Source organism: Mycobacterium sp. ST-F2 (genome assembly GCF_001905655.1).
GTDB lineage: Bacteria > Actinomycetota > Actinomycetes > Mycobacteriales > Mycobacteriaceae > Mycobacterium.
In genome coordinates, this window is the sequence record NZ_JMHT01000073.1 from 1 (window position 1) to 113,350 (window position 113,350).

Sequence of the window (113,350 nt, forward strand, 5' to 3'; positions counted from 1 at the left end):
TCCCGGCAACGACGCGCCGATGACCTCTACACCCTCAACTGCGAAGAGCCGGTAAACGGACCGCAAAAACTTGCCCCTCCGTTATCAACCACTGGGCTAAGTGGGAATACGCGTGTATTGGTGGAGGTATTTGTCATGGTCGTTGCGCATGAAATGCGCTGATCAGCGAATGTGATCTAGGTCATTCCCCACGTGGTGCCATGTAACCGACGGGGATTGGAAATCGTCGGTTTGTTTTGCGTTAACCAATTGGCCATCTACACGCCCGACCGTGGGAACGTCGAACGCCGAGCGTCCGTCATAGCCGAGTGAGCACGATGCCTTCGGTGGACGCGGCGCGAATGACTTGGAGGAAACGGTGAAGTCTTCACACACCTGGGTGAGGTTCGTGGCAGCGTCCGCAATCGTCTTGGGCGCCGGCGTTTTCGGGCAGCCTTCGGCCGATGCCGACCCCGACGATCCCGCCCCGGCTCCGGTGAACGCCGGTTCGGTCCAGTCCGCGGGCGTCACCTCGGCGAACGCCGATCCGGCAGCGGTCGCAGCCTGCTCGCAGTTCGCCGCGGCGCTCGACAACGCGGCCGATGGCTACAGCGCCTTCGCCGACGACCTCGAGAACAACGATCCGTATGTCGGCCAGAGCAACCAGTCCGGCCGGACGAGCCTGCGGAGTTCCGCCCAGGTTGCGATGGATGCCGCCAACACGCCCGGTCTGCGGCCGGACATCGCCGAGCCCATGCGGGCCTGGTCGTTCGGCGCGGCCAAGCTGCTGGTGAAGATGGGCATCGGGATGACCGGAACCAACCTCGACAGCACGGCGACCGAGGTCAACAACAACGCCGAGGCGGTCCAGCGTGGCTGCGCCGCGGCCGGCACTCACGCCTGACCCGTATATAAGGAACACGTGAAGCGACACGCCTTGGGCGTCGCCGCCTTGTGCCTGGCGCTGGCCGCCTGCGGTGGCAAGGGTGGTGCGCCGACGCCTGCGACCCCGTCCGTCGTCGCCGAGTCGAGCATCAACGATCTGTTGCTGACTCCGGCCGAGCTGAACAAGACGATGGGCACCACCGGCCTTGTCGGCAGCCCGCCGAAAGACGGGATGGACGACCACCGCAACCTGCTGCCGAACCTGAACTGCCTCGGCGTCTGGCAGATCGACGAGTCCGTCATCTACTCGAAAGACGGCAAGGACCTCAAGAGCGGCCAGGACTGGAAGGCCGTGCGGCAGCAGACGCTCCGGGTCCCCGACATCGACGACTGGAACTACCTGGCGGCGCAGTCGGTCGTCTACTACCCGACCTCCGACGCGGCCCGGAACTTCTTCAACCTGTCGGCCGAGCGGTGGGCCAAGTGCACCAACCACAAGGTGAACATCCGGCTCAACGACAAGCCGCTGCCCAAGTGGTTGTCGGGCGACCTGGAGCGCACTGACACCAAACTGGCGATGCCCATCACGCGTGGCACCGGGCCTGAAACCCGTTGGTGCCAGCATGTTTTGCAGGTGGTGGCCAACCTGATCATCGACGTCGAGGCCTGCACTCCCAAGGCGCCGGTGACGGCAGCCGCGGACATCGCCACGAAGATCCAGGCGAACATCCACTAGGGACCGTCCCGCTGGATGCACCATCCTGGTCACGGCGCCCGGTCCGGTGGTCTATGGTCGCGCCATGGCAGTCAGCGCGTCGCACGAAGTGACCATCGAGGCAACCCCTGAAGAGATCATGGACGTCATCGCCGATCTGGCGCAGACACCCGTGTGGTCGCCGCAGTACACCAAGGCCGAGGTCCTGGACACCTACGACAACGGCCGGCCGAAGCAGGCCAAGATGACCATCAAGGCCGCCGGCATGGCCGACGACCAGATCCTCGAGTACACCTGGACCGACCTGACCGGCGGTTGGGTGCTGATCAGGTCGTCGTCGCTCAAGAAGCAGGAAGCCAAGTACACGCTGACCCCGGCCGGCAACAAGACCAAGGTGAAGTTCGAGATCACCGTCGACCCCGTCGTGCCCATCCCCGGCTTCCTGCTGAAGCGCAGCGTCAGCGGTGGCGCCGAGACCGCCACCGAGGGCTTGAAAAAGTTCATGGACAAGCGCAAGAAGGGCTGACGCACACCGGGATTCAGCCTCGTCGACCCATGGGCTAACGTCGCGGGATGACGAATGCGGGGCCACTGGCCGGAGTCAAGGTGATCGAACTCGGCGGGATCGGCCCCGGGCCGCACGCCGCCATGATGCTGGCGGACCTCGGCGCCGACGTGGTGCGGGTGCGTCGACCCGGCGGGCTGACCATGCCGGCCGAGAACGTCGACCTGCTGCACCGCGGGAAGCGGATCGTCGACCTGGACGTCAAGTCCGATCCGGCTGCGCTGCTCGCGCTGGCCGCGAAAGCCGATGTGCTGCTTGACTGTTTCCGTCCGGGGACCTGCGAGCGGCTCGGCATCGGGCCGGCCGAATGCGAGGCCGTCAACCCGCGCCTGATCTTCGCGCGGATCACCGGCTGGGGACAGGACGGCCCGCTGGCGCAGACCGCCGGCCACGACATCAACTACCTGTCGCAGACCGGTGCGCTGTCGGCCATCGGCTACCGCGACCGGCCGCCGGTCGCACCCCTGAACCTGGTCGCCGACTTCGGCGGCGGTTCGATGCTGGTGCTGATCGGCATCGTGACGGCGCTCTATGAACGCGAACGGTCCGGCCGCGGCCAGGTGGTCGACGCGGCGATGGTCGACGGCGTCAGCATGCTCGCCCAGATGATGTGGACCATGAAGGCCACCGGCGTGATGAAGGACCAGCGCGAGTCGTTCCTCCTGGACGGTGGTGCCCCGTACTACCGCGTCTACGAGACCTCCGACGGCGGGTACATGGCGGTCGGCTCGATCGAGCCGCAGTTCTTCGCCCAGCTACTTGTGGGGCTCGATCTGGATCCCGCGGAGGTGCCCAACCAGTTCGACCTCGCGCGCTACGACGAGATGCGGGACATCTTTGCCGCCCGGTTCGCGAGCCGGACCCGCGCCGAGTGGACCGAAAAATTTGCTGGAACTGATGCCTGCGTCACTCCCGTGCTCAGCTGGACCGAGGCCGCTGCCGGCGAACACCTCCGGGCCAGGTCCACCATCGTCACCGTCGACGGCGTCGACCAGGCAGCGCCGGCGCCGCGGTTCTCGCGGACCCCGTCCGGCCCCGTCGGCGCCCCGCCGCAGCAGACCACGCCGATCGACGCGCTCGGTTAGTAACGGTTTGGAAAGTTAGCTGCCGCATTTCCTATACGAGGCCGGTGTAGAGGACTAAATTTGCCCCTATGGCAGTTATGGCGTCCCGAGAGCTGGTGATCGACGCCTCGCCCGAAGCCATCATGGATGCGCTGGCCGATATGGACGAGGCGTCGCAATGGCGCAGCTTGCACCGGGAATTACAGGTAGTGGATCGGTATCCGGACGGTCGTCCTCACCACGTCAAAGCGACCGTGAAGATCATGGGCATCACCGACAAGGAGCTCCTGGAGTATCACTGGGGTGATGACTGGATGGTGTGGGACGCGTCCGACACCTTCCAACAGCGCGGGCAACATGCCGAGTACAAACTGACCCGTGAGGGCGACCGGACCCGGGTGCGGTTCGACATCATCGTGGACCTCGTTGCCCCCATTCCGGAGTTCTTGTTGCGCCGAGCCCGCAAACTGGTGCTCGATGCTGCGGTCGACCGGCTGCGGGCCCGGGTGACTCGTCTCTACGGCTAGTCCAGAATCTGTCGATAGGGAGTTTGTATGACCGACCGCCCACCTTCTCCGCTGTTGGAGAAGCTGGTGGTGGTGCGGCACGGGGGGCCGCAGCAGACCGTGGTGACCGAGCTGCGTCGAGTGATCCTGCGCGGCGACGCGCCGCCGGGGACCCCGGTGCCGCTGACGGAGGTCGCCGAGCTGTTCGGGGTGAGCCACATTCCGGTGCGGGAGGCGCTCAAGACGTTGATCAGCGAGGGCCTGGTGACCCACCGGCCGAACTCGGGGTACACCGTCTCCCGAATGACGAAGCAGGAGCTGCACGAGATGTACGTCGTGCGCGCGGCGCTGGAGGGCGCGGCGCTGGCGCGGGCCGCCGAACGCGCCACCGAGTACGAGCGGGCCGTCGCCATCGAGGCCAATGAGCGCATGGCGCAAGCGATCAAGGACTCCGACGGGGCCGCCTTCCAACGCGAGAGCCGCAACTTCCACATGGCCCTGGTGCGTCCGTCGGGCATGCACCGGCTGCTGCACATCCTCGAGATGTCCTGGAACATGATCGAACCCGTGCAGGCGATGATGCACGTGACACCGGACGACCGGGCCAAGCTCAACAGCGATCACGAGGAGATGCTCGAGGCGTTCCTGGCCCGGGACGCCGACCGGCTCAGTGCAATCGCGCAGCGGCACAACGACAGCGTCGACGCCGCGATTGGCACCCTGCCCACCGACACCGGGCTTCTCACCCAGGACAACTAGGGATGTGTGCACGATTTTCCGCGGCCGGCGCGGAAAATCGTGCACAAATCACAGCGTGCGGAGGCGGCTGATGGCCTCGTCGAGGGTGTCGTCGCGTTTGCAGAAGGCGAAGCGCACCAGGTGATTCCAGCCGGCTGAGTCAGGCGAGTGTGGATCCAGGAACGCCGACATCGGGATGGCCGCGACGCCGACGCGCTCGGGCAGCCCGGCGCAGAACGCGGTGCTGTCGTCATATCCCAGCGGCCGGGGGTCCGCGCACAGGAAGTAGGTGCCGAAGCTGTCGTGCACATCGAAGCCGATGTCGGTCAGGGCGCCGGCCAACCGGTCGCGCTTGCCGCGGTAGGACTTTCGCAATGCGTCGACCCAGGCGTCCTCGTGGTCGAGCGCGTGCGCGACGGCCGGCTGGAACGGTGCGCCACCCACGTACGTCAGGTACTGCTTGGCGGCGCGCACCCCGGCGATCAGGTCGGCCGGCCCGCAGGCCCAGCCGATCTTCCAACCCGTGCAGTTGAACATCTTCGCGGCGCTGGAGATGGTGACGGTCCGCTCGGCCATGCCGGGGTAGCCCGCCAGCGGCCGGTGCTGATGACCGTCGAACGTCAACTGCTCGTAGACCTCGTCGGTGATCACCAGGAGGTCGTGTTCGATGGCGAGGGCGGCGATGGCCGTCAGCTCGTCGTGGCTGGCGACCATGCCTGTCGGGTTGTGCGGTGAGTTGAGGATCAGGGCGCGGGTGGCCGGCGTGATCGCGGCGCGGAGCCCGTCGATGTCGATGGCGAAACCGTGGTTGTCCGGGGCGAGGGGGACGACGACGCGGCGGCAGCCGGCCATGGCGATCACCGGGGAGTAGGAGTCGTAGAACGGCGCGATGATCAGGACTTCGGCCCCTGGTTCGACCAGCCCGATCACGGCCGAGGCGATGGCCTCGGTGCCGCCGACGGTGACCAGTACCTCGGTGTCCGGGTCGTAGTCGATGCCGTAGTGCCGCTTGCGCTGCGCGGCGATGGCCTGACGCAGCGCCGGGATGCCCGGGCCGGGCGGGTATTGGTTGATGCCGTCCGCGATGGCCTGCTGCGCCACCGTGAGCATCGGCGCCGGGCCGTCTTCGTCGGGAAATCCCTGGCCGAGATTGACGGCGCCGACCCGCGCGGCCAGAGCCGACATCTCGGCGAAGATGGTGGAGGCGTAGGGCCGCAGGCGGGCGACCATCCTCGGTGGCGTCACCCCCGGATTGTCGCAGAACTCCTGACGTTGTCGGCCGCGCCCTGATGCCGCTGCTGCCGGGCGATCACCGCGAAGTAGAAGGCCAGCGCGAATGCGCAACTGGTGAAGAGGCTGCTGACGAAGAACAGCCACGGGTGCCGGATGCCGCGCCGCAGGCCGTCGGCGATGGTGAACAGCGGGAGCAGGATGACGTTGATGATCGTGTAGTCCTGGCCGGCCGAGGACGCCGCGGGGTTGACGAACATCAGGCGGATGTAGTCCGACCAGCTGCCGGGCCCGGTGATCGGATTGCCGTCGGCTGGTTGGTAATCCATGACGAACTTGGTGTTGAAGTAGTAGCCGAGCGCTATCGAGGCGATGCCGATGACGTAGTACGCCGACTCGAGTGCCGAGAACGCGGGCCCGTCGGCCGGTCGGCGGAAGACGGCCGGATTGAGCTTGACGATGAACGCGATGGTGATCAGTCCGAGGACGGCGTGGACGATGAGCGAGACCATGTCAGCGGAGTCTGCTCGCCGCATAATGTTTTGTCAATCATGACAAAACGTTCTGCGGTACGGTACTGGGATGCCCCGGCCGCCACAGACCGTCCGCAGTGAGCGCACGCGTGAGGCGTTGCAGCAGGCGGCGTTGGTCCGCTTTCTGGCGCAGGGTGTGGAGGGCACGACGGCCGAGGAGATCGCCGCGGATGCCGGGGTTTCGCTGCGCACGTTCTACCGGCATTTCACGTCGAAGCACGAGCTGTTGTTCGCCGACTACGACGCGGGCCTGCACTGGTTCCGCACCGCGCTGGCCGGACGTCCGGCAGACGAACCGGTGTTGGCGGCCGTACAGGCCGCGATCTTCGCCTTTCCGTATGACTTTGGCGCCGTCACCAAGATTGCCGCGCTGCGGGAACAGGAGCTGGACGCCGACCGGATCGTCAGCCACATCCGGCAGGTGGAGGCTGATTTCGCCGAAGCCATCGCCGAACACCTGGCGCGGTGTGGCAGGTCCGATGACCGGCTGCGCATCGCGGTGAGCTCGCGGACCATCGCTGCCGCGGTGTTCGGCGCGATGGAGGTGTGGATGTCGGGCGCGGAACGGTCACTGGCTGATCTGGCGCGCATGTGTCACCAGGCGCTGGATCAGCTCGCGGCCGGGCCGGTCTGATTTCATCGGCCAATGTTTTGTCACTATTGACAGAACTTTGTGACGAGTGCCAAGGTGCCATCATGGCGCAATTCGATGCGATCGTGATCGGGGCAGGGCACAACGGGCTGGCGTCGGCGGTGATGCTGCAGAAGGCCGGCCTGCGGACGCTGTGTCTGGAGTCCAAGCTCTACTCGGGCGGTATGGCCTCGACCGTAGAGCTGTTCGACGGCTTCAAATTTGAGATCGCCGGGTCCGAGCAGTTCCCGACGTCGCTCAAGGTGAGCCAGGAGCTGGGCCTCGACCAGGTGCCGAGCGTCGAGCAGGAAGTCATGTCGGTGAACATGCGGGGCATCGGCGATGAGCCGTTCCTCTTCTACTCCGACCCCATGAAGCTGCTCACGCACATGAACGAGGTGCACGGCGCCGAGGCCGTCAACGGCATGGCCGGGCTGATGGCCTGGAGCATGGCACCGGCGCGCGCCCTCGGACGCTTCGACGCCGGGCTGCCGCCCAAGACCTACGACGAGATGTATGCCTGCGCCACAAACGAATTCGAGCGGTCGGCCATCACCGACATGCTCTTCGGCTCGGTGACCGACGTCCTGGACCGCTACCTGCCGGACAAGGACAAGCACGGCGCCATCCGCGGCATGCTGTCGGTGCTGGCGTGCAACACCACCTACCGAGGACCCCAGACCCCGGGCAGTGCCGCCGCACTGGCCTTCGGGCTCGCGGTCCCCACCGACGGTGCGTCGCTGATGCGCAAGCTCAAGGGCGGCATCGGGGCACTGGCCCGCCACCTCGAGGACGCGTTCGTCGCGCACGGCGGTGAGGTCCGGCTGCGCAGCGCCGTCGCGGCCATCACCGTGGACGACGGCCGGGTCACCGGTGTCCGGCTGGAGGACGGTACGGAAATCGCTGCGCCCGTGGTGGTTTCGTCGCTCGCGCCGTCAGTGACCGTGGACAAGCTGCTCGGCGGTGCCGTACCCGACGACGTGCGGGCCCGCTACACGCGCGTCGACCACCGCGGCAGCTACCTGCAGATGCACTTCGCGCTCGACGGCATCCCCGAATTCGCCGAGCCCTACGAAATCCTGAACAACCCCGAATTACAGGGCACCATCGGCCTTTTCAGCACGCCGGAGGAACTGCAGCAGCAGTGGGAGGACAGCCGCCGGGGAATAGTGCCGGCCGACCCGTCCATCGCCTGGCAGATTCCGTCGGTCCAGGATCCCGAGCTGGCGCCACCCGGAAAGCATGCGTCGTCGGCGTTCGCGCTGTGGTTCCCGGTCGAAGGGGACGGCGACTACGGTTCGATGAAGCGGGAGATGGGGCAACGGGTCATCGACAAGATCACCCGGGTGGCACCGAACTTCGAGAAGCTGATCCTGCGGCACACGACGTTCACGCCGCGGCACATGGACCGCATGTTCGGCGCGCCCGGCGGCGACTTCTGCCATGGCCTGATCCACCCCGAGCAGATGGGCCCGAACCGGCCCGGCCCGCGCGGCTATCTGGACCAGGAGCTGCCGGTCGAGGGGCTCTATCTGGGCAGTGCCGGCTGCCACGGTGGCCCGGCCGTCAACTTCATCCCGGGCTACAACGCCGCGCACGCCGTCCTGAACGAGTGACTCCGCTAACGCAGTCGAAACGTCGCTGAAACGGGGTCGGCAACAACGCGATCTACTGTGCGGGTATGCGGCCCCACCGGCGTTCTGTGCTGCTCGGACAGCTGGTGGCGGACCGGACCGCGCCGTCACAGCAGGGCGTGCTGAATGAACTGCGGCGTGCGGTCCTCGACGGCGGGGTGCCGCCCGGTACGCCGATCCCTCTGGCTGACGTCGCGGACGTGTTCGGCGTCAGCCAGATTCCGGTGCGCGAGGCGCTGAAGACGCTCATCGGCGAGGGGCTGGTGGAGCACCGGCTCAACTTCGGCTACACCGTGGCGCTGCTGACACCGCAGGAGCTACGCGAAATGTACATCGTGCGTGAGGCTTTGGAATCGGCGTCGCTGGGCGTCGCCGTGGCCAACGCCACCGATGCCGACCGCGCGGCCGCGGTCGCGGTCAATGTCAAGCTGCAGCAGGCGATCCGCGACGACGACGCGGGTGCCTACCACCGGCAGAGCCGCGAGTTGCATGCCGCTCTCACCCGACCCTCGCGCATGTATCGGCTGCTGCACATGCTGGAGGCGGCGTGGAATGTCACCGAACCCGTGCAGTCCATGGTGCATGTCAGTCGTGACGACCGGGCGGACCTGCACGCGGACCATTGCGCGATGGTCGACGCCTTCGTCGCCGGTGACGCAGAACGCCTGATCACCGTCGCGGAAAACCATGCCGTCCGGCTCAACGCGGTGATCGCGACGCTACCGACCGACACCGGGCTGCTGGCGTAGCGGCGGGATATATCTTTTTCGCAATTGCCGCATATCCCCGGGGAAACAGCAGGGAAACGTTGTCTTCTTAGCGTTTTCGAGCATGACTGACACCCTCGTTCCCAAGGAAATCACCCCACCGGGCGCGGTGGTCGGCGCAGGTGACATCGTCGAGGCCGCCGGCCACCCGGTCGGCAGCGGCGTCATCAAACCGGAGTACGACCCACGGTTGACCAACGAAGACCTGGCGCCGCTGGGCAAGCAGAGTTGGTCGGCGTACAACATCTTCGCGTTCTGGATGTCCGACGTCCACAGCGTCGGCGGCTACGTGACGATGGGTACCCTCTTTTCCATCGGCCTCACTGCGTGGCAGGTCTTCGTCTGCCTGATTGCGGGCATCGTCATCGTCCAGGTCTTCTGCAACCTGGTCGCCAAACCGAGTCAACAGGCCGGTGTTCCCTATCCGGTCACCTGCCGTGCGTCGTTCGGCGTGTTGGGCGCCAACATTCCCGCCATCATTCGTGGCTGTATCGCGATCGCCTGGTACGGCGTACAGACCTACCTTGCGGCTGAGTCTCTGAACATCGTGCTCATCAAACTCTTCCCGAGCATGGCCAGTTTGAACACTCACATGTTCTTGGGCCTGTCGGCTCTCGGCTACATCAGCTACGCGATCCTGTGGGTGCTGCAAGCGGTGCTCTTCCTGCGCGGCATGGACATGATCCGCAAGTTCATCGACTTCGCAGGACCCGCGGTGTACGTGGTCATGGTCGTGATGTGCGTGTACATGCTGAACAAGGTCCACTGGCATGTGAACCTGAACCTGTCGAAGGAGGCACTCACCGGGGGAACCCTGGTCGCGGCGATGCTCGCCGCCATCGCCTCGGTGGTGTCCTACTTCTCGGGTCCGATGCTCAACTTCGGTGACTTCTCGAGGTACGCGAAGGACTTCAAGGCCGTCAAGCGTGGCAACTTCCTCGGCCTGCCGCTGAACTTCATCATGTTCTCGCTGCTGACCGTGCTCACTGCCGCGGCGACGGTGCCGCTGTACGGCGAATTGATCACCGACCCGATCAAGACCGTGGAGAAGATCGACAGCACATTCGCGATCGTTCTGGGTGGTTTCACCTTCGTGGTCGCGACCATCGGCATCAACATCGTCGCCAACTTCATCTCGCCGGCATTCGACTTCTCGAACGTCAGCCCGCAGCGGATCAGCTGGACCAAGGGCGGCATGATCGCGGCAGTCGGCTCGGTGATCCTGACGCCGTGGAACTGGTACAGCAACGACGAGGCCATCTTTTGGACGCTCGGTCTGCTGGGCGCGCTGATCGGCCCGCTGTTCGGCATCCTGATCGCGGACTTCTACCTGATCCGGAAACAGAAGATCATCGTCGACGATCTGTTCACCATGGAACCCAGCGGCGCGTATTGGTACGACAATGGCTATAACCGCGCCGCCGTCTATTCCGTTGCCATCTCTGGTGTCATCGCGTTCGCCTCGGTGCTCATCCCGAAACTGTTCCACGTGTGGGACGGTGCGTACGGCATCACCAAGTACAGCTGGTTCATTGGTTGTGCGGCCGGCTTCATTGCCTACTATTTCTTGGCGAAGGCAGCCAACGTAGCCGGCTGCAATGACCAAGAAATTGAACCAGCAGCGGCTTGACATGCGCATCCTGGTAATCAACCCGAACACCACCCGGGCCATGACCTCGACCATTGAGGCATGTGCCCGGGCGGTAGCGCTTCCGGGGACTGAAATCGTCGGTGTCACTTCACCATTCGGCCCGCCGTCCATCGAGAGCCACTACGACGAAGCTATGAGCGTGCCGGGGCTGCTGGATGTCATCGCGCGCGGGGAACAGTCCGGGGCCTCTGGCTACGTCATCGCCTGTTTCGGTGATCCCGGCCTGGACGCGGCGCGCGAGGTGGCGGCAGGCCCGGTGATCGGCATCGCCGAGGCAGCCATGCATACCGCCAGCCATCTGGGGCGCGGATTCTCGGTCGTGACCACATTGAGCAGGACCGTCGGGCGGGCAGCCGAACTCGCCGAGCGCTACGGGATGGACCGGTTCTGCCTGGGCATCCACGCGTGTGAGATCCCCGTGCTGGATTTGGAGTCGAACCCGGACGCGCTCAAGGAGGTCACGGCAGCGTGCCGCGCGGCCGTCGAGCGCGACGGTTCCGACGCGATCGTGCTGGGGTGTGCGGGCATGGCGGACATGTGCCGGACGATCTCGGCGGAGATCGGCGTGCCGGTCGTCGATGGCGTGATCGCCGCGACGCTGACGGTGCAGTCGCTGGTGACGATGGGTCTGCGTACCGGGAAACTCGGCGAGTACGCCTATCCGCCCGCCAAGGAGTACACGCAGCGTTAGGCCGGATGTACTGCGCGCCAGTGGTTCGCGATCTCGATGCGCCGGGCCAGCCACACCCGGTCATGACGCTGCACGTGGTCGAGGAATCGTTCCAGCGCGGCACTGCGGGCCGGTCGGCCGACCAGGCGGCAGTGCAGCCCGACCGAGAGCATCTTCGGGCTGCCGGCCAGACCCTCGGCGTAGAGCACGTCGAACGCGTCACGCAGATGGGCGAAGAACTCCTCGCCGTTGGAAAAGCCTGCCGGAGAGGCGAAGCGCATGTCGTTGGTGTCGAGCGTGTACGGCACCACGAGATGGTCGGTGTCGGCCACCCGCACCCAGTACGGCAGATCGTCGGCGTAGGAATCCGAGTCGTACACGAACCCGCCGTGCTCGACCACCAGCTCGCGCGTGTGCGGTGAGTCCCGGCCGGTGTACCAGCCCAGTGGTGCGGCGCCGGTGAGCTCGGTCAGAATGCGGACCGCCTCGGCCATGTGCTCGCGTTCGGTGTCGCGATCGATCAGCTGGTACGACTTCCACCGCAGACCGTGACAGGCGATCTCGTGTCCCAGTTCGCCGAACGCGGCCAGCGCCTCGGGATTGCGCTGCAGGGCTCGGGCCACCGCGAAGATGGTCAGCGGGATGCCCCGGCGCTCGAAAATCCTCAGTATCCGCCACAATCCGGCGCGCGAGCCGTACTCGTAGAGCGACTCCATGCTCATGTGCCGGTCGGGGAACGCGTCGGCCGGGGTCATCTCGGACAGGAACGTCTCCGAGGCCGGGTCCCCGTCGAGCACGTTGTTCTCGCCGCCCTCCTCATAGTTGAGGACGAACTGCACGGCTACGGCCGCACCCCCGGGCCACTGCGGGTCCGGCGGGGTGCGGCCATAGCCCACCAGGTCGCGTGGGTAGCTCACGCGAGTTCCCCGAACAGCCGCAACCGGGCCAGCCCTCCGTCCGGATAGATGTCCAGTCGTGCCTCGGACACCACGTCGTCGGCGTCGACGAGGAAACGGTGACGGGTGTCGGGCAGCAGTTCGGTGCGGGGCAGCAGTTCGACCCACTGTCCGTCGGCTCCCAATGCGGTCAGTGCCGCGGCGCCGGGGCTGTTCCCGATGAAGTACGACGTGTCGATCTCGGCGAGCCGCACCCGGCCCGGTCCGGCCAGCCGGATACGCACCCAGTCGTTGGAATCGTCACGGCGCCGGGCGGTTTCCCAGCCATCGCCCATCACCTGCGCCTGTCCGGGGAAGATCAGATTCTGCGGAGAACTGTAGAAGCGATTCGAGGCGTCCAGCACCAGACCGCCGTTCTCCAGGGCCGCCAGGTCCAGCGGACCGACGCCGAAGAATCGGGTGTCCGGGCGGCCTTCGCCGTGCACCCGCAGTCGCGCCACCCCGCCGTCCGGGTAGATGTTGAGGCGCACGTGCGTCCAGCGCTGCTCCGAGGAGACCTCGAAGTTGTTGCGCGTGTCGCCGTACACCCGCGACCGCTCGATGAGCGGTACCCAGTCCGGGGCGTCGGCCAATTGTTCGGCTGTCGGGTACCCGTCGACCTCGATGGCGTCGATGGAGACGGCCGGCGGATAGTTGCCCTTGAACCATGCGGTGTCGACGACCACGCCGCGGATGACACCCGGCACACCGAGCCGCACGATGGCCGTGTCGTGGCCGTCTTCGCGCCGCCGCCGGGTCTCCCAACCGTCGTACACCTGTCCCTTGTGCCCGAACGACGCCGGCCGATACACCGAGGGACCGGGGGAGATGAGGTTCTCTTTCTCGGCGAACAAGTCGTCGTTCGCCCAGATGACGGCACCACCGAGGCTCCGCAGCGCGAGATCCGGCAGCCAGGTGAAGTCCGGCAATGATTCAGTCATGACAGCTTTCGGTTCTTGAGGTTTCGCAATACTTCAACGGTGGCGCCGGGCGCAACCGCGAGGACATCGTCGGGGCCGAATGCACCGCAGTCCAGCCCGCGCAGCACCACCGCGGCCAACGCCTCGGCGGTCGCGGGTTCGTCGACGATCGGGCCGCCGGTGCGGTCCAGGTAGGCCTGCAGGCGTGGCGCCGCGGCGGCCATGGCGGCCCGGAAGAACGTGAAGGTGGCCAGCCACCGGGTCACCAGGTGGCCGGGATGCATGTCCCAGCCCTGGTAGAAACCGCGCGTGAGGGACCGGGTGACCAGCCGATGGTGGCGCCGGATCGCCTGCACCACTTGCTCTTCGGTGCCGGTCGGGGCCACCTGCGTCGAGCCGTCGGCGACCCAGACCCCGGTTTGCGCGGCGGCGGTCTGCATCACCGCTTTGGCGTGGTCGGCCACGGCGTGGTCGAGCGCCTGATGTTGCGGTGCGATGCCGCAGGCGGCGCTGTAATCGTATGTGCCGTAATGCAATGCGCTGCACCGGCCATCGGCCAGGTGGATCGCGCGGGCGAGGGTCGCGGTCCCGTCCGGGCCGAGTACCGCCTGCGGGCTCTCGATCTGCAGCTCGAAGCGCAGCGTGTGATCGGCCAGGCCGTGCGCGGTTTCCAACGCCTCGCACAGCCAGACTGCTGCGGTGACCTGTTCGGCCGCACGCAGTTTCGGCACGGTGAAGACGAATCCGTCGATGGCGCCGGCGTCGAGCACCAACTCGAGAGTGCGCAGGGCCCGACGGCGTTCCGCGGTCGTCAGTCCCTTGATGCGAATCCCGTTGTGGCTCAGCCCGAGTGCGGGGAGGGTCACCGCCGCCCGCGCCGCGTCACGATCCTCCACGTCGTCGCCGCGGTGGCCGTAACCGTCCTCGAAATCTACCCGCAGGTCGGCAATCGGCGCTGCGGCGAGCTGGTTGCGCACGAGTGCCAGAGTGGTCGGGTCACCGAGTTCAGCGAAGACCTCCAGGTGCCGGTCCAGCAGTTCGAGCGCGGCCTGACCCCACTGCGCGGGAGTGTCGGGAGTCGCGTCGGCCGCGCTGACATAGACGGTATGTATCGGCTGGACGGCAGACCCGTCCCCCGGAAACCGGGCCGCGAGGTCGGCGTCGACGCGGGATAACAGGCTGTCGATTCGATGGAGCGCATCCGCTGAGATGCGATGGTGGGGGTCCGACACCCGCCTATCGTGCCGTGTCGACGCGATCTCAGCACGTCGAGCCCCCCGCCGGTGCCAGAGGAGCTGATCTAGTCTCGGCACAGCAATGTCGCACAAGGAGGCCCCATGACCAGCGCCGAACGGATCGACGATCCCTTTGACGGTTCTATCCCGGAGACCGCCACGTACGCGGGCCCGGAATGGATGGGCAAGGCCAACTGGCATTCGGTCGCTGAGATGTACCTGCTCAAGGCCATGAAGCCGCTGCTGTTCCTGCTGACCAAGCTGATGCTGGCCATCAACAAGCGGTTTCCGCAGGCGCTGCTGAACCGCGCCTACGACGGTTCCGAGCGGGTCATGCACTGGATGCCCGGCGTCAGCGGGTCGCGGACCGAGAAGGTCGAGCTGCCGAACTGTCCGGCGGAATGGGTCTGGAACGAGAAGACCCCGCCGGTCGACGGTCGCGTCATCATCTACTTCCACGGGTCGGCGTTCATCGCGCTCGGCATCAACAGCCACCGGCCGCTGGTCAGTCACATCGCCCGCGACAGCCGCGCCCGCGCGCTGAGCGTCGCCTACCGGTTGTGCCCGCGCAACCTCGTCGAGGACGCCGTCGAAGACGGCGTCGATGCCTACCGCCATGTGCTGGCGCAGGGCGTGAAGCCCGAGAACATCGTGCTGGCCGGTGACTCGGCGGGTGGCTTCATCGCGGCCATGACGGCCGTCGCGGTGCGCGACCTGGGTCTGACTCCGCCCGCCGGCTGCGTCCTGATCTCCGCGGCCACCGACAGCGACATGACGCCGAAGTATGAAGCAGCCGCCCGCATCCCCGATGCCACCTTCCCCATCGAATTCCTGCGGATGATCAGTGAGGTCTTCCTGCTGCGCAACGGTGGCCGCGGCCCCATCCCGTCACCGGTCGACGCCGACCTGCGCGGCCTGGGCCCGTTCCTGCTGCAGGTGGGTTCGGAAGAGGCGCTGCGGCCGGACTCGGAGCTGCTGGCCGAGCGGCTGGCGGCAGCCGGCGTGCCGGTGCGGCTGCAGGTCTTCGACCGCGCAGTCCACGTCTTCCAGGCCTTCGCCTTCTCGAACCCCGACGCCCGTCGTGCCGTCGACGAGATCGCGACTTTCGTGAAGGACGTCGCCTAGCTGAACCGAGTGTTGGCTTGTGTTCGACGATCCACGAAATCGTCGAACACGAGCCAACATTCGACGCTGGGCAACACAGCCGGGAATGAACCGGCGTCGTGCGGCGGTTGCCTACTCCGTGACTGCCGCTCCCTTCCGCCTTTCCACCGACGCCGCACTGCTCAAGCCCGTTCAGGTCGGTGACACGCTGGCCACCAACCGTCTGTTCATGGCGCCGCTGACGCGGTCGCGGGCCGACGCCGACGGCACACCGTCGGACCTGGCGGCCGAGTATTACTCGCAGCGCGCCGCCGCCGGGATCATCATCTCCGAGGCCACTGCCGTTTCGCGGAGTGCCAACGGCGCCTACATGAACACCCCCGGCATGTACACCGACGGGCACCAGGCCAAGTGGGCTGAGATCGCGCAGGCCGTGCACGAGGCCGGCGGAAAGATGTTCGTGCAGTTGTGGCACGTCGGCCGCATGGGGCATTCGGAGATCAGCGGTGCCCAGCCGGTCGCGCCGTCGGCCATCGCCGCCGACATGGTCACCCACACACCCACGGGCAAGAAGCCTCTGGAAATCCCACGGGCGCTCGACATCGAGGAGATCCCCGGGATCGTCGCCGACTTCCGTGCCGCCGCGCGCCGCGCGGTCGACGCCGGGATGGACGGCGTGGAGATTCACGGCGCCAACGGTTACCTGTTGCACGAGTTCGCGTCCGACGTGGTCAACCAGCGCACCGACGCGTACGGCGGATCGCCGGAGAACCGGGCCCGACTGATCGCCGAGGTCGTCGAAGCCGTCGTGGCCGAGATCGGACCCGGTCGGGTCGGGCTGCGGATATCCCCCGGAAACTCCGCCGGCGACATGCGTGAGAACGACGCGTTCAGCGCATATGAGGCCCTGCTGAACCGGATCGATCCGCTCGGTATCGCATACCTGCATGTGCTCATCGACCCCACCGAGGCGCTGTTCGGGGCGATCCGCGCATTGTGGTCGGGCACCTTCGTGCTCAACACAGGCCGGGCGTCAGGTACCGATTTCTGCCAGCTGAACAGCTTCGTGGACCTGGGTGCCATCAGTGCCGCCGCGGTCGGGCGGTCCTTCCTGGCCAACCCCGACCTGGTCGACCGCCTGATCCTGGGGGCCGAGCTCAACGAACCCGACGTGGCGACGTTCTACGCGCCGGGTCCCGTCGGCTACACCGACTATCCGTTCCTCACCGAGGCCGTCGCTTAACGGCAGGCGCACGGGCCACTTTTTGCGCAAGGGCCACTTATTGCACGTCAGGTCGCCGCGGACGTGCCGTAGGTGGCCTTTTGTGTGCCTCTGGACACTCTCCCAACCACCTGGTTGGGAGGGCCTGTTACGCTTCCGGGCAGGGGACCGTCTACCCGCGGGTAGCCGCACCCACAACCCCATCTCAATAGGACCTGGAGCAAACACATGTCCGAAGAAGCCTTCATCTATGAGGCCATTCGCACGCCCCGTGGCAAGCAGCGCAACGGTGCACTGAACGAGGTCAAGCCGGTCAACCTGATCGTCGGCCTGATCGACGAAATGCGTCGTCGCAACCCCGATCTGGACGAGAACCTGATCAGCGACGTCATCATGGGCGTCGTCTCGCCCGTCGGTGACCAGGGCGGCGACATCGCCCGCACCGCCGCTCTCGTGGCCAAGCTGCCCGAGACCACCGGTGGCTTCCAGCTCAACCGCTTCTGCGCCTCCGGCCTCGAGGCCGTGAACCTGGCCGCCCAGAAGGTCCGTTCCGGCTGGGACGACCTGGTGTACGCCGGTGGTGTCGAGTCCATGAGCCGCGTCCCGATGGGTTCGGACGGCGGCGCGTGGGCCGGTGACCCCGAGACCAACTACCGCATCGGCTTCGTCCCGCAGGGCATCGGCGCCGACCTGATCGCCACCATCGAGGGCTTCTCGCGCGAGGACGTCGACGCCTACGCGGTGCGCTCGCAGGAGAAGGCCGCCGCGGCGTGGTCCGGCGGCTACTTCGCCAAGTCGGTCATCCCGGTCAAGGACCAGAACGGCCTGACCATCCTGGACCACGACGAGCACATGCGTCCGGGCACCACCCTGGAGAGCCTGGGCAAGCTCAACTCCGCGTTCGCGGGCCTGGGCGCCATGGGCGGCTTCGACGACGTGGCGCTGCAGAAGTACCACTACGTCGAGAAGATCGACCACGTCCACCACGGCGGCAACAGCTCGGGCATCGTCGACGGTGCCGCGCTGGTGCTGATCGGTTCCGAGGCTGCCGGCAAGTCGCAGGGCCTGACCCCGCGTGCCCGCATCGTGGCCACCGCCACCAGCGGTGCCGACCCCGTCATCATGCTGACCGGCCCGACCCCGGCCACCAAGAAGGTGCTGGACCGCGCCGGCCTGACGGTCGATGACATCGACCTGTTCGAGATCAACGAGGCCTTCGCCTCGGTCGTCCTGAAGTTCCAGAAGGACCTGAACATCCCGGACGAGAAGCTGAACGTCAACGGTGGCGCCATCGCGATGGGCCACCCGCTGGGCGCCACCGGCGCCATGATCACCGGAACCATGGTCGACGAGCTCGAGCGCCGCGGCGCCAAGCGTGCCCTGATCACGCTGTGTATCGGCGGCGGCATGGGCGTGGCCACCATCATCGAGCGCGTCTAGGGAGAATTGAAAAACAATGGCTGAGAAGACAATTCAGTGGGACAAGGATGCCGACGGCATCGTCACCCTGACCATGGACGACCCGACCGGTTCGGCCAACGTCATGAACGAGCACTACAAGGAGTCGATGCACTACGCGGTGCAGAGCCTCATCGCCGAGAAGGACTCCATCACCGGTGTCGTCATCACCAGCGCGAAGAAGACCTTCTTCGCCGGCGGTGACCTCAAGGGCATGATGCAGATCGGCCCGGACGACGCCGGCGAGGCGTTCGCCATGGTCGAGGACATCAAGCGCGATCTGCGCGCCCTGGAGACCCTGGGCAAGCCCGTAGTGGCCGCCATCAACGGTGCCGCCCTCGGCGGTGGCCTGGAGATCGCCCTTGCGTGCCACCACCGCATCGCCGCCGACGTCCGCGGCAGCCAGATCGGCCTGCCCGAGGTCACCCTGGGCCTGCTGCCCGGCGGTGGCGGCGTCGCCCGTACCGTGCGCATGTTCGGTATCCAGAAGGCCTTCATGGAGGTCCTGAGCCAGGGCACCCGCTTCACCCCGGCCAAGGCGCAGGCCACCGGCCTGGTCGACGAGCTGGTCGACACCGTCGAGGAACTGGTCCCGGCCGCCAAGGCGTGGATCAAGGCCAACCCCGAGGCCCACACCCAGCCGTGGGACGTCAAGGGCTACAAGATGCCCGGCGGCACCCCGTCGAGCCCGGGCCTGGCCGGCATCCTGCCGTCGTTCCCGGCGCTGCTGAAGAAGCAGCTCAAGGGTGCCCCGATGCCCGCGCCGCGCGCCATCCTGGATGCCGCCGTCGAGGGTGCGCAGGTCGACTTCGACACCGCGTCGCGCATCGAGAGCCGCTACTTCACCACCCTGGTCACCGGCCAGACGTCGAAGAACATGATTCAGGCGTTCTTCCTGGACCTGCAGGCCATCAACGGCGGTGCGTCGCGTCCGGCGGACATCCCCAAGCAGGACATCAAGAAGATCGGCGTGCTGGGCGCGGGCATGATGGGCGCCGGTATCGCCTACGTGTCGGCCAAGGCGGGCTACGAGGTCGTCCTCAAGGACGTCACGCAGGAAGCTGCCGACAAGGGCAAGAACTACTCCGAGAAGATCGAGGCCAAGGCCCTCGAGCGGGGCAAGACCACGCAGGAGCGCTCCGACGCGCTGCTGGCCCGCATCACGCCGACCGCTGACCCGGCCGACCTCAAGGGCGTCGACTTCGTCATCGAGGCCGTGTTCGAGAACCAGGAACTCAAGCACAAGGTGTTCCAGGAGATCGAGGACATCGTCGAGCCCAACGCACTGCTCGGCTCGAACACCTCCACGCTGCCGATCACCGGTCTGGCGACCGGCGTGAAGCGCCAGGAGGACTTCATCGGTATCCACTTCTTCTCGCCCGTCGACAAGATGCCGCTGGTGGAGATCATCAAGGGCGAGAAGACCTCCGACGAGGCGCTGGCCCGCGTGTTCGACTACACCCTGGCCATCAAGAAGACCCCGATCGTCGTCAACGACAGCCGTGGCTTCTTCACCTCGCGCGTGATCGGCACCTTCGTCAACGAGGCGCTGGCCATGCTGGGCGAGGGCGTCGCGCCCGCGTCCATCGAGCAGGCCGGTTCGCAGGCCGGTTACCCGGCGGCGCCGCTGCAGCTCTCGGATGAGCTCAACCTCGAGCTCATGCACAAGATCGCCGTGGCCTCCAAGGAGGGCGTCGAGGCCGAGGGTGGCACCTACGTGGGGCACCCGGCCGAGGCTGTCGTCGAGAAGATGATCGAGCTCGGTCGCCCGTCGCGCCTCAAGGGTGCGGGCTTCTACGAATACGTCGACGGCAAGCGCACCCAGCTGTGGCCGGGCCTGAAGGACGCGTTCAACTCGGGTTCGACCGAACTGCCGCTGCAGGACATGATCGACCGCATGCTGTTCGCCGAGGCACTCGAGACCCAGAAGTGCATCGACGAGGGTGTGCTGACCTCGACCGCTGACGCGAACATCGGCTCGATCATGGGTATCGGCTTCCCGCCGTACACCGGTGGTTCGGCGCAGTTCATCGTCGGCTACCAGGGCGAGCTGGGCGTCGGCAAGGAGGCCTTCGTGGCCCGCGCCAAGGAACTGGCCGCCAAGTACGGCGACCGCTTCCTGCCGCCGGCTTCGCTGGAGAGCTAGCCTCTAGCCACTGGTTGCGAGACCCCCAAATCCCCAGGGATTTGGGGGTTTTCGCGTATCTGGCCGGGTTTCGTCGCCAATGTGCAGTCAGAGCGCGCCAACCGCGGATCTGGCGATCTGCGTGCACCCTCGGCGGGGCTCTGTGGGTCAGCGCGCGGGGTTCGAGTAGATCCGCGTAGGCGTGATCAGTACCGCAGCCCGGCCTTCTTCGCGCATGACGCGGTCGTAGGTGTCCCAGTCGTCGTGCGTCCCGCCGGCAGCCGTAAAGACGTTGCGCAACAACACCCTCAGGGTTTCGGCATCGGTGTCGTCCGGGCCGATGACTTCTGCCGTGCCCTCGACCGTCAGCCATTGCCAGCCCGCGTGCGCGACGACCGAGGTGCGCGGGTCAGCACGCAGATTGCGCAGCTTGCGGGTGGAGCCGATGGCGACGAGAGCGACGACCTCGTCGCCGGTCTGCGGATGCGGCATCACCCCGGCATTGACCACCGAGGACTGGATGCTCCCGTCACCGCGCAGGGTGTTGAGCACAACGAGCCCGTGGTCTCGAGCCGACAGGTCAGAGAAGGCGGCGAGGTCAGTCACCGTCGCCACGCTACGCCGCTCAGTCGAAGACGACGACGATCTTGTCGGCGGCGCCGGGCGTCGAGGCCGTCGCCAGGGCCTCATTGACCCGATCGAACGGGATGGTGTGGCTGACGATGCGCGCGTACTTCTGCCAGTTGGCGACGAGATCGCTTGTAACGTCGAAGATTTCGTCGGGGTAGCCCAGGGATCCCAGGATGGTGATCTCATTGCTCATCAGGGACAGGAAGTCGACCGGGACGGGCGCTTTGTGCACGGCCACCACGCCGATGGTCGCGCCCCGCTTCGCCATGGTCACCGCGCTCTCGATGACGGCGGGGACGCCCGCGGCGTCGAGGTAGATGTCGGTGTCGGCCTTGCCGGGGAACATCGCCGCGCCCGTGCCGTGCAGCTCGACAAGTCGCGCGGCAAGGTTCTCCTCAGCGGAATTGATGACGGCGTCGGCGCCGATCTCCAGTGCCGTCTCGAGTCGGGACGAGATGATGTCAGCGACGACGACATGTTGCACACCAAGGGATTTGAGCGCCAGGACCGCGCCGAGGCCGATGGGCCCGGCGCCGAAGATGAGCACCTTGTCAGTGGGCTTGGGGTGGCAGCGGTTGACGGCGTGCCGGGCGACGGCCATCGGCTCGTTGAGCGCGGCCACCTCGAACGGGATGTGGTCGGGGATGACCTCGAGATGTGTGCCGCGGACCGCGTCGGTGAGGAGCAGGTACTCGGCGAGGGCGCCGCGTCCGCCGCCGTTGCCGATGATGTCTCCAGGGGTGGCCATGGGGTCGACGACGACGTGGTCGCCGACGGCCAGGTCTGTCACCTCCGCGCCGACCGCGACGATCTCGCCGGCGGGTTCGTGCCCGAGCGGCATGCGGCCGTGGTGCGGCGGCAGCCCGCCGATGGCGATGTAGAGCGCGTCGCTGCCGCAGATACCGCAGGCGCGAATCTTCACCAGCACGTCGTGCGGGCCGACCTCGGGTCGGTCCACCTCGATGACATCTGTTGTCCCAGTGCCGGTTACGACTGCTGCCTTCATGATCCGACTCCATGTTGTTCGATGCGGCGGGCCGCGGCGGAAACCTGGGCGCCGATGTCGGTGACCTGGGCCTCGGTGAGTGCGGAGAACGGCGCCGCGCTCACCGACATGGTCACCAGCCCATCGGCGTCCCGGACCGGCGCGGCGATGGTGGCGATCTGGTGGGGGCCCGAGTCGTCGAGTTCACCGGGCAGGTAGTCGACGAGCGTGAGGTCGGCGAACGACCAGGCCAGGCGCCGGGTGATGGCGTCGGGTTCGCCGTCGATCGCCAGGGCGCGCAGCGCCGAATAGACCCGGATGTACTCGGGGCTCAGTCGCTCGATCACGTAGCCGCGGCGCCGTGTCTCCTGCAGTACCGCGGCCAGGCGTTTGCGCAGTTGCGTGGCCGGTTGGCCTGCGCCCAGCCACACCTGTTGTGCCGATTCCGCGGCCCAGGCGACATAGTCGCGGCCGAAGGGCGCGACGAGCGGGACGCGGAAGCCGGGGCCGAGGCTTGGTGCTGTGAGGGATTCGCCGACGGTGTCGACGATCTGCAGTGACGCCCCGTCACGTCGGACCAGAAGAACTTGCGTACCAATGGATTCGGACAACTCAGCCAACACCGGCCGGAACGCGCGATTGTTCGACGGGCGGCCCAGCGCCGCGATTGCCGGCCCGCAGGAATAACCCGCGCTCGCCTCGTCGCGCAGAACCCATTGGTGCGCAGCAAGAGTCGTGAGGATGGCGTGTCCGGTGGCGCGGCTGATGTCGAGTCGGCGGGTGATGTCGGCGAGGGAGAACGAGCGGTCGGGCTCGGCGGCGAGCAGCTGCATCACCGCGATCACGCGTTCGGTCGGAGGTGATGGCACTTGACTGGCAACGTCGGGCGCGTCTACCTTCGGTGTCATACTTTCGAACAGTACGTCGAATATTCGACAGTGACAAGTCCGATCTGAGGAGTGGTCAATGGCGAGCGCCCCGGGCAACACTGACGTCGTCGACATCGACGACCTGGTCGCACCGCGGCTCACCGACATCCAGCGGCAGATTCTGGAACACACCGAATCGCAACGCATCGAACTGGACATCGAGACGATGCTCGCCGAGGCGGTGGCTCAGGCCGGGGTCGACGATCTGGCTGACACCGACGGCTTCGGTGACCGCTTGGCGGCCCACGTCGCCGCCATCGAGGCCGACGAGGGCCTGCGGCAGCTGACCCGGATGACGTTGCGGAACAGGATCATTCGCCTGTTGCGCAACCGGCTGTCGCTGACCGAGCTGCTCAAGCGTCATCCCGAGATCGAGGCCATCGAGATCGAGCGGCCCCTCATCGTCGTCGGGATGCCGCGCTCGGGCACCACGCACCTGGTGAACCTCATCGCCGCCGATCCGGGCCGACGGGCGTTGCCGTACTGGGAGAGTCAGGAGCCCATCCCGGCGCCGGGGCAGGGGCCCGACATCCACGGTGTCGACCCGCGCTACGCCCGCGCGAAAGCCGAACACGATGCCATGATGGCCACCACCCCGCTGGTGGCCGCCATGCACGACCGATTCCCCGAGGCCATCGAGGAAGAGGTCGAGGTCCTCGACCTGGACCTGGCCTCGTATGTATTGGAATGGCATGCGCGCGTGCCGGATTGGCGCGACTACTACCTGGCACTCGACCAGACTCGGCACTACGCCTACCTCAAGAAGGTGCTGCAGGCGCTGACGTTCCTGCGCGGACCCCGTACCTGGGTGCTCAAGAGCCCGCAGCATTCCGAGCAACTCGGTCCGCTGATGGCGACCTTCCCCGACGCCGTCGTGGCCTTCACGCACCGCGATCCCGTCGCGGTGATCCAGTCCGCGGTCACCATGATCGCGTACGGCGACCGGATGCGCCGCACGAGCATCGACCCGGCGGGGCTGATCGAGTACTGGGCCGACCGCGTGCACCGCCTGCTCAGCGCGGGCGTGCGCGACCGTGAACTGGTACCCGCCGACCGGAGTATCGACATCGGCTTCCACGACCTCAATGGCAACGAAATGCCGCTGCTGGAACGGCTGTACGCGGCCGGCGGGATCGAGCTGACCGGCAAGGCGCGCAAGGGCTTCCAGCGGTATCTGGACGGCAATCCGCGCGGTAAACACGGTCGGATCCGCTATGACCTGCAGGGCCATTTCGGCGTTTCGCCCGACGAGCTGCGGCGCCGATTCGATTTCTACTTCGACCGGTTCGACGTCCGGCCCGAGAACTGAGGAGCCACTGATGGAACCGATCTACCGCAGCCGGCCCGGCGCCGAGGAGATGCTGCCCGCGACCGCCGAGGCCGCCGAGCAGGTCGCTCCCGGCGTGTGGTGCTCGCCCGGCCTGTCGAACTCCTACCTGCTGACCACCGACGACGGCCGGGTGGTCATCAACAGCGGCATGGGTTTTGAAGGGCCGGTGCACCGCGCCAACTTCGACGCCGTCGACTCCTCGCCGGTCCGCTACGTCATCTTCACGCAGGGGCACGTCGACCATGTCGGTGGCCTGAACAGCGTGCGCGATGCCGACACTCAGGTTGTCGCCCAGGCGAACTGGACGACGTGGCGCGACGACAACAACCGGCTGATCCCGTACCGCGCGAGCCGCAGCGCCTTCGCCTTCAGCGACACACTGGCCACCGGTGTCCGCCGGATTCAGCAACGGCTGGGCACCAAACATCTTGCCGGGCAGAGCGTGCCCGCCGTCGACATCGAATTCGAGGACACCCTGACCCTCGAGGTCGGTGGACGCCGACTGGAGCTCATCTCGGTGCCCGGCGGCGAGACCACCGACTCGCTGGTGGTCTGGCTGCCCGACGAGCGAATCTGCTTGGCCGGGAACATCTTCGGTGCGCTCTTCGGGCACATCCCCAACCTGGTGACGATGCGCGGCGACCGGTACCGCGATGCACTGACCGTCATCGCGTCCATAGAGCGCGTACGCGCGCTGCAGCCTGAACTGCTGCTGACAGGGCATTTCGGGCCGATCGCCGGGGCGGACCTGATCGAGGCCGAACTCACGCGGCTGCGCAACGCCGTCGAGTACATCCACGACGCGACCGTCGCCGGGATGAACGCCGGCAAGGAAGTTCGGACCTTGATGCGCGAGATCACCCTGCCCGCCGAGCTCGAAGTGGGGCAGGGCTACGGCAAGGTGGCCTGGGATGTGCGGGCCGTCTGGGAGAACTACTCCGGCTGGTTCCATCACCGGTCCACCACCGAGCTGTACCCCGTCGGACCCGACGCGGTCACCGCGGACATCGTCGAACTGGCGGGGGCCGACGCGCTGGTCGCGAGGGCCGGCAAGCACCTGGACGCCGGCCGCCCGCTGGAGGCGATTCACTTGGCCGAGCTGGTCGGCCCGGACGATCCGGGCGCACGCGAGGTACTGCGGCGGGCCCACGAAGCGCTGCTGGACGACAGCAGCAACTTCTGGGAAAGCGCTTGGCTCAGAAACGTTCTCAACAAACTCGCAGAGGGGCAGAAATGACCGCACGCGTCACCTTCGACTTCACCGGAACCTCGGTTCTGGTCACCGGCGGCACCAGCGGTATCGGTCACGCTACCGCGACGTTGTTCCGCGACGCCGGAGCCGACGTCACCATCACCGGCACCAAACCCGCGGCGACGGACTATGAGACCGACCTGTCCGGGATGACGTACCGACAGTTGCAGATCACCGACGCCGACTCGGTGAACGCGCTGGCCGCGCAGTTCGACCGGCTCGACGTCCTGGTCAACAATGCGGGCGCGAACTTCCCTGGCGGACTTGATGAGTCGCAGCCCGACGGCTTCGACGCGTCGGTGGCGGTGAACCTCACCGCGCCGTACCGGCTGACCGTGGGGCTTTACAAAGCGCTGAAGGCGTCGACCGCGGCCGGCGGTGCCAGCGTCGTCAACCTGGCGTCGATGTCGGCGCTGCGGGCGGTGCCGCTGGTACCCGGTTACGGTGCCGCCAAAGCCGGGATCATCGGCATCACCCGCAATCTCGCCGTCAAGTGGGCCGACAAGGGCATCCGCGTCAACGCCGTGGCGCCCGGGGTGATCGACACCCCGATGACCGCGCCCATGAAGTTCGCGCAGCAACTGGTGGACGCCGAACTGGCCCATGTGCCGTTGCGGCGCTTCGGATCCGTCAACGAGATCGCGCCGACCATCGCGTTCCTGTGTACCGAGCAGAGCGCCTACACCTCGGGCGCGCTCTTCGTCGTCGACGGCGCGTCGGACTGCGTGTGACCATGCTGACCGTTTTGCGGTTCAATTTCGCGTCCCCGCAAGGAAATCCACGCACGCGGGGTAAGTTGCTCTCTGCCGCACTGGAAATGGCGCAGTGGGGTGAGTCCAGGGGCATCACCTCGGTGAGCGTCGACGAACACCACGCGACCGGGCACGGCTGGAGCAGCAACCCGATCCTGGCGGCGTCCATGTTCCTGGCCCGGACGTCGAAGCTGGTGGCCAGTGTGGACTGCGCGCTCGGGCCGCTGTGGCACCCGGTGCGGATGGCCGAGGACATCGCGCTGGTGGACAACATGAGCCGCGGGCGGCTGTTCACGACCGTCGGCCTCGGCTACCGCGAATGCGAATACGACGCGCTGGGAGTGGATTTCAGTCGGCGGGGCAAGCTTCTGGACGACCTCATCACACGGATGCTGGCAGTCTGGGCCGAGAACGGCACCTGGACCCGGCCGCATCCCATGCTGTTCGTCGGCGGTGGGGTCAAGGCGACGGCACAGCGCGCGGCGCGGTTCGGGCTGCCGCTGAGCCTGGTCGACCATCTGCCGGAGGTCGCCGATCACTATCGAGAGTTGTGCGCCGAGAACGGTATGACGCCGTTCGTGATGATGCCCGGAGAAATCAACCGCGGCATGATCTATCTGCACGAGGACCCCGACCAGGCCTGGGTCGAACTCGGCGAACACATCCTCTGGGAGGCCGTCACCTACGGCGGCTGGTCCGCGGAAAGCCGTTCCCTCATGCACATTCCGGGCGTGCAGACCATCGACGAGGTGCGGGCGTCGGGCAAGTACCGCTTCCTCACGCCGGAACAGCTGATCGCCGAGGTCCGCGGCGCCGATCAGTACGGCCCTCTCGTCATCCATCCGTTGGTCGGTGGCATGCCCGTCGACGCCGCGTGGAAGTCCGTCGAATTGCTCACCGAGAAAGTGCTGCCCGCACTGACCTAGGAGGTAGTCCCATGGCATCTGTCGAACAGATTCAGAACGTTGTCGCGCGGTACGTCGAACTGCTGTCGGCACGCCAACCCGAGACGATCGTCGATCTCTTCGCTGACAACGCGACCATCGAGGATCCTGTCGGCACCGAACCCAAGACCGGCCGTCAGACCCTGATCGACTTCTACACGGTGCTCGCGTCGATGGACGAGATCGACGTCGAACTCCTGTGGAGCAAGGTCGCCGCCGACACCGCGGTGTTCTCGTTCGAACTCCGCAGCGGCGCCGGCGGCCACCGCTTCGAACTCCGCCCCGTCGACATCATGATCTTCGACGACGACGCGAAGATCGTCAGCCTGCGCGCGGTGTTCGACCCGGCCACCGACATCACGCCCATTTCCTGACCGCGGGTACTCAGGTGCGGCGCCGCACGAAGTGGTAGTACCGCGCCGGGTTCTTGCCGCCCCGGTCAAGCCCCGGTTCATTACCGCTGGACAGCAGCGTCCATCCGAGGGCGAACCGCCGCTTCACCTCGTCGGGGTCGATGCCGGGCACCCCGAAGGAGGCGCCCGGGACAAACGCGACGATCAGCAGCCGCGCGTCGGGGGCGGCCACCGCCGTCACCTCGCCGACGTAGGCGTCGCGGTCGTCGGCGCTCATGCCGTGCAGGCACCCGTTGTCGACGATCAGATTGAAATTCGCGCCGATGCCCTGCCCGGTCAGGCGGGTGGCGTCGGCCTGGTCGAACCGCACCGCGCCGGGCGCGGAGGCGTCCCGCTTGGCGGCTTTGGCCCGGGCCTTCTGCACTGCCGTCGCGACGTAGTCGATGCCGGTGACGTCCCAGCCGAGCCCGGCCAGATACAGCGCGTTGTCGCCCGTGCCGCAACCGATGTCCAGCGCGGTGCCCGGCGTCAGGGCGGTAGCGCCCTCGACCAGCTCACGCAGACTCGACGCGAGCGGGTGGCCGTCCCACGGGGTGAATCCGAGTCGGTAGAAGACCCGGAACAGGCGCTGCCTGGAACTCACAACGCTCCGAGGTCCGCCGACAGCCAGTGCTTCGGGTCGACGGTGACGGTCACGCTGGCGCCGTGCTCGCGCCGCGCCATCTCCAGATAGGCCGGGGCCTTCTCCTTACCGAGGTACCGTTCGGCCATCTCGACCAGCTGCTCGTCGGTGCCCGGCTCGATGCTGAGCACCGGACCGTCGACCGCGACGTAGCGGACCGTCGGCTCGAGGCGTTCGGCCATCAGCGACAGGTGCCCTGCCGCCTCGATCAGCTTGTGTTTGCGGGAGTCGAGGCCCGTCAGCAGCCACAGCTTGCCGCCGGGCGTGTACTGGTACCAGATGGGCACCGTCAGGGGACCACGGTCCGCGCCGGCGTTGACCGACAGTGCCCCGATGTGTGGTTCGGCCAGAAACTGTTCGCGTTCATCCTTGGAAAGCGCCATGAATCCAACGTAGCGAAAATAGGTGACGCTGCAGAGGCCATCGGCATCGGAGAACCGCACCCGTCCGCGTCGGTACGATTGCCCCATATCGGTCTGAGCGATCGACGTCGAACGCAACGGAGAGTGCCTGTTGGAGATCCCCTTTATCGGGCCACTGACGCTGTCCGGGTTCTCCAGTGCCTGGTTCTTCCTGTATCTCATCGCGGTCGTCGGCGCCGTCGCCATCTACCTGCTGCTGCGCAAGGCCCGCCGGAAGCGCGTGCTGCGGTTCGCCAACACCGAGCTGTTGGAGCAGGTCGTCGCGGCCCGTCCGAAGACCCGCTCGCGGTGGCGGCATGTGCCCGCGGTGCTGCTGGTGATCTCCCTGGTGCTGCTCACCACCGCCATGGCCGGGCCGACCCACGACATCCGGATTCCGCGCAACCGCGCCGTCGTCATGCTCGTCATCGACGTCTCCGAGTCGATGATCGCCACCGACGTCAAACCCAGCCGCATCGAGGCCGCGAAAAGCGCCGGTAAGACGTTCGTGAAGGGCCTGACCAACGGCATCAGCGTCGGCCTGGTCCAGTTCTCCTCGAGCGCCACCATGCTGGTGGCGCCGACCAGTGACCACGACGTCGTCGCACGGACCATCGACACCCTCGAACCCTCACCCCGCACCGCGACCGGTGAGGGCATCTTCACGGCGTTGCAGGCCATCGCCACCCTCGACGCCGTGATGGGTGGCGGTGACGGCCCGCCGCCGGCGCACATCGTGTTGATGTCGGACGGCAAAGAGACTGTCCCGGCCGACCCGAACGACCCCCGCGGCGCGCTGACCGCGGCGCGGGCCGCCAAGGACCAGGACGTCGTCATCTCGACCATCTCGTTCGGCACCCCGTCGGGCGTCATCACCTACGAGGGCCAGGAAGTGCCGGTCCCCACCGACGACCTGTCGCTGCAGAAGATCGCGAAGGTGACCGGCGGCGAGTCGTTCCGCGCCGAGACCCTCGATCAGCTGACCCGCGTCTACGCCAACCTGCAGGAGCAGATCGGGTACCAGACCATCCGTGGCGACGCCAGCGGCAGCTGGACCCGCGTCGGGTTCTTCGTGTTGGTCCTGGCGCTGTTCGCGGGCCTGAAGATCAACAACCGCCTGCCGGGCTGATCAACGCCTAAAGTCGGGGCCATGCGCTTCGGACTGTTCATCCCGCAAGGCTGGCGTCTCGATCTGGTGGGCATCGCCCCGCAGGACCAATGGCAGGTGATGCGCGACCTCGCCGCCTACGCCGACGCCGGGCCGTGGGATTCCCTCTGGGTCTACGACCACTTCCACACCGTGCCGATGCCGACCGCGGAGGCGACGCACGAGGCATGGACGCTCATGGCGGCGTACGCGGCAACGACCTCCCGGATCAAGCTCGGCCAGATGTGTACGGCCATCAGCTACCGCAACCCGGCTTACCTGGCGAAGGTCGCCGCGACGACGGACATCATCTCGGGCGGCCGGGTGCAGATGGGCATCGGCGGTGGCTGGTACGAACACGAGTGGCGCGCCTACGGTTACGGCTTCCCATCGGCCGGCGTACGGCTGGCCCGGCTCGATGAGGGCGTGCAGATCATGCGCACCGCCTGGCGCGACGGCGTGGTGAGTTTCGACGGCAGGCACTACCAGGTCGACGGCGCCATCGTGCAGCCCACGCCGTTGCAGGACAAGGGCATTCCGTTGTGGATCGCCGGCGGCGGCGAGAAGGTGACGCTGAAGATCGCCGCGAAGTACGCGCAGTACACCAACTTCACGTCCGAACCCGACGGCTTCGCGCACAAATCGGATGTGCTGCAACAACATTGCCGCGAGGTCGGCGCCGACTACGACGGCATCGTCCGCTCGGCCAACTTCAATGTGGTGCTCGGGGAGTCCGACGCGGACGTCGCGGCCCGCATAGGACGCATCCGGGAGCGTCAGGTCACGGTCGCGCACGAAGCCGCCGTCGACGCGATGGTCAAGAACCTGACGTCACCCGATTCGGCGTGTGGCACAACCGAACAGGTCATCTCGAAACTGCAGAAGCTCAAGGATCTGGGCTGCGGGTACGCGATCCTGTACTTTCCGGAGGCCGCGTACGACAGGTCGAGCATCGAGGCGTTCGAGCGCGACGTCATCCCCGCGCTCAGTGACTAGCCGGCGTGGACGGCTTCCTGGTCGACGCACCGCCGCTTCAGCCGCCGGTGTGGGTCGAACAGTTCTGGGGTGACCTCACCTTCCTGCACTGGCCTGTCGACCCGGCGAGTGTCGCGCACCTGTTTCCGCCAGGTACCGCGCCGGACGTCTTCACCGACGGGCTGACGTACGTCGGCCTGGTGCCGTTCGTCATGCACCGCTCGGCGGTGGCCGGCCGGATGCCGCTGCCGTATTTCGGGGCCTTCCCCGAAACCAATGTGCGGCTGTACTCGGTCGACGCCGCCGGCCGGCACGGCGTGCTGTTCCGGTCGCTGGAGACGACGCGGCTGGCGGTCGTGGGGGCGACGCGGCTCGGCATGGGTGTGCCCTACACCTGGGCCAAACTGCGCGTCACCCGCACCGGTGACCGGATCACCTACTCGGGCACGCGCCGGTGGCCCGAGCGGGGCCTGCGCACCCTGGCCGACGTCGCGATCGGTGCGCCCGTCGAACCCACCCCGCTGGAAGTCTGGCTGACGGCGCGGTGGGGCGCGCACACGCGCAAGGGCGGCCGGACGTGGTGGGTTCCCAACGAACATCCGACGTGGCCGCTGCGGCAGGCCGACGTCGTAGCGCTGAGTGACGAACTGGTGGCCGCCAGTGGTGTGGTGCCGGTGGGGCCGCCGTTGCGTGCGTTGTTCTCCCCGGGGGTGCCGGCCCGCTTCGGGCGGCCCGTCGTGCTCCGGTGAGCCTTTACTCGAAGGTGTCCGATTCCGGTCCGAAAAATGAACGGCTGGTAGCGCAAAGGTGTGGTCTCGGTGATCATTGCGCCATGTTGCCGACGATGCGCGAATCCGGACTCCGAGCCGGCGCGGTGCCGATCCCTTCCAATGCCGTGTCCACGCGGCGCACGGTCCGCCCCGGCGTCGTGAACGGCCGGCCGCGGGTCAATGCCGGTCCCGCTCCTGCGCACCGCGCCGACCTGGCGCAATCGCGCCTGTTCGCGGCCCTGCTGCTGGACGAGATCGCCGATCTCGAGGACCAGATGACGTTGGCGGAGCGGCGATCCCGGCGCGCTCAAACCATCACCGGGGCGACGTCGGAGCTACCGTCGGAGACGCTGCTCGCGCTGCGCCGCAGGCTCCTGGAGGTGCAGCGGATGCTCGACGCACTGCGTCGTCGCTTCCCTGGCGACGGGGATTCGCTGCGCGTGATTTAAACCGTCAAAGGGTTCCGGCGGGCATTGCTGAAGCGGATATTTGAACTATGGAGAAAATCTCGCTGACCGCCCTGGCGCGCCAGCATCTCGATATCGCGCGTGATGGAAATGGCGGGCGCAGCGCTCACACGGTCTTCGGCGGCCATGAGCACGCGTTGCGGCAGACGCTGATCGCTCTCGCCGACGGCAACGAGTTGGCCGAGCATGAGAGCCCCGGCGAGGCCACACTTCAGGTGCTGCAGGGCCGGGTGCGGCTGGTCGCCGAACAGGCCAGTTGGGACGGCATGGCGGGCGACTACATCACCATCCCGCTGACCCGCCACAGCCTGAAGGCGCTCGCCGATTCGGTGGTGCTGCTGACCGTGGTCAAACAGCCTGCGCGTTAGACAGCAGGTCCCAGCAGGTCGTCGGCGTCCTTGATGACGTAGCCGTAGCCCTGCTCGGCGAGGAAGCGCTGCCGGTGTGCGGCGTACTCGGCGTCGAGGCTGTCGCGGGAGACCACCGAGTAGAACACCGCGCCACCGCCGTCGGCCTTGGGGCGCAGCAGCCGGCCCAGGCGCTGGGCCTCTTCCTGTCGCGACCCGAACGTCCCCGAGACCTGAACGGCCACAGAGGCTTCCGGTAGGTCGATGGAGAAGTTCGCGACCTTCGACACCACCAGCGTGCGGATCTCGCCCGACCGGAATTTGTCGAACAGTTCCTCGCGCTCGGCATTCTTGGTCGAGCCCTGGATCACCGGGGAGTCCAGCTCCTGCCCGAGTTCCTCCAGCTGGTCCAGGTAGGCGCCGATCACCAGCGTCGGCTCATCGGGATGCCGGGCCAGGATGGACTTGACCACCGCGATCTTGGTGTGCGCCGTCGAGCACAGCTTGTAGCGCTCCTCGGGCTCGGCCGTCGCGTAGGTCATGCGCTCGTTCTCGGTCATGGTGACCCGGACCTCGACGCACTCGGCCGGCGCGATCCAGCCCTGGGCCTCGATGTCCTTCCACGGCGCGTCGTACCGCTTCGGGCCGATGAGGGAGAACACGTCGCCCTCGCGGCCGTCTTCGCGAATCAGGGTGGCGGTCAAGCCGAGTCGACGCCGGGACTGCAGATCGGCCGTCATCCGGAACACCGGCGCGGGCAGCAGGTGCACCTCGTCGTAGATGATCAGGCCCCAGTCGCGGCTGTCGAACAGCTCCAGGTGCTTGTACTCGCCCTTGGTGCGCCGGGTGATCACCTGGTACGTGGCGATGGTGACGGGCCGAATCTCCTTGCGCTCGCCGGAGTATTCGCCGATCTCCTCCTCGGTCAGCGACGTACGGGCGATCAGCTCGCGCTTCCACTGCCGGCCGGCGACGGTGTTGGTGACCAGGATCAGGGTCGTCGCCCCGGCTTTCGCCATCGCGGCAGCGCCCACCATCGTCTTGCCGGCGCCACACGGCAGGACCACGACGCCGGACCCGCCGGACCAGAACGAATCGGCGGCCAGCTCCTGGTAGTCGCGCAGCTTCCAGCCGTCCTGCTCGAGCGCGATCGGGTGCGCCTCGCCGTTCACGTAGCCCGCCAAATCCTCTGCGGGCCAGCCGATTTTCAGCAGCATCTGCTTCACGCGGCCGCGCTCGGACGGGTGGACGATGACGGTGTCGTCGTCGATCTGGGCACCCAGCATCGGGGTGATCTTCTTGTTCCGCAGTACCTCTGCGAGCACGGCGCGGTCCAGGCTCACGAGTGTCAGCCCGTGCGCCGGGTGCTTCACCAGCTGCAGGCGCCCGTAGCGGCCCATGGTGTCGACGATGTCGACCAGCAGCGGCTGCGGCACGGCGTAGCGGGAGAAGCTGACCAGAGCGTCGACGACCTGCTCGGCGTCGTGGCCCGCGGCGCGGGCATTCCACAACGCGAGCGGCGTGATGCGGTAGGTGTGCACGTGCTCGGGCGCGCGCTCCAGTTCGGCGAACGGCGCGATCGCCGCCCGCGCCGCCCCGGCCTGCTCGTGGTCGACCTCGAGCAGCACGGTCTTGTCCGACTGGACGATGAGCGGGCCCTCAGTCATCCGCGATCCACTTCGTTGCTCGCTGCCCAGTCATGCGCCATCCACTCCATCAATCGCTGCCCAGTCATGCGCGACCCACTCCGTTTCTCGCTCGCCGGCCATCCGATCCATTATCCAGACTCGGCCGACAGTCCCGACTGTGCAGCTAGATCGCTCCGCGGGCCGCATCGGCGGTCTGAGTGCACACTCGACGCCCAGGACAACAAGGACCTCGGCGTCCGCGTTATTCCGGCGCCACCACCGAGGTCACCCGGTGGATGGCGAATTCGCGGACCCGCCCGGCGGCCGGGTCGTAGGCCGTCAGCTGGCCGCCACGGACGTTCACCGGCGACACCACCCGCTGGGTGGCGACGCCGGCGGCGTCGACGTAGCCGATCACCACCGAGGCCTGTGTCAGCGCGGCGTCGGTCAGCAGGGAGATGGCGGCCGCCGGATCCAGCCGCTCGCCGCTGGTGCCGCGGCCGGTCTGGCGCAGCACGGCGACGATGGCGCCGAGCGTCTTCGCGTTCGGCGCCTGCGGATGACGGAAGGTGCGACGGTGCATCGGCATGGACACCCGGGCGCCGAGCGGGCGCAGGTCGACGATGGTGCCCGACCAATCCTCCGCGGCCGGGGCGAAGCCCGCGGTGCGCAGGCCGGCCAGCACGTCGGCGATCGGCGCGGGTGACACCGCGACAGTGGGTGCCAGGGCCCGCAGGCTCAGCTGCTCCAGAGTGGGGGAGGCCAGTGCCTGCGCCAACAGGGCCGGGTCTTCACACCGGATGAACGACGACGCCATGCCGACCCGCAGCTGCCCGTGCCGCCGCGCCACGTCGTCGATCAGGTAGGTGAGCCCCTGCGGCACCGGTGTTTTGGAGTGCCGGGCGAACAGGGTGTGGATTTCGCTGGCGGTCTTGCCGGTGTCCAGGGCGCGCCGGATGGACTGCTCACTGATGCGGTAGACCGTTGCCGCGCCGGCGGATTCGATGTCGGCGACGGTCGCCAGCTGGTCAGCGAGATCGCGTTCCAGCGGCCCGGGGACGACGACCGTCAGGTCGGCCTGCAACAGGAAATGGTCGATGGGGTCGGGCAGCGCCGCCGCCATCGCGGCCGTGACCTCTTCTTCGGGCGCACCCGCCAGCAGCAGCCGGATGGGTCCGGCAATGGCGCCGCGACCGACCATGCCCAAAGCATGTGCCTCGGTGAGCAATTCGTCGGTGGGCTCGGGCTGTAGCCGTGCGGTCCAGCGCGGCCGGCGCCACAGCATCGCGGCCGAGGCGGTGGCGGTGTCCATGGTGGTGCCCGGTGGCAGCTCGGCGAGCACCGTCAGCAGCAGCCGCCGATCCAGTGGCGCCGCCGACGAGTACAGCGAATTGGTCAGGGCTGCATAGGGTTTGCCGTCGGGTCCGCGCTTGCCGACCAGGCCGGGCCGGCACGGCAGGTCCAGCCAGGTGCCGGCCAGCAGGTACCACCGCGTCGCGGCGCTCGATTCGATGAAGCGATCCGCGCCCACGGTCGGCGCCCAGTAGGGGCCGTCGTCGTAGTCGTCGGAATCGGGCATGCCCGACGCGATCAGCGTGGCCGACGCGCACAACTCCAGGATCAGGGACAGCCGACCTTCGTCGATGCCGGTGACCTTGGTCAGACGTTTGGCGTCGCGCACCCCGAGGCCGCCGCTGCGCAATTCGGGAACGGGTGTGGCCGAAAGGGTTTCGAGGACCAGCTCGACCTCACGCAGCAGGTCGATGGCCGAGCCCGCGGCAGCCGCGTCGACGTCCTTCTCCTCCAGCACGGGAGTCGACGGTGTCGGCGGCGTCAACGTCGTCGGCCCGGGCGCCTGGCCCCGCAGCACCTGCGCGACCAGCCGCGGCAGGATCACCGTCTCGTCATCGATCCGGCGCAGCAGCCCGGCCGCGATGAGTTGCGGCACCGGGCGGTCGGCCGGAGTACTGGGCGCCGCATCCTTGGTGCGCCCGATCGGTGATCCGTCGGCCAGCCGCTCCAGCAGTTCCCGCTGCGGCGCGTCGATGCCGGCCAGCTTCCCGGCGATGCCGTCGCTGTCGGGGTCTTCCACCGTGACCTGACCCGGGTACCAGGGCAGCACCGACGCTGCCTCCGAGACCACCCGCACCGAGTCCCCGCCCCACACCAGGCCGCGGGCCCGCAGCTCGTCGAGCGCCGAGGTGACGACCTTCTTGGTGGCCCGCCCGGCCAGCAGTTTGAACAGCGCGCCGGTCGGCACGGCGATGCTGGAGGCTTGCAGCGTCAGCAGGGCGTCGAGCACCGCGAGCTGCAGAAAATCGAGATCGTCGGTCGCGGCCTTGACCGATTGCCGGGACTGGGCCCGGGCCGCCAGCGCCGACAGGGTTGCCGGCGGCGGTTGGGTGAGGTCGGGCCGGGCGCTGAGCAGCTGCACCAGCTGTGCGTCCGACATGTCGGCCAGCCAGGAGCCCAGCGGCACACCCGGGGATTCGTCGATCATTGCTGACCAGCGTAAAGCAGGTGACTTTGTCCTCCTCGCGTCCGGGACGCCCGGCCTCGCCAGCGGGCGCAGCGCCTGCCACAATGTCTGCGTGGCTGAGAAGAAGAAGAACCAGTACGTCGACAACGGCTGGCCCGAGGTGTCCGGTGACGACCACGCCGTGAGCGAGCTCGCAACGGACCGCACCGGCGCGCTGTCGCCTTTCGGCGAATTGGAGTTCCCGCTGCCGGCCGAGACGCTGCCGTACACGCACCCGGTCACCGTCGTCAACAAGTAGCCGTGGAGCTCTCGCACCTGGACGAATCGGGTGCGGCCCACATGGTGGATGTGTCCGCCAAGGACGCCACCCGGCGCACCGCCGTCGCGGCGGGCGTCCTGCACACCCGCGCCGACGTCGTCGACCTCATCACCAGCGGTGGCCTGCCCAAAGGCGACGCCCTCGCGACGGCCCGCGTCGCCGGCATCATGGCGGCCAAGCGCACCAGCGACCTGATCCCGCTGTGCCACCAGCTGGCGCTGACCAAGGTCGAGGTGGCCTTCGAAACCGGCGCGGGCGGCGACGCCATCGGCATCACCGCGACGGTGCGCACCACCGATCGCACCGGCGTTGAGATGGAGGCGCTCACCGCCGTCAGCGTCGCGGCGCTGACGCTGTACGACATGATCAAGGCCGTCGACCCGGCCGCGCGCATCGACGACATCCGGGTGTTGCGCAAGGAGGGCGGGAAGACCGGCCTCTGGGAACGAGCATGAGGCGCACCGCCCGTGTCGTCATCGCCTCCACCCGGGCCGCCGCCGGCGTGTACGAGGACCGCACCGGCCCGCTGATCGTCGCCTGGCTCGCTGAGCATGGGTTCGACGTGCCCGCGCCCGTCGTCGTCACTGACGGCGCACCGGTCGGTGCCGAACTCCGCCGCGCCATCGCCGACGACGTCGACGTCGTCCTCACCTCCGGAGGTACGGGCATCTCCCCGACCGACGCCACCCCGCAGGCCACCGTCGAGGTCCTTGACTACCAGATCCCCGGATTGGCCGACGCGATCCGCCGGTCCGGGCTGCCGCACGTCCCGACGTCGGTGCTGTCCCGCGGCGTCTGTGGCGTGGCCGGCCGGACGCTGATCGTCAACCTGCCGGGCTCGTCCGGGGGAGTCAAGGACGGGCTGGGCGTGCTTGCCGGGGTCCTGGACCACGCGCTTGACCAGCTGAGTGGAAAGGACCATGCCGGGTGATCGTGCTGCGTGCCGACCTCAGCGAATCGCCGATCGACGTCGCCTCCCATGAGGCGCTGGTCGACCACAGTGCCGCGGGCGCCGTCGTGAGCTTCGCCGGCGTCGTGCGCAATCACGACGGCGGCCGCGGGGTGACGCGGCTGGAGTACTCGGCGCACCCGTCGGCCGCGCAGGTCCTCGCCGAGGTCGCTGCCGACGTCGCCGCGGCCTCCGAAGGCGTGCGGGCCATCGCTGTCAGCCACCGCATCGGCGTCCTCAACATCGGCGACGCCGCCCTCGTTGCGGCGGTATCTGCCGACCATCGCGCTGCGGCGTTCCGGACCTGCGCGCTGCTGGTCGACACCGTCAAGGAGCGGCTGCCGGTGTGGAAGCACCAGTTCTTCACCGACGGCACCGAGGAGTGGGTCGGCTCGGCCTGAACTGAGCTGGCCGGGCTCGGCGGAGCGCGGTTCATGCCGCAGACGTTCGGCGTGTCGCCTCTCCTGCGGCACTTGCGATTTCGGCCAGTCAACTTCGGTGGCTCTTCTGACCAACATGTGGGTCTTCATCCACTGGGTCAGCGAAGCTGACGCTGTATCAGCGAGCAGTGCTGAACACAATGTGACCCTGACAGCGCCGTCACGGATGCATTTCACATGAACACGCTCTCAGCGTCACATTGTGATCAAGCATCACCCCCGAAGCGGTATCCACCGATGGCATGCAGCGGCGGCATCCACTCTCCGAGACACTTTTGACCGATCGTCGCAGCCGATGCCCGTCAAACAGCGCACCCAGTCAGAAACCATCAGCACGGACCCGTCGGCATGTCGCGCCCGGCGTGTCGTTCTGTCTTGTGGCGCAAACGGTTTGGAGGCGTCAGGAAAGCCGGTTGACAATGTCACGATTTATGACAGCTCGTGGCCGGACGTGCCGGGGTCAGAGAGAATTCGGCGTTGCCGCCGTGCCATTCATGGCAGTGGCCATCCGACAACGAAAATCGCCCCGGTCGATGACCGGGGCGATTTCTCGTAGGTATTACTCAGCCGGAGCAGGTGCCGGCTCGATCGGGGCAACCGGGGCCGGGCCGGGGGCCGGAGCGTTCGGCGGGGCCGGGATGCTGGCTTCCGGGCCGCCGGTCCGCGTCGAGGCGACGGCGAGCAGGGCGTCACGACCGGAGATGTCGTTGTTCTGGACCGCGTGCCAGAGCTGCCGCAGGTAGCTCATGTTGGCGCTCTCGCCCGTGTCGGTCGGCTCCATGGTCGAACCCGGGGGCAGGTTGGTCGGGCTCGCGAGGTGCGGCGTGCCGTTCGGCGGGGTCTGCAGCGCGACGGGCGCTGCCGGGGCGGGAGCCGCGGCGTCAGCAACCGGAGCCGGGGCCGGAACCGGGACAGCCGGATCGACCGGCAGGTCCTGCTTGCCGTGCAGGGCCCAGACACCGGGCTGGGCGGGAGCTTCGGTGGTGTCCCAGTTGGCGGCCTGGATCACGGGAGCGGCCTCGACAGGGGCCTCCGGGGCAGGGACCTCGACGGAGGCCTCGACAATGGGAGCCTCGACGGGCGGCGCCTCGACGACGGGGGCTTCAGGGGCCGGGGCGGGAGCCTCGGGTACGTCCAGGACCGGCGCCTCGGGGGCGGGGATCTCGTTGACGACGTTGACGATCTCCGGAGCCTCGGGGGCGGGCGCGGGCGCATCCAGGGGAGCGGCGGCTTCCTGCACCGGGGCCGGATCGGCCGGGGTGTTGAGCTCGGGGTTGTCCAGCGTGGCGGCCGGGGCGGGCTTCGGGGTGTTCACCACGTTGCGGGGGGTCGAGCGGGAAAGGCCCGTGCCGCAGACCGGCCACGCGCCGCGGCCCTGGCTGGCCAGGACGCGCTCCGCGACAGCGATCTGCTGGTCCTTGCTGGCCATGTTCGCGGCCGGGGCGTACTCGCCACCGCCGTGGGCGCTCCAGGTGCTGGGCGAGAACTGCAGCCCGCCCTGGTAGCCGTTGCCGGTGTTGATGGCCCAGTTGCCGCCGGATTCGCAGCGGGCTACCTGGTCCCATTCGCCGTCGGTTGCGGCGGTGGCCTGCGCGGCGAGGGCGATGCTGCCGCCGCCCAGAACGGCGCCGGTGAAGGCGATCTTCGCAACGCTGACGCTGGACGTGGTGGGTTTACGGTGGCGTCCACTCATAGGAAAAGCAGTCCTCTCATCAACGCCTACGAGGTCAGCTGTCGGGTTCGGGCTGGAGAGGTTGCCCGGCCTGCAAGCAGGCTTCACCCCAAGGAGCTTGCGGCTCCTGGTCCTGATTTCTTCGGTGGACCGGTTGGGTCCCCCGCCTCCATCCACGGGTTTGTCGTCGGCCGCACTTGATGGATGGAGCTAGGCGTTTCAAGTGCGGGTGCCAAAGGGTCGCTCTGGCTTGAGAGATGACGGTATCGGGTCTGGTGGGTTCCGTCACCTCGACCGATTTTGGGCGTTTCGGCCCCGAGCAAATTATGAGAGGACGTTAAAGCCGCTGGCTGATTCGGCGTTTTCGCAGGTATCACTGCCGGTCAGGGGCGCTGCAGCCAGGTTGTTACCGATTCGTTATGTGAGGCATTTCACAATTAGCCGCCGGCGAAGGGGGGTAACACATCGACGGTCTGATCTGTCGCGAGCGCCGAATCCAGATCGCGCACCGCGACGCCGTCGCGCAGAAACGAGCAGCGTGTGAGCACTTTTGCCACATCTGCCCCACGTGTCCCAATGGAGTTCACCAGATCGCGGACGGTTACACCCTCAGGAAGCTGCAACGTTTCGGTCTCGATTCCGGTTGCGGCCTTCGCAGCAGCGAAATAGCGCACCGTCACCAGCAAGTCGGACAACCTCAGCCGCCGATCGCACTCATCGGCCGGGCCGGCTGGACGAACCCGGGATCGTTGATTCCGTGGCCCGCCGGCTTGGCCCACATCGCGGCCCGCCACGCGGCTTCCAGCGCGTCGTCGTCGGCGCCCCCGCGCAGCAACGCGCGCAGGTCCGTCTCCTGCTGCGAGAACAGGCAGCTACGCACCTGGCCGTCGGCCGTCAGCCGGGTGCGGTCGCAGGTGCCGCAGAACGCCGCGGAGACCGACGCGATGACGCCGACGGTGCCCAGCACGGCGCCGTCTTCGTGGACCTGCCAGAGCTCGGCCGGTGCGGAGCCGCGCGGAGCCGGGTCCGGGCGGAGGCTGAATTCGCGTCGCAGCGCCGCCAGGATCTGATCGGCCTGCAGTACCGAACCCCGCTGCCAGTGGTGCCCGGCATCCAGCGGCATCTGCTCGATGATCCGCAACTGGTAGCCGTGCTCGAGGCAGAAGCGCAGCAGCGCCGGAGCGTCGTCCAGGCCCGTTTCCGGGTCGAGCACCGCATTGACCTTCACGGGGTTCAGCCCGGCGTCCTTCGCCGCAGCCAGACTCTCCAGCACCTCGGGGAGCCGACGGCGACGGGTGATGGCCGCGAACCGGTCCGGATCGAGGGTGTCCAGCGAGACGTTGACCCGGTTCAGCCCGGCCTTCTTCAGCGCGGCGGCCCGCTTGGCCAACCCGATGCCGTTGGTCGTCACGGCGATTCCGGGCCGCGGCTGCAGCTCGGCGGCCGCGGCGACGACGTCCTCCAGATGCGGCGACAGCATCGGCTCACCGCCGGTGAACCGGATGCCCGTGATGCCCAGGCGCGTCACGGCCACGCGGATGAGCCGCGTCAGCTCTTCGAGAGTCAGCAGGTCGCGGCCGGGCAGCCAGTCCAGCCCCTCGGCCGGCATGCAATAGGTACAGCGCAAGTTGCACCGGTCGGTCAGGGAGACCCGCAGGTCGGCGGCGACGCGGCCGTACGTGTCGATCAATGGCCCCGTCGCCGGGGCCGGACCGACAGGCCGCGCGATGGTCGGGAGGCCGAGTGGCGTGAGTGTCATTGCTGCCAGGCCGGCGCGGGGTGCGTCTGATCGACCGGGACGATCTGCTTGCCCAGGGGCAGCAGTGACACCGGGATCAACTTGAGATTGGCCAGGGCCAACGGGATACCCACGATGGTCAGGGCCTGGGCGATGGCCGTGGCGATGTGGCCCAGGACCAACCACCAGCCGCACAGCACCAGCCAGATCACATTGCCGACCAGCGCCCCCGGGCGCGGGCCGGGTTTGTCGACGACCGTCTGCCCGAAGGGCCACAGTGCGTAGACGCCGATGCGGGCCGCGGCGACACCGAACGGGATGGTGATGATCAGAACGAAGCAGATCAGAGCGGCGAGGAAGTAGCCGAGCGCCAGCCAGAAGCCGCCGAAAACCAGCCAGATGATGTTCAGGACCAGGCGCATGTCACCTCCTACAGGTAGAACCTTCAGCCTACCGAGTAATGGGGATGCTGCGATCTGAGGTGGCCGAGTAGAATCAACAGCCAACGCGTCCTGCGTAGGCGGGGCGCTTTCGTTATGTAACCGTATGTTGAGAACGAGCAGGTGAGACCAGTGCCAAGCGGCCGGGTTAAGTGGTACGACACGGAGAAGGGCTTCGGCTTCCTCTCTCAGGAAGAGGGCGAGGACGTCTACGTCCGGTCTTCGGCGCTGCCCGCCGGGGTTGAAGGTCTCAAGGCCGGCCAGCGCGTCGAATTCGGCGTCGCCGCCGGGCGTCGGGGTCCGCAGGCGCTGAGCCTCAAGCTGATCGACCCGCCGCCGAGCCTGTCGCGCACCCGCCGCGAGGCGTCGGCCCCCGAGCACAAGCACACGCCGGACGAGCTGCACGGCATGGTGTCGGACATGATCACCCTCCTCGAGGACGTGGTGCAGTCCGAGCTGCGCCGGGGCCGCTACCCCGACCGCAAGACCGCCCGCAAGGTGTCCGAGGTGGTCAAGGCCGTCGCGCGCGAGCTCGACGCCTGATCCCTGCGCCGAACGTTGGCTTGTGGTCGCGAATCGACTGATTTCTCGCACACAAGCCAACTTTGGGCGGGCAGACTGGGGCGGTGTCCTACGTCAACCCCGGTTCTGAATACACCCGCGACACGAACTACATCAGCACCCGGATAACGGCCGACGGCCGTGACGGGTACCCCGTCGAGCCCGGCCGGTACCGGTTGATCGTCGCCAGGGCGTGTCCGTGGGCCAATCGCGCGATCATCGTCCGCCGGCTGCTGGGGCTGGAAGATGTTCTCTCCATTGGTTTTTGCGGGCCTACGCACGACCAGCGCAGCTGGACGTTCGACCTCGATCCCGGTGGTGTGGACCCGGTGCTGAAGATTCCGCGGCTGCAGGACGCCTACTTCAAACGCGATCCGAACTACCCCAAGGGCATCACGGTGCCGGCCATCGTCGATGTGCCCAACGGAGCCGTCGCGACCAATGACTTCCCGCAGCTGACGCTGGACCTGTCCACCGAATGGACGCAGTACCACCGCGACGGTGCGCCGCAGCTGTACCCCGAGCACCTGCGCGACGAGATCGACACCGTCGCCAAGCGCGTCTACACCGAGGTCAACAACGGCGTCTACCGCTGCGGGTTCTCGGGGTCACAGGAGTCGTACGACGCGGCCTACGACAGGCTGTTCACCGCGCTGGACTGGTTGGCCGAAAGGCTCAGCGGCCAAAGGTATCTGGTGGGCGACACCATCACCGAGGCCGACGTGCGGCTGTTCACCACCCTGGCCCGGTTCGATCCGGTCTATCACGGGCACTTCAAATGCAACCGGTCCAAGCTCAGCGAGATGCCGGTGTTGTGGGCGTACGCCCGGGACCTGTTCCAGACGCCCGGCTTCGGCGACACCGTCGACTTCGTGCAGATCAAGCAGCACTACTACATCGTGCACGCCGACATCAATCCGACGCAGATCGTCCCGAAGGGACCCGAGCTGGCGGACTGGTTGACACCGCACGGCCGGGAAGCGTTGGGCGGCAGGCCTTTCGGTGACGGTACTCCGCCGGGTCCGGTCCGCGAGGGTGAGCGGGTGCCGGTCGGCCACGGCGCCTCGTAGCGCGAACAGTCCCCCGCAAGCGGGCGGTACCCCCAGTAACACTGTCGTTCTCGTCCGGGAAATGACAGTTTTACGTCTTCTCGCGAGGGGACTACGGCCAGACGGTCCGCACCGACCATTCGGCGTGCGGCAGCGGGAATTCGTTGCCGTCGGAATCGCGGGCCAGCGTGGGCAGCTGGACGGCGAGGCCGAGCAGCTTGCCGTGCAAGGGGTCGACGGTCGGGATGGTGACCGCCAGCCGCTGGTTCGGCCGGAACTCGCTGACGGTGGAACCGCCGTCCTCGTAGGCCAGCAACAGCACCCAGGGCGCCCGCGCGACGGGCTCGGGCACCGACAGCTGAATGGGGTGCCGCGCCGTCACGTCCAGCTCGCCTGTGGTCGCGGGGACGTCGCAGGACTTCAGGTGCACGTCGCAGTAGCGGTAGGGCCCGACCCGGGCGAGCTGGCCGTCGGTGAAGGCACTGATCTCGGGGAAGTCGGGACCCTGGTGCCGCGTCAGCCGCCAGACCAGGACACCTGTGGCCGTCGCCGACAGCACCGCGACCACTGCCAACAGCGCGAGAACTCGTTTCATATCCATCCTTGACGCGCCCCGGGCATTGCCGCGGGATCGGGCCGTGGTCCTTCCTGCTCGGCGAGTACGGGCCGGTTGCCGCCGAAGCCCGGGATCAGTGAGCCACCGTTGTAGCTCACGAGGGTCTGGGCGAGCCCGGGGATCAGCAGGGCGCTGACCGCGGTGAACCCGACCCAGAGGTCGGTATAGATCAGCACACCGACGGCGCCGCCGACCACCCAGGCCAACTGCAGCACCGACTCGGACCGGCCGAAGGCCGACGCCCGGGACGCCTCGGGCAGGTCGTGCTGCAGCGAGGCGTCCAGCGACGCCTTGGAGATCGCCGTGGCGGCCGAGGTGATCAGCGCGGCGGCCGCGGCCACCATCAGGTTGCCGGCCACCGCGGCGGCGATTGCGGCAGCGGTGACGATGACGGTTGCGCGCACGACCACCTGCGCGGGATGCCCCAATTTGAGGCGGGCACTGGCGATGTTGCCGGCGAAGTTCCCGATGCCGGCGGCGGCGCCGATGAGGCCGAGGATCTTCAGCTGTTCCCACGCACCCGCGTCGTGCGACTTGGCGACGAACGCGGGGTAGAGGAACAGAAAGCCGACGAGCACCTTGATGGTGCAGTTGCCCCACAGTGACGTGATGATGTTGCGGCCCAACGGCTGTCGCGGGGACTTGTCGTGATGCGGATGTCGCAGCTGCTCGGTAGGCGCGTGATACGACAGCGTCGCCGGCACCTCACCCTCGGTGACCTCGACCCACTTGGGGATGCGCATTGTCAGGACGGCGCCCGCGACCGCCACGACGGCGACGACGTAGAGCGCGCCCGGCAGATGCATCAGGCCGAAGGTGTACTCGAACGCGGCTGCGACGCCACCGCCCAGACCGGTGCCACCGAGCAGCCCGAACATGGTGAGCCGGGAATTGACCCGGACCAGGTCGATCGTCGGTGGCAGCACACGTGGCGTCACGGCGCTGCGCAGCACGCTGAACGACTTGGACAGCACCATCATCCCCAGCGCGCACGGGTAGAGCACCCACGGGGGATAGCTGCCCGTGGCGCCGTCGTAGTTGCCGATCAGCACCAGCGCCAGCACCACGCGCAGCGCGAACGACACCGCAAGGGCGACGCGCCGGCCGTGCTGCACGCGGTCCAGCGCCGGCCCGATGAGCGGGGCGATCACCGCGAACGGCGCAATGGTGATGAGCAGGTACAGGGCCACCTTGCTCTTGGACTCACCTGAGGCCGCCGCGAAGAACAGCGTGTTGGCGAGCGCGATGCCCATCGCCGCGTCGAGCGCGTTGTTCGCGACGACGGGCCACGTCAGCGCCGTCAGACCGGATTTGTCGGCGCCGTCGGCCGTCGCGGCCCGGTGCACCAGGCCATACACCTTGGTGCCCATCTCACGGCTGCGCTGCGCGGCGGCCCGGGTGACGGTGATCTTCTCGCCGCCCGCGGGGCCGCGGCGCCGGTCGTCGTCATCGCGGCGCCGGTCGTCGTAGCCGTCGTCGTATCCACGGTCGTAGCCATGGCCGTCGTGGTGATCGTCGTCGAGCGGCGGCAGCCAGCGGTTGTCGCTGTGCGACGACGACCCCCGCGGCGGCGGCCGGCGGCGGGCCTGACCAGGATCGCTCGGGTAATTGGCCATGCCCGGATGCTCTTCGTCATCGCGGCGCGGTGGGCGCGGCGGGTAGTAACGGGGATCCCCCGACCTCCCGGCATCCCGCGGTCCACTCATGAGCACGATTGTTCCCCATGCTGCCGACGGCGGCGCGCAGGCAGGCGGTGTGGCCTTGTCCTGGGTGGTCAGGCAGTATTGATCACGATGGACATGCCCAATGACACCGAATCGGCAGCCGTGACGCCGGACGAGTCGACGCCGCCCGAGGCGCCGGTCGAGGTGCCGACCCCTGAAGCCGCCGTGGAATCCGTCGACGCCGTCGAAGCTCCCGCCGAGGCACCGGAATCGGCCGAAGTGCCCGAGACCGTCGATGAGCCGCAGGCTGAGGAACCCGCCGCGGCTGCCGAAGCCCCCGAGGACGTCGCCGTGGTCGAAGAGGCACCGGCTGACGACGAGGCGCCGGCCGTCGAAGAGGCCGAGCTGCCCGACCTGACCCCGATCCTGATGGGCGCGGTCGATCAGGCCCGGGCCGCCATCGTCGAATTCAGTGGCGACGGCGTCGTCGGCGACTATCTGGGCGCGACCTTCGACGACCCGGCCTCGGTGACGCATCGGTTCCTGGCCTCGCTGCCCGGCTACCACGGGTGGCAGTGGGCAGTGGTGCTGGCGACCTACCCGGGCGCCGACCACACGACCGTCAGTGAAGTGGTGCTGGTGCCGGGCCCGGATGCGCTGCTGGCCCCGCAGTGGGTGCCGTGGAACGAGCGGGTGCAGCCCGGCGACCTGAGCCCCGGTGATCTACTGGCCCCGCCGCCCAACGATCCCCGGCTGGTGCCCGGCTACCTGGCGTCCGGTGACCCCGAGCTGGACGAGATTGCCGGTGAGATCGGCTTCGGGCGCAAGCAGGTGCTCAGCGAATGGGGCCGGACCGATGCCGCGCAGCGCTGGCACGAGGGCGACTTCGGGCCGAACTCCGCCATGGCTCGCGCCACCCGCCGGACCTGCCGGGGCTGCGGCTTCTTCGTGCCGCTGTCGGGGTCGCTCGGCCTGGTGTTCGGTGTCTGCGCCAACGAACTGTCCGCTGACGGACGCGTCGTGTCGGCGGAGTACGGCTGTGGCGCCCACTCGGACACGCCGCCGCCGGAGCCCATCGGCTCTCCGGCGTTCGAGCCGTTCGACGACGGCGTGCTCGACCTCGGTACTTAGTTTCTAGGCGCCCTCGGCCGTGGCCTTGATCCGGCCGAGCGAGGTTTTCATGCCCTCGACCAGTTCCACTTCGAAGTTGGGCACTCCGCCCATGAAGCGGTTGATCAGCGTGCTGGAAATCGGTTTGACGGCTTCCGCATGCCGGCTGACGGTCACCTTGGTGCCGGTGCCGGAAGGCTCGAGATCGTAGGTCCACTCGGTGTTGTTGGTATTGACCCGGAACGACAGCTTCTTCTGAGGGTCCAGCGCGGTGATGGTCGCGGTCGTCGGCCAGAACAGCGCGCCGCGCCGGTTGACGTTGACGGTCTTGGTGCCGACCTTGACGGCGCCGACCGCCTTCATGGCCCGGCACTGCGGGCTCCACTTGGGCATGTTGTCGAGGTCGGAGATCAGGGCCCAGACCTTGGCCACCGGCGCGTTGATGGTGATGTCTGCCTGCAGCAGAGGTGCTTCTCCAGCCATCGGACTCTCCCTTACGTTGGATTCAGCGCAGGCCGCGTTGCGCACCTCGTGCGCCCCGACGGGCCGCGCTACGTTGCCACAGAAATATAGAGGTGCCCAGAACGCCGACGCCGAGGCCCGCGATGGTCACCGGCCGCCAGTCGTGCAGGGCAGGAACAGTGAAGGCCAACACCACCGCCACCAGCCAGCTGACGGCGATGACCACGATCACCGGAACCGGGTCGAGCAGGCGATCAGGGAGAGCCGGCGGTTCGAGTGCCGCCGGTTGTTCGGGCGTAGGCGTGGCCATCTCCTCTAACGCTAGTCGATCGATCGGTACGCTATCTGCTCGTGACGGACGCCGATGACCGCTTGGCCAATGACCTGTCGCTGGCCGTCGTGCGGCTGGCGCGTCAGCTGCGCTTCCGTCGTCCCGATTCCCCGGTGTCCCTGACCCAGCTGTCGGCACTGGCCACCCTCGCCAAGGACGGCCCGATGACGCCGGGCGCGCTGGCGACCCGCGAGCGGGTCCGGCCGCCGTCGATGACGCGCGTCATCGCATCCTTGGTCGAGCTGGGACTGGTGGAACGCAGTTCGCATCCCGACGACCGGCGTCAGGTGCTGGTCGCAGTCTCCCCGGCAGGCGACGAGTTGTTCGAAGCCGAGCGCCGGGCCGGCATGGAATGGCTGCAGGGCCGGCTCGAAAAGCTGAAGCCGCAGGACCGGGCGACCTTGCTGGCCGCGGCAGACCTGATGTTCGCGATCATCGACGAAGCCCAGTGAGCGCTGCCGCAGACATCGACGCGGTGGACGACGTCATCGTTGTCGACGTCTCCGATCCCGCCGACCCGCGGCTCGACGATTTCCGCGACCTCAACAGCGTCGACCGTCGGCCTGATCTGCCGTCGGGCAAGGGGCTGGTGATCGCCGAAGGCGTGTTGGTGGCGCAGCGGATGCTGGCGTCGCGCTTCAGCCCGCGCGCTTTCCTCGGCACCGACCGCCGGCTCCGCGAACTGGCCGACGATCTGGCCGGCTGCGGCGTGCCGTACTACCGCGCCAGTGCCGAGGTGATGGCCGAGGTCGTCGGCTTCCACCTCAACCGCGGCGTGCTGGCCGCGGCGCCACGCCCCGTCGAACTGTCGGTGCCCGAGGTGCTGCGGGACGCGCGGACCGTCGCGGTGCTCGAGGGCGTCAACGACCACGAGAACCTGGGTTCGATCTTCCGCAACGCCGCGGGGCTCAACGTCGACGCGGTGGTGTTCGGCACGGGGTGCGCCGATCCGCTGTACCGGCGCGCGGTCCGGGTGTCGATGGGCCACGCCCTGCTGGTGCCCTATGCCCGCGCGGAGTCCTGGCCGGGTGATCTGAAGTTCATGCAGGACAACGGCTTTCACCTGATTGCGATGACGCCGGGGGCGGGTTCCGTGCCGCTGGCCGAGGCCCTCGCGCCGCTGGCGGACGAGAAGATCGGCATCCTGGTCGGCGCCGAGGGCCCCGGCCTGACCGAACACACCATGCGGGCCTGCGAGGTGCGGGCGCGCATTCCGATGTCGCGGGGGACCGACTCGCTGAACGTCGCTACCGCGGCCGCCATGGCGTTCTACGAACGCAGCCGGGCGGCGGTCTAGATTGGCTCAGATGACCACGCCGTCGCGCACGCCATGGGGCACCGGCCTGACGGTGTCGGCGTTCGTCGCCGCGGTGACGGCAGCGGCCATCATCGTGCTGTCCCTCGGTCTGCTGCGGGTGCATCCGCTGCTGGCGGTGGGCTTGAACGCCGTCGCGGTCGGTGGCCTGGCCCCGACGGTGTGGGCTTGGCGGGTGCGCCCGGTGTGGCGCTGGTTTGTCTGGGGCAGTGCCGTCGGGGTTGCGTTGGGCTGGATCGCCACGCTCGCCATTGCCCTGGGGCGCTAACCCACCCGCCGTTGATCCTGTAGCTACGGCGCGAAAGTGCGAGTGGCGAAGGCCCTCAGTACAGGGTCAACGCAGAGGTAGCAGAGGTATCAGCGCTGGCCGTTGGCCCGCACGCCCAGCAGGACGTCTTCCCAGGCCGGAATCTCGGGCTTCTTCTTGCGCGGGCGCGGCGCGGGAGCGGCCGGTTCGGGCGTCTCGACGACGGCGGCCGGCTCGGGAGCCGGGACGGGCTCGGGTGCCGGCGGGGCAACAGGTGCCGCGGGCACCGGAGGCGCGACCGGGGTGGGCGTCATGACGACGACGGGTGCCGGCGCGGGTTCCGGAGCGGGCTCGGGCTCCGGCTGGATGGCGGGCATCGGAATCTCGGCGACCGATTCCTCGAAATGCAGCTGCGCGAGCGGCGCGACCGACCGCAGGGCCGGGCGGGTGTAGTTCGGGTCGATCAGCTCGGTCGCAGCATCGTCGAATGCGGTGGTCGTGCCGCCGTGCGCGCCCGGGCTGAACCGGAAGTGGGCCACGTTGTCGGAGCGTCCGGCCTTCCAGCCGAACTGCACCGTCCACCGGCTGTCCTCGTTGCGCCAGGCGTCCCACTTGGTCGCCTCGGGGTCGAGGCCGCGGGAGATCAGCGCGCCGGTCACGGTCTCCAGTAGCGTCAGCACCGACGGGCCGTCGGGCAGGATCGGGTGCGACGCGGTGGCGAGCTCGGCGGCGCGCGACCGCTCCAGCAGCACGGGGTGGGCGAAGCGCATGACGCGCTCGGGGCTCACGCCGGCGGCCGCGGCGAGCTGCTCGACGGAGGCGCCGGCCCGGATGCGGGACTGGATGTCGCGGGGGCGCAGGGAGTTGGGCACCTCGACCTCGATCTGCGTCTGGTTGCTGACGGCGCGGTCACCGCGGACGGCGGCCTTGAGACGATCATCGACACGCAAGACAAACTTGTCTGCGGTGGCCGAACCGTTGGCGGTTTCGCAGATGATGAGCTTGCCGTCGGCGTCGAGTCCGACGACCTTGAGTTCCCTCATTGGTGACCTCCTAGGACGCGGCTTAACGGCTCACCCTAGCGCGTTATCGTCTCGTAACCCTTCTGACACACCGAGGCGCGCAGCCCGTTCTGAGCTGCGCGCCTCGGATTGTGTTCAGCGTGGCGATCAGAGCCTTTCCACGACCCAGTCGACACACGCCGTCAGGGCGCTCACGTCGTCGGGGTCGACGGCCGGGAACATGGCCACGCGCAGCTGGTTGCGGCCCAGCTTGCGGTACGGCTCGGTGTCGACAATGCCGTTGGCGCGCAACACCTTTGCCACCGCGGCAGCGTCGACGTCGTCGTTGAAGTCGATGGTGCCGACGACCTGCGAGCGCAGCGCCGGGTCGGCGACGAACGGGGTGGTGAACGGACGCGACTCGGCCCAGGAGTACAGCCGCTGCGACGAGTCGGCAGTGCGCTTCACGGCCCAGTCCAGGCCGCCGTTGCCGTTGAGCCAATCCAGTTGCTCGGCGAGCAGGATCAGCGTCGCGATCGCCGGGGTGTTGTAGGTCTGGTTCTTGAGGCTGTTCTCGATTGCGATGGGCAGCGACAGGAAGTCGGGCACCCAGCGGTCGGCGGCGGCGATCTGCTCGACGCGGGCCAGCGCGGCCGGGCTCATCACGGCGATCCAGAGCCCGCCGTCGGAGGCGAAGTTCTTCTGCGGCGCGAAGTAGTAGGCATCGGTGTCGGCGATGTTGACCGGCAGGCCGCCGGCGGCCGAGGTGGCGTCGATGACGACGAGCGCGTCACCGGCCGGACGCTGGACGGGCACCGCCACTCCGGTCGAGGTCTCGTTGTGGGCCCAGGCCACGACATCCACGTCGGGGTCCGACTGCACGGCGGGCGCGCTGCCGGCGTCGGCCTTGATGACGATCGGGTCGCCGACGAACGGGTTCTTGGCGACGCACGACGCGAACTTGCTGCTGAACTCGCCGTAGGTGAGGTGCAGCGAGCGCTTGTCGACGAGGCCGAACGCGGCGGCATCCCAGAACGCGGTCGAGCCGCCGTTGCCGAGGATGACCTCGTAGCCGTCGGGGGTGGAGAACAGTTGCTGGACGCCGTCGCGCACACGTCCGACCAGGTTCTTGACCGGGGCCTGGCGATGCGACGTGCCGAACAGGTCGCCGGCGGCGGCCAGCGCGGTCAGCTGCTCGGGGCGAACCTTGGACGGGCCGCAGCCGAAGCGTCCGTCGGCGGGCTTGATGTCGGCGGGGATGGTGAGCTCAGCCATGGGTGTCAGCGTAGTTGCAGGTCGACGGCCCGCTGTCGTGGGGATCCGGCTGCTTGCCCGACCGTTTGGCCCGACCGCGTGATGGGCATCACTATTTCGTCCAGATGTGTGACGACGGGCACTAGTTTTTAGGTGGTACCTCCGGTACCGTTCGACACAAGACAGCCGATTGTAAAGCTGACAAAAAGCCTTGGGAGGCTCGAAATGGCTCGTCCCCGGATGATCCGTCGCTGGCGCCGGAACATGGACGTGCTGGATGACACCGCTTACGTGGAGAAGCTCGCCACGCTGTCCGAGGGGTCGGTGCGGCGCAACTTCAACCCATACACGGACATCGCCTGGGACTCGCCGGAATTCGCTGTCGTCCCCAACGACCCGCGCTGGATCCTTCCGGACACCGACCCGCTCGGTGGCCACCCGTGGTACCAGGCCCAGTCGCACGAGCGGAAGATCGAGATCGGCATCTGGCGCCAGGCCAACGTGGCCAAGGTCGGCCTGCACTTCGAGAACATCCTGATCCGCGGCCTCATGGAGTACGCCTTCTGGGTCCCGAACGGCTCGCCGGAGTTCCGCTACTGCACCCACGAGGCCATCGAAGAGGGCAACCACACCCTGATGTTCCAGGAGATGGTCAATCACATGGGGGTTGACGTCCCGGGGATGCCCACGCTGCTCAAGTGGATCCAGCCGCTGATCCCGCTGGCCGCCGGCCCGGCGCCGATCCCGTTCTTCTTCGGCGTGCTCGCCGGTGAAGAGCCCATCGACCACACCCAGAAGAACATCCTGCGTGAGGGCAGCGAGCTACACCCGATCATGGAGCGGGTCATGGCCATCCACGTGGCCGAGGAAGCCCGTCACATCTCGTTCGCCCACGAGTACCTGCACAAGCGGGTCCCGGAGCTGAGCCGCTGGAAGAAGTTCTGGCTGTCGCTGTTCGTGCCGCTGACCATGCGCATCCTGTGCTCGGCGATCATCGTGCCGCCGCGCGTCTTCTGGAAGACATTCGACATTCCGCGCTCGGTGCGCGACGAGCTGTTCTTCGACGCCCCCGAGTCGCGCATGTTCCTGCGCAACATGTTCTCGGACGTCCGCATGCTGGCGTACGACACCGGCCTGATGAACCCGCTGGCCAAGATCATGTGGAAGATCTGCAAGATCGACGGCCCGCCCAGCCGGTACCGCAGCGAGCCGCAGCGCCAGCACGTCGTGGTCGCCGCCTGATTCTTTCGAAAGAACTAGAGACCGCACGACATGCCTCATGTGATAACCCAGTCGTGCTGTAGCGATGGTTCATGCGTCTTCGCATGCCCGGTGAACTGCATTCACCCGTCCCCGGACGAGCCGGGTTTCGCTACCGCCGAAATGCTGTTCATCGATCCCGCCGCCTGCGTGGACTGTGGTGCCTGCATCACGGCCTGCCCGGTCGGCGCGATCAAGCCCGACACCAAGCTGACCGAAGCGCAGCTGCCGTTCATCGAGCTCAACGCGTCCTTCTACCCGAAGTACGAGGGCAAACTGCCGCCGACGTCCAAGCTGGCGCCGGTGCCCGACGCCCCGGCCGTCGACCAGCGGCCGCACGGTCCGCTGCGGGTCGCCATCGTCGGCTCCGGGCCGGCCGCCATGTACGCCGCCGACGAGTTGCTGACCCAGCGCGGGGTCCGGGTCAACATCTTCGAGAAGCTGCCGACGCCCTACGGGCTGGTGCGTGCCGGGGTCGCCCCCGACCACCAGAGCACCAAGGGTGTGACGCGGTTGTTCGACCGGATCACGGAGCGTCGCGGGCTCAACTTCTACCTCAATGTCGAGGTGGGCCGGGATATCACGCACGCCGAGCTGCTCGAGCATCACCACGCCGTGCTGTACGCCGTGGGCGCGCCCAACGACAAGCGTCTCGACATCGAAGGCATGGACCTGCCGGGAACGGGAACCGCCACCGAGGTGGTGGCCTGGTACAACGGGCACCCCGAGTTCTCGCACCTGCCGGTCGATCTGAGCCACGAGCGGGCAGTCATCATCGGTAACGGCAACGTTGCGTTCGACGTGGCCCGCATCCTGACCGCCGATCCGGATGCGTTGGCGCGTACCGATATTTCGGATCACGCCCTGGCCGCACTGCGCGACTCGAAGGTGCGCGAGGTGGTCATCGTGGCCCGGCGTGGCCCCATCCACTCGGCATTCACCCTGCCCGAGTTGATCGGCCTGACGTCGACGTGCGACGTGGTGCTCGACGCCGCGGACCACGAACTGGTCCGTCGGGACCTCGAGGCCGTCGATGACGCACTGACGCGCCACAAGCTCGAGATCCTCACCAAGCTGGCCGACAGCTCCGCGCCCGCCACCCGGCCGCGAATCCGGTTGGCTTACGAGCTGACCCCCGCCCGCGTGCTCGGCTCGGACAAGGTCACCGGCATCGAGTTCACCGTGACCGGCACCGACGAGGTCCGTCAGCTCGACACCGGCCTGGTACTGACATCAATCGGCTACCACGGCAAGGCAATTCGCAGTCTGCCGTTCGACGAGGCGGCCGGCGTGGTCCCCAACGACGAGGGCCGCGTCATCGATCCGGCGACCGGTGAGCCTGTCCGGGGCAGCTATGTCGCGGGTTGGATCAAACGGGGGCCGACGGGCTTCATCGGCACCAACAAGTCGTGTGCCGCGCACACCGTCGACCGACTGGTCGCCGACTACAACGCCAGCCGGCTCAGTGAGCCCACTGCGAAAAGTGGTGCGCTGCAACATGTCATCCGGTCTCGTCGGCCCGAAGTGGTCGACATGGCGGGATGGCGGGCCATCGACGCGGCGGAGATCGCCCGCGGCGGCGCCGACCGTCCCCGGGACAAGTTCATCGACGTGTCCGACATGCTGGCCGCTGCGGCGGGCGCACCGAGGCCGACGCTGCTGCGCCGTATCTTCTCGTGATTTGTGCACGATTTTCCGCGGTCACCGCGGAAAATCGTGCACAAATCCCGGTCCGCGCAACGGTTCTCCGAACGTCATCCGATGTTTGAGCAGCGCGTCGATGGTCCGGATTGCGACATCGACGCGCTCGTCGAGTGAGCCGGTGAGCAGCACCCAGGAGTGGCCGGCGGCGGTGAGTGCGTCCGCGAACCATCCGGTCATTTCCTCGCGCACAATGAGGTCGCCCTCGCGCATGCCGTCGTCATGCCAGGGCACGCCGACATGGTCGGTGAGTAGGTAGACGGCCCGCGGCGGCACTCTGGTCCAGGGTTGTGCGGTGCGCGCCGCGTCGCCGAGATAGCGGCGCTCCCAGACTGCGGTGGCGAAGGCATCGGTGTCGCAGATCAGAATCGGGGAGCCCGATGCCGCGGCGGCCTCTTCCAACCTGGTCTGCTCAGCCGCCACGGCATCGAAATCCTCAGCAGTCCAGGTCAATTCGTCGAGGGGTAGCTCGGGGTGGCGCGCCCACTTCAGCGAGGTGTAGGCGCGACCGTATTCAGGCACCAACTCGGTTGACGGCCAGACCTGCGCATAGTGCTGGGCGAGCAGGTCGGAAACCGTTGTGGTGCCGGTTGATTCGGCGCCCAGCACGACGACTCGAGTGGTCAGCCCGGCGCGGGTGGCGGGTGCAAGCCAGTCCCAGTGAGCCGCCAGGTCCTGTCGGATTGCGGTGGAGTTGAAGCCGTCCCGCGCGGTCCGGACGTGCTTCGCATCGAACCATCGGGCCAGCTCGGAGCCGTAGTCGTCGTTGGAGAACACCACGTCGACGTCGGGTGGTGCGCCCGCCGCGCGAATGCCCGCCCGCATCGCCGCGACCTGGGCGGCCCACACGTTGTGGTCGGTCACGTCCATTGGTGCATCGCACCGGATTCCGGCGACCCGGACGTTCTCGTCGGCCGCGTGCTCAGCCTGCAGCCAGCCGACACGGTCCTCCAGTGACAGTGTCTCCACCGCCGCGGCCATCACCAGCACGGTGACCTGTTCGCACTGTGCGGCTGCGGTTCGGATGACGGCATGATGACCTCGGTGCGGCGGATAGAACTTGCCGATGAACAGTCCGTGCCCGCTCACACGGCCGCCATCGCAGGCGCCTCGGGTGCGAGGCTGCGCCGCCACGAACGCCAGCCGGCCACGCACAAGCCAAGAAACAGCACGTAGACGATGGCGGTGAGATTCAGTCCCTTGCTGATGTACATCGGTATGTAGATGCAATCGGCCACGATCCAGAAGTACCAATTCTCAAGACGTTTGGCATTGAGCAGCCATTGCGCCGCGAGCGACAGGCAGGTGGTGAGCGCATCGAGGAACGGTGCTGAGTCGTGCGTGACGCGCAACAACGCGAACAGGGCGCCGGTGCCGACGACGACGAACACCAGACAGCCGGCGACCTCCCGCTGCCCAGCCCGCGTGACGATCAGCGGTGTGCGCCCGGCATTTCCGTACAGCCACTGCCACCACCCGATGAAGCCCAGGGTGATGAACAGGACCTGCAGCCCGGCGTCCGCCCACAGCCGGCTGGACACGAACAGCACCAGGAAGAAGGCGGAGTTCGCGATCCCGACGGGGAAGTTCGCCACATGGCGGCGGACGGTGAGAAAGACGCACAGCCCGCCGGTGATGAACCCGAGCAGCTCGGCCCAGGTGACGGCGTCGTTGCCCAGCGTGAACAGCGGCGTCGTCAGCGATTGCAGCATGCGGTTCCCCCGAATCGTGTCGTCGACATTCTGGTCGATGACACGGTCCCGGGCCCGGTGGAACGCGAATTCAGCGCTGGAAGTACCTGATATTCCGATCGGTGATCCGCCGCATTCAGACCGCACTTACTTCTGGACTGCGATACCACCGGCGATATCGCAGTCCAGAAGTGGTCAGGCCAACAGAACGTCGACCCAACCAGGTGCCGGCTAGCCCTGCTGGGCCGCCATCGCCTCGGCGATCTCCTCGGGGCTGACCACACGCACGATCTGCGCCAGCGACCAGTGGTGCCCGAACGGGTCCTCCACCTGGCTGTAGCGATCACCCCAGAACATGTCCTGCGGGGCCATCAATTCGGTGGCGCCGGCGTCGAGGGCGCGCTGGTATGCGGCGTCGACATCGGTCACCTGCAGGTGGATGGTGACGGGCGTGCCGCCAAAGGCCTTCGGGGTCTGCGACTTGCCGCCACACATCTCCGGGAAATCGTCGTTGAGGTAGACGTTCGAGCCGTTGATGGTCAGCGCGGCGTGCATCAGCTTGCCATCAGGGCCCGGTACCCGGCCGAGTTCGGTGGCGCCAAAAGCCTTGACGTAGAAGTCGATTGCAGCGGCACCGTCGCCGACGACGAGGTGCGGGGCGAGGAAGGTCTGGGATTCGGTCATCTTGTTCTCCTCTGAGCGGTACTGCGTTGATTGGGGTCATTGGTTATGACCGTCTCCAACGCTACTTCTCATCGGTGACAAAAAATCGAGCCCGAAGTGTCAGCTGTGCGCGATGCTGTCCCAGCCGGCGACGGTGTCCGCGCTGCGCGGCTCCGGGCCGACGTAGATGGCCGCCGGGCGGACCAGCTTGCCCAGCCGCTTCTGCTCCAGGATGTGGGCGCACCAGCCTGCGGTGCGGCCGCAGGTGAACATCGCGGGCATCATCGCGCTGGGCACCTGAGCGAAGTCCAGGATGACCGCGGCCCAGAACTCGACGTTGGTCTCGATGGCCCGGTCGGGACGACGCTCGCGCAGCTCGGCGAGCGCAGCCTGCTCCAGCGCGGCGGCGGCCTCGTACCGCGGGGCGTCCAGGCGCTTGGCGGTCGCGCGCAGCACGCGGGCCCGCGGGTCCTCGGCGCGATACACGCGGTGGCCGAAGCCCATCAGCTTGTCCTTGCGGTCCAGGATGCCCTTGACGACGGCGCGGGCGTCGCCGGTGCGTTCGGTCTCCTCGATCATCGGCAGCACCCGGGCCGGGGCACCGCCGTGCAGTGGGCCGCTCATGGCGCCGATGGCGCCCGACAGCGACGCGGGCACGTCGGCTCCGGTGGACGCGATGACGCGCGCGGTGAAGGTGGACGCGTTCATGCCGTGTTCGGCGGCGCTCACCCAGTAGGCGTCGATGGCCTCGATGTGCCGCGGGTCCGGCTCACCCTGCCAGCGGGTCATGAAACGTGCTGTCACCGTGGGGCATTCATCGACGATGCGCTGCGGCACCGCGGGCTTGTAGATGCCGCGGGCCGACTGCGCGACGAACGACAGCGCCGTCACCGACGTCAGGGCCAGCTGGTCGCGGGCGGTGTCGTCGTCGATGTCGAGCAGCGGCTGGAAACCCCACAGCGGGGCCAGCGTCGGCAGGGCGGCCTGGACGTCGACGCGGACGTCGCCCGAGTGCACGTGCAGCGGGAAGGGCTCGGCGGGCGGCAGACCCCGGCCGAACTCGCCGTCGACCAGCAGCGCCCAGACGTCACCGAACGTGACGCGGTGGCTCACCAGGTCCTCGATGTCGACGCCGCGGTAGCGCAGCGCGCCGCCGTCCTTGTCCGGTTCGGCGATCTCGGTCGTGAAAGCCACGACGCCTTCCAAGCCCGCGACGAAGTCCTCGGGGATCTGCGGCGTCGACACTGACGTTGTTCCGGTCATGCCGAAATTGTTCCACTAGCCGATGGGCACGAGGCTACCGGCCGGTAACAAGTGGTCAGACCACGGAGAAACCGGCAGGTAGATCACCACGCCCGGTGAGCGCGGGCAGCACCGCCGCGGCCTGGCCGGTCAACGCCGCGATCTGCGCCGCCAGCACGGTGGCGTCGCGTAGTGCCTCGTCGGGCAGCGTGAAATCGATGCCGGTGGCTCGCGCGATGTCGAGGCTGTGCACCGTCAACTCGAACACCCGGGTGGGCAGGTAGTTGGTCAGCCGGATCCCAAGCCCGCCGATCACCGCGATCAGGGGGTCGCCGGCCCCGTCCAGATCGGTCAGCACCTGGCGCAGCAGGTCGGCGACCGTGGCGGCCGGGTCCGACCCGAGATTGCGCCCGGCTTCCCGGCCGCGTTCGACGATGTCGGGGCTGTTGGCAACATACTCACGCATCAGTGCGTAGTAGTGCGCCGGCCCGGTGACGTCCTCCCGGTCGGCGGCCGTGCGCAGGTAGGTGCTGACGGTGATCAGTGACCGTGAAGTGTGCCCCACCAACGCCCGCAGGTCCCAGTCGCCCAGTCCGGGACCGTCCCAGGCCGTGGCCGGGATCCGTGTCACCAGGTCCGCGAAAGCTGTTGCGGCCGAGGCGAACACTGAATGGTCGGGCGGTGTGTCTGACGCCATGTCTGCATTGTGTCACCGCGTGGGCGTACCGTCGCCGTTCATGGTGTCGGACCACAGTGATCATCTGGCCCGGATGCGGGCCGAGTACGGCTCATCAGAAAAGGACGGCAGCGTCGACCTCGACGTCGACTGGCTGGACCGCGGCTGGTTGGCGTTGTTCCGTGACTGGATGGCCGAGGCCGTGCAGGCCGGGGTTTCCGAGCCCAACGCGATGGTGCTCGGCACCGTCGATGCGCAGGGCCACCCGGTCACCCGCTCGGTGCTGTGCAAGTCCATCGAGGAGACAGGCATCTCCTTCTACACCAACTACGACTCCGACAAGGGCGACCAACTGGCCGCCGTGCCGTACGCGTCGGCGACCTTCCCCTGGTACCTGCTGGGCCGTCAGATCCATATCCGGGGCGTGGTCACCAAGGTCGACGCCGCGCACACCGCCGAGTACTGGTCCAAGCGGCCGCGGGGTTCGCAGCTGGGGGCGTGGGCGTCCCACCAGTCGAAATCGATTGCCTCGCGCGCGGCGCTGCTGGAACAGTTGCGTGACGTGACCGAGCGATTCGCCGACGTGCCCGAGGTGCCGGTGCCGCCGAACTGGGGCGGCTATCTGATCGCGCCGGAAGTGATCGAGTTCTGGCAGGGCCGGGAGAACCGGGTGCACAACAGGATTCGCGTCACCGGCGACCGCGTGGAACGGCTCCAGCCGTGAATTTCCCCGTCGCTTCGCTCGCCCTCCGATGAGAAGTCTGATCGCCGACACCGCACCGCTGCGCAACCCGGATTACCGCCGGCTCTGGTGGTCCAGCGTCGTCACGGTGATCGGGGCGAACCTGACCATCTTTGCGGTGCCGGTGCAGCTGTACGCGCTGACGCAGAACTCGGCGTACGTCGGTTTGGCGGGTGTGTTCAGCGTGGTGCCGCTGATCGTGTTCGGCCTGTGGGGCGGGGCCTGGGCCGACGCGATGGACCGTCGGCGACTGCTGATCATCGCGTCCTGCGGGTTGGCCGTGGCGTCGGTGCTGCTGTGGGTGCAGGCCGCCGCGGGCTTCAACAACGTCTGGCTGGTGCTGTGCCTGTTGTCGGTGCAGCAGGCGTTCTACGCCATCAACTCGCCGACGCGCTCGGCCGCCATCCCGCGGATGTTGCCCGCCGAGCAGCTGCCGGCGGCCAACTCGCTCAACATGACGGTGTTCCAGGCCGGCGCGATCATCGGCCCGCTGCTGGCCGGCGTGCTGCTGCGCTGGGTGGACCTGTCGACGCTGTACTTCATCGACGCCCTCACCACGATCGCGCCCATCTGGGCCACGTTCCGGCTCAGCCCGATGCCGCCCGAGCACTCGGCCGACGACGACACCTCACGCTGGGGCTTCGCGGCCGTGCTGGACGGCTTCCGTTATCTGTCCGGAAACCGCGTCGTGCTGATGTCGTTCGTCGTCGACCTGATCGCGATGATTCTCGGCATGCCGCGGGCGCTGTTCCCGCAGATGGCCCACGAGAACTTCGGCGGGCCGGTCGCGGGCGGAACGGCGATGGCGCTGCTGTCGGCGGCAATGGCAGTGGGTGCGGTGGCCGGCGGCGTGTTCTCGGGGTGGCTGCCTCGGGTACGCCGGCAGGGGTTGGCGGTCGTGGTGTCGATCGTGGTGTGGGGTGCGGCCATGGCCGGTTTCGGGCTGGCAGTTGGTCACGCCACGGGGCGGCCCGACGGTTTCCTCTGGATCGCGCTGGTGCTGTTGGCCGTCGGCGGTGCGGCGGACATGGTCTCGGCGGTGTTCCGGAGCACGATCCTGCAGGAAGCGGCCTCTGACGAGTTGCGCGGACGGTTACAGGGCGTCTTCACCGTCGTTGTCGCAGGTGGTCCTCGCATTGCTGACGCGGTGCACGGTGCGGCGGCCGCGGTGGTGGGAACGACGGTCGCCGCGACGGGCGGCGGCGTCCTGGTGGTGGTCGGTGTCGTGGTGTCGGTCCTGCTGGTCCCGGCGTTTGTGCGGTACCGGGTGACGCGCGCGTAATGCTGGACAGTGGGATTATGGCGACCCGCGCAAGCACATTGTTCTCTTAACGACTACCGTCTAGTCCCGGACGTTTCTCCTGTCGACACCGCAAAAGGGGTTCTAGTGGCCGACACCTCCAGCACTGACGACGTCGCCAACCTCCGGTATCCCGGAGGCGAGGTCGATCTCAAGATCGTGCACGCTACCGAGGGGTCTGACGGTATCGAGCTCGGCTCGTTGCTGGCTAAGACCGGTTACACCACGTACGACGGTGGTTTCGTCAATACCTCGGCCACCAAGAGCGCCATCACCTACATCGACGGTGATGCCGGCATCCTGCGTTATCGCGGGTACCCGATCGAGCAGCTCGCCGAGAAGTCGAACTTCATCGAGGTCAGCTACCTGCTGATCTACGGCGAGCTGCCGACCGCCTCGCAGCTCGAGGCGTTCACCACCAAGATTCAGCGGCACACCCTGCTGCACGAGGACCTCAAGCGGTTCTTCGACGGCTTCCCGCGCAACGCGCACCCCATGCCGGTGCTGTCGTCGGCGGCCAATGCGCTGAGCGCCTACTACCAGGATTCGCTCGATCCCAAGGATCCGGAGCAGGTCGAGCTGTCGACCATCCGCCTGCTGGCCAAGCTGCCGACCATCGCGGCGTACGCCTACAAGAAGTCGGTCGGTCAGCCGTTCCTGTACCCGGACAACTCGCTGAACCTGGTCGAGAACTTCCTGCGCATGACGTTCGGCCTGCCGGCCGAGCCGTACCAGGTGGACCCGGAGCTGGTCCGCGCCCTGGACATGCTGTTCATCCTGCATGCCGACCATGAGCAGAACTGCTCGACGTCGACGGTGCGTCTGGTCGGCTCGTCGCAGGCCAACCTGTTCACCTCCATTTCCGGTGGCATCAATGCGCTGTGGGGCCCGCTGCACGGCGGCGCCAACCAGGCCGTGCTGGAGATGCTGGAGAAGATCCGCACCGAGCACGGCGATGTCCGCGACTTCGTCAAGAAGGTCAAGAACCGCGAAGACGGCGTCAAGCTCATGGGCTTCGGCCACCGGGTCTACAAGAACTACGACCCGCGGGCGCGCATCGTCAAGGAGCAGGCCGACAAGATCCTCGGCAAGCTCGGCGGCGACGACGAGCTGCTGGACATCGCGAAGTCGCTCGAGGAAATTGCCCTCACCGACGACTTCTTCGTCGAGCGCAAGCTGTACCCGAACGTCGACTACTACACCGGCGTGATCTACCGGGCCATGGGCTTCCCGACCCGCATGTTCACGGTGCTGTTCGCCCTCGGCCGGCTCCCGGGCTGGATCGCGCACTGGCGCGAGATGAGTGCCGACCCGAGCACCAAGATCGGCCGCCCGCGCCAGATATACACCGGCTACACCGAGCGGGACTACCCCGCCCACTAGAGCCTGTTCAGACAGGGCCCCTCGCGCACTTTCGCGAGGGGCTTTCTCTTTTCCCGCGAGCGTGCGTGTTTGTACGGCAACACGCCGCCTTTTGCGTGCAATTCGAGGCCGCTCGCGGGCGCCGAGCGTGCGCATCGTGCCCATGTCGCGAATGTCACGCCGAAACTCCGTTGCTTCAACGACGGTTGTAGTTTCACAATGGTTGTGTGAATACAACCATTGACGCGCTCAGCTCGCGGCGCAAGACGATCATCCTGATCTCCTGCTGCCTGAGTCTGCTCATCGTGTCGATGGACTCCACCATCGTGAACGTCGCCATCCCGTCGATCCGCCGCGACCTCGGCGCGAGCGCCACCCAGATGCAGTGGGTCGTCGACGTCTACACGCTGGTGCTGGCCTCGCTCCTGATGCTCTCCGGCGCGGCCGGTGACCGCTTCGGCCGCCGTCGGGTGTTCCAGATCGGCCTGACGGTCTTCGCGTTCGGCTCACTGCTGTGCAGCCTCGCACCGACCGCCGACGCGTTGATCGGGGCTCGCCTGGTGCAGGGCATCGGCGGCTCGATGCTCAATCCCGTTGCGCTGTCGATCATTTCGCAGGTCTTCACCGGAAGGGTGGAACGGGCGCGGGCGCTCGGTTTCTGGGGCGGCGTGGTCGGTATCTCGATGGCCCTGGGCCCGACGATCGGTGGCCTGCTGATCCACGCCGTCGGCTGGCGGTCGGTGTTCTGGATCAACCTGCCGATCTGTCTGGCCGCCATCGTGCTGACCGCGATCTTCGTCCCGGAGAGCAAGTCGGGCACCATGCGCGACGTCGACCCGATCGGCCAGGGGTTGGGAGTGCTGTTCCTGTTCAGCCTGGTCTTCACCCTCATCGAGGGGCCCGGCATGGGCTGGACCCATCCCCGCACGCTGGCCATCGCGTCGCTGGCCGTTGTCGCGCTCGTGGCCTTCCTGCGCTACGAGCGCCGGCGCCACGACCCGTTCATCGACCTGCGCTTCTTCCGCAGCATCCCGTTCGCCGGCGCCACCGTCACCGCGGTGCTGGCGCTGACGGGCTGGGGTGCCTTCCTGTTCATGATGTCCTTCTATCTGCAGAACGAGCGGCACTACTCGGCGATGCACACGGGCATCATCTACCTGCCCATTGCCATTGGCGCCCTGGTGTTTTCGCCCTTGTCGGGCCGGATCGTCGGGCGCTACGGCGCTCGTCCGTCGCTGATGGTGGCCGGCGTCCTGATGGCTTCGGCCGCGCTCATGTTGACGACGCTGACCGCGACGACGCCCATGTGGCGAGTGGTCGTCATTTTCGCGGTGTACGGCATAGGGTTCGCCATGATGAATGCGCCAGTGACCAACGCCGCGGTGAGCGGCATGCCGGTGGACCGCGCGGGCGCGGCGGCGGCGGTGACGTCAACCAGCCGTCAGGTCGGTGTGAGTATCGGTGTGGCACTGTGCGGTTCGGTCGCCGGCTCGGCACTTGCCGGTAGCGGTGTCGACTTCGCGACGCAGGCCCGGCCGCTGTGGTGGATGTGCGTCGGGATCGGTGTGGCGGTCGCCACGCTGGGATTCGTCTCGACCTCGCCGCGGGCACTGCGCTCGGCCGAGCGGTTGGCGCCGCTGATCAAGGGGCCGCGTGAACCGGAGCCGGCCGGTGTCCACTGATTCCTTGGCCGACGAGGTCTGGCAGGCCATGGCCGCCGTCGTGGTCGAGAACCGCGACAGCTGGAAACGCGCGGTGGTCGAGCAGTCCGGGCTGCCGTTCAGTCGCGCCCGGATTCTGCGCCGGTTGGAGGCCAAGGCGATGACGGCCAAAGAACTCGCCGCCGCGACCGCCATGGATGCGCCGGCCGCCACCGTGGCGATCAATGATCTGGAAGAACGTGGATTGGTTGTGCGCCAGCCGGATCCGGACAATCGCCGGTGCAAACTGGTGTCCCTCACCGACGACGGCGCCGAGCTGATGCGCCGTATCCGGCAGATCGACGACCCGGCACCGCCGGTCTTTGCGACGCTGGACGCCGACGAGCTCGCCACGCTCCGTGACCTGCTGAGCCGCCTGCGCCGCCACTAGGGACGTGGTTCCCGTCCACGCGCGGCGGGGGCCCGACTACGGTGGTGCCCGTGGCTAACACCAAACCTGAGATCGAATTCCCGGACGGCCCGGCACCTGACTCGCTGGTGATCGAGGACCTCATCGTCGGCGACGGTGCCGAGGCGGTGCCCGGCGGCAACGTCACGGTGCACTACGTCGGCGTCGAGTACGACACCGGCGACGAGTTTGACAGCTCCTGGAACCGGGGCGAGACCATCGAATTCCCCCTGCGCGGCCTGATCCAGGGCTGGCAGGACGGCATCCCCGGGATGCGCGTGGGCGGCCGGCGCAAGCTGACCATCCCGCCCGCCCAGGCCTACGGCCCCGCCGGTGGCGGGCATCGCCTGTCCGGCAAGACGCTGATCTTCGTCATCGACCTCGTCGGCGTGCGCTGACCCGGATCGACTTTTGTCGGGCTTAGGGCCCGATGGTTGTGGCGTGTCATGGCGGCAACGTGCCGTCCCACAGCCGTCGGGCCCTAGGCTCGAATTGTTTTCAGGAGGGTTTTGCATGCCGGACACAGCTGACGTCACCACCGAGCCGTCCGGCATTGTGCGTCGACTGGGCACGCGGGGCAAGGTGGCCGCGGTCGGTGTCGTGGTGGCCGTCGTCGCGGCCGTCGCCTGGTTGGTGTTCGGCAGCTCCGATGAGCACCGGGCCCCGAGTTCCATCGCGGCGTCCGCAGTCCCGACTCCGGCACAGCCCGCCGAGCTGACGTCAGCACCCTTCGCGTTGACCCGCGACGGCACCACCGTCACCCTGACGGGCAGCGTCGCCAACACCCGGTCGAAGTCCGAACTGGCCGCCGCGGTGAAGGCGCAGTGGCTCAGCGCCACCCTCGACGACAAGACGACGGTCGTGGACGGCGCCGGGACCCCGGACATGTCGGTCATCGGCAACGTCCTGTCCGCCGCTGACTCGATCCCGGATTTCGGGCTGTCCATCGACGGCGCCACCATCACGCTCATGGGAACGGCCCCCAACCTCGGCGTTGCCTCCGAGGTGCAGAACGCCGCGGCCCTCTCGTTCCCGGGTGCCAAGCTGTCCAACAACATTCAGATTCCCGCGCCGGGTGGTCCGGTGGCACCGCCCGCATCGGAGCTGTCGTCGGCGCCCGGTCCCGCGCCGGCACCCGCTCCGACCGGTGGTCCCTGCGCGAAGGTGCAATCCGAAGTCACGGACCTGCTGCGCACCCCGATCAGTTTCGTCACCGGCGGCTCTCAGATGACGGGGGAGTCACGCCGGGTGCTGAGCCAGATCGCGGACAAGATCAAGGGCTGCCCCAACGGTGCGGTCACCGTGGTGGGCTACACCGACAACCAGGGCAGTGACGCGGTCAACCTCAAGCTGAGCGACACCCGCGCCAAAGCCGTTGCCGCCGCACTGGTTTCGAATGGTGTGCTGGCCGCGAAGGTGACGGCCCGTGGCGCCGGCTCCGCCGACCCTGTCGCCGACAACAGCACCGAGGAAGGCCGGGCCAAGAACCGCCGGGTCGAGATCACCGTCGGCTGAGAGGCCGGGCGGTTGAGTGTGCGTCCTCGCGAGGTCTACTGGCACATCTACGCCCAGGATGCAGGGTCAACTCGACTCCAGAGCCGAGGACGGTTGACCCTGAACTGACGGCGCACCGCACTCGAACAAATGCGCCCTGGATACAGGGTCAATGTGGAAGTCCTCAGCGATGCCCGGGCAGGCGCAGCAGCAGCCGCGTCCCGCCGAGCGGGCTGGTCTCCAATGTCGCCGTCCCGCCGTGGATCTCGGCCTGTTGCGCCACCAGCGCCAGGCCCAGGCCCGAGCCTGAGTGCGACGCGGTGGAGCCGAGGCTGAACCGACCGAAGACCTTCAGGCGCTCCTCTTCGGGCACGCCGCAGCCGTCGTCGTCGACGGCGATCTCGACGCCGGCGCGCGAACTGACCGCCGACAGTTGCACTTTCGAGGCGCCGCCGTGCTTGACGGCGTTGGCGATCGCGTTGTCCACCGAAAGCCGGAGCCCGGCAGGCAGTCCCACGATGATGATGGTCGGCGCCGGCACCAGCGATACCTCCAGGTCGGGGTAGACGCGCATGGCGTCGTGCGCGGCACGGTCCAGCAGTTCGGTGATGTCCACGGGCACATGGTCATCGACGGTGGACAGTTCGCCCTGCGCCAGCCGCTCCAGCGCCCACAGTGTCGTCTCGATGCGCGACTGGGTGCGCACGACGTCGCCCAGCACTTCCTTGCGCTGTTCGTCCGGAAGATCCAGTGTGGTCAGGATTTCGACGTTGGTGCGCATCGCGGTGAGCGGGGTGCGCAGCTCGTGTGCCGACACCGCGGCGAAGTCGCGCGCCGAGGCCAGCGCGGCCTTCGTCCGGCCCTTCTCCTCCCACACGCGGTCCACCAGACCCTTGACCGCGTCCGCGATGTCGACGGCCTCGGTGGCACCTCGTACGTCGATGTGTGGGGCATCGCCTTCCGGGTCGATGTCGCGGGTCTGCTGCGCCAGCCGTTTGAGGGGACGCACCGCGAACGCGGCGAGCGCCCAGCCCGCCACCGCGGCCGCGCCAATGGCGAACGCGCACAACGCGATCACCCGGCGGTGCAGATTGTTGGTGTCGACGATGGTCGCGTCGTAGGTGGCGCCCACCGCGACCAGCATCGGGTCCGGCATGTGGATCTGCACGGTCCGCACCCGGTAGCGGACGCCCTTGACGTCGGTGTCGGCATAGCCGACGGGCAGCTCGGGCAGCACGACATTCGAGTTCGAGCTGACCTGGCCGTTCCGGCGTGCGGTGATGACGACGTTCTCGTCGTGCGGCGGCCGCGGAATCTCATCCAGCCCGCGGGGCAGGAACGGGATCGCGAACCCGGCCGCTTCATCGAGACGGCGGTCCAGCCGCTCCTTGCGGTCGTTGGTGATGCCGATCCACACGATGGTGCCGACGATCCCGACCACGATGGCCGCGGCGATACCGGTGGCGAACGCGACGCGCGACTGCAGCGACGGGGTGCGACGGAAGACCCGCGCCAGCGTGTTCACGGGCTACTGCTGCCTGAGCACGAACCCCACACCGCGGACCGTGTGCAACAGTCGCGGCGCCCCGTTGGCCTCCAGCTTGCGGCGCAGGTAGCCGATGAACACGTCGACGACGTTGGTGTCGGCGGCGAAGTCGTAACCCCACACCAGCTCGAGCAGCTGGGCGCGGGACAGCACGGCGGTCTTGTGCTCGGCCAGCACGGCCAGCAGGTCGAACTCGCGCTTGGTCAGGTCGACGTCGGCGCCGTTGACGCGGGCCCGCCGGCCCGGGATGTCGACTTCGAGTGGTCCGACCGAGATGGTCTCCGACGAGAACGTGGCCGTCGCCCCGCGGCGGCGCAGCAGCGCCTTGACGCGCGCGACCAGCTCGGCCAACACGAACGGCTTCACCAGGTAGTCGTCGGCGCCGGCTTCCAGCCCGGCCACGCGATCATCGACCGAGCTGCGGGCCGAGAGCACACACACGGGCACGTCGTTGTCCATGGCGCGCAGGGCGGTGACGACGCTGACGCCGTCCAGCACCGGCATGTTGATGTCCAGAATGATGGCGTCAGGCCGGAATTCGGTGGCACTGCGCAGGGCCTCGGCACCGTCGACCGCGGTCGACACCTCGAAACCGGACAGCCGCAGTCCACGCTCCAGTGAGGCCAGCACGTCCGGGTCGTCGTCGACTACGAGCAGGCGGGGGGAGGCGCTTCCGCTATCCATATGCCTCATCTTGCCCGATGGCCCACCGTTATTGACGGAGGCACGTCTGGCAGCCGCTATTCGGTGCTAGCATCCCGCGCTTATGGGGCCTGAGTCGCCGCGAGTCATCGTCCAACCCGATGACGGCGTGCCGCCGGTGCGCGATTTCATCGCGTCGGCGCAGAAATCGCTGCTGATCAAACAATTCACGTTCACCGAGCCGTCGCTCGTGCAGGCGGTGATCGAACGGCACCAGGCGGGCGTCGCGGTGCGCGTCATGCTGAACCCGGCCCGCTCCGGGGGCGACCGCGCCAATGACGAGACGTTCGAACAGTTCTCGGACGCCGGTGTGAACGTGCAGTGGTCCAATCCGTCGTTCTATGTGACGCACGAGAAGTCCATCGTGGTCGACGAGACGGCCGCGCTGGTGGCCACATTCAACCTGTGTGAGAAGTACTTCACCCTCACGCGAGACTACGGCGTCATCACCACGGAGCCCGATCACGTCGCGCAGATCGTCGAGGTGTTCGACGCCGACTGGTCGCACACCGACTGGGAGCCGTCGCAGTATCACGGGCTGCTGTGGAGCAACTCGAATTCCCGCTACCACATGGCGAAATTCATCGACACTGCCGAACACCGGCTGCGCATCCAGCACCCCAAGTACGTCGACGCCGTCATCCTCGACCACATCGCGGCGGCAGTGGGCCGCGGCGTGAATGTCCATGTGTTGTGCGGCGGAAAGCACGGCATCAGCGACTGGGACATCCTCGACACGTTCGCGTCGCTGCGGACGTTGCGCCGGTTCGGCGCGAAGGTCCGCAAGCAGAAGAACCTGCGGGTGCACGCCAAGCTGGTGATCGTCGACGACCACGAAGCGCTCGTGGGCTCGATGAACATCGACCGCAGCGCCTTCGACCTGCGCCGCGAACTGGGCGTGATGGTCAAGGACCCGGACGCCGTCGCGCGGCTGTCGCAGGTGTTCGACGCCGACTGGGAGACCTCGCACCACTACGAGCCGCCGGATCCGCTCGACTCGTCGCAGCATCACGAAGACGACTTCCCGCACGATCCCGAGTTGGTCCATGAGTGAGCAGATCGACTCGACAGCCCAACGGGTTTCGTTGTTCGAGTTGGTCCTGACGTTCAACCACATCGCGCTGGCGTCGTTCGGTGGCGGGCTGTCGGCCTGGTCTCGTGAAGTCCTGGTGGTGGAGAAGGGCTGGCTCGGCGACTCCGAGTTCCTCTCGGCCACAACGATGTGCCGCATCCTGCCGGGCGCCAACCAGGTCAACATGGCGGTGTTCGCCGGCACCAAGATGCGCGGCTTTCCCGGCGCCGTCGCCGCGGTATTCGGCTTGTGCGCCATGCCTCTGGTCATCGTGCTGGCACTGTCGTTTGCCTACTTCCGGTTCAAGGAGGTACCCGCCGTCAAGGGCGTGCTGCACGGCGCGTCGGCGGCCGCGGTGGCGCTGACCCTGACGATGGTGCTCAAGACGGGCCAGAAGTGCCTGACGGGCGTCGTGCCGGTCCTGCTGTTCGCCGGGGCCTTCGTGCTCAACGGCGTCCTGCGGTTTCCGTTGCTGGGCACGCTCGCGATCCTGGCGCCGCTCAGCTTGATCTGGGCGTGGCCGCGGGATCGCGCCACAGCAGCGTCATGAGCGCCGCGGCATGAGTACAGCAGCGCTCTCAACGTACGTCCAGCTCATCGGGCTGTTCGGCATGTTGTCGCTGTTGTCCATCGGTGGCGGCAATGTGGTCCTGCCGGAAATGCACATCACCGCCGTCAACGGCAGGCACTGGTTGACCAACAACCAGTTCGCCGACCTGTTCTCGATCTCGCAGACTGCGCCGGGCCCGAGCATCCTCATCGTGTCGATGGTCGGGTACGGCGCCGGCCTGAAAGTCGCCGGGATTCCCGGGGCGATCATCGGCGGCGTCGTCTCGATGGTCGCGATGGTGGCGCCGGCGGCGGGTTTCGTCTACGTCATCACGTTGATCTGGCAGAAGGCCGAGCGCTCGAAACTGCGGCGGGCGGTCGAGAAGGGCTTTGCGCCGCTCACTGTGGGTCTCATCCTGGCGGCGTCGCTGGTCATGAGCCGCGCAGCCGACCACGACTGGCGGGCCTACACCGTCACTGCGGTGTGCACCGTGATCTTCATGGTCACCAAGCTGAACCCGCTGATCGTGGTGGCTGCAGCAGGCGTGGTGGGGTACCTGGGTTTCATCTGACCATTTGTCCTGGTCAACCTGCCGCGCCGCGGGATGTCGGTGGCCCGTGCGAGCATTGAACTTGTTGTGACTGATCTAGCGACGTCCAAATCGGTCGGGCCCCTGCGTTCGGCTCCGGCGATTGCCCCGGTGCCGCGGCGGCAGCGTGCGTCCGCGGACCTGCTGCGGCTGCTGCCGTATCTCGGGCCCTACCGCGGTCGCTGGGCCGCCATGCTGCTGACGGCGTTCGTCGGCTTGGGCGTGACGGTGTCGATTCCGCTGGTGACCAAGGCCGTGATCGACGGCCCGGTGCGGCACCAGGATCAGCAGGGGCTGTGGGTGCTCGGGTCGGCCGCCTTGGCGCTGGGGCTGGTCGAGGCGGTGCTGTGGTTCATCCGGCGCTGGCTCGGGGCCCGCGCCACCATGGGCGTCGAGGCCGATATCCGCAAGGTGCTCTACGCGCGGCTGCAGATTCTGCCGATGTCGTTCCACCGGCGGTGGCAGTCCGGCCAATTGCTGTCCCGCGTGATGAATGACCTTGGCACCATTCGCCAATTCCTCGGGTTCGGCCTGCTGTTCCTGGTGCTCAACACGATTCAGATCATCGTGGTGACCACCATCCTGCTGGCCATGTACTGGCCGCTGGGTGTGGTGGTGCTCGCGTCGGTGGTGCCGGTGACGGTGACGATCTTCCGGTTCCAGCGGCAGTTCACCAAACTGTCCCGGCTGGCGCAGGACCAATCCGGCCACGTCGCAACACATGTCGAGGAATCGGCGCTGGGCCTGCGGGTCATCAAGTCGTTCGGCCGCGAGGACTACGTCTACCAGCGGTTCGACGAGCGGGCGACGGCCCTGTACGACGCGGAGATCGGCAAGGTGGCGATGTCTGCGCGGTTCTGGACCCTGCTGGACGTCATCCCCAACCTCACGCTGATCCTGGTGCTCGGCTTCGGTGCCTATGCCGCCGGTCATGGGCTGGTCACCATGGGCACGCTGGTCGCGTTCATCACCATGATGCTGTCGTTGGTCTGGCCCATCGCGTCCCTGGGGTATCTGCTGTCGATGATGCAGGAGGCCATGACCGCCGCCAACCGTGTCGCCGAGATCTTCGACGCACCAGTGGATATCAGTGACGGTCCGGTCGACACCGTGCCCCGCGGCGGGCACCTCGAATTGCGTGACGTCGGCTTCCGCTTTCCCGACGCCGCCCCCGACGACTGGGCGCTGCGGCATGTCTCGGTGACGGTCGAGCCGGGGCAGACGCTGGCGCTGGTCGGTGCGACGGGGTCCGGGAAATCAGTTCTGGCTGCGCTGTTCTCGCGGCTGTACGACGTCACCGAGGGCGCCATCCTGCTCGACGGCCAAGACATTCGCGAGCTGACGCTGCCTGCCCTGCGCAGCGCCGTGGCCACCGCCTTCGAGGACCCGACGCTGTTCTCGATGTCGGTCGTGGAGAACCTGACCCTGGGCCGCGGCGCCGACAACCCGGCCACCGATGCGGAGATTCACGCCGCCATCGACATCGCGGCCGCGCAGTTCGTCTACGACCTGCCGTTTGGTCTGGACACCCGCATCGGCGAGCAGGGGATGAGCTTGTCCGGTGGTCAGCGACAACGTCTTTCGCTGGCCCGCGCCATCCTGGCCGCGCCGTCGCTGCTTGTGCTCGACGACACCCTGTCGGCCCTCGACATGCACACCGAGGCCGAGGTCACCGTCGCGCTGCGGCGGGTGCTGAGGGAGGTCACGGGCATCGTGGTGGCGCACCGGGCGTCGACCGTGCTGCTGGCCGACCGGGTGGCGCTGCTGACCGGCGGCACCATCACGCGCATCGGCACGCACGCCGAATTGCTGGCACAGGCACCCGAATACCGCTACCTGCTGTCCGCCGACGACGAGCTCGACGACGGCTGCGAACGCAGCTGTGACTGGGAGCAGGACGCCGAACGCGAGCGGCTCGAGCAGCTCTATCTGGAGCAGAGCGACGAGGCGGAAGAGGTGCGGCGGCGATGAGCGCTTGCGCGAAGAGCAGAGAACACAGATGAGCACCGAGAGCTGGCGCGGCCAGACGGTCGACAAGGTCGAGGACCTGCCCATCGACGAGAGCATCTCCCGCCGCCGTGAGGCGCGAGCCTTGCTGGGCTCGCTGCTCAAGCCCTACCGGGTCGCGGTGCTGCTGCTGGCGCTGGTCGTGGTGGTGGAAAACGGTGCGCGCCTGTCGGTTCCGCTGCTGGTGCAGCGCGGCATCGACCACGGCATCCCGCCGATCCTGCACGGCGGGTCGGCCCGCGAGCTGCTGCAGATCGTCGGGGCACTCTGCGGCGTGGTCGTGCTGCAGGCCAGTTTCCGGCTGTTCTTCCTGAACCGGTCGGGCCGCATCGGGCAGAAGGTGCTGCTGGAATTGCGGCGCCGCTTGTACCGGCAGTTCCAGCGCCTCGACGTGGCTTTCCACGACCGCTACACGTCGGGCCGCGTCGTGAGCCGGTCCACCAACGACATCGAGGCCATCCAGACCATGCTGTCGACGGGTTTCGACAGCCTCATCACCGCGGTGCTCACCCTCGGCGGCACAGCGGTCCTGCTCGTCTCGCTGGACGCGCGGCTCGGGCTGATGTGCCTGGGCGCCTTCCCGATCCTGGTGTTTCTCGTCGCCTGGTTCCGCCGCGAGTCGTCCCGGACGTACCGCATCGTCCGCGAACGCGCGGCGCTGGTGATCGTCCAGTTCGTCGAAACCATGACGGGCATCAAGGCGGTACAGGCCTACCGGCGCGAGCCCCGCAACCAGGAGATCTTCGACGACGTCGTCGACGACTACCGCGTCATCAACGAACGCACCATGACCCTGCTCGCGGTGTTCATGCCCGGGGTCAAGCTGGTCGGCAACGTCACCACCGCGATCGTGCTGCTGTATGGCGGATATCTGGTGCTGCACGGCCGGATGACCATCGGCACGCTCACCGCGTTCCTGCTGTATCTGCGGATGTTCTTCGAACCGATGCAGGAGATTTCGCAGTTCTTCAACACCTTCCAGTCCGCGGCGTCGGCGCTGGAGAAGCTGGCCGGGGTACTCGGGCAGCAGCCTGCCGTCACCGACCCGGCCGCCCCCGTCGCTCTCACGACGGTCAAGGGCGACATCGCTTTTCGTGGCGTCAGCTTCGGCTACACGGCCGGTCGCCCGGTGCTGCCCGAACTGGATCTGACAGTGCCCGCGGGGCAGACCGTCGCGCTGGTCGGTGCCACCGGCGCGGGCAAGACGACCATCGCCAAGCTGATCGCGCGGTTCTACGATCCGGTGACCGGCGCGGTGACGCTCGACGGCGTCGACCTGCGCTCCATCGCCCAGTCGGAGCTGCGCCAGCACGTCGTGATGGTGACGCAGGAGAACTTCATGTTCGCCGGCACTGTTGCCGACAACATCCGGTTCGGCCGGCCCGACGCCACCGACGCCGAGATCCGCGCCGCCGCGGAAGCCGTTGGGGCAGACCGGTTCATCGACGCCCTGCCCGACGGCTACGACACCGACGTCGCCAACCGCGGTGGACGGCTCTCGGCGGGCCAGCGGCAGCTGGTGGCGTTCGCGCGCGCGTTCCTGGCCGATCCCAAGGTGTTGATCCTCGATGAGGCGACGTCGTCACTCGACATCCCGACCGAGCGCCTGGTGCAGCGCGCGCTGGCCACGGTGCTCGCCGGACGCACCGCGCTCGTGATCGCGCACCGGCTATCCACGGTGCAGTCCGCGGATCGGGTCCTGGTTCTCGACGGGGGCCGCATCGTGGAGGACGGTGCGCCCGACGAGTTGGTCGCACAGAACGGGCGGTATGCCGCGCTGCACCGCGCCTGGGTGGACTCGCTGGCCTGACCGGTCAGGGAATCAGCCGCAGCTGCCGCGCCTTCGACACCGCCTCGTGCCGGCTGTGGGTGCCGAGTTTCGTCGCGGCACTGCGCAGATAGCTCTTGACGGTCTCCGGCTTCAGGGAAAGCCGTTGGGCAGCTTCGGTATTGGTGCAGCCCAGCGCGATCTGCGCCAGCACGTCGAGTTCGCGCGGGCTCAGCGGACCGGCCGGCGCGGGTCCACCGGCCAGGGCCTCGGCCAGCCGGTCGGCGAGGCCGTCGAGATCGCTCGGTGCGACGGGCGCGCCCCCGGCCGCCAGCCGTCGCAGTTCGGCGTGCACCTGGCGGATGTGTTCGGTGTTCACCGCCGTGTCGGCAGCCGGGGCCTGCTGCAGCCGCAGCCGGCGGTCCACTTCGTCGCGAATCGTCAGCTCGTCCGACAGGCGCTGCGCCGATGCCATGATCAGGTCGACGGCCCGGCCGCCGAACGGTGCACTGGACCGGTAGGCGCCGTAGAGGACCGCCCGGGCCCGGCCGTCGACGACGACCGGCACCGCCAGCACCGACCGGATGCCCTCGGAGAGCACCGGCATATCGTAGTCGTGCGTGATGGACGGCGCGTGCCGGTAGTCGGCCACCGCGAGCGGCTGGCCCGAGACCATGCTGGCCCCGCCGAGCCCGCACATCGAGCGCACCGTCAATCCCCGGAGGCCACCGCCGCGGGTGCCGTAGAACTCCGTGATCAGCAGCGCGTCGTCGTGCACCTCGCCGCCGAACATCACCGGCACCGCGCCCTCGGATCCGAGACGCCGCAGCTCAGCGCGGACCGCGTCGGTATCGCGCGGGCGCAGCAGGGACGGGCCGGTCGTCACGGTCAGTACCCTCTTTCGGGGGTAGCGGGCGGATGGGTGTGACGTAGATCCTACGTTCATGGCGACAGAGGCTGTGATCACGACCAACACCGAGCAGTACCGAGCGGCCCGGGACCGGCTCGTGGCGTCGATCGGTGACTACTCGCAGGCCGTCGATTCGTTCAGCTGGCCGCGGCTGACCGGCTCGTTCAACTGGGCCACCGACTGGTTCGACGTCATCGCCCGCGGCCCCGAGCGGGCCGGGCAGACGGCGCTCTGGATCACCGAAGAAGGTGGCGACGAGCAGCGCTACACCTTCGCGGAGATGGCCGACCGGTCCGACCGGGTGGCGACGTGGCTGCGGGCGCTGGGCGTTGGCCAGGGCGACCGCGTCATCATCATGCTGGGTAACCAGGTCGAGCTGTGGGAGTCGATGCTGGCGGTGGCCAAGCTCGGCGCGGTGGTGATGCCGACGACCGGGGCGCTGGGCCCGGCCGATGTGGCCGACCGGATCACCCGCGGCGGGGCGGGCTTCGTGGTGACCAACACCGCGGACGCGGACAAGTTTGCGTCCGTCGATGGGCAGTACACCGGGATCGTCGTGGGGGACGCGGTGCCGGGCTGGCACCGCTACGCCGATGCGTACCAGGTGGCTTCGGCGGGTCCGTTCACCGCCGTCACCGAGGTGGACGATCCGCTGCTGGTCTATTTCACCTCGGGCACCACCAGCAAGCCGAAACTCGTTGAGCACTCGCAGATCTCATACCCCGTCGGGCACCTGTCCACGATGGCCTGGATCGGGCTGAAGCCCGGCGATGTCCACCTGGCGATCAGTTCGCCGGGCTGGGCCAAGCACGCGTGGAGTTGCGTGTTCGCGCCGTGGATCGCCGAGGCGACCATCTTCGTCTACAACTACAGCCGCTTCGACGCCGCCGCACTCATGGGGCAGCTACGTCGTGCCGGCGTCAACACCTTCTGCGCGCCGCCGACCGTATGGCGGATGCTGATCCAGGCCGACCTCGGCGCCAAACCCCAAGGGCTGCGCGAGATTGTGGGCGCCGGCGAACCGCTGAACCCCGATGTCATCACCAAGGTGCAGGACGCCTGGGGGTTGACGATCCGGGACGGCTTCGGCCAGACCGAGACCACCCTGCTGGTCGGCAACACCCCGGGCCAGCCGGTGAAGGCCGGGTCGATGGGGCGGCCGATGCCGGGTGTGCCGGTGGTGCTGGTCGACCCGGTGACCGGTGAACTCACCGACGAGGGCGAGTTGTGCCTCGATCTGGGTGCGCACCCCCTGAACCTGATGACCGGTTACCTCGGTGACCCGCAACGTAATACGGTAGTCATGGCGGGCGGCTACTACCACACCGGCGACGTGGCCGCTCGTGACAGCGACGGCTACATCACCTACATCGGCCGCACCGACGACGTGTTCAAGTCGTCGGACTACAAGGTGTCGCCGTTCGAGCTGGAGAGTGTGCTGATCGAACATCCGGCCGTGGTGGAAGCCGCGGTGGTGCCCCAGCCCGATGACACGCGGCTGGCCGTGCCGAAAGCGTATGTCTGTCTGGCCGCCGGATGGAGTGCCGACGCCGAGACTGCCAGGTCCATCATGGAATTCGCCCGCGACCATCTGGCGCCGTATCTCAAGGTCCGTCGGGTGGAGTTCTTCGACCTCCCCAAGACGATTTCCGGCAAGATCCGGCGCGTCGACCTGCGCAAGCGCGAAGATCAAGCGCATGCCGCCGGCACCCCGATCGCATCGGAATACCGCTACGAGGATTTGGTGAAGTGATGCTGAGCTACGACGCGGGCCCGACCGACACCCCGATCCTGGAAGAGACCATCGGCGCCAACTTCGAGCGCACCGTCGCGGCCCACCCGGACTCCCTGGCACTGGTCGACCGCGGGCAGGGCCTGCGGTACACGTACGCCGAGTTGAACGCCGAGGTCGACCTGATCGCACGCGGACTGATGGCCCGCGGTATCGAAAAGGGCGACCGGGTGGGTATCTGGTCACCGAACTGTGCGCAGTGGATCGTGACGCAACTGGCGACCGCCAAGATCGGCGCCATCCTGGTCAACGTGAACCCGGCATACCGGGTGCATGAACTGGCATATGCGCTCAACCAATCCGGGATGCGCACGCTGGTCTCGGCGACGTCGTTCAAGACGTCCGATTACGCGTCGATGATCGAGGAGGTGCGTCCGCAGGTCCCCGGCCTGACCGACGTCGTCTTCCTGGACGGTCCGGACTGGGACCAGCTGCGGGCCGAGAGTTCGGCGGTGGGCGCTGATGAGCTGGCGGCCCGGCAGGCCACGCTGGCCAACACCGACCCGATCAACATCCAATACACCTCGGGCACAACCGGATTCCCGAAAGGTGCGACGCTGTCGCACCGCAACATCCTGAACAACGGCTACTTCACCACGGAGGGCATCAACCTGCGGGCCGGGGAACGGCTGTGCGTTCCGGTGCCGTTCTACCACTGCTTCGGCATGGTGATGGGCGTGCTCGGCTGCATGAGTCATGGTGCGGCGGTGGTGATTCCGGCACCCGGGTTCGATCCTGCCGCCACCCTCGATGCCGTCGAAGCCGAGCAGTGTGCGGGCGTCTACGGGGTGCCGACCATGTTCATCGCGATGCAGAACCACCCGTCGTTCGCCGACCGGGACCTGTCGAGCCTGCGCACCGGGATCATGGCCGGTTCGGTGTGCCCGGTCGAGGTGATGAAACACTGCGTCGCCGACATGCACATGGCCGAGGTGGCCATCGCGTACGGCATGACCGAGACCTCGCCGGTGTCCTGCCAGACCCTCATCGACGACGACCTGGACCGCCGCACCGCGACCATCGGCCGGGCGCACCCCCACATCGAGGTGAAGATCATCAACCCCGAAACCGGCGAGACGGTGGAGCGCGGTGAACCGGGGGAGTTCTGCACCCGCGGCTACTCCGTCATGATCGGGTACTGGAACAACGACGAAAAGACCCGGGAAGCCATCGATTCCGAGGGCTGGATGCACACCGGGGACCTCGCCGTGATGCGCGAGGACGGGTACTGCGCCATCGTCGGCCGGATCAAGGACATGGTGATCCGTGGTGGTGAGAACGTGTACCCGCGCGAGATCGAGGAATTCCTGTACACCCACCCGGACATCGAGGACGCTCAGGTGATCGGCGTGCCCGACGCCCGCTACGGCGAGGAGATCTGCGCGTGGCTGCGGATGCGGCCGGGCGCACAGCCGCTGGACGCCGACGCCATCCGGGAATTCACCGCGGATCGGCTGGCGCACTTCAAGATTCCGCGTTACATCCACATCGTCGACGAGTTCCCGATGACGATCACCGGCAAGGTCCGCAAGATCGACATGCGCGCCGAGAGCATCCGTATCTTCGGGCTGGAGCAGCCTTAGCGCGCCGGTCTCTCGCCGCGAAGGTGCAGCCAGGCCCTGCGCCGGGGAATCTTCGCGATCTGGTTGCACATTCGTGGCGTCGCCACGGTGGCCCGCGCCACGAATGTGCGTGGAGATCGCGATCTTCGACGAAATCGCGATCTGTTGGCACGCTCGCGGGGACCGGCCCGACCAATCGAGTTGACGGGTCTGGGCACCGGGGTTACCTTGGCTAGGTCAGCACCTCGCTAGGCGAGGCTCCTGGACGAACAGAAGCCACTGATCCGACGACGTCGAGAGACGCCCAGGGTCAGGACAGGTCTCCCCGGATTAAGGGTTGACCCAAAGTGGCTATCCGCCCCGCGGATTACGTCGTCCAGTGCCGAAGCTCTGACGAGAGGGGTGCGGCAGCGCCGAGTTTTAACAATCTCTTCACGGGGTATACGGGCGCTGCCATCTCCCTTTTGTGTTGTCATGGGACAGCCGACCCGAACGGGTCCGACGGCGAGGAGGTGAGGTACGACGTGAGATCTGGCGATGGCGATAGTTCCAGTCCGGAACGAAAACACCACGTAGACAGCATCATCCGAGCACTCCCGTTGCCCTGCCGACTGGCCGGTTCCGTCTGACGGACAGGTCACGGGATCAGATCCCGACAGGAGCCCTGTCATGACCGTATTTCGCAACCGCACCGTTCGCCGCCTCGCCCGGCTGGTGCACACCCGCACGCACCTGACCCCGCAGGAACGGCACAACCTGCAGTTGTCGCACACGCCGCTCGCGGTGATCTCGGCGTCTCTCGGGGCGCACCCCCACTTCTGATCGGTTCCAGCCGCACGGTCCGCCCACGTGTTCCACTGGGCGGACCGTGCGGCTGTCCGGACGTCGATTCCGCATTCTCGGCACGCTGTGCGACGTAGGCTGGCTTCCCGGCTTCTGAGTCGGCGGCCACGGCGAAAGGGGTTGGCACAGTGAAGGTGACAGTTTTGGGGGCCAGTGGCCTCATCGGGACCCTGCTTGTCGATCTCTTGGTTCGGGAGGGCGAGGATGTCGTCGCCGCGTCCCGGCGTTCCGGTGCCGACGTGTGCAGTGGTGTGGGCCTCAGCAAGGCACTACGTGGCGCCGAGGCGCTCGTCGACGTCACCAACTCACCGTCCTTTGCGGACGGAGAAGTGATGGATTTCTTTGTCGCATCGACCACCAATCTGGTGGACGCGGCCCGGGAGGCTGGGGTCGGCCACTACGTTGCACTGTCGATCGTGGGCGTCGACGAGTTGCCGGACAGCGGCTACATGCGGGCCAAGGCCGCCCAGGAGCGGATCATCGCGTCGTCGGGGCTGCCGTACACGATCGTCCGGGCCACTCAGTTCCGCGAGTTCGCGACAGCGATCGTCCAGTCGATGGTCGTCGAGACCGATACGGACGAGGACGGCGTGCACGACGTGCGGGTGCCGGATGCGCTGATCCAGCCGATCGCGGCCGACGAGGTCGCGGCCTACCTGGCCGAGATCGCGGTGTCGCCGCCGCGCAACCATGTGGTCAACATCGGCGGCCCCGAGAAGATCCCGTTCTCCAGGCTGGCTCACGAGGTGCTGGCCCTCCGCCACGACGATCAGCGGGTCGTGGTCGATCCGAAGGCGAAGTACTTCGGTACGACACTCAAGAAGGACAGCCTGGTCACCGGGGCCGGCGCGATGATCGCCTCGATTCCCTTCTGACCACATCACGCCAGTAGCGGCGCCAATTGCGTTGCGTAGTCCTGCAATACCGGTATCTGCCGGTGCAGTAGCTGATCCTGCTCAGCTCGCCCGGACATCGCCACCGCGGCCACCAAGGTCCCCGTGGCAGACCGGACCGGTACCGCCACGCAGGCGGAATCGGCGCGCAGCTCGCCGGTCTGGACGGCGTACCCGCGCTCTCGAATCTCCGTGAGTTGTTCGGTCAGAGCCGGTTTCGAGGTGACGGTGCGGTCGGTGAGCGCAGCCGGTGCGAGGCCGAGCAGGGCGTCGGCGTCGCGCTTCTCGGCCAGCAGCAGCTTGCCGACGGCGCTGGCGTGCAGGTGCCGGTTGAGTACCGATTCGTCGGCCGGCGGTGGGTATTCGCCGTCGGCGTCGGCGAGCCGCACCGAGGTGTTGGTGAAGTAGAACAGGTGCACCCCGAAACGCACCGACAGCCGCAACTCGGCCAGCGTCTCGCGCGCCTTGGTACAGACAGTTGGGGAGACCGCGGCGTCGATCAACAGCCCCATCCGCGGTCCCAGCGCGAACCCCGACAGGTCGGGCAGGCGCACGATGTAACCGTCGGCGACAAGGAGATTCAGCAGCCGGTAAGTGGTGGCCGACGGCATGGACAGGTGCTCGGCGATATCCTTCGCGGTCACTCCGGTGCCGGCCAGCGCGACCGCCTCGAGGACCTGCAGCGCGCTCTGTACCGCTTTGGGCTGGCGGCCCGACAGCGCGCCGTCGGCCGGGCTCACCGGCGCACTTCCCACGGGTTGTAGTCGGCGAACACATCGCCGGCGACGGTCTCGTCGAACACGCCGACGCGCTCGGCGAGATCGGGCACCGTGCGGCGGCGCACCACGAACGCCGCCAAACCCATGGCCAGCAGCACCGAGTACACCGCGGTGGCGATCCACACCGGCGAGGCCACCGACAACGCCGCCCAGATGATGATGGCGACCATGGTGGCGGCGGTGGCGAGCCCGACGACGAGCGGGACGGTGGTGAGCTCGCCGATGCGGCGCAGAAAGGCGGGAGTGGCGAGGCACACCAGCAGGTACGCCACGATGTAGCCGTGCGCCGACACCGCGAGTAGCCCGACGAGGACGTCGCGGCTGGACTCCGCGGCGAACAGGTAGGCGACCGGCACCGCGACGATCACCGGCATCGCGACGCTGAGCGCGACATGCGGGGTGCGGTACCGCGGGTGGGCGTGGCCCATCGCGTCCGGCAGCAGCCCCTCGCGTCCCATCGCGAACAAGGTCCGGGACAGCGCGGTGGTGGAGCCGATGACGCACGCGATCCAGGACGCGGTGATGCCGATCTCCATGGCGATGGACAGCGCGCCCGCCAAGGTATCGGCGGAGTCGGGCAGGGCGAGCACGATGGGCGTCGAACCGGTGCCGGTGTGGATGGTGCCGGTGGCCTGCAGGACGGCGGCGAAGGTGTACAGCGCGCCCAGGGCCAGCGGCGTCCAGCGGATGGCCCGGGTGACGGTGACGAACGGGCGCTGCGCCTCGCGGGCGACGGTGCTGGCGCTCTCGAACCCGACGTGCGACGTGATGGCGAGCAGCAGGGCGAAGCCGAGGGCCGAATGTGGCGCGTCCGCAACATCTTTCGACGGTGTGGCGGTGCCGGTGACGGCCCCGCCGAAGGCGATCATCAGCACGACGCCCGCCACCACGATGGCGAACAATTCGACGGCGAGCGAGATGCGCGCCGACAGCCTGATGCCCCGCACCATGAGGATGAGGGCGGCGCCACCCACCAGCACGGTGAGGCCGGCGATGACGGGTTTGCCGTCCGGTACTCCGACCCGGCCCAGCAGTGCCGCGATATAGCTGGCCGCGCCGAGCGCACTGGCCATCGCCGCGGCGGCGTAGCCGACGACCAGCGACCAGCCGGCCGCGACACCGGGAACCGGGCCGAGGCCTTTGACGGTGTAGCTGTACAGCCCGCTCACCGCGACCATGCGGGTAGAGAACTGCGTGATGCAGTACCCGACGGCGGTCATCATGAGGGCGGTCAGAACGAACACCGCGATGGTGCTGTGGCCGGCTGCCGGGAGGACCAGCGCCGGCAGCGTGACCATCACCGCCGACGGCGCCACCGCCGAGACCGACTGCCCGAGAACCTGGGTGAACGTCAGCTGCGCGCGCTGAAGTCCGGCGACCGGGGAGCGGCTCCGGATGGTTCGGGTGGGGCCCATTTGTCGGAAGGTAGCCGATCACCGCCGACCCCGACAGCGTTGTCGGGTAAACATCCAAAATCTTCAAATGAGAATCGGGGCGGCGGCCGGCTCCAGCGGAGCCCGCAATGGGCCTGGGAATCGACGCGAGCTGCGATTATCGGCAGCCCCGAATGAGAATGCGGACGCCATTTCAAATGAGAATCGGAATTCGTGAAATACCCATTCGGAATTAGTGGTGACGCGCACCACATCGAGGCGTAAACATGATTTCCATGACAGCCACGCTCAGCACCGACCTGGACCCGCGGACCGCCGATTTCATCTCCCGTCCGCAGCAGATGTACGTCGACGGCCAGTGGGTCGAGTCGGTGTCCGGCCGGCGGTTCGACACCGTCGACCCCGCCACCGAGCAGGTCATCACGACGGTCCCGCACAGCGGTCCCGAAGACGTCGAACGCGCGGTGCGGGCGGCCCGCCGGGCGTTCGAGGACGGGCCGTGGACGACGATGACGCCGGCCGAGCGGCAGCGCATGATCTGGCGGATCGCCGACGGTATCAGTGCCCGGGCCGACCAGTTCGCGGAGCTGGAGAGCATCGACAACGGCAAGTCCGTCGCCGTCGCCAAGGCTGTCGACGTGACGTGGGCTGCGGAAATCTTCTACTACTACGCGGGTTGGGCCACCAAGATCGAGGGCCGCACCATTCCGGTGTCGGTGCCCTGGGCGCCCGGTGCCACGTTCCACGCCTTCACGCTGCGTGAGCCCGTCGGCGTCTGCGCCCAGATCACGCCCTGGAACTTCCCGCTGGTCATGGGCGCGTTCAAAGTCGCACCGGCCCTGGCCTGCGGGAACACCGTCATCCTCAAGCCTGCCGAGCAGACCCCGCTGACCGCGGTGCTGCTCGCCGAGGTGATCGCCGAGGCCGGCGTCCCGGCCGGGGTGTTCAACCTGCTGACGGGTTTCGGCGACGTCGGTGCGGCGCTGTCCGCGCACGACGGCGTCGACAAGGTCGCCTTTACCGGGTCCACCGAGGTGGGCAAGAAGATCGTCAACGCCGCGTCGGGCAACCTCAAGAAAGTCTCGCTGGAACTGGGTGGCAAGAGCCCGCAGGTGGTCTTCGCCGACGCCGACCTCGAGGCCGCGATCCCGGGTGTGGCCAGCGGATTCCTGTTCAACCACGGCCAGACCTGCACCGCCGGCACCCGGCTGCTGGTCGAGGACGCGATCTTCGACGAGTTCACCCAGGGCGTCGCCGAGCACGCCGCCGGCTTGCGGATCGGCCCCGGCCTGGACCCCACCAACGACATCGGCCCGCTGGTCTCGCGCGAGCAGCTCACCAAGGTCACCGGTTACCTCGACGACGGCATCGCGCAGGGGGCCCGCGCCCTGGCCGGCGGTGGCCGCCACGGAGACACCGGCTTCTACGTACAGCCCACACTGCTGGTCGATGTGAACCGCGACTTCAACGTGTACCAGGAAGAGATTTTCGGCCCGGTGGCTGTGGCCGTGCCGTTCAACCGCGACCGCGGCGTGCGCGAAGCCGCCAACGACACCCCTTACGGCCTGGCCGCCAGCGTGTGGACGCGCGACGTCTCGACCGCGCACCGGGTGGCGCAGCAGATCAAGGCCGGCACGGTGTGGGTCAACTGCCACAACGCGTTCGATACCGCGCTGCCATTCGGCGGATACAAACAATCGGGCTGGGGCCGTGAACTCGGTGAGGGTGCCATCGCCGAATACACCCAGACGAAAGCCATCAACATCGCGCTGTGAATTCGGCCGTCAAATGAGAATTCGCCGGACCGGTAATTCTCATTTGAACTCACTGAAGCCTTACCGCACCGCAACCCATTCACATTCAATTCCAGCGAAGGTACCGCCATGACAACTGACGCAGTTCTCGATGCCGGTCGAAGCGCCGGCGCTCAGCCCAACCGGTTGACGGGCCGCCTCGGCCCGGTGGCCATCGTGTTCATGGTCGTCGCGGCCGCCGCCCCACTGACCGTCGTCGCCGGCACGTTCCCGATCGGCATCGCCGCCGGCAACGGGGCGGCGTATCCGGCGTCGTACGTGGTGTGCACCGCGGTGCTGCTGCTGTTCGCCGTCGGCTTCACCGCCATGGCCCGGCACATCACGGGCGCCGGTGCCTTCTACACCTACATCGCCCACGGCTTCGGCCGTCATGCCGGACTCGGTGCCGCGTTCCTGGCCCTGCTGTCCTACACCGCCGTGCAGGTCGGTGTGTACGGCTACATCGGCTCGTCCATCAACGAGCTCGTCACCGCGCACGGTGGGCCGTCGGCGCCGTGGTACGTCTACGCCTTCGCGATGATGGCGGTCACGGGCTTCCTCGGGTACCGCCACATCGAGCTGTCCGGCAAGGTGTTGGGCGTCCTGCTCGTCTGCGAGGTCGGCATCGTGCTGGTGATCAACGCCGCGGTGATCGGACATGGCGGCGCACAAGGGCTTTCGACCGCGGTGCTGCATACGGGCAACTTCTTCTCCGGGGCCCCGGGCATTGCGCTGATCTTCGCGCTGGCCGGCTACATCGGCTTCGAGGCGACTGCGGTGTTCCGGGACGAGGCCCGCGACCCCGTGCGCACCATCCCGCGGGCGACGTACGCCGCGCTGCTGCTGATCGGTGGCTTCTACGCGCTGAGCAGTTGGGCGCTGGTCACCGCGTGGGGTGACGCCGGCGCCGTGACTGCCGCGACGGACAAGCCGGGCACCATGCTGACCGAGACCGCGACGCACTACGTCGGCGCCGTTGCCGGTGACATGGTCCAGATCTTCTTGATCACAAGCCTTTTCGCGGCGCTGCTGTCCTTCCACAACGTGCTGGCCCGCTACATCTTCTCCCTCGGCAACACCCGGGCGCTGCCCGAGCGCTGTGGTCGCTCACACCCGCGGCACGACTCGCCGCACATCGCCTCGTTCGCCCAGACCGTCTCGGCACTGGTGCTGGTCGTGGCGTCGGTCCTGGCCGGGCTGGACCCGGTGACGCAGGTGTTCACCTGGTTCGTCGGCGCCGCCTCGGTGGGCATCGTGGTGCTGATGACGCTGACATCGGCCGCGGTCGTCGTCTTCTTCCGCCGCACCCGTCTCGACACCCGGCGGTGGCACACCGTCATCGCACCGACCCTGGGCTTCATCGGCTTGGCCATCCTGTCGGTGATGACCGCGGTGAACCTGCCGCTGCTGGTCGGCGGCTCGGGCACCATGGCCGCCATCCTGGGTGTCCTGCTGGTCGGCGCCTTCGTCGGCGGCATCGTCGTCGCGGTCGCGCGCCCACATGCCGGAGCTCAAATGAACGAAAACCCTGATATCGCAAAGGAGATCGCACGATGACTGCCACCATCGACACCAAGACCACGATCGATCACCCGCTCACCCCGCTGAGCGCCGACGAGATTCGCGCGGCACGCCGCATCGTCGACGCGCACGGCCTGCTCGGTGACAGCGTCCGCTTCGTGTTCGTCGCACTGGAGGAGCCGCACAAGAGCGAGGTACTGGCCTTCCGCCCCGGCGACGCGATGGACCGCCGGGCCCGGGTACTGCTGCTCGACCGGGCCACGGGCCAGGGCTCCGATCTGGTGGTGTCGGTGACCGAGGGCCGCGTCGTCAGCGAGACGGCGATCGACAGCACCCGCGACGGCCACGTGCCGATCCTGGACCAGGAGTTCGAGGACATCGAGTCGTTCCTCCTCGACTGCCCGGAATGGATCGAGGCCATGACCAAGCGCAAGCTGAATCCGACTGACGTGCGGGCGGTTCCGTTGTCGGCCGGGGTATTCGGCCACGAAGACGAGGTGGGCCGGCGCATCGTCCGCGTGCTGGCGTTCTACCAGTACGACGCCGCGGATCTGCCGTGGGCGCACCCGATCGACGGCGTCGTCGCCTACGTCGACCTCACGGGTCGCAAGGTCGTGAAGGTGATCGACGAGGTCGAGTTGCCGCTGCCGACCGAGCGCGGCGAGTGGGATGCCGAGCCGCATGCCGTGCCTGCCCGTACCGATCTGAAGCCCATCGAGATCACCCAGCCCGAAGGCGCGAGCTTCACCGTCGACGGCAACCAGATCACCTGGGCCGACTGGTCTTTCCGCTTCGGCTTCGACGTCCGCGAGGGCCTGACCCTGCATCAGCTGTCGATCGACGGCCGGCCCGTCGTGTACCGCGCGTCCATCGCCGAGATGGTGGTGCCCTACGCCGATCCGTCGCCGGTCCGCTACTGGCAGAACTACTTCGACCAGGGGGAGTACCTGTTCGGCCGGTACACCAATGCCCTTGAACTGGGCTGCGACTGCCTCGGAGAGATCAAGTACTTCGACGTCACCATCGCCGACGAGAACGGCGAGCCCAAGCTCATGAAGAACGCGATCTGCCTGCACGAGGAGGACTTCGGCGTGCTGTGGAAGCACACCGACATGTTCAACGGGATGGCCGAGGTCCGGCGGTCGCGGCGTCTGGTGATCTCGTTCTTCCTCACCATCGGCAACTACGACTACGGCTTCTACTGGTACCTGTACCTCGACGGCACCATCGAGCTGGAGGCCAAGGCCACCGGCATCGTCTTCGCGTCGGCTTACCGTGGGCCGGAGGGCTTTTCGACCGAGATGGCACCGGGTCTGGGCGCGCCGTTCCACCAGCACATGTTCTCCGCTCGTCTGGACATGGCGGTCGACGGACTGACCAACACCGTCGAAGAGGTGGACGCCGTCGGTGTCCCGATGGGCCCGGACAACCCGTGGGGCAACGCATTCCGCCCGCAGAAGACCAAGCTGACGCACGAGCTCGAAGCCATGCGCACCGCCGACAACCTCAAGGCCCGGGTGTGGCACATCACCAACCCCACCAAGCAGAACCGGCTGGGCCAGAACGTCGGCTACGCGTTGCATCCGGAGGGACAGCCCACCTTGCTGGCCGACCCGTCGAGCTCCATCGCCAAGCGCGCCGCCTTCGCGACCAAGCACCTGTGGGTGACGAAATACGATCCGTCCGAACGGTATCCGGCCGGCCAGTTCGTCAATCAGCATCCCGGTGATGCCGGCCTGCCGTCCTACGTCGCGCAGGACCGCAACATCGAGGGTGAAGACATCGTGGTCTGGCACACCTTCGGGCTGACGCACTGCCCGCGGCCCGAGGACTGGCCCGTGATGCCGGTGGATTACGCCGGATTCAAGCTCAAGCCGGTCAGCTTCTTCGATCGCAACCCGGCGCTGAATGTGCCGCCGTCACCGAAGAAGTCGCACTGCTGCAACGGCTGAGCGGGAAATGAGCTGCCGGGCCTGGTCACCCCCGAAGACCAGGCCCGGCTTTCCGCTGTCTGAGGTCAGGCCTCGATCTCGCCGGCGATATGGCGCTCGATGGCCGCGCGGGTGACCGCGGGCAGCGCGATGAGTCCGTCGAGTTCCCGGCGGGCCTTGTCATAGGCGTTGTGGCGTTCGCCCGGGGTGGCCGCCGGGTCGGCCGCGACCCGCAGCAGATGCTGCGCCCGGGCCAGCCGTTCCTGGTCGTCGGCCGAGAAGTCACTGCGCCGGCGGCGGATCGCTTCGGCCTCCGCGACGTCGAACGCCGAGGCGTATTCGTGGACGGCGTCACGGTATTCGAGCTGGGCGTCGCGATCGCCGACCAGATCGTCGGGCGCCGACGGGCGCAGTAGGTCGGCACGGCTCTTGGCCTTGTGGAAGCCGACGGTCAGCGGGTCGCGCAGATTCGTCATCGTCGGAAAGTCCAGCAGCTTCGCGACATCCAATTCGTAGCTCAGCCAACGGCTGTCGGTGTCGTCGTGCTGGGCAAGGATCTTGGTGACGGTGCGGCGTTCGGTGGCAGCATCGACGCGCCCCCGTCCGGCCGCTTCGGCGACGGCGATCTTGGTCTGCTGCTTGATGCGGTAGCGCTCGAGCCGGCGCTCGGCACGCCGGTCGCCCGCCACGGCAACGGCGCGAACAGCGCCGCCGATCACCCCGCTCAGCGGAAAGATGAGCCACCAGAAGTGCATTGCGGTTTGCACCCTGTCCAGCATGCCATCGCTTCGGCTCAGCTGTCAGGGACGCCGATCCGCCGGTAGCGCTGCAGCCGCACCCCGAGCCGCTGCGCGGCAGGCACGGTGTGCAACGCGTGCAGCTCGGCGGCGATGGCCGACGACATCCGCGCGGTGAACCCGACCGGATCGTCGGCGGCGTCGGGTTCCTCGGGCACGATGACGTCGACGATCCCGGCCGTCAACAGGTCAGCAGCTCGAACACCCTGGGCGGCAGCCAGTTCCGGGGCATGGTCGACGTCGCGGTAGACGATGGCGCTGGCGCCTTCCGGTGGCAGCGGAGCCAGCCAGCCGTTCTGGGCGGCCAGCACGCGGTCGGCCGGGACCATCGCCAGCGCCGGGCCGCCGCTGCCCTGACCCAACAGCACCGACACCGTCGGCGTATCGAGCGTGACGAGTTCGGCGAGGCACAGCGCGATCTCCCCGGCGAGCCCGTCCTCCTCGGCCTGCTGCGACAGCGCGGGCCCGGCGGTGTCGATCACCAGCACCAGCGGCAGCTGCAAGCCGGCCGCCAGCGCCATGCCGCGACGGGCCTCCCGCAACGCGCGCGGCCCGACGAGGCCGCCGATCACGCGGCGCTGACCGACCACCACGGCGGGCTGCCCGCCGAACCGGGCCAGCGCCAGCAGCGTCGTTCCCGATTCGCCGCGCCCGGTCCCGGACAGCAGCACCCGGTCCGTCGCCCCGTGCGCCAGCAGGTAGTCCACCCCTGGCCGGTCCGCGCGCCGCGACGCCTCCACCGACTCCCACGCCGGCACTTCAGGGATTTGTGCACGATTTTCCGCGCCCACCGCGGATTTTCGTGCACAAATCCCTGGGTCGGGCGGGTCCGCGACCACCGTCAAAACCCGATTCACGACGCCGCGCAGCTTGTCGAGCGGGACGACGCTGTCGATCACGCCATGGGCGAACAGGTGCTCGGCGGTCTGCACGCCGTCAGGGAACGGCTCGCCGTACAGGTGCTCGTAGACACGCGGCCCGAGGAACCCGATCAGCGCGCCCGGTTCGGCCGCGGTGAGGTGCCCGAGCGATCCCCACGACGCAAACACCCCGCCGGTCGTCGGATGCCGCAGATACACCAGGTACGGCAGGTGCGCCTTCTTGTGCAGCTCGACGGCCGCGGCGATCTTCACCATCTGCAGGAACGCGACGGTGCCCTCCTGCATGCGCGTCCCGCCCGAGGATGGCGACGCGATCAGCGGCAAGCCGAGGGCCGTCGCGCGCTGCACGGAAGCGGTGATCCGCTCGGCGGCGGCCACCCCGATCGAGCCGGCCAGGAAGTCGAACTCGCAGGCCAGCACGGCCACGCGCCGACCGGAGACGGTGCCCTCACCGGTCAGGACCGACTCGTCCAGCCCGGTGCGCAACGTCGCGTCGGCCAGCTCGGCGCGGTAATCGTCGCTGACGGCCACCTCCAGTGGCGGGCCGTCCCAGCTGCGGAACGATCCGTCGTCGAGGATGGCGTCGAAGAACTGACGGGCTCCGGTCCGACTCACCCGGACAGGCTAATCGGCTACCGCCCCGCCCCGGTCCACACTTCGTCGTTTCGCGTCCGGCGTCTGACCTCGGCGGCCTGATCCTTCACCCACATGTCTTCGAACCGCTGCCCCTCCGGCTCGCGGCGAATGCGGTTCATCGCCCGGCTCAGCCACTTCGGCGGGGTGGCCGGCTCGTACATCGGCAGCGCCGAGGCGAGGGAGTACAGCGTCTTGAGCACGACGAACACCCCGAACATCCGGGCGGGTGAGTTGGTCACCGCGGCGGCGAAGATGCCGAAGATCAGCGCGAGATGCACCACCCCGACCCGCCCGAAGCTGCGATTGGCGGTCTGCTCGAGCACGCCGAATGACCAGCGGCGCAGGTACGGCACATCCACCAGGAAATCGACCGCGACGATGACGAGCATCTGCAGGCAGCCGATGCCCGCGGCGCGCCAGTCCAGGCCGACCAGCTCGGCGTTCCCGTTGTGCGTGAGGATCAGCAGGATCACCGCGATGAAGACGCCGTGCGCCGCGCAGAACACCGCGTTGATGAAGAAGAACCCCTTGATGAAGGAACCGGGCTTGCCTTGGGGCCCCTTCGACTGCGGCGCTTCGTACCGGAAATGCCCGCGGCGCGGGTTCCACCGCTGCTGCAGGACGCCGCGGGCGTAGATGAACAGCAATCCGGCGACGGTCTCGAACCAGTAGACGATCAACGTCGTCGCCGCGGACCACTCCTGCGTGAACCAGCCGACCGCGGGGATCGCGTTGGCCGCGACCAGCGTCAACAGATGGGCGAACTGATTCGCCCGGGGTTGCTCGGGTGGACTGGGCGGCACGCGCCAATCGTCGCACCTGAACACCGGCGCTACTCCGCAACGCGGCTCGGCGCTCGATCGGCGCACCGCCTAGGCTGGCCCAATGATCGGAGTGACCCGGGACGGCAATGTCCTGACCCTGGAAATGCAGCGCCCCGAGCGGCGCAACGCGCTCAACGCCGCGCTCGTCGACGGCGTACGTGAAGAAATCGAGAAGGCCTCGCCGGCGGACACCCGCGCCATCGTGCTGACCGGGCAGGGCACCGTGTTCAGCGCGGGCGCCGACCTGTCCGACGCCGAGGGGGTGGCCAGGGAACTGCCGGACAAGGCGCTGGCCCTGAACCTGGCCATCGACGCCAGCCCGATCCCGATCATCGCGGCGCTCAACGGTCCCGCGATCGGCGCGGGCGTCATCCTGGCCATGATCTGCGACCTGCGGGTCGCCGCACCGGGCGTGTACTTCCAGTTCCCGATCGCCAAATACGGACTGGCGCTGGACAACTGGAGCATCCGCCGGCTGACGTCGCTGGTCGGCCACGGCCGGGCCCGCGCCATGCTGCTCGCCGCCGAGCGCCTCGACTTCGACACCGCCCTGCAGACCGGCATGATCAACCGCACCGGCACGCTGGCCGACGCGCAGGCCTGGGCCGCCGAGATCGCGGGCTACGCGCCGCTGTCGCTGGCGCACTCGAAGCGCGTCCTCAACGACGACGGTGCCTACGACACCGTCCGCGGCGAACACACCCGCATGTTCAACAAGGCCTGGGCCAGCCCCGACGTGATCGAGGCGCAGGTGGCCCGATTCGAGAAGCGGGCGCCGAGGTTCCAGGGCGCCTGATGCTGCGACGGGCACTGCGGCTGATGTGGGGAACGGCGGCGCTGGCAGCCGGCGGCTGGGTGTTGCGGGCGCTCAATGGCGCGCCCGCCGCACTCGGCGCCGGCCCCGTGGACATCAACGCGGTGGCGGCGAACTCGCCCAACTATCACGACGGGGTGTTCGTCAACCTCGAGCCGCCGTCGGGCACCGAACTGAGCCGCGAACAGCAGGCCGGGCTGGTGCGTGACCTGCTGGCCAGCAGCGCGCTGCAGCGCCCGCCGATGCCCATCCCGCTGGTGGTGCCCGATCCGGGCCGCCCGGCGGGCGACCTCGCGGTCACCTGGTTCGGGCACTCCTCGGCGCTGATCGAGATCGACGGCTACCGCGTGCTGGCCGACCCGGTGTGGAGCCGACGATGCTCCCCGTCCCGGCGGGTCGGACCGCAGCGGCTCCACGAGGTTCCGGCGCCGTTGGAGGCGCTGCCGGCCGTCGACGCGGTGATCATCAGCCACGACCATTACGACCACCTCGACATCGACACCGTCACGCAGCTGGCCAGCATGCAGCGGGCCAAGTTCTTCGTGCCGCTGGGCATCGGCGCACACCTGCGGTGGTGGGGCATCCCGGCCGAGCGCATCGTCGAACTCGACTGGAACCAGAGCGCCAAGCTCGGCGAGCTGACCCTGGTCTGCACCCCGGCCCGGCATTTCTCGGGACGCTTCCTGACCCGCAACACCACCCTGTGGGCGTCGTGGGCGTTGATCGGCCCGCAGCACCGGGCGTTCTTCGGCGGCGACACCGGCTACACCAAGAGCTTCGGGGACATCGGCGCCGACCACGGGCCGTTCGACCTGACCCTCATGCCCATCGGCGCGTACCACCCGGGCTGGCCGGACATCCACATGAACCCGGAGTTCGCGGTCCGGGCGCATCGTGATGTGACCGACAGCGGCCTGCTGGTGCCGATCCACTGGGCGACGTTCCGGCTGGCGCCGCACCCGTGGTCCGAGCCGGTCGAGCGGATGATCGTCGCCGCGCGCGACGAATCGGTGGACGTGGCCGTGCCCATGCCGGGCCAACGGCTGGAACCGGCGCGGCTGCCGGGGCTGGATGAGTGGTGGCGGCCGTCTCAATAGCGATTTGTGCACGATTTTCCGCGCCTGCCGCGGATTTTCGTGCACAAATCCCGACTCGGTGGGGGAATGACGGGTGACTGTCGACGATCCGGAACGTACGACGGATCTCAGCGGACTGTCGGATGACGAGGTCGCCCAGCGCGTCGCCGCCGGCCACACCAACGACGTCCCGACGCGGGCGGCCCGCAGCGTCTCGGAGATCATCCGCGCCAACGTCTTCACGCGGATCAACGCGATCCTCGGGACGCTGTTCCTGATCGTGCTCGCGACGGGCTCGGTGATCAACGGACTGTTCGGGCTGCTGATCGTCGCCAACAGCGCCATCGGCATCATCCAGGAGCTGCGGGCCAAGCAGACCCTCGACCGGCTGGCCATCGTCGGACAGGCAAAACCGTTGGTGCGCAGGCAGTCCGGTACCCAGGAACGGCCCGCCGGCGAGGTGGTGCTCGACGATGTCATCGAGCTCGGCCCGGGCGACCAGATCGTGGTCGACGGCGTCGTGCTGGAAGCCGCCAACCTCGAGGTCGACGAGTCACTGCTCACCGGTGAGGCCGACGCCATCGACAAGGCCGTCGGCGACACCGTCATGTCGGGCAGCTTCGTCGTCGCCGGGAGCGGTTCCTACCGCGCCACGAAAGTGGGTCGCGCGGCATACGCGGCCCAATTGGCTGCCGAGGCAAGCAAATTCACCCTGGTCAAGTCCGAGCTGCGCAGCGGTATCAACACCATTCTGCGGTTCATCACCTACCTGCTCTGGCCGGCCGGGGCGCTCATCATCTACACCCAGCTGTTCACCGTCACCGGCGTGGGCTGGAAAGAGTCGGTACTGCGGACGGTCGGTGCGCTGGTGCCGATGGTGCCCGAAGGCCTGGTGCTCATGACGTCGCTGGCATTCGCCGTCGGGGTGGTCCGGCTGGGCCGGCGGCAATGCCTGGTGCAGGAGCTGCCGGCCATCGAGGGCCTGGCCCGCGTCGACGTGGTGTGCGCCGACAAGACCGGCACGCTGACCGAAAACGGTATGCGGGTCAGTGATCTCAGCACTTTCACCACGGATGACGCCGCGTCCGTACTTGCCCAGATGGCAGCCGACGACGTCCGGCCCAACGCCAGCATGGCCGCCATCGCCGAGGCCTACAAGTTGCCACCGGGCTGGACCCAGACCGCGAACGCGCCGTTCAAATCGGCGACCAAGTGGAGCGGGGTGTCCTACGGCGAGCACGGCAACTGGGTGCTCGGTGCGCCCGACGTCCTGCTCGCGGCCGGTTCTCCCGAGGCCGAGCAAGCCGAACAGATCGGCGCCCAGGGCCTGCGGGTGCTGCTGCTCGGCTCCTCGGACCGCCCCGTCGACGCACCCGACGCACCCGGGGAAGTGACCCCCGCGGCACTGGTGACGCTCGAGCAGCGCGTCCGCCCCGATGCCGGCCAGACGCTGGACTACTTTGCGCAGCAGCATGTCTCGGTCAAGGTGATCTCCGGTGACAATGCGGTGTCGGTGGGCGCGGTGGCCGGATCACTCGGGCTCAACGGTGAGACACTAGACGCCCGTCACCTGCCGGACGATCCAGAGCAGTTGGCCGAAACCGTCAGCGAATACACCACTTTCGGTCGCGTCCGACCGGACCAGAAGCGTGCCATGGTGTATGCCCTGCAGTCGCGTGGCCACACCGTCGCGATGACCGGCGACGGCGTCAACGACGTGCTGGCACTGAAAGACGCCGACATCGGCGTCGCGATGGGATCGGGCAGTTCGGCGACGCGGGCCGTCGCGCAGATCGTCCTGCTGGACAACAAGTTCGCCACCCTGCCGTATGTGGTGGGGGAGGGCCGCCGGGTCATCGGCAACATCGAGCGCGTCTCGAACCTGTTCCTCACCAAGACGGTGTACTCGGTGCTGCTGGCAGTTCTCGTCGGGCTGGCGGGCCTGTCCGCCAGGTTCTTCGGCACCGAGCCGGTGCTCTATCCGTTCCAGCCCATTCACGTCACCATCGCGGCGTGGTTCACCATCGGCATTCCGGCATTCATCCTGTCGCTGGCGCCGAACAATGAACGGGCCCACCACGGTTTCGTGCGCCGGGTGATGACGGCCGCGCTGCCGTCGGGCCTGGTGGTGGGTGCCGCGACGTTCGCCTCGTACCTGCTGGCCTATCACGGGAAGTACGCGGACGCGGTCGAGCAGAACCAGGCGTCCACCGCCGCGCTGATCACGCTGCTGGTGTCGGCGGTGTGGGTGCTGGCGGTGGTGGCACGGCCGTACCAGTGGTGGCGCGTTGTGCTGGTCGCGGCGTCGGCGTTGGCGTATGTGGTGATTTTTTCGATTCCCTGGGCGCAGCAACAGTTCATGCTCGATCCGTCGAACCTGGCGCTGACCTCGGCGGCCGTCGGAATCGGGCTGGTGGGCGCGGGTGCGATCGAGGTGCTGTGGTGGCTGCAGGGTCGCTGGCTGGGCGAGCCGCGACGGTTGTGGCGAACCGATGAGCAATGAAGAATGAGCACGTTCACCGGACAATCCGGCAATAGATAGGGTGGGAATCATGGGATTTCTGGACAAGGTGAAGGACCTGGCGGCGCAGAACGCCGACAAGGTCGAGGCCGCTATCGAGAAGGTCGGCGACATCGTCGACGAGAAGACCGAAGGCAAGTTCAAGGGCGTTGTCGACAGCGCTCAGGAGGCGGCGAAGAAGGCCGTCGCAGGGGACCAGCCTGCCGCTGAGGCTCCTGCCGAGGGGACGCAAGAACAGCAGTAGCCATGGCAAAACTCGCAAGTTCCATCGAAGTACCGCTGTCGCCCGAAAAGGCCTGGGAGGCAGCGTCGGACCTCTCCCGGTATGACGACTGGCTGTCCATCCACCGGATGTGGCGCAGCCCGTTGCCCGAGACCTTGGGGAAGGGCACGCAGATCTCGTCCGTCGTCGAGGTCAAGGGCATGCTGAACCGGGTCGACTGGACCATCGTGCACTACAACCCGCCGGGATCGTTGACTCTCAACGGTGTCGGCAAGGGTGGGGTCCGGGTCAAGTTGATGGCCAAGATCACGCCGGCCGAAGCGGGTTCGAACGTGGCGTTCGACATCCACCTCGGCGGTCCGGCCCTGTTCGGGCCCATCGGCATGGTGGTGGCGGCCGCGCTGCGGTCCGACATCCACCGCTCGCTGGACAAGTTCAAGGAGCTGTTCGCGTCGGTGTAGACCCGTCAGAAAAGGTGGCGAGAATCTTCGGATTCTCGCCACCTTTTTCCTGTCGACCAAGCCGCGATGAGTTTTCGGCCGCGCCGTTGTCTGTACCGGTGACCACTCCGTCACTCGTCTAGGGAGAACATCATGGCCACTCGTACCGCAACCCCGCTGGGCGCGCCCGTCTGGATCGACCTCGCCACCTCGGATGTGGCCGGCGCCCAGGCGTTTTACCGCACAGTGCTGGGCTGGGACTACGAAAACCCCGGGCCCGGTTACGGCGGCTACCTCAACGCCCGGCGCGACGGCCGCTACGTAGGCGGCATGATGGCGAGCGACCCGGCGTGGAACGCCCCCGACGCCTGGACCGTGTATCTGCACACCGCTGACATCCAGGCCACGATCGACGCCGCGGTCGCCGCCGGCGCCACCACCTGCATTCCGGCCATGGAGGTGCCCGACAAGGGCTGGATGGCCATGCTGACCGACCCGACGGGCGCGTTCTTCGGCCTGTGGCAGCCGACCGGCCACCAGGGCTTCGAGGCGTACGAAGAGGCGGGTGCCCCGGTGTGGTTCCAGCTGACCACAACCGACTTCGCCAAGGCCACCGAGTTCTACACGACGGTGTTCGGCTGGCAGCTGCAGGTCGAGGCCGACAGCCCCGAGTTCCGCTACAGCAACGCCATCTTCGACGGCGAGCCGCTGATCGGCGTGATGGACGGCTCCGTCATCCCCGGCCTGGACCGTTCCACGTGGAACGTCTTCCTCGGCAGCGACGATGTCGACAAGACCATCGAACTGATCACCGCCAACGGCGGCTCTGTCGTGCGCGCCGCCGAGGACACGCCCTACGGCCGGCTGGCGGCCGTCACCGATCCGACGGGCGCCGCGTTCAACCTGTCGTCGATCAAGGGCTGACCGCCGACCCGAGCTTGTGGCCGAACGTCGCGCGGGGTTTCGGCCACAAGCTCATTTTCGATCCCGAAAAAGTGTCCCGATCAGACCGGCGCGGTGCTCCTACCGATATGAACATCCATTGGCGGCACCAGCACCGGGCAACGACGACCTACGAGATCGTCGACCAGCTCCACGATCGCCACGCCGTGGGCGTCACGGCAGACCGCGTGGCGGCGACGGTCGCCGGCTGGCTCGCCGAACTGGATGTGCAGAGCCCGTTGACCGACGAACTGGCCCGCGCGACGCAGCGCGGCGACTGGCCAACCACCCACACCATCTGCGATCAGCTGTCGATCGACCTCATGATCGCGGCGTGACGATGCCCCTACGCCGTCCGCTGACCGGTCAGCAGCGTCTCGATCAGCTCGCGGTACGGGCCGACCAGGTACGCGGTGTCGCCCGCACAGAGCCGGGCGTCGCGCCGCGGCCGCCGATGGGTGGTGCCTGCCCGGGTGAAGGCGATGACCCGGATCTGGGTCCGCACCTCTGCCATCTGCATGCCGTCGAGGGCGCTGCCGGCGTCGACGTGGACGGCGCCCACCGTGAACGACTGCTGTCCCACCGAAAAGGTGCCCAGCACCTGTAATCCCATCGCCGCGCCGACGAACCACGGGGCGGCCAGTTCGACCGTCGACCGGACGTGGGCGAAGCCGAAGCGCCCCGCGACCGCGGCTCCGAGCGTGCGGTCGTAGATGCGCAACACCAGTGGCACGTCGGGCCGGTCGATCTCCGGCAGCACCCGGGGGCTGAGCATCTCGCGCAGCACGATGCCGGTCTCGATGTTGACCATGTCGTCCTGGGTCAGCACGGCGACGGCGCGCGCCCGGTCCAGCCGCGCCAGCTCCAGCGTCTGCCGCAGGGTCGCGTCGCCGAAGATCACCGGGACGTCCAACTGGGCGGCCTGCGCCAGGAACCGGTTGGACTCGTCACGTTCGATGACGGCGACGTCGTAGCCGGCCGCCGCCAGATCGCTGACCACGCGGATACCGAATGAGCCGAGGCCCACCACGACGATGTGGTTGCGCAGATGTTGCACGCGCCGGCGCCCCGAGGAATTGCCCAGACGACGCGACAGCAGCGCGTCGGCGACGAACGCGACCAGGATCGCGGTGGTGGTGACCCCGGCGAACATGAGCCCGATGCCCCACAGCCGCAACCAGGTTGGTTGATGCATGAAGCTGAAGTCGCCGTAGCCGACCGTGGCGATGGTCTCGGTGGAGAAGTACAGCGCATCGATCCAGCTCATGCCGGCCGGGTTGTGATACGCGAAGCGCAGCAGCACCGTCGAGCCCAGCAGCAGTGATGCCGACGTGCCGAGGGCCCACCAGAAAATGGGATTGATGTCGTCGCGGATGACGCGCAGCGTGTCGATCACTCGGCGTGGCCACGGGCGGTGCGTCCGGCTGGACAGCGGGCGCGGCACCGTGATGCCGGCGTCCGCCAATTCGTCGGCGGTGCCGATCATGGCCGTCCAGTCGCCGGCATGCACCCCGAAATCCCTTCCAGGACAAGGCGTGACCTCACCGGGTGATTCCGCGTTCTCGCCGCGGATGACGGCGACGGGCGCCAGGTCGCCGAACATCTCCCGCAGCGTGGCGTCGCGCGGGGCCTCGGTGCCGGAGATGACGAAGTCGATGCCGGCCGCCGAGATGGTGTGTGTGGTGCGGGCCAGACAGGCTTCGACGACCGACGGCGCGGCCAGGTCGGCGACGTCCAGGACCGCGCCGGGGCCGTTGTCCTCGGCTACCGCAGCGCGCAGCACACTGTTGGCCAGCCGGGTCACCACCCGGACGGTCGGGTTGAGCTCCCTTGCCAACAGGGCGATTTCGAGGTTGACGGCATCGTCGTCACCGGCACACACGATGGCCGCGGCGCTGGTGACGATGGCCGCCTTGAGGCCGGCCGGTTCATGGATCGTCACCACCGTCGCACCCGCCGTCTGCAGCCCCTCGGTGATCCGGTTGGCCAACGCGTCGGTGCCGCAGACGATGACGTGTCCCTGCATGTGCCCTACTGCCCGGTCAGCGCGAAGTCGGCGAAGTCGAAGCCTGGCACCACAACACAACTGACCAGGGTGGGTTCCTCGTCCCCGGGCCGGGCGCGCTGCCAGTGCCCCGGCGGCACCAGCGCCTGCGGCCGCGCGCCCGCCGCGACGTCCGCGCCCAGCAGCACGGTGTCCGCGGTCGCCGGCTCCGGCCCGACCTCCAGCAGCAGCGGACTGCCGCGGTGGAAGAACCACAGTTCGGCGCTGTGCACGGTGTGCCAGGCGGACTGCTGCCCGAGCATCAGCAGGAACAGGATCGCGGTCCCGGCGCTGCGCGGGCCGGAATACTGCGCGGGCAGCGCGGATTGGGGGACGGTCAGGTCGCTGCGCCAGGTCTCGCGGTACCAGCCGCCTTCCGGATGCGGCGACAGGTCGAGCTGCCGCGCCCAATCGGGGAGATCGGTCATGGCACTTGAGGCTACGGCTGATCAGCTGTGTCGGCCTGCCGGATGGTCTATACGCTCGTGGCATGGAACGGTTGCGGCCCGCCTGGATCGTCGCGCTGTGCGCGCTGGTGCTGTTGGTCAGTGCCTGGTTGCCGTGGCTGTCGAGCCCGGCGGGGCATGCGAACGCCATCGGCGGCAAGGTCGGGCATATCACTGTTCCGCCACCGGGTTTCGGGGTGGGGCAGCTGATGGTGCTGCTGGCCTCATGCCTGCTCGTGGCGGCCACGATGGCCGCGCGCCGGCTGTCGTCGCGCGTCGCTTCCGTTGTGGCCCTGGTGCTTTCGGCCGGGTTGACGGCGCTCGGGGTCTGGTATCACGTGCTGTACGTGCACAGCCCGGTGGTCGCGTCGTACGGGTTGTATGTCGGGCTGGTCGCGGCTGCACTGGCGATAGTGCTGTCAGTGCTGGCCTCCGTCGTCGCCTGGCGGTCGTGATGGGGTTCGTCGAACCCGTCGTGCTGACGGGGCAGCGGTGGGTGACGCTGGAACCGCTGACCACCGATCACATTCCAGAGATCGCCGAGGCGGCGGCCGACGGTGACCCGGGCCGGTTGTGGTTCACCTCCGCGCCCTCGCCGACGACGGCGGCAGAGTGGGTGCAGGCCCGGTTGGCGGTGCAGCGCCCGGATACCGGGTTGACGTTCGTCGTGCGCGCGCTCGACGGCCGGCTCATCGGCTCGTCCAGCTACCTCAATGTGGACGGTCCCAACCGGCGTCTGGAGATCGGTGCCACCTGGTACGTGGAGTCGGTTCGGCGGACCGGGGTGAACACCGAAACCAAGCTGCTGCTGCTCGGGCACGCTTTTGAAGCGCTCCACTGTATAGCAGTTGAGTTCAGAACCCACTTCTTCAACTCGGCGAGTCGCGCGGCAATTGAGCGGCTCGGAGCCAAGCTCGACGGGGTGCTGCGCTCACATCAGTTGCTCGGTGACGGTTCTCGCCGGGACACCGTGGTGTATTCGATCCTCGACATCGAATGGCCCGCGGTGCGCAACAACCTGCAATTCCGCCTGAACCGGTAACTTCGCCCACCCCGGTGATCAGCATCTCTTGAGCAAAACTTGACAGTTTGCCAAGCTATGTTTTTGAATTCGTGTCTAATCGTGACCGAATTGTGATTTGATCCAAGCATCGGTTCGTTCGCTTGATCGGGGGGACGGATGTACGCAATGAGCTTCAAGTCGTATGCGGGTGTCGCGCTCGCGGCCGCTTTGATCGCCGCCGGCGGGATGATGACGGCGCCCGCGAGCAACGCTGATTCGGCGTCGTACGTCGACCCGATGTCCTACGGTCAGCAGACCGGTCAGCCTGCCGGCCAGCAGTACGCCGGCCCCGCCCGGACCATGGGCGCGGTCCAGGCCTCGAACTCCGGCTGGCCGGGCCAGTGCACGTGGGGTGCGCTGCAGATGGCTTTCCAGAACGTGGGCTACTACCCGGACATCCATGGCAATGCCAGGGTCTGGGCTGACGCCGCCCGGTCCCGTGGCTGGACCGTCGTGGACGAGCCGCAGGCCCGGTCCATCGCGGTATACCCGGCCGAACTGCCCGGGGTGAGCCAGTACGGCCATGTGGCCTGGGTGAATTCGGTGTCCGGCCGGTGGATCAACATCACCGAGATGAACAACGAGTCCCACGGCGGGCCGTTCGCCTGGTGGACCCGCGACACCCAGCACATCCCCGGGATGAGCTACATCCTGATTCCCTGACGCCGTTACGGCCGCGCTTCGAAGACGAGGTTGAACGGCGTCTCGGTGGCGCGCCGGAACCGGGTGAAACCGCCTTCGTCGACGACGACGTCGCGCAGCCTGGCCTCCCCGGCCTGCGCGCCGAGCGCCGGCCCATTGCGGGCGAGTGACACCGGCACGCAGATCTGCGACGAGGCGCCGTACATCATGCGGCCGATCGGATTCAGGTTGTCCTGCACCCGATCGTTGGCGAACGGCTCGACGAGCATCGCGATGCCGTCGGTTTTGAGTGCCGCGCGGGTGTGCTGCATGACCCCGACCGGATCAGCCATGTCGTGCAGGCAGTCGAAGAACGCGATCAGGTCGAAATCCTTGTCTTCGTAGCCTGTCGCGTCGGCGACCTCGAACTTGGCGTTGGGCACGCCCGCCTCCGCGGCGCGTTCCGCGGCGACCCGGACCGACTCGTCGTGATAGTCGTAGCCGATGAACGTCGAGTTCGGGTAGGTCTGGGCCATCAGGACGGTGCTGGCGCCGTGGCCGCAGCCGACGTCGGCGACCTTGGCTCCGCTTTCCAGGCGCTCGACCACGCCGTCGAGCGCCGGTAGCCATGAGCTGACGAGGTTGGCGTTGTAGCCGGCGCGGAAGAAGCGCTCGGTGCCGGCGAAAAGGCACGGGTGGTGATCGCCCCATTCCAGGCCGGCGCCGGTTCTGAAATTCTCCGTCGTGCGGTCGAGGACATGGAACACCGCCTCGATGATGTTGTAGGCGCCGGGGATGTCGACGGGTCCGTCCGGGTCGGCCAGACACGCCGCCTGTTCCGGACTCAGAGACCAGGTGCCGTCGTCCGCGTCGAACTGGACGTAGCCGCCGGCGGCCTGGTTGGCCAGCCACTCGCGGACGTAGCGCTCCACCGTGCCGGTCTTCTCGGCCAGCTGCGTGGACGTGAGCGGTTGGGCTGCCAGGGCTTTGTACAGCCCCAGGCGATCGCCGAGCAGGATCAGGCTGGCGCTCATCGCGGCACCCATGTCACCTATCGCCATGCCGAGAAATTCGTTGAGCTTGTCTTCATCCACGGGCATGTCTGGACCTCCAGAAATGTGGTTGCCAGCTTGACTGTACGGCTGCCGAAATTCCTGAACAATGCGTAGTTTTTCGACGGTTGAACGCGTGCTGCGGCAATTGACTTGGGGCGACGTGCGCTCCGGATTCGGGGCATCTCCGACCGATCCGCGGCGCCGAATGTTATTGATCAAGGGTGCTCGTATCGGTCGGCGTGGTTCAGGTTCGCCAGTGACTCATCAGATGTGGATCGTCGTCGGCATCCTGGCCGGTGCCATCGGCCTGTTCGTGTGGGGGCGTCCGCGCGCCGACATCGTCGGGGTGCTGGTCGTCGTCGCGTTGATGAGCACCGGAGTGCTGACCCCCACCGAAGCGCTGGCGGGCTTCGGCTCGCCGGTGGTGATTCTGTTGGCCGGCATCTTCATCGTCAGCGCGGGTCTGGTCAACACCGGAATAACGCAGCGGCTCGGTGAATTCGTCGTCAAGGTCGGTGGCCGTAGCGAAGCGCGGCTCGTTGCGTTGGTCATGGTGCTGTCCGCCGGCATCGGCTCCGTCATGAACTCGTCGGCGATCGTCTCGATGCTCATTCCGGTGGTGCTCACCGTCACGGCCGCAACGGGTTTGAACCGTAAGCGCATGCTGATGCCGTTGTGCGTAGCGGTGATGATCAGCGGCATGATGACGTCCATCGCGTCGTCGCCGAACATCATCATCGAGGGCATCCTCGGCGAACGCGGCATCACACCGACGCTCGGCTTCTTCGGCTTCACCCCGTTCGGCGTCGTCACGCTCGCGGTGAGCGTCGTGTTCATGCTCGTGATCGGACGTAACCTGTTGAGCCGCAACCGGACCGGTGCGGCCGATGCGCAGGAACCCTCAACCTTCGATGTCATCGCGTCCTACGGTTTGCGGCCCCGCTGGCACCTGCTGCACGTGTCCGCCGATTCGCCACTGGTCGGGCAATCGGTTGCCGCGCAACGCCAACCGCTGCGCGACCGCTACGGCCTCGAGCTTCTCGGCTTCGAGAAGCACACGCGCGGTCCGGCCCAGTACCTGTCGGCGCGGCCGGAAACCGTATTCGAGGCAGGCGATCTGGTCTTTACCCTGGTCGATGAACAGCAGACCGCTGCGGTGGCGGCCGACCTGCGCTGTCAGGTGACGGGTCCGCGCGCCGACGACGAGCGCCGCGAAGTGCTGCAGAACGTCGGGGTGGCCGAGGTGATGCTCGCGCCCGAGTCGAAGTCGATCGGTATGACGCTCGGTGACCTCGATCTGGCCGCCGCTCACAACGTGACCGTCCTGGCGGTCCGGCACCGCGGTCAGAACATCACCGAGAACCTGCCGAGCCGCACCCTCGACTTCGGCGACGCGATGTTGGTGGGTGGCAACTGGGACGACATCGAGCGGCTCAGCGATTCGCGCCGGAACTTCATCCTGCTGAACCTGCCTGCCGAATACGAACAGCGGTTGGTGGCGCCGGGCCGAGCCCGTGCCGCGGTGCTCATCCTGGTCGCCATGGTGGCGTGCATGGCGTTCGGCTGGCTGCCCAGCGCCGACGCGGCGCTGCTCGCGGCGCTCGCCATGGTCGGTGCGGGCTGCGTGCGTGTCGACAGCATCTACCGGCTGATCAGCTGGAACACCCTGGTGCTGATCGCCGGGATGCTGCCGTTGGCCACGGCGCTGGCCAAGACCGGAACGACGACGCTGATCGCTCGTCACCTGGTCGACACTCTCGGCGCCCTCGGTCCGACCGGCATGCTCGCGGTGGTGTTCCTGGTGACCGCGCTGGTCGCCCTGTTCATCTCGAACTCCGCGACCGCCGTGCTCATCGCGCCCGTGGCCATCGAAGCGGCCCAGGCATTGCACGTCTCGCCGCAGGGGTTCGCGATGACGGTCGCGATCGCCTGCTCCGCCGCGTTCGTCACACCCGTGTCGTCGCCGACCAACATGCTCGTGATGGAGCCCGGCGGCTACCGCTTCTCCGACTACGCGAAAGTCGGCGTGCCGCTCCTGGCGCTGACCATGGTGATCACGGTGGTCATGGCTCGGCTCATCTACCTACCGGGCTAGCGTCCTACGTCGAGCGTGGCGGCTGACGAGGCGACACGCGAGGGGGAATCACGGCAGCCGTCACGTTCGACGCAGCGACACGGAAAAAGTGCCCCCGGCAGGATTCGAACCTGCGACACCGGCTTTAGGAGAGCCTGCAAGCTCTCCTAGCTACCGATTCGAAAGCGGTGTTCAACTGGCGATATAACGCCATTTGATGCTAGTCAAAACCACGGCGTGTCGCGAATCCACCGACCAGGCACCGACCACAGATCAGCGTGGAATTCCGGGCTCAGAAACGAGCGAAGCCCCTCGGCTGCAACCAAGGGGCTCCACGGAGGCAACTATGAAAACCACCGTTTGCGCGCGCAGTCGAATCGTACCGCGGGCGCTGAACTACGTCATCGATCCTTCGATCTACGGCGGCGGGAAATGACGCCCGCGGATCAGTTCCCCGGACGCCCGAGCGAGGCTGTGGGTGAAGATCCGCCGAGCCATCTACTGGCAGGGCCTACGGATGAAGATCGTGCACAACTTAGGGCCAATTTAGTGACTCGGGCCGCGGAGGTCCGCGAAAACGGCTGGGACTCGTATCGCGGGATCTGGTCCACCGGGGAAGTCGTCGGTGTGGCCGTGGTCCTGGCGGATCACGCCGAACTCGCCGCGCTTGGCGAGACAGAACAGTCAGCGTTGGAGCGGTGGGCATTCGACCTCTGGGGCCTTCAGCGTGGGCCGGCGGATGTCGCGAACGGCTGCCAAGGCACGCGTGAGTGGTTCCAGAATACTGCCCAGGAACTGGCTAACGACGGCGCCCTGCGTGATCTATTACGGCGCGCTACCGATTCGCCGACTGTCAGACGGACACGACATCGCCGTACATCGGACTCGGACGGCAAGGGCGGCGCCGAATGACTATCGCGGGGTTCTCGGTAGGCGTACGGAAGTCTGAAGTCACCGTAGTGGCACCCAGATTCGCCGCAGCCGTTCGTTACGGACTGTCAGCAGAGGAAGCCAACGACCTGGCCGAGGCGCTTCAGAATGCGGCCGGCAGGGCTTCGCAATACGCAGAACGACGCGGCGGGCACCGGCGATCTGCGGTCAACGGGGACGGCCGACTGGCTCAGACCTCGTTCGACGACATCCAGAAGGGTTGGCTCGGATGAATCTGTCATTGCGCGACCCCGGTAGCCACGGCGACGCGGCGGCCCGGAGCGCTTGCGCGGAGGGCCAGAGCGTCGGCGGCGCGAGCGCAGCGAGCGCCCTTGGTAGTAATAGGAATGAGTGCCCCCCAGGTAGTTTGGCGGGATCAGACGCACAGGAGCGGAGACGAGTCCGGTTCGGCGCCCGTGCGATGCTTTGGCAGGCTTCAACGCTGAAGAGCGTGCGAATGTGCGGCCGAGTCATCCGGCAGGACGACTCGAAGGGGTCGGGTACTTCGGGAGCGGGCGTGACCGTGAAACGTTCGTACGACGGCACCTCGGCTGGCTACGGCAACCTGCTCACGTGCGGGTCGGTATGGGCCTGTCCGCGCTGCGCTGCGGTGATTGCATCGAAACGTTCAAAGGAACTCGGCAATGCGATCCGAGCGGCGCACGCGGCTGGCGCTACGTGCTACCTGCTGACTCTGACCATGCGCCATCACAGCCGTGATGCTCTGTCAGAACTATGGTCTGGTCTATCTGCTGCGTGGCGAAAGACGTTTGGTGTGACGGCCTGGACTGGTGACAAAGGATATGTCCGCAAGGACGGGACTCTGCGACCGCCGAGACTGGGAGACGCTGAGCGCTTCGGCGTGGCGGGCCTATGCCGCGCTGTAGAGGTCACACATGGCGACAACGGGTGGCACTTGCACGCGCATGTGCTTGTTGTGACGACGAACGGTCTCGGTATCGGTCTACGGGATGATTACAACGAGGTGCTGCGGAAAGCGCTGGGCCACGATGGCGCGACTCCTGATGTCCTCGTTGACCGGGAATGGCTTGGCAGTGCAGCGTTTTCGTGGACAGTGTGGCGGCGGTGGGCCAAAGGACTAGAGAAGGCCGGTCTCGAAGCGCCGACGTCGATTGGTGTCGACTTGCGGCTAATCAACGATGGGGGCGAGGAGGTAGTGGGGCGCTACCTATCCAAGGCCACGTACGATGCTGCGAAGAAGGCGGGGACGGAGATCGCTGCCGGCTCGATCACCAAACAAGGCAAAGGGAACGAAAAGAACGAGTCGCGCAATCGAACGCCCTTTGAAATTCTCCGTTCGCTAGCCGCGGGGGAGCAGCGCCGTTGGAAGCTGATTGTGGACGCTCGTGTAGTCGCTGTCGTAGCGGATCGCGAGGGCGTGCACCTTGCCGAACGCCTCACCGGCGAAGTGAAAACAATTCGACCGCCCGGGGATTGGCGACTATGGGCTGAATACGAGTCTGCGTCGTCTGGCCGTGCGCAACTCGTTTGGTCGCGTACTCGAAGGGACGACGAGAGTCATCGGCAGAGGCTATGGAACGTGGTCCTCGCATCGAGAGGGGATTCGGCCGAGAGGTCAAACGAGGAGCTGGCCGACGAACGGCAAGAGGGCGAAGTAATTGTGACGATCAGCCGAAATGGCTGGAAGTCGATGCTGCGCAGTCCGGCATGGCTCGCGGAATTGCTTGATCTCGTTGAGGCGAATACCTCTGCCGCCTATGGGTGGCTCCGAGACCGCGAGATAGAGTTAATTGAACCCGCCCACTCATCGGACGCGCGAGCGCGGGCTGCATAGCAGATGGTCGATGCCAGGTTCTGGAGCCTCCGCGGCTCGGTGACGCAGCTCGCCTAAATGGAGAGCGCCATTTGATGTGGAAGGTGAGCTGGCTCAAGGAGTTCGACGAGGTATGGATACGTCAACGTGGCGGAAAACGCGACGCGATGGGGTCGTTCCGTTGGGTTGCTGACTGATACACGCCGGACTACAGCCGTGACTTGCGAGGACCCAAGCTCGGTGCCATTGCGAAAGTTCCGGAGCTCGGATCGGTACAACAAAGGGCCGTCTGCGGAATCGTCGCGCAGCTCTTTGTTGCTTGAACAAACTAGAGCAAAATGCCGACGTTGTCGGCCGGGGGCGTAGCGGCTGGACACGACTGAATGTTCGGGCATCTCGAAGTCGGAGCCGTCCATCCCCTTGGCGGCCGACCACGTCGCGACAAACTGCGGGGACACGTCAATATTTGCTGGTGCTGAGAGCATTGGGGTGAACAGGATCATCGGAGACTTGGTAACGGATAGTAAGGCGGTCAGCGATGGCCAGATGCTGGTACCAATACCCCATAGGAAGACACCTCCATTCTTGTATCTCTCGCGCTCCTTCCGGGCGAGAATACTGCCTGCCTCCTCGCCGGCTTCAGTACCAAACTTGCTCCAACAGAAAGAATCTGGCAGCAGCACTCTCTCCCCCTTGTGGCTTAAAGGAAGCTCTAGCGGCGAGCATACGACGCACCGCCGACAAGCGGTGCGTGATTGTACGGGCATGTTGGCATAGAGTCGAACAGACGGTGTTCGCGGTCCCGTGGGAGGGCGGTATTCAGTAGATTGGCCGGTGTCGAGCAGTCGCTGCGTCGTGACCTGGAGAATGCCGGTCTCACGCGCGCGGCCATAGATGCAATCTGGCCGGAGTGGTGGAGCGCCGAGGCCGAGTCCTCGCTGTCGGCCTCAACCGAACTTCGATACACAGTCGCTAGGCGACTCGGGCTGTCGCCGCGCGCACTGATGGACGGAGAAACTCAGTTCGTTTGGCGTGACGAAGCGAAGTACAAGAACCTTGGGGCTACCACGCCAGCCGAGCAGGGAATACTCACGTCGTTCGGTGTGGCAGTCGGCAAGGCCCTCCTCTCAGTCGCGACTCCGCCGGCTGCATCGTTGCCGACGAACCCCACAGAGCTGCGAGCCGCGATTCTGAAGTCTGGTCGCCTCGTCGGACTATCGGAATTGCTTCTTTCTTGCTGGTCAGCGGGAATTGCAGTTGCCCAGCTGAGGGTATTTCCCTTAAGCGCAAAAAGGATGCATGCTATGACGGTCAAAGTCGGAGACCGTTACGCGATTCTGCTAGGCACCCGCTCGGCGTACCCACCACAGGCCTCGTTTATCGTGGCACATGAATTGGGTCATATAATGGCCGGTCATCTTCGAGATAACCCTGCACTGCTTGATGTCGAAGATCCGCTGGACATGGCCGATCGTGACGCCGAGGAAGTCGAGGCCGACGAGTACGCGCTGTCCCTTCTAACGGGATTTGCCGACTTACGTGTGGTAGCAGATGTAAGCAGATATAGTGCCACCCAGGTGGCTCGGGCTGCAATCAAAGAAGCCGCTTCCGCGCAAATTGATCCCGGAACGCTGGCACTTTGCCTCGCGCATTCTACTGGTAATTGGAAGCAGTCAGTCGGTGCTCTAAAGATAATCTACAGTGGACAGCCAGTTGGTGATGTGGGCTTGTTCGTTAACCATGTGGCGCGGACGCAACTAAACCTGTCGGGCATTGACGATCGCAGTCGATACCTAACTCGGATCCTTGATCTCGACGTAGCGGGTTAACTATTGGCGACCGTAATCGATAACGATGTCCTGATGAAGTTCGCTGCCTATGGCCTGATGCCAGAGCTTGGGGCCACTTTGGCGCCTTTGGGCTCCATGCACATTCTCGGTGCTGCTCGCTTCATTATTAGGCGTGCCTTGAAGCGAGCGGAAGGTGCTGATAGCGAGGCCCTGAAGTTGGCTTTTGCGGATTTTATCGAGGGCGTGAACGAGCTGGAACCGACCGAAGATGAAATTGCGCTAGCAACAGAGATAGAGGAGTTCGCAAATCGCAGCTTACTGGAGTTTGACGCCGGTGAGAGCCAACTATGCGCAATTGCAATCATCCGTGCAATGGACGCTGTCATCACTGGTGACAAGCGTGCGATACAAGCCGCCGAAGCGGTTAGCGAGTCTATAGCTGAGCTGTCAAGTCTATTCGGCAAGCTTGTTTGTTTGGAACAACTGATGATTGGTGTGATAACGGCCTTCGGTGACGATAACATTCGTCCGCAGGTATGCGCGTCGAAGGCAGTCGACACCGCCCTGTCGATATGTTTTAAGTGCTGGAGCCCTGAGATCGCCGACAAAGAGAGCATACGACTGGCTCTCCAAAGTTACATCGAGAGCTTGAGGTCGGATGCCCCGCGACTGCTGTACACGGGGATCGCGTTCCCTAGTTCTTGAGGAAAACCGCGTATGGCTCAATTAGTTCGGCGACGAACCCGATTGTCTTGATTACGTGGTCGGAAGGCGAGTCCACGTCGTTCGTGATTTCGAGGCAAGCCTTGTCCACTCTGCCTTGCACGTACTTGTTGCCGCGCTTGCCCTTGCTGTTTCCAACCGCGACGCGAGTCATCGCCAAGTCAAGTTCATCCTCGGTTTGCTCCAGCGATTTCACACATAGGGCGTAGCGAGATCCAAGGACGTTTATTCCTTTCGGAATTTCAGTCCATTCGATACCATCCGGAGAAGAGTATTCAGCGCGAACCTGTTCCGCAAAATGCTTGGAATTCATGGGTTCCATTGCAAGTATGATCCGTCCTCCTGCCGCAGTACGCGATCGAGCGAAGGGTTGGACCATGGTCGCGGGGTGGCAGGTGTTACCCCCATAGCCCCACATCGCCAGGCCGGTGTCCTCTATCTCCTTTCTTTTGCGCTCGATGATTTCAGTTAAGTCCTCTCGCGCGTGGGTGCCGATTTTCATATATAAAATCGAGTCGCCCGGATTCAGCATATTATTTCTCCTATAGTAAATCGAAGAAGTATTCTTCCTCACTAGCTTTCCCGTAGTCAACGCGTTTGCGTTCACGGACGTATCGCACGCGAGGACTCTGCGATTGCCCGTAGAAGTTTTCCAGCACGGCCGGATCATCGATACGGTCCGATTTTCCTCGATCGGCATTGCCGGGGAGCGACGAAACGATCAGGTTGCACGAGCGTAGTTCCGGATTGTCGTCAAGGTGGTAACTGTGTAGCTTCGGCATCATTCGACTGACGTAGAAGCCACCTGCGGCAGCAAACGACTGGACGCTGGCCAGCACGCTCTTTGGCCAGTCGAGATCCTCATCGTCGGCAATGACGATTACGCCATCGCCAGCGTAGCCAAGCGCCTCCATTCCGCGCTGCACAAAGACATTTACACTGCTGCCGTTGTTGCTAGCTCCCCAGGGTGGGTTCGTGTAAAAGCAGTCGAATCTTCGAAGGTCAGGGAGTGGGTCAAGGCAGTTGTAACGTATTCCCTCAAGGGACGCTAGTCGTTCGCGATCAGCGAAACGGTTTATCGCTCCTACAATTCGCTCGTCGAAGTCTAGGACTGTAATCTTGGACGGGCCATAAGGCACAATTTCCCGTGCGTGCAAATAGGCAACACAGACGCTGATGGAGTCTCCGTCGCCAATGAAGACCAATTGCTTATCTCGCGCCCAGTTGGCGATGAATTCGCTTTGCATCACCATGTCGCCGGTCTTCATGTAAATCTGATCAAACTCGCGGATTGGGCGCGGGCGGTTTTGAATTACGTCGGACACTGCATTGATTGCTGCTTTAAGATCAATTTCTGGTGCCACTAACTTGCCCCCCTTGATTCCGCCTCTCTCCACAGTATCTGCCGGCGTGCGCCGGTGGCAGTAGCGACACTGGTGCTTCGGCGCGCTGCGGCGCGGCGGGTGGGTTGTCAACCGTTGGTTTGCGGGGCGTTTGTGAGCCGTTCTGGTCTGGATGGAGACCTTCGGTTCAAAGCCGGACGTTAGGCGCCGCCTACCTACGTGATGCCGTGTCTCGTTTGTCGAGAATGAATTCGTCTTGCGTCTTGTCTCACCTGGCCACGGGTGGTTAGAGGCTCTGGTCAGCATGGAGCCGCCTGCCGGATTGCTTACTGCGACCTAGATCGCGATGAGCAATCGGCGTCATCGTGCGATTGGCTTCGCTGTTGTGTGTGCCGCTTCTCGCTGTGATGGGATGACTTTGAGGGCGACTGCGGCGGCGATGGCCAGCAGAGCTGCGGCGATGAGGGAGACGCTTTGGACACCAAAAGTGAAGGCGTGCTGGGCTTCTGCGAGGAGGGCGGGCGAGTTCGGCAGCTGGTAGGTGGCGGTGGCAAGCGAGTCGTGGAGGGCGTCGCGGTCGGGGGCGCTGACGTTATCGGGCAGTTGCAGGCTCGCCCGGTAGATGACGGTGTGCAGGGTGCCCAGTACGGCGATGCCGAGGGCGACTCCGAACTCGTAGGCGGTTTCGGAGATGGACGCGGCCGCTCCGGCGCGCTCGGGTGGCGCGGCGCTGACCACAGCATCGGTGGACAGGGTCATCGCGGCCCCGACTCCGAGGCCGATGACGGCCAGAGAGACGCCCATGCCCCAGTAGGTGGACCATCCTTCGGTGATGGCCAGGCCGACCAGACCAAGAGCGGAGAGGGCGAGGCCGGCGGCGATGGCGCGGCCGCGGCCCAGGCGGGTGAGCAGGTAGCCGACGATCCCGACGACCGCGATGGTGGCGACGGTGGCGGGCAGCTCAGCCAGTCCGGCTTGGAAGGGGGTCATGCCCATGACGAGTTGGAGATGTTGGGAGAAGAAGAACATGACGCCGATGAAGGCGAAGATGGCGATGGCGTCAGCGGCAACGGCGCCGCTGAACGCCGGCTGCCGGAACAGGCTGACATCGATAAGCGGTTGTGGCAGGCCGCGTTGGCGTCGCACGAACGCCCATCCCGCGCCGACGCCGAGTGCGATGGTGGCGGGCACGGTCCAATCGAGTCCGGTGCCGACAGCGTGTTTCACCGCAAAAACGATGGACACGATCGCGGTGACCGACAGCGCCGCTGAGGTGAGGTCCAACCGGGCGCCGTGAGGGTTCTTCGACTCGGGGATGAGCACGAGGCCGGCGATGACGACGATGATCATCAGCGGAACGTTGATGAGAAACACTGAGCCCCACCAGTAATGCTCGAGCAGGAACCCGCCGATGAGCGGGCCGAGCGCGGCTCCGCCGGTGGCGCCGGCGGTCCAGGCGGCGATCGCGGTGGTGCGTTGAACGGGGTCGTCGAACAGGTTGCGGGCAATCGAGAGTGTGGAGGGCATGATGGTCGCTCCGGCGACGCCGAGCAGTACGCGGGCGGCGATCAGCATTTCCGGCGTGGTGGAGAACGCGGCGAGTGCGGAGGCGAGGCCGAATCCGATGCTGCCGATCAGGAGTAGTCGTTTGCGGCCGATGCGGTCGGCGAGGTTTCCCATGGTGACCAGGAGCCCGGCCAGGGCGAAGGAGTAGACGTCGCCAATCCAGAGCATCTGGGTGGCGGTGGGTGCGATGTCGGCGGTCAGCGCGGGGACGGCGAGATAGAGCACGGTGCCGTCGATGGCCAACAGAACGGTGGCGAGCATCAAGACGCCGAGGGCCGACCACTCACGTAGCCCCGCTTTAACCGGTGCAGCCTCGACGCGAGGTGGGGTGTTCATGGGGCGGTGGGCTTTCTGGTGAGGTTGACGGGCAGGTGCGACATGCCGCGCAGGCTGACGTTGGGCCGGTAGGTCGGGTCGCCGGCGAGTTCGGCATGCGGGAACCGGCTGGTGAGTGCGGTGAGTGCGGTGACGGCTTCGAGGCGGGCCAGGGGTGCGCCGAGGCAGAAGTGTGCGCCGTGGCCGAAGGCGAGATGGCGGAACGCGGGCCGGTCGGGGTCGAAGTCGTCGGGGCGGTCGTATTCGGCGGGGTCGCGGTGCGCAGCCCCCAGCAGCATGACTGCGGAGTCTCCGGCGGGCACCACGGTGTCGCCGATGATCATGTCGCGTTCGGCGATGCGGTCCGACAGTTGCACTGGCGGATCCCAGCGCAGGGTTTCTTCGACCACGGCGGGCATGCGGTCGGGGTTCTCGGCGGCGGCGTTCCACTGGCCGGGGTGGGTGAGCATGGCCAGTGTGGCGTTGCCGATGAGGTTGACCGTGGTTTCGTGGCCGGCGACAAACAGCAGCTCGCAGGTGGCCACGATCTCGTCTTCGGTGAGATGCTCACCGGCCTCTTCGGCGGCAACCAGGGCAGACATCAGGTCATCGCGCGGTGCGCTGCGTCGCTCGCGTATCAGTTCGCGCAGGTAGTCATACATCCATGTGGCGGCATCGAGACGCTCTTGGCGGCCCGCGTCGAGGTCACCGACAGCTGGGAGGAAGTCGTCGA

Annotated in this window: 113 protein-coding genes and 2 riboswitches (1 of these 115 cut by a window edge); of the genes, 70 read left to right on the forward strand and 43 right to left on the reverse strand. The window is 67.1% G+C overall.

Annotation, left to right across the window (positions count from 1 at the left end):
• Positions 1-388: 388 nt before the first annotated feature.
• The 6 genes from EB75_RS24070 (at position 389) to EB75_RS24095 (ending at position 4,473) form a co-directional block, all read left to right on the forward strand.
• On the forward strand, positions 389-883 hold the full coding sequence (locus EB75_RS24070) for an Rv2240c family protein (protein ID WP_073697897.1): 495 nt from the start codon (positions 389-391) through the stop codon (positions 881-883).
• Positions 884-901: 18 nt separating this feature from the next.
• Positions 902-1,600 carry a sensor domain-containing protein gene (locus EB75_RS24075; RefSeq protein ID WP_073697781.1) on the forward strand — a complete coding sequence of 233 codons (699 nt, stop codon included), beginning with the start codon at positions 902-904 and terminating at the stop codon, positions 1,598-1,600.
• 64 nt (positions 1,601-1,664) lie between these two features.
• Positions 1,665-2,105: an SRPBCC family protein gene (locus tag EB75_RS24080; RefSeq protein ID WP_073697782.1), complete on the forward strand. Its 441-nt coding sequence runs from the start codon at positions 1,665-1,667 to the stop codon at positions 2,103-2,105.
• Between the two features lie 47 nt (positions 2,106-2,152).
• On the forward strand, positions 2,153-3,229 hold the full coding sequence (locus EB75_RS24085; protein WP_073697783.1) for a CaiB/BaiF CoA transferase family protein: 1,077 nt from the start codon (positions 2,153-2,155) through the stop codon (positions 3,227-3,229).
• A gap of 68 nt (positions 3,230-3,297) precedes the next feature.
• Entirely contained in the window at positions 3,298-3,735 is a 438-nt protein-coding gene (locus EB75_RS24090; RefSeq protein WP_073697784.1) for an SRPBCC family protein, read from the forward strand.
• 27 nt (positions 3,736-3,762) lie between these two features.
• Positions 3,763-4,473, forward strand: a complete 711-nt coding sequence (locus EB75_RS24095) for a GntR family transcriptional regulator (RefSeq protein WP_073697785.1) — start codon at positions 3,763-3,765, stop codon at positions 4,471-4,473.
• Positions 4,474-4,521: 48 nt separating this feature from the next.
• On the opposite strand, the gene EB75_RS24100 is transcribed toward EB75_RS24095, so the two are convergent.
• Positions 4,522-5,682 (reverse strand): pyridoxal phosphate-dependent aminotransferase, encoded by a 1,161-nt coding sequence (locus EB75_RS24100; RefSeq protein WP_073697786.1) that lies wholly within the window; start codon positions 5,680-5,682, stop codon positions 4,522-4,524.
• Positions 5,683-5,693: 11 nt separating this feature from the next.
• Entirely contained in the window at positions 5,694-6,194 is a 501-nt protein-coding gene (locus EB75_RS24105) for a DUF2834 domain-containing protein (RefSeq protein WP_073697787.1), read from the reverse strand.
• A 70-nt stretch (positions 6,195-6,264) separates the two neighbouring features.
• Between EB75_RS24105 and EB75_RS24110 the strand changes: the two genes are divergently transcribed.
• From EB75_RS24110 to EB75_RS24130, 5 genes are all read left to right on the forward strand, one after another.
• A complete protein-coding gene (locus EB75_RS24110) occupies positions 6,265-6,849 on the forward strand; it encodes a TetR/AcrR family transcriptional regulator (protein WP_073697788.1) in 585 nt (194 codons plus the stop codon).
• A gap of 62 nt (positions 6,850-6,911) precedes the next feature.
• Complete coding sequence (locus tag EB75_RS24115) at positions 6,912-8,462, forward strand: phytoene desaturase family protein (protein WP_073697789.1); 1,551 nt, start codon at positions 6,912-6,914, stop codon at positions 8,460-8,462.
• Between the two features lie 65 nt (positions 8,463-8,527).
• Positions 8,528-9,229 carry a GntR family transcriptional regulator gene (locus tag EB75_RS24120; protein ID WP_073697790.1) on the forward strand — a complete coding sequence of 234 codons (702 nt, stop codon included), beginning with the start codon at positions 8,528-8,530 and terminating at the stop codon, positions 9,227-9,229.
• A gap of 82 nt (positions 9,230-9,311) precedes the next feature.
• The gene (locus tag EB75_RS24125) at positions 9,312-10,877 is read left to right on the forward strand and encodes an NCS1 family nucleobase:cation symporter-1 (protein ID WP_073697791.1); all 1,566 of its coding nucleotides are present in this window, start codon (positions 9,312-9,314) and stop codon (positions 10,875-10,877) included.
• A gap of 1 nt (position 10,878) precedes the next feature.
• The gene (locus EB75_RS24130) at positions 10,879-11,589 is read left to right on the forward strand and encodes an aspartate/glutamate racemase family protein (protein ID WP_073697792.1); all 711 of its coding nucleotides are present in this window, start codon (positions 10,879-10,881) and stop codon (positions 11,587-11,589) included.
• On the opposite strand, the gene puuE is transcribed toward EB75_RS24130, so the two are convergent.
• From puuE to EB75_RS24145, 3 genes are read right to left on the reverse strand one after another with little or no spacing between them, the layout of a single operon-like run.
• Complete coding sequence (gene puuE, locus EB75_RS24135) at positions 11,586-12,485, reverse strand: allantoinase PuuE (protein ID WP_073697793.1); 900 nt, start codon at positions 12,483-12,485, stop codon at positions 11,586-11,588. The two genes, EB75_RS24130 and puuE, sit on opposite strands and share 4 nt — an antisense overlap.
• Positions 12,482-13,444 (reverse strand): allantoicase, encoded by a 963-nt coding sequence (gene alc / locus EB75_RS24140; RefSeq protein ID WP_073697794.1) that lies wholly within the window; start codon positions 13,442-13,444, stop codon positions 12,482-12,484. The genes puuE and alc overlap by 4 nt, the downstream gene beginning before the upstream one ends.
• A complete protein-coding gene (locus tag EB75_RS24145) occupies positions 13,441-14,655 on the reverse strand; it encodes a DUF6986 family protein (protein WP_142239792.1) in 1,215 nt (404 codons plus the stop codon). The genes alc and EB75_RS24145 overlap by 4 nt, the downstream gene beginning before the upstream one ends.
• A gap of 105 nt (positions 14,656-14,760) precedes the next feature.
• Between EB75_RS24145 and EB75_RS24150 the strand changes: the two genes are divergently transcribed.
• The 4 genes from EB75_RS24150 to EB75_RS24165 all read left to right on the forward strand — a co-directional run bounded on the left by EB75_RS24150 (position 14,761) and on the right by EB75_RS24165 (position 20,588).
• Complete coding sequence (locus EB75_RS24150; RefSeq protein ID WP_073697795.1) at positions 14,761-15,783, forward strand: alpha/beta hydrolase; 1,023 nt, start codon at positions 14,761-14,763, stop codon at positions 15,781-15,783.
• Between the two features lie 85 nt (positions 15,784-15,868).
• Complete coding sequence (locus EB75_RS24155; RefSeq protein WP_073697796.1) at positions 15,869-17,005, forward strand: alkene reductase; 1,137 nt, start codon at positions 15,869-15,871, stop codon at positions 17,003-17,005.
• A 207-nt stretch (positions 17,006-17,212) separates the two neighbouring features.
• Positions 17,213-18,424: an acetyl-CoA C-acetyltransferase gene (locus EB75_RS24160; RefSeq protein WP_073697797.1), complete on the forward strand. Its 1,212-nt coding sequence runs from the start codon at positions 17,213-17,215 to the stop codon at positions 18,422-18,424.
• 16 nt (positions 18,425-18,440) lie between these two features.
• On the forward strand, positions 18,441-20,588 hold the full coding sequence (locus EB75_RS24165) for a 3-hydroxyacyl-CoA dehydrogenase NAD-binding domain-containing protein (protein ID WP_073697798.1): 2,148 nt from the start codon (positions 18,441-18,443) through the stop codon (positions 20,586-20,588).
• 147 nt (positions 20,589-20,735) lie between these two features.
• Here EB75_RS24165 and EB75_RS24170 read toward each other — a convergent pair whose 3' ends face one another.
• The 3 genes from EB75_RS24170 to EB75_RS24180 are packed head-to-tail and all read right to left on the reverse strand — an operon-like array spanning position 20,736 to position 23,090.
• A complete protein-coding gene (locus tag EB75_RS24170) occupies positions 20,736-21,173 on the reverse strand; it encodes a TIGR03618 family F420-dependent PPOX class oxidoreductase (RefSeq protein WP_073697899.1) in 438 nt (145 codons plus the stop codon).
• A gap of 19 nt (positions 21,174-21,192) precedes the next feature.
• Complete coding sequence (locus EB75_RS24175) at positions 21,193-22,203, reverse strand: zinc-dependent alcohol dehydrogenase (RefSeq protein WP_073697799.1); 1,011 nt, start codon at positions 22,201-22,203, stop codon at positions 21,193-21,195.
• Positions 22,200-23,090, reverse strand: coding sequence for an IclR family transcriptional regulator (locus EB75_RS24180; protein ID WP_073697800.1), 891 nt, complete (start codon positions 23,088-23,090; stop codon positions 22,200-22,202). The genes EB75_RS24175 and EB75_RS24180 overlap by 4 nt, the downstream gene beginning before the upstream one ends.
• Positions 23,091-23,148: 58 nt before the next feature.
• On the opposite strand from EB75_RS24180, the gene EB75_RS24185 reads away from it, so the two are divergent.
• The 5 genes from EB75_RS24185 to EB75_RS24205 are packed head-to-tail and all read left to right on the forward strand — an operon-like array spanning position 23,149 to position 27,763.
• The gene (locus EB75_RS24185; protein ID WP_073697801.1) at positions 23,149-24,420 is read left to right on the forward strand and encodes a sulfotransferase family protein; all 1,272 of its coding nucleotides are present in this window, start codon (positions 23,149-23,151) and stop codon (positions 24,418-24,420) included.
• Positions 24,421-24,427: 7 nt separating this feature from the next.
• Positions 24,428-25,678 carry an MBL fold metallo-hydrolase gene (locus EB75_RS24190; protein ID WP_073697900.1) on the forward strand — a complete coding sequence of 417 codons (1,251 nt, stop codon included), beginning with the start codon at positions 24,428-24,430 and terminating at the stop codon, positions 25,676-25,678.
• Positions 25,675-26,424, forward strand: a complete 750-nt coding sequence (locus EB75_RS24195; protein ID WP_073697802.1) for an SDR family NAD(P)-dependent oxidoreductase — start codon at positions 25,675-25,677, stop codon at positions 26,422-26,424. Before EB75_RS24190 ends, EB75_RS24195 begins: the two co-directional genes overlap by 4 nt.
• Before the next feature lie 2 nt (positions 26,425-26,426).
• Positions 26,427-27,371, forward strand: coding sequence for an LLM class flavin-dependent oxidoreductase (locus EB75_RS24200; RefSeq protein WP_073697901.1), 945 nt, complete (start codon positions 26,427-26,429; stop codon positions 27,369-27,371).
• Positions 27,372-27,382: 11 nt separating this feature from the next.
• Complete coding sequence (locus EB75_RS24205) at positions 27,383-27,763, forward strand: nuclear transport factor 2 family protein (protein ID WP_073697803.1); 381 nt, start codon at positions 27,383-27,385, stop codon at positions 27,761-27,763.
• A 10-nt stretch (positions 27,764-27,773) separates the two neighbouring features.
• Here the strand turns inward: EB75_RS24205 and EB75_RS24210 are convergent, their stop codons facing one another.
• Entirely contained in the window at positions 27,774-28,385 is a 612-nt protein-coding gene (locus EB75_RS24210; RefSeq protein WP_073697804.1) for a class I SAM-dependent methyltransferase, read from the reverse strand.
• Positions 28,382-28,807: a pyridoxamine 5'-phosphate oxidase family protein gene (locus EB75_RS24215; protein ID WP_073697902.1), complete on the reverse strand. Its 426-nt coding sequence runs from the start codon at positions 28,805-28,807 to the stop codon at positions 28,382-28,384. The genes EB75_RS24210 and EB75_RS24215 overlap by 4 nt, the downstream gene beginning before the upstream one ends.
• A gap of 130 nt (positions 28,808-28,937) precedes the next feature.
• Between EB75_RS24215 and EB75_RS24220 the strand changes: the two genes are divergently transcribed.
• The 5 genes from EB75_RS24220 to EB75_RS24240 all read left to right on the forward strand — a co-directional run bounded on the left by EB75_RS24220 (position 28,938) and on the right by EB75_RS24240 (position 32,552).
• Entirely contained in the window at positions 28,938-29,954 is a 1,017-nt protein-coding gene (locus tag EB75_RS24220) for a VWA domain-containing protein (protein WP_073697805.1), read from the forward strand.
• Positions 29,955-29,975: 21 nt separating this feature from the next.
• Positions 29,976-30,968 (forward strand): LLM class F420-dependent oxidoreductase, encoded by a 993-nt coding sequence (locus EB75_RS24225; RefSeq protein ID WP_073697806.1) that lies wholly within the window; start codon positions 29,976-29,978, stop codon positions 30,966-30,968.
• A gap of 5 nt (positions 30,969-30,973) precedes the next feature.
• A complete protein-coding gene (locus EB75_RS24230; protein WP_073697807.1) occupies positions 30,974-31,696 on the forward strand; it encodes a YqjF family protein in 723 nt (240 codons plus the stop codon).
• Between the two features lie 83 nt (positions 31,697-31,779).
• Positions 31,780-32,166 (forward strand): hypothetical protein, encoded by a 387-nt coding sequence (locus tag EB75_RS24235; protein ID WP_073697808.1) that lies wholly within the window; start codon positions 31,780-31,782, stop codon positions 32,164-32,166.
• Between the two features lie 47 nt (positions 32,167-32,213).
• A complete protein-coding gene (locus tag EB75_RS24240) occupies positions 32,214-32,552 on the forward strand; it encodes a cupin domain-containing protein (RefSeq protein ID WP_073697809.1) in 339 nt (112 codons plus the stop codon).
• On the opposite strand, the gene EB75_RS24245 is transcribed toward EB75_RS24240, so the two are convergent.
• Positions 32,549-34,198, reverse strand: coding sequence for a DNA repair helicase XPB (locus EB75_RS24245; protein WP_073697810.1), 1,650 nt, complete (start codon positions 34,196-34,198; stop codon positions 32,549-32,551). The two genes, EB75_RS24240 and EB75_RS24245, sit on opposite strands and share 4 nt — an antisense overlap.
• A 223-nt stretch (positions 34,199-34,421) precedes the next feature.
• Positions 34,422-36,659: a helicase-associated domain-containing protein gene (locus tag EB75_RS24250; RefSeq protein ID WP_073697811.1), complete on the reverse strand. Its 2,238-nt coding sequence runs from the start codon at positions 36,657-36,659 to the stop codon at positions 34,422-34,424.
• Between the two features lie 91 nt (positions 36,660-36,750).
• On the opposite strand from EB75_RS24250, the gene EB75_RS24255 reads away from it, so the two are divergent.
• From EB75_RS24255 to EB75_RS24270, 4 genes are read left to right on the forward strand one after another with little or no spacing between them, the layout of a single operon-like run.
• Positions 36,751-36,936 (forward strand): hypothetical protein, encoded by a 186-nt coding sequence (locus EB75_RS24255; protein ID WP_142239794.1) that lies wholly within the window; start codon positions 36,751-36,753, stop codon positions 36,934-36,936.
• 41 nt (positions 36,937-36,977) lie between these two features.
• A complete protein-coding gene (gene moaC / locus EB75_RS24260) occupies positions 36,978-37,412 on the forward strand; it encodes a cyclic pyranopterin monophosphate synthase MoaC (protein ID WP_286150312.1) in 435 nt (144 codons plus the stop codon).
• On the forward strand, positions 37,409-37,888 hold the full coding sequence (locus EB75_RS24265; RefSeq protein ID WP_073697813.1) for a MogA/MoaB family molybdenum cofactor biosynthesis protein: 480 nt from the start codon (positions 37,409-37,411) through the stop codon (positions 37,886-37,888). The genes moaC and EB75_RS24265 overlap by 4 nt, the downstream gene beginning before the upstream one ends.
• Complete coding sequence (locus tag EB75_RS24270; protein ID WP_073697814.1) at positions 37,885-38,307, forward strand: molybdenum cofactor biosynthesis protein MoaE; 423 nt, start codon at positions 37,885-37,887, stop codon at positions 38,305-38,307. Before EB75_RS24265 ends, EB75_RS24270 begins: the two co-directional genes overlap by 4 nt.
• Before the next feature lie 598 nt (positions 38,308-38,905).
• Here EB75_RS24270 and EB75_RS24275 read toward each other — a convergent pair.
• The 4 genes from EB75_RS24275 to EB75_RS24290 form a co-directional block, all read right to left on the reverse strand.
• A complete protein-coding gene (locus EB75_RS24275) occupies positions 38,906-40,039 on the reverse strand; it encodes a transglycosylase family protein (protein ID WP_073697815.1) in 1,134 nt (377 codons plus the stop codon).
• Between the two features lie 8 nt (positions 40,040-40,047).
• Positions 40,048-40,215: riboswitch (cyclic di-AMP (ydaO/yuaA leader) on the reverse strand.
• 240 nt (positions 40,216-40,455) lie between these two features.
• A complete protein-coding gene (locus EB75_RS24280) occupies positions 40,456-40,713 on the reverse strand; it encodes a MoaD/ThiS family protein (RefSeq protein WP_142239795.1) in 258 nt (85 codons plus the stop codon).
• A 2-nt stretch (positions 40,714-40,715) separates the two neighbouring features.
• Positions 40,716-41,777: a GTP 3',8-cyclase MoaA gene (gene moaA / locus EB75_RS24285; RefSeq protein WP_073697816.1), complete on the reverse strand. Its 1,062-nt coding sequence runs from the start codon at positions 41,775-41,777 to the stop codon at positions 40,716-40,718.
• Positions 41,774-42,178, reverse strand: coding sequence for a YccF domain-containing protein (locus EB75_RS24290; protein WP_073697817.1), 405 nt, complete (start codon positions 42,176-42,178; stop codon positions 41,774-41,776). The genes moaA and EB75_RS24290 overlap by 4 nt, the downstream gene beginning before the upstream one ends.
• A 150-nt stretch (positions 42,179-42,328) precedes the next feature.
• On the opposite strand from EB75_RS24290, the gene EB75_RS24295 reads away from it, so the two are divergent.
• The gene (locus EB75_RS24295) at positions 42,329-42,739 is read left to right on the forward strand and encodes a cold-shock protein (protein WP_073697818.1); all 411 of its coding nucleotides are present in this window, start codon (positions 42,329-42,331) and stop codon (positions 42,737-42,739) included.
• An 83-nt stretch (positions 42,740-42,822) separates the two neighbouring features.
• The gene (locus EB75_RS24300) at positions 42,823-43,827 is read left to right on the forward strand and encodes a glutathione S-transferase family protein (RefSeq protein ID WP_073697905.1); all 1,005 of its coding nucleotides are present in this window, start codon (positions 42,823-42,825) and stop codon (positions 43,825-43,827) included.
• A gap of 91 nt (positions 43,828-43,918) precedes the next feature.
• On the opposite strand, the gene EB75_RS24305 is transcribed toward EB75_RS24300, so the two are convergent.
• Positions 43,919-44,401, reverse strand: a complete 483-nt coding sequence (locus EB75_RS24305) for a DUF2771 domain-containing protein (protein WP_073697819.1) — start codon at positions 44,399-44,401, stop codon at positions 43,919-43,921.
• Entirely contained in the window at positions 44,398-46,038 is a 1,641-nt protein-coding gene (locus EB75_RS24310) for an MFS transporter (RefSeq protein ID WP_064859310.1), read from the reverse strand. Before EB75_RS24310 ends, EB75_RS24305 begins: the two co-directional genes overlap by 4 nt.
• Positions 46,039-46,515: 477 nt before the next feature.
• On the opposite strand from EB75_RS24310, the gene EB75_RS24315 reads away from it, so the two are divergent.
• Complete coding sequence (locus EB75_RS24315) at positions 46,516-47,217, forward strand: DUF3027 domain-containing protein (protein WP_083612555.1); 702 nt, start codon at positions 46,516-46,518, stop codon at positions 47,215-47,217.
• 3 nt (positions 47,218-47,220) lie between these two features.
• Here the strand turns inward: EB75_RS24315 and EB75_RS24320 are convergent, their stop codons facing one another.
• Both EB75_RS24320 and EB75_RS24325 read right to left on the reverse strand, forming a co-directional pair.
• A complete protein-coding gene (locus tag EB75_RS24320; RefSeq protein ID WP_073697821.1) occupies positions 47,221-47,679 on the reverse strand; it encodes an SRPBCC family protein in 459 nt (152 codons plus the stop codon).
• 22 nt (positions 47,680-47,701) lie between these two features.
• Positions 47,702-47,968, reverse strand: coding sequence for a DUF2530 domain-containing protein (locus tag EB75_RS24325; protein WP_073697822.1), 267 nt, complete (start codon positions 47,966-47,968; stop codon positions 47,702-47,704).
• 41 nt (positions 47,969-48,009) lie between these two features.
• On the opposite strand from EB75_RS24325, the gene EB75_RS24330 reads away from it, so the two are divergent.
• The 3 genes from EB75_RS24330 to EB75_RS24340 are packed head-to-tail and all read left to right on the forward strand — an operon-like array spanning position 48,010 to position 49,572.
• Positions 48,010-48,441 carry an Rv0880 family HTH-type transcriptional regulator gene (locus tag EB75_RS24330; protein WP_073697823.1) on the forward strand — a complete coding sequence of 144 codons (432 nt, stop codon included), beginning with the start codon at positions 48,010-48,012 and terminating at the stop codon, positions 48,439-48,441.
• A complete protein-coding gene (locus EB75_RS24335) occupies positions 48,438-49,286 on the forward strand; it encodes a TrmH family RNA methyltransferase (protein WP_073697824.1) in 849 nt (282 codons plus the stop codon). The genes EB75_RS24330 and EB75_RS24335 overlap by 4 nt, the downstream gene beginning before the upstream one ends.
• A gap of 10 nt (positions 49,287-49,296) precedes the next feature.
• A complete protein-coding gene (locus EB75_RS24340; RefSeq protein ID WP_073697825.1) occupies positions 49,297-49,572 on the forward strand; it encodes a DUF2537 domain-containing protein in 276 nt (91 codons plus the stop codon).
• An 89-nt stretch (positions 49,573-49,661) separates the two neighbouring features.
• Here the strand turns inward: EB75_RS24340 and sepH are convergent, their stop codons facing one another.
• Both sepH and serC read right to left on the reverse strand, forming a co-directional pair.
• A complete protein-coding gene (gene sepH, locus EB75_RS24345; RefSeq protein WP_073697826.1) occupies positions 49,662-50,594 on the reverse strand; it encodes a septation protein SepH in 933 nt (310 codons plus the stop codon).
• 126 nt (positions 50,595-50,720) lie between these two features.
• Positions 50,721-51,827 (reverse strand): phosphoserine transaminase, encoded by a 1,107-nt coding sequence (gene serC, locus EB75_RS24350; RefSeq protein ID WP_073697827.1) that lies wholly within the window; start codon positions 51,825-51,827, stop codon positions 50,721-50,723.
• A 204-nt stretch (positions 51,828-52,031) separates the two neighbouring features.
• On the opposite strand from serC, the gene EB75_RS24355 reads away from it, so the two are divergent.
• Complete coding sequence (locus tag EB75_RS24355) at positions 52,032-53,048, forward strand: AurF N-oxygenase family protein (protein ID WP_073697828.1); 1,017 nt, start codon at positions 52,032-52,034, stop codon at positions 53,046-53,048.
• A gap of 30 nt (positions 53,049-53,078) precedes the next feature.
• Entirely contained in the window at positions 53,079-54,746 is a 1,668-nt protein-coding gene (locus EB75_RS24360; protein WP_073697829.1) for a 4Fe-4S binding protein, read from the forward strand.
• A gap of 21 nt (positions 54,747-54,767) precedes the next feature.
• Here EB75_RS24360 and EB75_RS24365 read toward each other — a convergent pair whose 3' ends face one another.
• From EB75_RS24365 to EB75_RS24385, 5 genes are all read right to left on the reverse strand, one after another.
• Positions 54,768-55,856 carry an AAA family ATPase gene (locus tag EB75_RS24365; RefSeq protein ID WP_073697907.1) on the reverse strand — a complete coding sequence of 363 codons (1,089 nt, stop codon included), beginning with the start codon at positions 55,854-55,856 and terminating at the stop codon, positions 54,768-54,770.
• Positions 55,853-56,479: a nicotinamide riboside transporter PnuC gene (pnuC, locus tag EB75_RS24370; protein ID WP_073697830.1), complete on the reverse strand. Its 627-nt coding sequence runs from the start codon at positions 56,477-56,479 to the stop codon at positions 55,853-55,855. The genes EB75_RS24365 and pnuC overlap by 4 nt, the downstream gene beginning before the upstream one ends.
• Positions 56,480-56,689: 210 nt before the next feature.
• Positions 56,690-57,142, reverse strand: coding sequence for a VOC family protein (locus EB75_RS24375; protein ID WP_073697831.1), 453 nt, complete (start codon positions 57,140-57,142; stop codon positions 56,690-56,692).
• Between the two features lie 99 nt (positions 57,143-57,241).
• Positions 57,242-58,384: a citrate synthase 2 gene (locus EB75_RS24380; protein ID WP_073697832.1), complete on the reverse strand. Its 1,143-nt coding sequence runs from the start codon at positions 58,382-58,384 to the stop codon at positions 57,242-57,244.
• A gap of 55 nt (positions 58,385-58,439) precedes the next feature.
• Positions 58,440-59,060 (reverse strand): maleylpyruvate isomerase N-terminal domain-containing protein, encoded by a 621-nt coding sequence (locus EB75_RS24385; protein WP_073697833.1) that lies wholly within the window; start codon positions 59,058-59,060, stop codon positions 58,440-58,442.
• A gap of 40 nt (positions 59,061-59,100) precedes the next feature.
• Here EB75_RS24385 and pdxH point away from each other — a divergent pair, with 40 nt between their 5' ends.
• The 7 genes from pdxH to arfA all read left to right on the forward strand — a co-directional run bounded on the left by pdxH (position 59,101) and on the right by arfA (position 66,067).
• On the forward strand, positions 59,101-59,763 hold the full coding sequence (pdxH, locus tag EB75_RS24390; protein WP_286150313.1) for a pyridoxamine 5'-phosphate oxidase: 663 nt from the start codon (positions 59,101-59,103) through the stop codon (positions 59,761-59,763).
• 28 nt (positions 59,764-59,791) lie between these two features.
• A complete protein-coding gene (locus EB75_RS24395; RefSeq protein WP_073697834.1) occupies positions 59,792-61,063 on the forward strand; it encodes an MFS transporter in 1,272 nt (423 codons plus the stop codon).
• A gap of 105 nt (positions 61,064-61,168) precedes the next feature.
• Entirely contained in the window at positions 61,169-62,464 is a 1,296-nt protein-coding gene (locus EB75_RS24400) for a citrate synthase (RefSeq protein WP_073697835.1), read from the forward strand.
• A 206-nt stretch (positions 62,465-62,670) separates the two neighbouring features.
• The gene (locus EB75_RS24405) at positions 62,671-64,125 is read left to right on the forward strand and encodes an MFS transporter (protein WP_073697836.1); all 1,455 of its coding nucleotides are present in this window, start codon (positions 62,671-62,673) and stop codon (positions 64,123-64,125) included.
• Positions 64,115-64,534 (forward strand): MarR family transcriptional regulator, encoded by a 420-nt coding sequence (locus tag EB75_RS24410; RefSeq protein ID WP_073697909.1) that lies wholly within the window; start codon positions 64,115-64,117, stop codon positions 64,532-64,534. Before EB75_RS24405 ends, EB75_RS24410 begins: the two co-directional genes overlap by 11 nt.
• Before the next feature lie 50 nt (positions 64,535-64,584).
• Positions 64,585-64,950, forward strand: coding sequence for an FKBP-type peptidyl-prolyl cis-trans isomerase (locus tag EB75_RS24415; RefSeq protein WP_073697910.1), 366 nt, complete (start codon positions 64,585-64,587; stop codon positions 64,948-64,950).
• Between the two features lie 115 nt (positions 64,951-65,065).
• Complete coding sequence (gene arfA / locus EB75_RS28555) at positions 65,066-66,067, forward strand: channel-forming protein ArfA/OmpATb (RefSeq protein ID WP_083612544.1); 1,002 nt, start codon at positions 65,066-65,068, stop codon at positions 66,065-66,067.
• 163 nt (positions 66,068-66,230) lie between these two features.
• Here arfA and EB75_RS24425 read toward each other — a convergent pair whose 3' ends face one another.
• Positions 66,231-67,571: a sensor histidine kinase gene (locus tag EB75_RS24425; RefSeq protein WP_073697837.1), complete on the reverse strand. Its 1,341-nt coding sequence runs from the start codon at positions 67,569-67,571 to the stop codon at positions 66,231-66,233.
• Positions 67,572-67,574: 3 nt separating this feature from the next.
• On the reverse strand, positions 67,575-68,285 hold the full coding sequence (locus EB75_RS24430; RefSeq protein WP_029104649.1) for a response regulator transcription factor: 711 nt from the start codon (positions 68,283-68,285) through the stop codon (positions 67,575-67,577).
• 73 nt (positions 68,286-68,358) lie between these two features.
• Here EB75_RS24430 and EB75_RS24435 point away from each other — a divergent pair, with 73 nt between their 5' ends.
• The 5 genes from EB75_RS24435 to EB75_RS24455 are packed head-to-tail and all read left to right on the forward strand — an operon-like array spanning position 68,359 to position 74,322.
• Positions 68,359-69,348 carry a phospholipase D-like domain-containing protein gene (locus EB75_RS24435; protein ID WP_073697838.1) on the forward strand — a complete coding sequence of 330 codons (990 nt, stop codon included), beginning with the start codon at positions 68,359-68,361 and terminating at the stop codon, positions 69,346-69,348.
• Positions 69,341-69,916 (forward strand): chromate transporter, encoded by a 576-nt coding sequence (locus EB75_RS24440; RefSeq protein WP_073697839.1) that lies wholly within the window; start codon positions 69,341-69,343, stop codon positions 69,914-69,916. Before EB75_RS24435 ends, EB75_RS24440 begins: the two co-directional genes overlap by 8 nt.
• A gap of 10 nt (positions 69,917-69,926) precedes the next feature.
• Positions 69,927-70,487: a chromate transporter gene (locus tag EB75_RS24445; RefSeq protein WP_073697840.1), complete on the forward strand. Its 561-nt coding sequence runs from the start codon at positions 69,927-69,929 to the stop codon at positions 70,485-70,487.
• 33 nt (positions 70,488-70,520) lie between these two features.
• Entirely contained in the window at positions 70,521-72,476 is a 1,956-nt protein-coding gene (locus EB75_RS24450) for an ABC transporter ATP-binding protein (protein WP_073697841.1), read from the forward strand.
• A 28-nt stretch (positions 72,477-72,504) separates the two neighbouring features.
• On the forward strand, positions 72,505-74,322 hold the full coding sequence (locus tag EB75_RS24455) for an ABC transporter ATP-binding protein (protein ID WP_073697842.1): 1,818 nt from the start codon (positions 72,505-72,507) through the stop codon (positions 74,320-74,322).
• A 4-nt stretch (positions 74,323-74,326) separates the two neighbouring features.
• On the opposite strand, the gene EB75_RS24460 is transcribed toward EB75_RS24455, so the two are convergent.
• Positions 74,327-75,166 (reverse strand): LuxR C-terminal-related transcriptional regulator, encoded by an 840-nt coding sequence (locus tag EB75_RS24460; protein ID WP_073697843.1) that lies wholly within the window; start codon positions 75,164-75,166, stop codon positions 74,327-74,329.
• 58 nt (positions 75,167-75,224) lie between these two features.
• Between EB75_RS24460 and EB75_RS24465 the strand changes: the two genes are divergently transcribed.
• From EB75_RS24465 to EB75_RS24475, 4 genes are all read left to right on the forward strand, one after another.
• Positions 75,225-76,943: an AMP-binding protein gene (locus tag EB75_RS24465; RefSeq protein ID WP_502689392.1), complete on the forward strand. Its 1,719-nt coding sequence runs from the start codon at positions 75,225-75,227 to the stop codon at positions 76,941-76,943.
• Positions 76,943-78,565, forward strand: a complete 1,623-nt coding sequence (locus EB75_RS24470; RefSeq protein ID WP_073697913.1) for an AMP-binding protein — start codon at positions 76,943-76,945, stop codon at positions 78,563-78,565. The genes EB75_RS24465 and EB75_RS24470 overlap by 1 nt, the downstream gene beginning before the upstream one ends.
• A gap of 216 nt (positions 78,566-78,781) precedes the next feature.
• Positions 78,782-78,953: riboswitch (M-box (ykoK) riboswitch) on the forward strand.
• Positions 78,954-79,213: 260 nt separating this feature from the next.
• Complete coding sequence (locus tag EB75_RS29435) at positions 79,214-79,366, forward strand: hypothetical protein (RefSeq protein ID WP_168176116.1); 153 nt, start codon at positions 79,214-79,216, stop codon at positions 79,364-79,366.
• A gap of 149 nt (positions 79,367-79,515) precedes the next feature.
• Positions 79,516-80,262 (forward strand): SDR family oxidoreductase, encoded by a 747-nt coding sequence (locus EB75_RS24475; RefSeq protein ID WP_073697844.1) that lies wholly within the window; start codon positions 79,516-79,518, stop codon positions 80,260-80,262.
• A 5-nt stretch (positions 80,263-80,267) separates the two neighbouring features.
• On the opposite strand, the gene EB75_RS24480 is transcribed toward EB75_RS24475, so the two are convergent.
• Both EB75_RS24480 and EB75_RS24485 read right to left on the reverse strand, forming a co-directional pair.
• A complete protein-coding gene (locus EB75_RS24480; protein WP_073697845.1) occupies positions 80,268-81,020 on the reverse strand; it encodes an IclR family transcriptional regulator in 753 nt (250 codons plus the stop codon).
• A complete protein-coding gene (locus EB75_RS24485) occupies positions 81,017-82,474 on the reverse strand; it encodes an APC family permease (RefSeq protein WP_073697846.1) in 1,458 nt (485 codons plus the stop codon). The genes EB75_RS24480 and EB75_RS24485 overlap by 4 nt, the downstream gene beginning before the upstream one ends.
• A gap of 254 nt (positions 82,475-82,728) precedes the next feature.
• Here EB75_RS24485 and EB75_RS24490 point away from each other — a divergent pair, with 254 nt between their 5' ends.
• The 3 genes from EB75_RS24490 (at position 82,729) to EB75_RS24500 (ending at position 87,719) form a co-directional block, all read left to right on the forward strand.
• Positions 82,729-84,228 (forward strand): aldehyde dehydrogenase family protein, encoded by a 1,500-nt coding sequence (locus EB75_RS24490; RefSeq protein WP_073697914.1) that lies wholly within the window; start codon positions 82,729-82,731, stop codon positions 84,226-84,228.
• A gap of 108 nt (positions 84,229-84,336) precedes the next feature.
• Complete coding sequence (locus tag EB75_RS24495) at positions 84,337-85,803, forward strand: APC family permease (protein ID WP_073697847.1); 1,467 nt, start codon at positions 84,337-84,339, stop codon at positions 85,801-85,803.
• Positions 85,800-87,719: a primary-amine oxidase gene (locus EB75_RS24500; RefSeq protein ID WP_073697848.1), complete on the forward strand. Its 1,920-nt coding sequence runs from the start codon at positions 85,800-85,802 to the stop codon at positions 87,717-87,719. The genes EB75_RS24495 and EB75_RS24500 overlap by 4 nt, the downstream gene beginning before the upstream one ends.
• A gap of 65 nt (positions 87,720-87,784) precedes the next feature.
• Here EB75_RS24500 and EB75_RS24505 read toward each other — a convergent pair whose 3' ends face one another.
• The 3 genes from EB75_RS24505 to EB75_RS24515 are packed head-to-tail and all read right to left on the reverse strand — an operon-like array spanning position 87,785 to position 90,815.
• Positions 87,785-88,477: a hypothetical protein gene (locus EB75_RS24505; RefSeq protein ID WP_073697849.1), complete on the reverse strand. Its 693-nt coding sequence runs from the start codon at positions 88,475-88,477 to the stop codon at positions 87,785-87,787.
• Positions 88,478-88,491: 14 nt separating this feature from the next.
• Entirely contained in the window at positions 88,492-89,991 is a 1,500-nt protein-coding gene (locus EB75_RS24510; protein WP_073697850.1) for a carboxyl transferase domain-containing protein, read from the reverse strand.
• A 17-nt stretch (positions 89,992-90,008) separates the two neighbouring features.
• A complete protein-coding gene (locus EB75_RS24515; protein ID WP_073697915.1) occupies positions 90,009-90,815 on the reverse strand; it encodes a DUF6498-containing protein in 807 nt (268 codons plus the stop codon).
• Between the two features lie 82 nt (positions 90,816-90,897).
• Here EB75_RS24515 and EB75_RS24520 point away from each other — a divergent pair, with 82 nt between their 5' ends.
• The 7 genes from EB75_RS24520 to EB75_RS24550 all read left to right on the forward strand — a co-directional run bounded on the left by EB75_RS24520 (position 90,898) and on the right by EB75_RS24550 (position 97,190).
• A complete protein-coding gene (locus EB75_RS24520) occupies positions 90,898-91,632 on the forward strand; it encodes an enoyl-CoA hydratase (protein WP_061006583.1) in 735 nt (244 codons plus the stop codon).
• A complete protein-coding gene (locus tag EB75_RS24525; protein ID WP_073697851.1) occupies positions 91,632-92,747 on the forward strand; it encodes an MBL fold metallo-hydrolase in 1,116 nt (371 codons plus the stop codon). Before EB75_RS24520 ends, EB75_RS24525 begins: the two co-directional genes overlap by 1 nt.
• 73 nt (positions 92,748-92,820) lie before the next feature.
• On the forward strand, positions 92,821-95,229 hold the full coding sequence (locus tag EB75_RS24530; protein WP_073697852.1) for an HAD-IC family P-type ATPase: 2,409 nt from the start codon (positions 92,821-92,823) through the stop codon (positions 95,227-95,229).
• Between the two features lie 49 nt (positions 95,230-95,278).
• Positions 95,279-95,491, forward strand: a complete 213-nt coding sequence (locus EB75_RS24535) for an antitoxin (RefSeq protein WP_020098938.1) — start codon at positions 95,279-95,281, stop codon at positions 95,489-95,491.
• 2 nt (positions 95,492-95,493) lie between these two features.
• Complete coding sequence (locus tag EB75_RS24540; RefSeq protein ID WP_073697853.1) at positions 95,494-95,931, forward strand: type II toxin-antitoxin system Rv0910 family toxin; 438 nt, start codon at positions 95,494-95,496, stop codon at positions 95,929-95,931.
• 132 nt (positions 95,932-96,063) lie between these two features.
• On the forward strand, positions 96,064-96,834 hold the full coding sequence (locus EB75_RS24545) for a VOC family protein (protein WP_073697854.1): 771 nt from the start codon (positions 96,064-96,066) through the stop codon (positions 96,832-96,834).
• A gap of 107 nt (positions 96,835-96,941) precedes the next feature.
• Positions 96,942-97,190: an Rv2628 protein family gene (locus tag EB75_RS24550; protein WP_073697855.1), complete on the forward strand. Its 249-nt coding sequence runs from the start codon at positions 96,942-96,944 to the stop codon at positions 97,188-97,190.
• 8 nt (positions 97,191-97,198) lie between these two features.
• Here the strand turns inward: EB75_RS24550 and EB75_RS24555 are convergent, their stop codons facing one another.
• Together EB75_RS24555 and EB75_RS24560 are read right to left on the reverse strand one after the other, a co-directional pair.
• Positions 97,199-98,878 carry an NAD-binding protein gene (locus tag EB75_RS24555; RefSeq protein ID WP_073697856.1) on the reverse strand — a complete coding sequence of 560 codons (1,680 nt, stop codon included), beginning with the start codon at positions 98,876-98,878 and terminating at the stop codon, positions 97,199-97,201.
• A 5-nt stretch (positions 98,879-98,883) separates the two neighbouring features.
• The gene (locus EB75_RS24560; RefSeq protein WP_073697857.1) at positions 98,884-99,324 is read right to left on the reverse strand and encodes a cupin domain-containing protein; all 441 of its coding nucleotides are present in this window, start codon (positions 99,322-99,324) and stop codon (positions 98,884-98,886) included.
• A gap of 62 nt (positions 99,325-99,386) precedes the next feature.
• Here EB75_RS24560 and EB75_RS24565 point away from each other — a divergent pair, with 62 nt between their 5' ends.
• The 3 genes from EB75_RS24565 to EB75_RS24575 all read left to right on the forward strand — a co-directional run bounded on the left by EB75_RS24565 (position 99,387) and on the right by EB75_RS24575 (position 101,068).
• Positions 99,387-99,797, forward strand: coding sequence for a hypothetical protein (locus tag EB75_RS24565; RefSeq protein WP_073697858.1), 411 nt, complete (start codon positions 99,387-99,389; stop codon positions 99,795-99,797).
• Positions 99,794-100,384, forward strand: a complete 591-nt coding sequence (locus EB75_RS24570; RefSeq protein WP_142239796.1) for a GNAT family N-acetyltransferase — start codon at positions 99,794-99,796, stop codon at positions 100,382-100,384. Before EB75_RS24565 ends, EB75_RS24570 begins: the two co-directional genes overlap by 4 nt.
• Before the next feature lie 147 nt (positions 100,385-100,531).
• Positions 100,532-101,068, forward strand: coding sequence for a CHAP domain-containing protein (locus EB75_RS24575; RefSeq protein WP_061004081.1), 537 nt, complete (start codon positions 100,532-100,534; stop codon positions 101,066-101,068).
• Between the two features lie 5 nt (positions 101,069-101,073).
• On the opposite strand, the gene EB75_RS24580 is transcribed toward EB75_RS24575, so the two are convergent.
• The gene (locus EB75_RS24580) at positions 101,074-102,126 is read right to left on the reverse strand and encodes a class I SAM-dependent methyltransferase (RefSeq protein ID WP_073697860.1); all 1,053 of its coding nucleotides are present in this window, start codon (positions 102,124-102,126) and stop codon (positions 101,074-101,076) included.
• A 211-nt stretch (positions 102,127-102,337) separates the two neighbouring features.
• Between EB75_RS24580 and EB75_RS24585 the strand changes: the two genes are divergently transcribed.
• Both EB75_RS24585 and EB75_RS24600 read left to right on the forward strand, forming a co-directional pair.
• Complete coding sequence (locus EB75_RS24585; protein ID WP_168176117.1) at positions 102,338-104,176, forward strand: SLC13 family permease; 1,839 nt, start codon at positions 102,338-102,340, stop codon at positions 104,174-104,176.
• Positions 104,177-105,602: 1,426 nt separating this feature from the next.
• The gene (locus EB75_RS24600; RefSeq protein ID WP_142239797.1) at positions 105,603-106,901 is read left to right on the forward strand and encodes a rep family protein; all 1,299 of its coding nucleotides are present in this window, start codon (positions 105,603-105,605) and stop codon (positions 106,899-106,901) included.
• 53 nt (positions 106,902-106,954) lie between these two features.
• On the opposite strand, the gene EB75_RS29000 is transcribed toward EB75_RS24600, so the two are convergent.
• Positions 106,955-107,563, reverse strand: a complete 609-nt coding sequence (locus EB75_RS29000; protein WP_142239798.1) for a hypothetical protein — start codon at positions 107,561-107,563, stop codon at positions 106,955-106,957.
• Between the two features lie 621 nt (positions 107,564-108,184).
• On the opposite strand from EB75_RS29000, the gene EB75_RS29005 reads away from it, so the two are divergent.
• A complete protein-coding gene (locus EB75_RS29005; protein ID WP_142239799.1) occupies positions 108,185-108,709 on the forward strand; it encodes an ImmA/IrrE family metallo-endopeptidase in 525 nt (174 codons plus the stop codon).
• A 33-nt stretch (positions 108,710-108,742) separates the two neighbouring features.
• Positions 108,743-109,375: a hypothetical protein gene (locus EB75_RS24610; protein WP_073697865.1), complete on the forward strand. Its 633-nt coding sequence runs from the start codon at positions 108,743-108,745 to the stop codon at positions 109,373-109,375.
• On the opposite strand, the gene EB75_RS24615 is transcribed toward EB75_RS24610, so the two are convergent.
• From EB75_RS24615 to EB75_RS24630, 4 genes are all read right to left on the reverse strand, one after another.
• Entirely contained in the window at positions 109,365-109,925 is a 561-nt protein-coding gene (locus tag EB75_RS24615; protein ID WP_073697866.1) for a hypothetical protein, read from the reverse strand. The genes EB75_RS24610 and EB75_RS24615 overlap by 11 nt on opposite strands.
• 10 nt (positions 109,926-109,935) lie before the next feature.
• Positions 109,936-110,757 carry a bis-aminopropyl spermidine synthase family protein gene (locus EB75_RS24620; protein WP_073697917.1) on the reverse strand — a complete coding sequence of 274 codons (822 nt, stop codon included), beginning with the start codon at positions 110,755-110,757 and terminating at the stop codon, positions 109,936-109,938.
• 339 nt (positions 110,758-111,096) lie between these two features.
• Complete coding sequence (locus EB75_RS24625) at positions 111,097-112,638, reverse strand: MFS transporter (RefSeq protein ID WP_073697867.1); 1,542 nt, start codon at positions 112,636-112,638, stop codon at positions 111,097-111,099.
• On the reverse strand, positions 112,635-113,350 hold the 3' portion of the coding sequence (locus EB75_RS24630; RefSeq protein WP_073697868.1) for a cytochrome P450. 532 nt of this gene lie beyond the right edge of the window; the window shows 716 of its 1,248 coding nt (coding positions 533-1,248); the start codon falls outside the window, past its right edge; its stop codon occupies positions 112,635-112,637. The genes EB75_RS24625 and EB75_RS24630 overlap by 4 nt, the downstream gene beginning before the upstream one ends.

What these genes read in the sequence shown, in the direction of transcription:
- EB75_RS24080 (WP_073697782.1), top strand. Translation starts at nt 1,665, where the DNA reads ATGGCAGTCAGCGCGTCGCACGAAGTGACCATCGAGGCAACCCCTGAA.
- EB75_RS24085 (WP_073697783.1), top strand. Translation starts at nt 2,153, where the DNA reads ATGACGAATGCGGGGCCACTGGCCGGAGTCAAGGTGATCGAACTCGGC.
- EB75_RS24090 (WP_073697784.1), top strand. Translation starts at nt 3,298, where the DNA reads ATGGCAGTTATGGCGTCCCGAGAGCTGGTGATCGACGCCTCGCCCGAA.
- EB75_RS24095 (WP_073697785.1), top strand. Translation starts at nt 3,763, where the DNA reads ATGACCGACCGCCCACCTTCTCCGCTGTTGGAGAAGCTGGTGGTGGTG.
- EB75_RS24100 (WP_073697786.1), bottom strand. Translation starts at nt 5,682, where the DNA reads ATGGTCGCCCGCCTGCGGCCCTACGCCTCCACCATCTTCGCCGAGATG.
- EB75_RS24105 (WP_073697787.1), bottom strand. Translation starts at nt 6,194, where the DNA reads ATGGTCTCGCTCATCGTCCACGCCGTCCTCGGACTGATCACCATCGCG.
- EB75_RS24110 (WP_073697788.1), top strand. Translation starts at nt 6,265, where the DNA reads ATGCCCCGGCCGCCACAGACCGTCCGCAGTGAGCGCACGCGTGAGGCG.
- EB75_RS24115 (WP_073697789.1), top strand. Translation starts at nt 6,912, where the DNA reads ATGGCGCAATTCGATGCGATCGTGATCGGGGCAGGGCACAACGGGCTG.
- EB75_RS24120 (WP_073697790.1), top strand. Translation starts at nt 8,528, where the DNA reads ATGCGGCCCCACCGGCGTTCTGTGCTGCTCGGACAGCTGGTGGCGGAC.
- EB75_RS24125 (WP_073697791.1), top strand. Translation starts at nt 9,312, where the DNA reads ATGACTGACACCCTCGTTCCCAAGGAAATCACCCCACCGGGCGCGGTG.
- EB75_RS24130 (WP_073697792.1), top strand. Translation starts at nt 10,879, where the DNA reads ATGCGCATCCTGGTAATCAACCCGAACACCACCCGGGCCATGACCTCG.
- alc (WP_073697794.1), bottom strand. Translation starts at nt 13,444, where the DNA reads ATGACTGAATCATTGCCGGACTTCACCTGGCTGCCGGATCTCGCGCTG.
- EB75_RS24150 (WP_073697795.1), top strand. Translation starts at nt 14,761, where the DNA reads ATGACCAGCGCCGAACGGATCGACGATCCCTTTGACGGTTCTATCCCG.
- EB75_RS24155 (WP_073697796.1), top strand. Translation starts at nt 15,869, where the DNA reads ATGAACCGGCGTCGTGCGGCGGTTGCCTACTCCGTGACTGCCGCTCCC.
- EB75_RS24160 (WP_073697797.1), top strand. Translation starts at nt 17,213, where the DNA reads ATGTCCGAAGAAGCCTTCATCTATGAGGCCATTCGCACGCCCCGTGGC.
- EB75_RS24165 (WP_073697798.1), top strand. Translation starts at nt 18,441, where the DNA reads ATGGCTGAGAAGACAATTCAGTGGGACAAGGATGCCGACGGCATCGTC.
- EB75_RS24175 (WP_073697799.1), bottom strand. Translation starts at nt 22,203, where the DNA reads ATGAAGGCAGCAGTCGTAACCGGCACTGGGACAACAGATGTCATCGAG.
- EB75_RS24180 (WP_073697800.1), bottom strand. Translation starts at nt 23,090, where the DNA reads ATGACACCGAAGGTAGACGCGCCCGACGTTGCCAGTCAAGTGCCATCA.
- EB75_RS24185 (WP_073697801.1), top strand. Translation starts at nt 23,149, where the DNA reads ATGGCGAGCGCCCCGGGCAACACTGACGTCGTCGACATCGACGACCTG.
- EB75_RS24195 (WP_073697802.1), top strand. Translation starts at nt 25,675, where the DNA reads ATGACCGCACGCGTCACCTTCGACTTCACCGGAACCTCGGTTCTGGTC.
- EB75_RS24200 (WP_073697901.1), top strand. Translation starts at nt 26,427, where the DNA reads ATGCTGACCGTTTTGCGGTTCAATTTCGCGTCCCCGCAAGGAAATCCA.
- EB75_RS24205 (WP_073697803.1), top strand. Translation starts at nt 27,383, where the DNA reads ATGGCATCTGTCGAACAGATTCAGAACGTTGTCGCGCGGTACGTCGAA.
- EB75_RS24215 (WP_073697902.1), bottom strand. Translation starts at nt 28,807, where the DNA reads ATGGCGCTTTCCAAGGATGAACGCGAACAGTTTCTGGCCGAACCACAC.
- EB75_RS24225 (WP_073697806.1), top strand. Translation starts at nt 29,976, where the DNA reads ATGCGCTTCGGACTGTTCATCCCGCAAGGCTGGCGTCTCGATCTGGTG.
- EB75_RS24235 (WP_073697808.1), top strand. Translation starts at nt 31,780, where the DNA reads ATGTTGCCGACGATGCGCGAATCCGGACTCCGAGCCGGCGCGGTGCCG.
- EB75_RS24240 (WP_073697809.1), top strand. Translation starts at nt 32,214, where the DNA reads ATGGAGAAAATCTCGCTGACCGCCCTGGCGCGCCAGCATCTCGATATC.
- EB75_RS24245 (WP_073697810.1), bottom strand. Translation starts at nt 34,198, where the DNA reads ATGACTGAGGGCCCGCTCATCGTCCAGTCGGACAAGACCGTGCTGCTC.
- EB75_RS24250 (WP_073697811.1), bottom strand. Translation starts at nt 36,659, where the DNA reads ATGATCGACGAATCCCCGGGTGTGCCGCTGGGCTCCTGGCTGGCCGAC.
- moaC (WP_286150312.1), top strand. Translation starts at nt 36,978, where the DNA reads ATGGTGGATGTGTCCGCCAAGGACGCCACCCGGCGCACCGCCGTCGCG.
- EB75_RS24265 (WP_073697813.1), top strand. Translation starts at nt 37,409, where the DNA reads ATGAGGCGCACCGCCCGTGTCGTCATCGCCTCCACCCGGGCCGCCGCC.
- EB75_RS24275 (WP_073697815.1), bottom strand. Translation starts at nt 40,039, where the DNA reads ATGAGTGGACGCCACCGTAAACCCACCACGTCCAGCGTCAGCGTTGCG.
- moaA (WP_073697816.1), bottom strand. Translation starts at nt 41,777, where the DNA reads ATGACACTCACGCCACTCGGCCTCCCGACCATCGCGCGGCCTGTCGGT.
- EB75_RS24290 (WP_073697817.1), bottom strand. Translation starts at nt 42,178, where the DNA reads ATGCGCCTGGTCCTGAACATCATCTGGCTGGTTTTCGGCGGCTTCTGG.
- EB75_RS24305 (WP_073697819.1), bottom strand. Translation starts at nt 44,401, where the DNA reads ATGAAACGAGTTCTCGCGCTGTTGGCAGTGGTCGCGGTGCTGTCGGCG.
- EB75_RS24310 (WP_064859310.1), bottom strand. Translation starts at nt 46,038, where the DNA reads ATGGCCAATTACCCGAGCGATCCTGGTCAGGCCCGCCGCCGGCCGCCG.
- EB75_RS24315 (WP_083612555.1), top strand. Translation starts at nt 46,516, where the DNA reads ATGGGCGCGGTCGATCAGGCCCGGGCCGCCATCGTCGAATTCAGTGGC.
- EB75_RS24320 (WP_073697821.1), bottom strand. Translation starts at nt 47,679, where the DNA reads ATGGCTGGAGAAGCACCTCTGCTGCAGGCAGACATCACCATCAACGCG.
- EB75_RS24325 (WP_073697822.1), bottom strand. Translation starts at nt 47,968, where the DNA reads ATGGCCACGCCTACGCCCGAACAACCGGCGGCACTCGAACCGCCGGCT.
- EB75_RS24340 (WP_073697825.1), top strand. Translation starts at nt 49,297, where the DNA reads ATGACCACGCCGTCGCGCACGCCATGGGGCACCGGCCTGACGGTGTCG.
- sepH (WP_073697826.1), bottom strand. Translation starts at nt 50,594, where the DNA reads ATGAGGGAACTCAAGGTCGTCGGACTCGACGCCGACGGCAAGCTCATC.
- serC (WP_073697827.1), bottom strand. Translation starts at nt 51,827, where the DNA reads ATGGCTGAGCTCACCATCCCCGCCGACATCAAGCCCGCCGACGGACGC.
- EB75_RS24355 (WP_073697828.1), top strand. Translation starts at nt 52,032, where the DNA reads ATGGCTCGTCCCCGGATGATCCGTCGCTGGCGCCGGAACATGGACGTG.
- EB75_RS24360 (WP_073697829.1), top strand. Translation starts at nt 53,079, where the DNA reads ATGCCTCATGTGATAACCCAGTCGTGCTGTAGCGATGGTTCATGCGTC.
- pnuC (WP_073697830.1), bottom strand. Translation starts at nt 56,479, where the DNA reads ATGCTGCAATCGCTGACGACGCCGCTGTTCACGCTGGGCAACGACGCC.
- EB75_RS24375 (WP_073697831.1), bottom strand. Translation starts at nt 57,142, where the DNA reads ATGACCGAATCCCAGACCTTCCTCGCCCCGCACCTCGTCGTCGGCGAC.
- EB75_RS24380 (WP_073697832.1), bottom strand. Translation starts at nt 58,384, where the DNA reads ATGACCGGAACAACGTCAGTGTCGACGCCGCAGATCCCCGAGGACTTC.
- EB75_RS24385 (WP_073697833.1), bottom strand. Translation starts at nt 59,060, where the DNA reads ATGGCGTCAGACACACCGCCCGACCATTCAGTGTTCGCCTCGGCCGCA.
- pdxH (WP_286150313.1), top strand. Translation starts at nt 59,101, where the DNA reads ATGGTGTCGGACCACAGTGATCATCTGGCCCGGATGCGGGCCGAGTAC.
- EB75_RS24395 (WP_073697834.1), top strand. Translation starts at nt 59,792, where the DNA reads ATGAGAAGTCTGATCGCCGACACCGCACCGCTGCGCAACCCGGATTAC.
- arfA (WP_083612544.1), top strand. Translation starts at nt 65,066, where the DNA reads ATGCCGGACACAGCTGACGTCACCACCGAGCCGTCCGGCATTGTGCGT.
- EB75_RS24430 (WP_029104649.1), bottom strand. Translation starts at nt 68,285, where the DNA reads ATGAGGCATATGGATAGCGGAAGCGCCTCCCCCCGCCTGCTCGTAGTC.
- EB75_RS24435 (WP_073697838.1), top strand. Translation starts at nt 68,359, where the DNA reads ATGGGGCCTGAGTCGCCGCGAGTCATCGTCCAACCCGATGACGGCGTG.
- EB75_RS24440 (WP_073697839.1), top strand. Translation starts at nt 69,341, where the DNA reads ATGAGTGAGCAGATCGACTCGACAGCCCAACGGGTTTCGTTGTTCGAG.
- EB75_RS24445 (WP_073697840.1), top strand. Translation starts at nt 69,927, where the DNA reads ATGAGTACAGCAGCGCTCTCAACGTACGTCCAGCTCATCGGGCTGTTC.
- EB75_RS24450 (WP_073697841.1), top strand. Translation starts at nt 70,521, where the DNA reads ATGTCGGTGGCCCGTGCGAGCATTGAACTTGTTGTGACTGATCTAGCG.
- EB75_RS24455 (WP_073697842.1), top strand. Translation starts at nt 72,505, where the DNA reads ATGAGCACCGAGAGCTGGCGCGGCCAGACGGTCGACAAGGTCGAGGAC.
- EB75_RS24465 (WP_502689392.1), top strand. Translation starts at nt 75,225, where the DNA reads ATGGCGACAGAGGCTGTGATCACGACCAACACCGAGCAGTACCGAGCG.
- EB75_RS24470 (WP_073697913.1), top strand. Translation starts at nt 76,943, where the DNA reads ATGCTGAGCTACGACGCGGGCCCGACCGACACCCCGATCCTGGAAGAG.
- EB75_RS29435 (WP_168176116.1), top strand. Translation starts at nt 79,214, where the DNA reads ATGACCGTATTTCGCAACCGCACCGTTCGCCGCCTCGCCCGGCTGGTG.
- EB75_RS24485 (WP_073697846.1), bottom strand. Translation starts at nt 82,474, where the DNA reads ATGGGCCCCACCCGAACCATCCGGAGCCGCTCCCCGGTCGCCGGACTT.
- EB75_RS24490 (WP_073697914.1), top strand. Translation starts at nt 82,729, where the DNA reads ATGACAGCCACGCTCAGCACCGACCTGGACCCGCGGACCGCCGATTTC.
- EB75_RS24495 (WP_073697847.1), top strand. Translation starts at nt 84,337, where the DNA reads ATGACAACTGACGCAGTTCTCGATGCCGGTCGAAGCGCCGGCGCTCAG.
- EB75_RS24500 (WP_073697848.1), top strand. Translation starts at nt 85,800, where the DNA reads ATGACTGCCACCATCGACACCAAGACCACGATCGATCACCCGCTCACC.
- EB75_RS24505 (WP_073697849.1), bottom strand. Translation starts at nt 88,477, where the DNA reads ATGCTGGACAGGGTGCAAACCGCAATGCACTTCTGGTGGCTCATCTTT.
- EB75_RS24520 (WP_061006583.1), top strand. Translation starts at nt 90,898, where the DNA reads ATGATCGGAGTGACCCGGGACGGCAATGTCCTGACCCTGGAAATGCAG.
- EB75_RS24525 (WP_073697851.1), top strand. Translation starts at nt 91,632, where the DNA reads ATGCTGCGACGGGCACTGCGGCTGATGTGGGGAACGGCGGCGCTGGCA.
- EB75_RS24535 (WP_020098938.1), top strand. Translation starts at nt 95,279, where the DNA reads ATGGGATTTCTGGACAAGGTGAAGGACCTGGCGGCGCAGAACGCCGAC.
- EB75_RS24540 (WP_073697853.1), top strand. Translation starts at nt 95,494, where the DNA reads ATGGCAAAACTCGCAAGTTCCATCGAAGTACCGCTGTCGCCCGAAAAG.
- EB75_RS24545 (WP_073697854.1), top strand. Translation starts at nt 96,064, where the DNA reads ATGGCCACTCGTACCGCAACCCCGCTGGGCGCGCCCGTCTGGATCGAC.
- EB75_RS24550 (WP_073697855.1), top strand. Translation starts at nt 96,942, where the DNA reads ATGAACATCCATTGGCGGCACCAGCACCGGGCAACGACGACCTACGAG.
- EB75_RS24555 (WP_073697856.1), bottom strand. Translation starts at nt 98,878, where the DNA reads ATGCAGGGACACGTCATCGTCTGCGGCACCGACGCGTTGGCCAACCGG.
- EB75_RS24560 (WP_073697857.1), bottom strand. Translation starts at nt 99,324, where the DNA reads ATGACCGATCTCCCCGATTGGGCGCGGCAGCTCGACCTGTCGCCGCAT.
- EB75_RS24565 (WP_073697858.1), top strand. Translation starts at nt 99,387, where the DNA reads ATGGAACGGTTGCGGCCCGCCTGGATCGTCGCGCTGTGCGCGCTGGTG.
- EB75_RS24575 (WP_061004081.1), top strand. Translation starts at nt 100,532, where the DNA reads ATGAGCTTCAAGTCGTATGCGGGTGTCGCGCTCGCGGCCGCTTTGATC.
- EB75_RS24580 (WP_073697860.1), bottom strand. Translation starts at nt 102,126, where the DNA reads ATGCCCGTGGATGAAGACAAGCTCAACGAATTTCTCGGCATGGCGATA.
- EB75_RS29005 (WP_142239799.1), top strand. Translation starts at nt 108,185, where the DNA reads ATGACGGTCAAAGTCGGAGACCGTTACGCGATTCTGCTAGGCACCCGC.
- EB75_RS24610 (WP_073697865.1), top strand. Translation starts at nt 108,743, where the DNA reads ATGAAGTTCGCTGCCTATGGCCTGATGCCAGAGCTTGGGGCCACTTTG.
- EB75_RS24615 (WP_073697866.1), bottom strand. Translation starts at nt 109,925, where the DNA reads ATGCTGAATCCGGGCGACTCGATTTTATATATGAAAATCGGCACCCAC.
- EB75_RS24625 (WP_073697867.1), bottom strand. Translation starts at nt 112,638, where the DNA reads ATGAACACCCCACCTCGCGTCGAGGCTGCACCGGTTAAAGCGGGGCTA.